At 63.6% G+C, this 114,513-nt stretch carries 102 protein-coding genes, 1 tRNA gene and 1 riboswitch (1 of these 104 running past the window's edge); of the genes, 45 read left to right on the forward strand and 58 right to left on the reverse strand.

All coding sequences use genetic code 11. From position 1 onward, the window contains the following. Positions 1 to 184: 184 nt before the first annotated feature. The gene (locus LB547_RS06040) at positions 185 to 1,606 is read left to right on the forward strand and encodes an MFS transporter (RefSeq protein ID WP_140494120.1); all 1,422 of its coding nucleotides are present in this window, start codon (positions 185 to 187) and stop codon (positions 1,604 to 1,606) included. Positions 1,607 to 1,612: 6 nt separating this feature from the next. Here LB547_RS06040 and LB547_RS06045 read toward each other — a convergent pair whose 3' ends face one another. Then, positions 1,613 to 2,410: an RlmE family RNA methyltransferase gene (locus tag LB547_RS06045; RefSeq protein ID WP_140494122.1), complete on the reverse strand. Its 798-nt coding sequence runs from the start codon at positions 2,408 to 2,410 to the stop codon at positions 1,613 to 1,615. A gap of 343 nt (positions 2,411 to 2,753) precedes the next feature. Next, positions 2,754 to 4,103 carry a Ppx/GppA phosphatase family protein gene (locus tag LB547_RS06050; protein WP_140494124.1) on the reverse strand — a complete coding sequence of 450 codons (1,350 nt, stop codon included), beginning with the start codon at positions 4,101 to 4,103 and terminating at the stop codon, positions 2,754 to 2,756. A 426-nt stretch (positions 4,104 to 4,529) separates the two neighbouring features. Between LB547_RS06050 and LB547_RS06055 the strand changes: the two genes are divergently transcribed. The 4 genes from LB547_RS06055 to LB547_RS06070 all read left to right on the forward strand — a co-directional run bounded on the left by LB547_RS06055 (position 4,530) and on the right by LB547_RS06070 (position 7,660). Further along, positions 4,530 to 5,462 (forward strand): lysylphosphatidylglycerol synthase domain-containing protein, encoded by a 933-nt coding sequence (locus LB547_RS06055; RefSeq protein ID WP_140494126.1) that lies wholly within the window; start codon positions 4,530 to 4,532, stop codon positions 5,460 to 5,462. Between the two features lie 123 nt (positions 5,463 to 5,585). After that, positions 5,586 to 5,659, forward strand: a tRNA-Gln gene (locus LB547_RS06060). A 151-nt stretch (positions 5,660 to 5,810) separates the two neighbouring features. Further along, positions 5,811 to 6,305 carry a hypothetical protein gene (locus tag LB547_RS06065; protein WP_224519168.1) on the forward strand — a complete coding sequence of 165 codons (495 nt, stop codon included), beginning with the start codon at positions 5,811 to 5,813 and terminating at the stop codon, positions 6,303 to 6,305. Positions 6,306 to 6,655: 350 nt separating this feature from the next. After that, entirely contained in the window at positions 6,656 to 7,660 is a 1,005-nt protein-coding gene (locus tag LB547_RS06070) for a L,D-transpeptidase family protein (RefSeq protein WP_140673368.1), read from the forward strand. A 93-nt stretch (positions 7,661 to 7,753) separates the two neighbouring features. Here the strand turns inward: LB547_RS06070 and LB547_RS06075 are convergent, their stop codons facing one another. Continuing rightward, positions 7,754 to 8,440: a D-lyxose/D-mannose family sugar isomerase gene (locus LB547_RS06075; RefSeq protein ID WP_140761641.1), complete on the reverse strand. Its 687-nt coding sequence runs from the start codon at positions 8,438 to 8,440 to the stop codon at positions 7,754 to 7,756. A gap of 186 nt (positions 8,441 to 8,626) precedes the next feature. Between LB547_RS06075 and LB547_RS06080 the strand changes: the two genes are divergently transcribed. Next, on the forward strand, positions 8,627 to 9,685 hold the full coding sequence (locus LB547_RS06080; protein WP_181168345.1) for a D-TA family PLP-dependent enzyme: 1,059 nt from the start codon (positions 8,627 to 8,629) through the stop codon (positions 9,683 to 9,685). Positions 9,686 to 9,709: 24 nt separating this feature from the next. On the opposite strand, the gene LB547_RS06085 is transcribed toward LB547_RS06080, so the two are convergent. From LB547_RS06085 to hutI, 8 genes are all read right to left on the reverse strand, one after another. Further along, positions 9,710 to 10,474 carry a heme ABC transporter permease gene (locus LB547_RS06085; protein ID WP_140761647.1) on the reverse strand — a complete coding sequence of 255 codons (765 nt, stop codon included), beginning with the start codon at positions 10,472 to 10,474 and terminating at the stop codon, positions 9,710 to 9,712. Between the two features lie 163 nt (positions 10,475 to 10,637). Continuing rightward, positions 10,638 to 12,410, reverse strand: a complete 1,773-nt coding sequence (locus LB547_RS06090; protein WP_140494133.1) for a glucan ABC transporter ATP-binding protein/ permease — start codon at positions 12,408 to 12,410, stop codon at positions 10,638 to 10,640. A 354-nt stretch (positions 12,411 to 12,764) separates the two neighbouring features. Then, positions 12,765 to 21,341 carry a GH36-type glycosyl hydrolase domain-containing protein gene (locus LB547_RS06095; RefSeq protein ID WP_140761650.1) on the reverse strand — a complete coding sequence of 2,859 codons (8,577 nt, stop codon included), beginning with the start codon at positions 21,339 to 21,341 and terminating at the stop codon, positions 12,765 to 12,767. A gap of 266 nt (positions 21,342 to 21,607) precedes the next feature. Beyond that, on the reverse strand, positions 21,608 to 22,195 hold the full coding sequence (locus tag LB547_RS06100) for a HutD family protein (protein WP_140521727.1): 588 nt from the start codon (positions 22,193 to 22,195) through the stop codon (positions 21,608 to 21,610). Positions 22,196 to 22,206: 11 nt separating this feature from the next. After that, positions 22,207 to 23,877, reverse strand: a complete 1,671-nt coding sequence (gene hutU, locus LB547_RS06105; protein ID WP_140521725.1) for a urocanate hydratase — start codon at positions 23,875 to 23,877, stop codon at positions 22,207 to 22,209. 36 nt (positions 23,878 to 23,913) lie between these two features. Further along, positions 23,914 to 24,729 (reverse strand): N-formylglutamate deformylase, encoded by an 816-nt coding sequence (gene hutG / locus LB547_RS06110; protein ID WP_140761653.1) that lies wholly within the window; start codon positions 24,727 to 24,729, stop codon positions 23,914 to 23,916. Between the two features lie 70 nt (positions 24,730 to 24,799). After that, positions 24,800 to 26,335 carry a histidine ammonia-lyase gene (gene hutH, locus LB547_RS06115; RefSeq protein ID WP_140761656.1) on the reverse strand — a complete coding sequence of 512 codons (1,536 nt, stop codon included), beginning with the start codon at positions 26,333 to 26,335 and terminating at the stop codon, positions 24,800 to 24,802. Beyond that, the gene (hutI, locus tag LB547_RS06120; protein ID WP_140557050.1) at positions 26,332 to 27,567 is read right to left on the reverse strand and encodes an imidazolonepropionase; all 1,236 of its coding nucleotides are present in this window, start codon (positions 27,565 to 27,567) and stop codon (positions 26,332 to 26,334) included. The genes hutH and hutI overlap by 4 nt, the downstream gene beginning before the upstream one ends. Before the next feature lie 96 nt (positions 27,568 to 27,663). Between hutI and LB547_RS06125 the strand changes: the two genes are divergently transcribed. After that, a complete protein-coding gene (locus LB547_RS06125) occupies positions 27,664 to 29,019 on the forward strand; it encodes a formimidoylglutamate deiminase (RefSeq protein WP_140761659.1) in 1,356 nt (451 codons plus the stop codon). A 13-nt stretch (positions 29,020 to 29,032) separates the two neighbouring features. Beyond that, complete coding sequence (hutC, locus tag LB547_RS06130; protein WP_140761662.1) at positions 29,033 to 29,776, forward strand: histidine utilization repressor; 744 nt, start codon at positions 29,033 to 29,035, stop codon at positions 29,774 to 29,776. A gap of 128 nt (positions 29,777 to 29,904) precedes the next feature. Here hutC and LB547_RS06135 read toward each other — a convergent pair whose 3' ends face one another. After that, positions 29,905 to 30,249, reverse strand: coding sequence for a RidA family protein (locus LB547_RS06135; RefSeq protein ID WP_056562755.1), 345 nt, complete (start codon positions 30,247 to 30,249; stop codon positions 29,905 to 29,907). A 221-nt stretch (positions 30,250 to 30,470) separates the two neighbouring features. Here LB547_RS06135 and aztA point away from each other — a divergent pair, with 221 nt between their 5' ends. The 4 genes from aztA (at position 30,471) to LB547_RS06155 (ending at position 33,648) form a co-directional block, all read left to right on the forward strand. Continuing rightward, positions 30,471 to 31,319, forward strand: a complete 849-nt coding sequence (aztA, locus tag LB547_RS06140) for a zinc ABC transporter ATP-binding protein AztA (protein WP_140560547.1) — start codon at positions 30,471 to 30,473, stop codon at positions 31,317 to 31,319. Beyond that, complete coding sequence (gene aztB / locus LB547_RS06145) at positions 31,319 to 32,194, forward strand: zinc ABC transporter permease AztB (RefSeq protein ID WP_140557055.1); 876 nt, start codon at positions 31,319 to 31,321, stop codon at positions 32,192 to 32,194. Before aztA ends, aztB begins: the two co-directional genes overlap by 1 nt. A gap of 29 nt (positions 32,195 to 32,223) precedes the next feature. Then, entirely contained in the window at positions 32,224 to 33,165 is a 942-nt protein-coding gene (gene aztC / locus LB547_RS06150; protein ID WP_140761665.1) for a zinc ABC transporter substrate-binding protein AztC, read from the forward strand. 144 nt (positions 33,166 to 33,309) lie between these two features. Continuing rightward, the gene (locus tag LB547_RS06155) at positions 33,310 to 33,648 is read left to right on the forward strand and encodes a TIGR01244 family sulfur transferase (RefSeq protein WP_140494156.1); all 339 of its coding nucleotides are present in this window, start codon (positions 33,310 to 33,312) and stop codon (positions 33,646 to 33,648) included. On the opposite strand, the gene LB547_RS06160 is transcribed toward LB547_RS06155, so the two are convergent. Further along, the gene (locus LB547_RS06160; RefSeq protein ID WP_140515609.1) at positions 33,645 to 34,112 is read right to left on the reverse strand and encodes an Lrp/AsnC family transcriptional regulator; all 468 of its coding nucleotides are present in this window, start codon (positions 34,110 to 34,112) and stop codon (positions 33,645 to 33,647) included. The two genes, LB547_RS06155 and LB547_RS06160, sit on opposite strands and share 4 nt — an antisense overlap. Before the next feature lie 138 nt (positions 34,113 to 34,250). Here LB547_RS06160 and hppD point away from each other — a divergent pair, with 138 nt between their 5' ends. The 3 genes from hppD (at position 34,251) to LB547_RS06175 (ending at position 36,032) form a co-directional block, all read left to right on the forward strand. Next, positions 34,251 to 35,363, forward strand: a complete 1,113-nt coding sequence (hppD, locus tag LB547_RS06165; protein WP_140761668.1) for a 4-hydroxyphenylpyruvate dioxygenase — start codon at positions 34,251 to 34,253, stop codon at positions 35,361 to 35,363. Between the two features lie 70 nt (positions 35,364 to 35,433). Then, the gene (locus LB547_RS06170) at positions 35,434 to 35,658 is read left to right on the forward strand and encodes a type II toxin-antitoxin system Phd/YefM family antitoxin (protein WP_140761671.1); all 225 of its coding nucleotides are present in this window, start codon (positions 35,434 to 35,436) and stop codon (positions 35,656 to 35,658) included. After that, complete coding sequence (locus LB547_RS06175; protein WP_140494162.1) at positions 35,655 to 36,032, forward strand: type II toxin-antitoxin system VapC family toxin; 378 nt, start codon at positions 35,655 to 35,657, stop codon at positions 36,030 to 36,032. Before LB547_RS06170 ends, LB547_RS06175 begins: the two co-directional genes overlap by 4 nt. Before the next feature lie 9 nt (positions 36,033 to 36,041). Here the strand turns inward: LB547_RS06175 and LB547_RS06180 are convergent, their stop codons facing one another. The 3 genes from LB547_RS06180 to hmgA form a co-directional block, all read right to left on the reverse strand. Beyond that, positions 36,042 to 36,578: a DinB family protein gene (locus LB547_RS06180; protein ID WP_140494164.1), complete on the reverse strand. Its 537-nt coding sequence runs from the start codon at positions 36,576 to 36,578 to the stop codon at positions 36,042 to 36,044. Between the two features lie 19 nt (positions 36,579 to 36,597). Beyond that, positions 36,598 to 37,611, reverse strand: a complete 1,014-nt coding sequence (locus LB547_RS06185; RefSeq protein WP_140761674.1) for a fumarylacetoacetate hydrolase family protein — start codon at positions 37,609 to 37,611, stop codon at positions 36,598 to 36,600. 118 nt (positions 37,612 to 37,729) lie between these two features. After that, positions 37,730 to 39,043 carry a homogentisate 1,2-dioxygenase gene (gene hmgA, locus LB547_RS06190; RefSeq protein ID WP_140631486.1) on the reverse strand — a complete coding sequence of 438 codons (1,314 nt, stop codon included), beginning with the start codon at positions 39,041 to 39,043 and terminating at the stop codon, positions 37,730 to 37,732. Between the two features lie 99 nt (positions 39,044 to 39,142). Between hmgA and LB547_RS06195 the strand changes: the two genes are divergently transcribed. The 4 genes from LB547_RS06195 to LB547_RS06210 all read left to right on the forward strand — a co-directional run bounded on the left by LB547_RS06195 (position 39,143) and on the right by LB547_RS06210 (position 41,981). Then, positions 39,143 to 39,586 (forward strand): MarR family winged helix-turn-helix transcriptional regulator, encoded by a 444-nt coding sequence (locus LB547_RS06195; protein ID WP_140494170.1) that lies wholly within the window; start codon positions 39,143 to 39,145, stop codon positions 39,584 to 39,586. A gap of 157 nt (positions 39,587 to 39,743) precedes the next feature. Next, a complete protein-coding gene (locus LB547_RS06200) occupies positions 39,744 to 40,382 on the forward strand; it encodes a lysophospholipid acyltransferase family protein (RefSeq protein WP_140495013.1) in 639 nt (212 codons plus the stop codon). Beyond that, positions 40,379 to 41,329 carry a phosphatidate cytidylyltransferase gene (locus LB547_RS06205; protein ID WP_140494172.1) on the forward strand — a complete coding sequence of 317 codons (951 nt, stop codon included), beginning with the start codon at positions 40,379 to 40,381 and terminating at the stop codon, positions 41,327 to 41,329. Before LB547_RS06200 ends, LB547_RS06205 begins: the two co-directional genes overlap by 4 nt. A 4-nt stretch (positions 41,330 to 41,333) precedes the next feature. Continuing rightward, complete coding sequence (locus LB547_RS06210) at positions 41,334 to 41,981, forward strand: CDP-alcohol phosphatidyltransferase family protein (protein WP_181165122.1); 648 nt, start codon at positions 41,334 to 41,336, stop codon at positions 41,979 to 41,981. A gap of 39 nt (positions 41,982 to 42,020) precedes the next feature. Here the strand turns inward: LB547_RS06210 and tdh are convergent, their stop codons facing one another. Then, entirely contained in the window at positions 42,021 to 43,055 is a 1,035-nt protein-coding gene (gene tdh, locus LB547_RS06215) for an L-threonine 3-dehydrogenase (protein WP_140494176.1), read from the reverse strand. Positions 43,056 to 43,107: 52 nt separating this feature from the next. After that, the gene (locus tag LB547_RS06220; RefSeq protein WP_140565147.1) at positions 43,108 to 44,295 is read right to left on the reverse strand and encodes a glycine C-acetyltransferase; all 1,188 of its coding nucleotides are present in this window, start codon (positions 44,293 to 44,295) and stop codon (positions 43,108 to 43,110) included. Positions 44,296 to 44,601: 306 nt separating this feature from the next. Between LB547_RS06220 and LB547_RS06225 the strand changes: the two genes are divergently transcribed. Then, positions 44,602 to 46,674 carry a putative bifunctional diguanylate cyclase/phosphodiesterase gene (locus LB547_RS06225; RefSeq protein ID WP_140494180.1) on the forward strand — a complete coding sequence of 691 codons (2,073 nt, stop codon included), beginning with the start codon at positions 44,602 to 44,604 and terminating at the stop codon, positions 46,672 to 46,674. 65 nt (positions 46,675 to 46,739) lie between these two features. After that, entirely contained in the window at positions 46,740 to 47,474 is a 735-nt protein-coding gene (locus tag LB547_RS06230; RefSeq protein WP_140670064.1) for a polysaccharide deacetylase family protein, read from the forward strand. Positions 47,475 to 47,534: 60 nt separating this feature from the next. Here LB547_RS06230 and LB547_RS06235 read toward each other — a convergent pair whose 3' ends face one another. Next, the gene (locus tag LB547_RS06235) at positions 47,535 to 47,933 is read right to left on the reverse strand and encodes a MarR family winged helix-turn-helix transcriptional regulator (protein ID WP_224655784.1); all 399 of its coding nucleotides are present in this window, start codon (positions 47,931 to 47,933) and stop codon (positions 47,535 to 47,537) included. A 146-nt stretch (positions 47,934 to 48,079) separates the two neighbouring features. Between LB547_RS06235 and LB547_RS06240 the strand changes: the two genes are divergently transcribed. After that, complete coding sequence (locus LB547_RS06240) at positions 48,080 to 48,487, forward strand: hypothetical protein (RefSeq protein WP_140521694.1); 408 nt, start codon at positions 48,080 to 48,082, stop codon at positions 48,485 to 48,487. 126 nt (positions 48,488 to 48,613) lie between these two features. On the opposite strand, the gene LB547_RS06245 is transcribed toward LB547_RS06240, so the two are convergent. Continuing rightward, positions 48,614 to 50,659, reverse strand: coding sequence for an NADH:flavin oxidoreductase (locus LB547_RS06245; RefSeq protein WP_140624622.1), 2,046 nt, complete (start codon positions 50,657 to 50,659; stop codon positions 48,614 to 48,616). 141 nt (positions 50,660 to 50,800) lie between these two features. Here LB547_RS06245 and queF point away from each other — a divergent pair, with 141 nt between their 5' ends. Beyond that, positions 50,801 to 51,262 (forward strand): preQ(1) synthase, encoded by a 462-nt coding sequence (queF, locus tag LB547_RS06250; RefSeq protein ID WP_140515582.1) that lies wholly within the window; start codon positions 50,801 to 50,803, stop codon positions 51,260 to 51,262. A 9-nt stretch (positions 51,263 to 51,271) separates the two neighbouring features. Here the strand turns inward: queF and LB547_RS06255 are convergent, their stop codons facing one another. The 5 genes from LB547_RS06255 to LB547_RS06275 form a co-directional block, all read right to left on the reverse strand. Then, positions 51,272 to 51,877, reverse strand: a complete 606-nt coding sequence (locus LB547_RS06255) for a hypothetical protein (protein WP_140761677.1) — start codon at positions 51,875 to 51,877, stop codon at positions 51,272 to 51,274. A 4-nt stretch (positions 51,878 to 51,881) separates the two neighbouring features. Continuing rightward, the gene (locus LB547_RS06260) at positions 51,882 to 52,361 is read right to left on the reverse strand and encodes a DUF3828 domain-containing protein (protein WP_140761681.1); all 480 of its coding nucleotides are present in this window, start codon (positions 52,359 to 52,361) and stop codon (positions 51,882 to 51,884) included. A gap of 140 nt (positions 52,362 to 52,501) precedes the next feature. Further along, positions 52,502 to 54,484, reverse strand: coding sequence for an FAD-dependent oxidoreductase (locus LB547_RS06265; protein WP_140761684.1), 1,983 nt, complete (start codon positions 54,482 to 54,484; stop codon positions 52,502 to 52,504). A 115-nt stretch (positions 54,485 to 54,599) separates the two neighbouring features. Continuing rightward, on the reverse strand, positions 54,600 to 56,249 hold the full coding sequence (locus LB547_RS06270; RefSeq protein ID WP_140728241.1) for an ABC transporter substrate-binding protein: 1,650 nt from the start codon (positions 56,247 to 56,249) through the stop codon (positions 54,600 to 54,602). 40 nt (positions 56,250 to 56,289) lie between these two features. After that, positions 56,290 to 57,837: a trimethylamine methyltransferase family protein gene (locus LB547_RS06275; protein WP_140624617.1), complete on the reverse strand. Its 1,548-nt coding sequence runs from the start codon at positions 57,835 to 57,837 to the stop codon at positions 56,290 to 56,292. Positions 57,838 to 57,929: 92 nt separating this feature from the next. Between LB547_RS06275 and LB547_RS06280 the strand changes: the two genes are divergently transcribed. Next, a complete protein-coding gene (locus LB547_RS06280) occupies positions 57,930 to 58,832 on the forward strand; it encodes a LysR substrate-binding domain-containing protein (RefSeq protein ID WP_140515572.1) in 903 nt (300 codons plus the stop codon). Positions 58,833 to 58,899: 67 nt separating this feature from the next. Continuing rightward, positions 58,900 to 60,777, forward strand: coding sequence for a DNA mismatch repair endonuclease MutL (mutL, locus tag LB547_RS06285; RefSeq protein WP_140656306.1), 1,878 nt, complete (start codon positions 58,900 to 58,902; stop codon positions 60,775 to 60,777). 31 nt (positions 60,778 to 60,808) lie between these two features. Here the strand turns inward: mutL and LB547_RS06290 are convergent, their stop codons facing one another. Together LB547_RS06290 and LB547_RS06295 are read right to left on the reverse strand one after the other, a co-directional pair. Beyond that, positions 60,809 to 61,552, reverse strand: coding sequence for a hypothetical protein (locus tag LB547_RS06290; RefSeq protein WP_140761687.1), 744 nt, complete (start codon positions 61,550 to 61,552; stop codon positions 60,809 to 60,811). A gap of 135 nt (positions 61,553 to 61,687) precedes the next feature. Next, on the reverse strand, positions 61,688 to 62,581 hold the full coding sequence (locus tag LB547_RS06295) for a DMT family transporter (protein ID WP_140656188.1): 894 nt from the start codon (positions 62,579 to 62,581) through the stop codon (positions 61,688 to 61,690). 93 nt (positions 62,582 to 62,674) lie between these two features. Between LB547_RS06295 and LB547_RS06300 the strand changes: the two genes are divergently transcribed. After that, the gene (locus LB547_RS06300) at positions 62,675 to 63,601 is read left to right on the forward strand and encodes a LysR substrate-binding domain-containing protein (protein WP_140656191.1); all 927 of its coding nucleotides are present in this window, start codon (positions 62,675 to 62,677) and stop codon (positions 63,599 to 63,601) included. A gap of 116 nt (positions 63,602 to 63,717) precedes the next feature. Here the strand turns inward: LB547_RS06300 and LB547_RS06305 are convergent, their stop codons facing one another. Further along, a complete protein-coding gene (locus LB547_RS06305; RefSeq protein ID WP_224655788.1) occupies positions 63,718 to 64,308 on the reverse strand; it encodes a hypothetical protein in 591 nt (196 codons plus the stop codon). Between the two features lie 125 nt (positions 64,309 to 64,433). Between LB547_RS06305 and LB547_RS06310 the strand changes: the two genes are divergently transcribed. Beyond that, entirely contained in the window at positions 64,434 to 64,667 is a 234-nt protein-coding gene (locus LB547_RS06310; RefSeq protein WP_140761690.1) for a DUF2093 domain-containing protein, read from the forward strand. A 92-nt stretch (positions 64,668 to 64,759) separates the two neighbouring features. Here LB547_RS06310 and lpxK read toward each other — a convergent pair whose 3' ends face one another. The 6 genes from lpxK to LB547_RS06340 all read right to left on the reverse strand — a co-directional run bounded on the left by lpxK (position 64,760) and on the right by LB547_RS06340 (position 70,358). Further along, positions 64,760 to 65,791: a tetraacyldisaccharide 4'-kinase gene (gene lpxK / locus LB547_RS06315; RefSeq protein ID WP_140515566.1), complete on the reverse strand. Its 1,032-nt coding sequence runs from the start codon at positions 65,789 to 65,791 to the stop codon at positions 64,760 to 64,762. Between the two features lies 1 nt (position 65,792). Beyond that, positions 65,793 to 67,109 carry a lipid IV(A) 3-deoxy-D-manno-octulosonic acid transferase gene (waaA, locus tag LB547_RS06320; protein ID WP_140494199.1) on the reverse strand — a complete coding sequence of 439 codons (1,317 nt, stop codon included), beginning with the start codon at positions 67,107 to 67,109 and terminating at the stop codon, positions 65,793 to 65,795. Continuing rightward, positions 67,106 to 67,897, reverse strand: a complete 792-nt coding sequence (locus LB547_RS06325) for a lysophospholipid acyltransferase family protein (protein ID WP_140494201.1) — start codon at positions 67,895 to 67,897, stop codon at positions 67,106 to 67,108. The genes waaA and LB547_RS06325 overlap by 4 nt, the downstream gene beginning before the upstream one ends. 5 nt (positions 67,898 to 67,902) lie before the next feature. Next, positions 67,903 to 68,148 carry a DUF4170 domain-containing protein gene (locus tag LB547_RS06330; RefSeq protein ID WP_140494203.1) on the reverse strand — a complete coding sequence of 82 codons (246 nt, stop codon included), beginning with the start codon at positions 68,146 to 68,148 and terminating at the stop codon, positions 67,903 to 67,905. A 76-nt stretch (positions 68,149 to 68,224) separates the two neighbouring features. Then, positions 68,225 to 69,028 carry a 3'(2'),5'-bisphosphate nucleotidase CysQ gene (locus LB547_RS06335; protein WP_140515564.1) on the reverse strand — a complete coding sequence of 268 codons (804 nt, stop codon included), beginning with the start codon at positions 69,026 to 69,028 and terminating at the stop codon, positions 68,225 to 68,227. Continuing rightward, positions 69,015 to 70,358, reverse strand: coding sequence for a TldD/PmbA family protein (locus LB547_RS06340; protein ID WP_140515562.1), 1,344 nt, complete (start codon positions 70,356 to 70,358; stop codon positions 69,015 to 69,017). The genes LB547_RS06335 and LB547_RS06340 overlap by 14 nt, the downstream gene beginning before the upstream one ends. A 157-nt stretch (positions 70,359 to 70,515) precedes the next feature. On the opposite strand from LB547_RS06340, the gene LB547_RS06345 reads away from it, so the two are divergent. Continuing rightward, complete coding sequence (locus LB547_RS06345) at positions 70,516 to 70,932, forward strand: VOC family protein (protein ID WP_140494209.1); 417 nt, start codon at positions 70,516 to 70,518, stop codon at positions 70,930 to 70,932. Positions 70,933 to 70,958: 26 nt separating this feature from the next. Here the strand turns inward: LB547_RS06345 and epmA are convergent, their stop codons facing one another. Further along, a complete protein-coding gene (gene epmA / locus LB547_RS06350; RefSeq protein WP_140515560.1) occupies positions 70,959 to 72,005 on the reverse strand; it encodes an EF-P lysine aminoacylase EpmA in 1,047 nt (348 codons plus the stop codon). A gap of 123 nt (positions 72,006 to 72,128) precedes the next feature. Between epmA and efp the strand changes: the two genes are divergently transcribed. After that, positions 72,129 to 72,698 carry an elongation factor P gene (efp, locus tag LB547_RS06355; protein ID WP_140494213.1) on the forward strand — a complete coding sequence of 190 codons (570 nt, stop codon included), beginning with the start codon at positions 72,129 to 72,131 and terminating at the stop codon, positions 72,696 to 72,698. 37 nt (positions 72,699 to 72,735) lie between these two features. Here the strand turns inward: efp and LB547_RS06360 are convergent, their stop codons facing one another. Further along, positions 72,736 to 73,635, reverse strand: coding sequence for an HNH endonuclease (locus tag LB547_RS06360; RefSeq protein WP_140515558.1), 900 nt, complete (start codon positions 73,633 to 73,635; stop codon positions 72,736 to 72,738). A 171-nt stretch (positions 73,636 to 73,806) separates the two neighbouring features. Between LB547_RS06360 and LB547_RS06365 the strand changes: the two genes are divergently transcribed. Then, a complete protein-coding gene (locus tag LB547_RS06365; RefSeq protein WP_140515556.1) occupies positions 73,807 to 74,349 on the forward strand; it encodes a dihydrofolate reductase family protein in 543 nt (180 codons plus the stop codon). Positions 74,350 to 74,446: 97 nt separating this feature from the next. Here LB547_RS06365 and LB547_RS06370 read toward each other — a convergent pair whose 3' ends face one another. The 5 genes from LB547_RS06370 to LB547_RS06390 form a co-directional block, all read right to left on the reverse strand. Continuing rightward, on the reverse strand, positions 74,447 to 75,316 hold the full coding sequence (locus LB547_RS06370) for a patatin-like phospholipase family protein (RefSeq protein ID WP_140494217.1): 870 nt from the start codon (positions 75,314 to 75,316) through the stop codon (positions 74,447 to 74,449). Next, complete coding sequence (locus tag LB547_RS06375) at positions 75,313 to 76,689, reverse strand: M16 family metallopeptidase (protein ID WP_181177991.1); 1,377 nt, start codon at positions 76,687 to 76,689, stop codon at positions 75,313 to 75,315. Before LB547_RS06375 ends, LB547_RS06370 begins: the two co-directional genes overlap by 4 nt. Positions 76,690 to 76,691: 2 nt before the next feature. Beyond that, positions 76,692 to 78,074, reverse strand: a complete 1,383-nt coding sequence (locus tag LB547_RS06380; protein WP_140761696.1) for a M16 family metallopeptidase — start codon at positions 78,072 to 78,074, stop codon at positions 76,692 to 76,694. Between the two features lie 141 nt (positions 78,075 to 78,215). Continuing rightward, positions 78,216 to 78,770 (reverse strand): 16S rRNA (guanine(966)-N(2))-methyltransferase RsmD, encoded by a 555-nt coding sequence (rsmD, locus tag LB547_RS06385; RefSeq protein ID WP_140583794.1) that lies wholly within the window; start codon positions 78,768 to 78,770, stop codon positions 78,216 to 78,218. Next, the gene (locus LB547_RS06390) at positions 78,767 to 80,800 is read right to left on the reverse strand and encodes a pseudouridine synthase (RefSeq protein ID WP_140761699.1); all 2,034 of its coding nucleotides are present in this window, start codon (positions 80,798 to 80,800) and stop codon (positions 78,767 to 78,769) included. The genes rsmD and LB547_RS06390 overlap by 4 nt, the downstream gene beginning before the upstream one ends. Before the next feature lie 182 nt (positions 80,801 to 80,982). Here LB547_RS06390 and LB547_RS06395 point away from each other — a divergent pair, with 182 nt between their 5' ends. Continuing rightward, positions 80,983 to 81,432 carry a nucleoside deaminase gene (locus tag LB547_RS06395; protein WP_140761742.1) on the forward strand — a complete coding sequence of 150 codons (450 nt, stop codon included), beginning with the start codon at positions 80,983 to 80,985 and terminating at the stop codon, positions 81,430 to 81,432. Positions 81,433 to 81,475: 43 nt separating this feature from the next. On the opposite strand, the gene LB547_RS06400 is transcribed toward LB547_RS06395, so the two are convergent. Both LB547_RS06400 and ileS read right to left on the reverse strand, forming a co-directional pair. Next, entirely contained in the window at positions 81,476 to 82,153 is a 678-nt protein-coding gene (locus LB547_RS06400; protein WP_140494227.1) for a hypothetical protein, read from the reverse strand. Positions 82,154 to 82,356: 203 nt separating this feature from the next. Next, the gene (gene ileS, locus LB547_RS06405) at positions 82,357 to 85,320 is read right to left on the reverse strand and encodes an isoleucine--tRNA ligase (protein ID WP_140761702.1); all 2,964 of its coding nucleotides are present in this window, start codon (positions 85,318 to 85,320) and stop codon (positions 82,357 to 82,359) included. Positions 85,321 to 85,616: 296 nt separating this feature from the next. Between ileS and LB547_RS06410 the strand changes: the two genes are divergently transcribed. Then, on the forward strand, positions 85,617 to 86,060 hold the full coding sequence (locus LB547_RS06410; protein WP_140494231.1) for an antitoxin Xre/MbcA/ParS toxin-binding domain-containing protein: 444 nt from the start codon (positions 85,617 to 85,619) through the stop codon (positions 86,058 to 86,060). Between the two features lie 2 nt (positions 86,061 to 86,062). Continuing rightward, entirely contained in the window at positions 86,063 to 86,497 is a 435-nt protein-coding gene (locus LB547_RS06415; RefSeq protein WP_140761705.1) for an RES family NAD+ phosphorylase, read from the forward strand. A gap of 12 nt (positions 86,498 to 86,509) precedes the next feature. Here LB547_RS06415 and LB547_RS06420 read toward each other — a convergent pair whose 3' ends face one another. After that, positions 86,510 to 87,280, reverse strand: coding sequence for a MipA/OmpV family protein (locus tag LB547_RS06420; protein ID WP_224655790.1), 771 nt, complete (start codon positions 87,278 to 87,280; stop codon positions 86,510 to 86,512). A gap of 229 nt (positions 87,281 to 87,509) precedes the next feature. Here LB547_RS06420 and LB547_RS06425 point away from each other — a divergent pair, with 229 nt between their 5' ends. Beyond that, positions 87,510 to 88,064, forward strand: a complete 555-nt coding sequence (locus LB547_RS06425) for an HdeD family acid-resistance protein (RefSeq protein WP_140521651.1) — start codon at positions 87,510 to 87,512, stop codon at positions 88,062 to 88,064. A 116-nt stretch (positions 88,065 to 88,180) separates the two neighbouring features. Here the strand turns inward: LB547_RS06425 and LB547_RS06430 are convergent, their stop codons facing one another. Both LB547_RS06430 and LB547_RS06435 read right to left on the reverse strand, forming a co-directional pair. Next, positions 88,181 to 89,161, reverse strand: a complete 981-nt coding sequence (locus tag LB547_RS06430) for a bifunctional riboflavin kinase/FAD synthetase (protein ID WP_140761746.1) — start codon at positions 89,159 to 89,161, stop codon at positions 88,181 to 88,183. A gap of 6 nt (positions 89,162 to 89,167) precedes the next feature. After that, positions 89,168 to 90,028: a TIGR01459 family HAD-type hydrolase gene (locus LB547_RS06435; protein ID WP_140515804.1), complete on the reverse strand. Its 861-nt coding sequence runs from the start codon at positions 90,026 to 90,028 to the stop codon at positions 89,168 to 89,170. Positions 90,029 to 90,277: 249 nt separating this feature from the next. Here LB547_RS06435 and LB547_RS06440 point away from each other — a divergent pair, with 249 nt between their 5' ends. From LB547_RS06440 to LB547_RS06450, 3 genes are all read left to right on the forward strand, one after another. Then, complete coding sequence (locus LB547_RS06440) at positions 90,278 to 92,188, forward strand: pilus assembly protein (RefSeq protein WP_140761712.1); 1,911 nt, start codon at positions 90,278 to 90,280, stop codon at positions 92,186 to 92,188. Between the two features lie 195 nt (positions 92,189 to 92,383). Further along, complete coding sequence (locus LB547_RS06445) at positions 92,384 to 94,360, forward strand: TadE/TadG family type IV pilus assembly protein (RefSeq protein WP_181177992.1); 1,977 nt, start codon at positions 92,384 to 92,386, stop codon at positions 94,358 to 94,360. A 113-nt stretch (positions 94,361 to 94,473) separates the two neighbouring features. Then, the gene (locus tag LB547_RS06450; RefSeq protein WP_140761715.1) at positions 94,474 to 95,106 is read left to right on the forward strand and encodes a LysE family translocator; all 633 of its coding nucleotides are present in this window, start codon (positions 94,474 to 94,476) and stop codon (positions 95,104 to 95,106) included. A 22-nt stretch (positions 95,107 to 95,128) separates the two neighbouring features. On the opposite strand, the gene LB547_RS06455 is transcribed toward LB547_RS06450, so the two are convergent. Both LB547_RS06455 and LB547_RS06460 read right to left on the reverse strand, forming a co-directional pair. Then, positions 95,129 to 95,953 (reverse strand): DUF2189 domain-containing protein, encoded by an 825-nt coding sequence (locus LB547_RS06455; protein WP_140515546.1) that lies wholly within the window; start codon positions 95,951 to 95,953, stop codon positions 95,129 to 95,131. 135 nt (positions 95,954 to 96,088) lie between these two features. Beyond that, positions 96,089 to 96,295, reverse strand: a complete 207-nt coding sequence (locus tag LB547_RS06460) for a hypothetical protein (protein WP_140761718.1) — start codon at positions 96,293 to 96,295, stop codon at positions 96,089 to 96,091. On the opposite strand from LB547_RS06460, the gene LB547_RS06465 reads away from it, so the two are divergent. Then, the gene (locus LB547_RS06465) at positions 96,282 to 96,788 is read left to right on the forward strand and encodes a CAP domain-containing protein (protein WP_140515544.1); all 507 of its coding nucleotides are present in this window, start codon (positions 96,282 to 96,284) and stop codon (positions 96,786 to 96,788) included. The two genes, LB547_RS06460 and LB547_RS06465, sit on opposite strands and share 14 nt — an antisense overlap. Before the next feature lie 38 nt (positions 96,789 to 96,826). Here the strand turns inward: LB547_RS06465 and LB547_RS06470 are convergent, their stop codons facing one another. The 7 genes from LB547_RS06470 to LB547_RS06500 all read right to left on the reverse strand — a co-directional run bounded on the left by LB547_RS06470 (position 96,827) and on the right by LB547_RS06500 (position 104,810). Next, a complete protein-coding gene (locus LB547_RS06470; RefSeq protein WP_140494247.1) occupies positions 96,827 to 98,359 on the reverse strand; it encodes a DHA2 family efflux MFS transporter permease subunit in 1,533 nt (510 codons plus the stop codon). Between the two features lie 310 nt (positions 98,360 to 98,669). Further along, a complete protein-coding gene (locus LB547_RS06475; RefSeq protein ID WP_140494249.1) occupies positions 98,670 to 99,848 on the reverse strand; it encodes an HlyD family secretion protein in 1,179 nt (392 codons plus the stop codon). Continuing rightward, entirely contained in the window at positions 99,845 to 100,324 is a 480-nt protein-coding gene (locus tag LB547_RS06480; RefSeq protein ID WP_140495025.1) for a MarR family winged helix-turn-helix transcriptional regulator, read from the reverse strand. The genes LB547_RS06475 and LB547_RS06480 overlap by 4 nt, the downstream gene beginning before the upstream one ends. A gap of 128 nt (positions 100,325 to 100,452) precedes the next feature. Next, a complete protein-coding gene (locus LB547_RS06485) occupies positions 100,453 to 101,472 on the reverse strand; it encodes a FecCD family ABC transporter permease (protein WP_181177993.1) in 1,020 nt (339 codons plus the stop codon). An 8-nt stretch (positions 101,473 to 101,480) separates the two neighbouring features. Continuing rightward, positions 101,481 to 102,428: an ABC transporter substrate-binding protein gene (locus LB547_RS06490; protein ID WP_140521643.1), complete on the reverse strand. Its 948-nt coding sequence runs from the start codon at positions 102,426 to 102,428 to the stop codon at positions 101,481 to 101,483. 39 nt (positions 102,429 to 102,467) lie between these two features. Further along, on the reverse strand, positions 102,468 to 103,256 hold the full coding sequence (locus LB547_RS06495) for an ABC transporter ATP-binding protein (RefSeq protein ID WP_140557112.1): 789 nt from the start codon (positions 103,254 to 103,256) through the stop codon (positions 102,468 to 102,470). A gap of 256 nt (positions 103,257 to 103,512) precedes the next feature. Beyond that, positions 103,513 to 103,722, reverse strand: a riboswitch (cobalamin riboswitch). 62 nt (positions 103,723 to 103,784) lie between these two features. Beyond that, positions 103,785 to 104,810: a LacI family DNA-binding transcriptional regulator gene (locus LB547_RS06500; protein WP_140494255.1), complete on the reverse strand. Its 1,026-nt coding sequence runs from the start codon at positions 104,808 to 104,810 to the stop codon at positions 103,785 to 103,787. A 181-nt stretch (positions 104,811 to 104,991) separates the two neighbouring features. Between LB547_RS06500 and LB547_RS06505 the strand changes: the two genes are divergently transcribed. The 7 genes from LB547_RS06505 (at position 104,992) to LB547_RS06535 (ending at position 110,841) form a co-directional block, all read left to right on the forward strand. Next, entirely contained in the window at positions 104,992 to 106,023 is a 1,032-nt protein-coding gene (locus tag LB547_RS06505) for a Gfo/Idh/MocA family protein (protein ID WP_140583806.1), read from the forward strand. Between the two features lie 2 nt (positions 106,024 to 106,025). Further along, positions 106,026 to 106,931 (forward strand): sugar phosphate isomerase/epimerase family protein, encoded by a 906-nt coding sequence (locus LB547_RS06510; protein ID WP_181177994.1) that lies wholly within the window; start codon positions 106,026 to 106,028, stop codon positions 106,929 to 106,931. An 85-nt stretch (positions 106,932 to 107,016) separates the two neighbouring features. Continuing rightward, complete coding sequence (locus LB547_RS06515) at positions 107,017 to 108,024, forward strand: substrate-binding domain-containing protein (RefSeq protein WP_140761724.1); 1,008 nt, start codon at positions 107,017 to 107,019, stop codon at positions 108,022 to 108,024. A gap of 85 nt (positions 108,025 to 108,109) precedes the next feature. Next, positions 108,110 to 108,907, forward strand: a complete 798-nt coding sequence (locus LB547_RS06520) for an ATP-binding cassette domain-containing protein (RefSeq protein ID WP_140761755.1) — start codon at positions 108,110 to 108,112, stop codon at positions 108,905 to 108,907. After that, complete coding sequence (locus LB547_RS06525; protein ID WP_140494262.1) at positions 108,904 to 109,947, forward strand: ABC transporter permease; 1,044 nt, start codon at positions 108,904 to 108,906, stop codon at positions 109,945 to 109,947. Before LB547_RS06520 ends, LB547_RS06525 begins: the two co-directional genes overlap by 4 nt. 218 nt (positions 109,948 to 110,165) lie before the next feature. Next, positions 110,166 to 110,393: a DUF4160 domain-containing protein gene (locus LB547_RS06530; RefSeq protein WP_140728229.1), complete on the forward strand. Its 228-nt coding sequence runs from the start codon at positions 110,166 to 110,168 to the stop codon at positions 110,391 to 110,393. Next, complete coding sequence (locus LB547_RS06535; RefSeq protein WP_181165127.1) at positions 110,386 to 110,841, forward strand: DUF2442 domain-containing protein; 456 nt, start codon at positions 110,386 to 110,388, stop codon at positions 110,839 to 110,841. The genes LB547_RS06530 and LB547_RS06535 overlap by 8 nt, the downstream gene beginning before the upstream one ends. A gap of 139 nt (positions 110,842 to 110,980) precedes the next feature. Here the strand turns inward: LB547_RS06535 and LB547_RS06540 are convergent, their stop codons facing one another. The 3 genes in view from LB547_RS06540 to LB547_RS06550 are tightly spaced (at most 12 nt apart) and all read right to left on the reverse strand, a layout consistent with a single transcriptional unit that may run on beyond the window. Continuing rightward, positions 110,981 to 112,120 (reverse strand): alanine racemase, encoded by a 1,140-nt coding sequence (locus tag LB547_RS06540; protein ID WP_140761727.1) that lies wholly within the window; start codon positions 112,118 to 112,120, stop codon positions 110,981 to 110,983. Next, positions 112,117 to 113,409: a D-arabinono-1,4-lactone oxidase gene (locus LB547_RS06545; RefSeq protein ID WP_140557119.1), complete on the reverse strand. Its 1,293-nt coding sequence runs from the start codon at positions 113,407 to 113,409 to the stop codon at positions 112,117 to 112,119. Before LB547_RS06545 ends, LB547_RS06540 begins: the two co-directional genes overlap by 4 nt. 12 nt (positions 113,410 to 113,421) lie before the next feature. Further along, positions 113,422 to 114,513: the 3' portion of an MFS transporter gene (locus LB547_RS06550; protein ID WP_140515525.1), read on the reverse strand. It continues 90 nt past the right edge of the window; only the last 1,092 of its 1,182 coding nucleotides appear in the window; its start codon lies beyond the right edge, outside the window — the gene reads right to left on this strand; it ends in the stop codon at positions 113,422 to 113,424.

Consider the following 114,513-nt stretch of genomic DNA (forward strand, 5'->3'; position numbering starts at 1 on the left):
CACTACAATAGGGATAGTGTCCGCTTTTTGCAAGCAATCGTGTATCGCAGCCGCCACCGGAGGTTGCGGTCGCATAAAAGTGACAGCAATTTAACACGACATTGGTGTCCAGCCGTGATAACCGCCCTGCCTGCCGGCAAACTCCCGGTCGGCAACATCTGGAATCAAGCCCGGACGCGTTCCTTTGAACCGAACCATTCCGCTCATATTGGCGGTCGCTCTTTTCATGGAAAACATGGATTCGACCGTCATCGCCACATCGCTGCCGGCGATCGCCCTCGACATCCACACCAGCCCGATCGCGCTCAAGCTGGCGTTGACCTCCTATCTTGTGTCGCTGGCGATCTTCATTCCCATCAGCGGCTGGATGGCGGATCGCTTCGGCGCCAAGAACGTTTTCCGCGCCGCGATCGCGGTGTTCATCGTCGGTTCGGTCGCCTGCGCCGTTTCGGGCTCGCTGCCGGCCTTCGTGGTGTCGCGCTTCCTGCAAGGCATAGGCGGCGCCATGATGACGCCGGTCGGGCGCCTGGTGCTGGTGCGCGCCACGCCCAAGAGCGAACTTGTCGCGGCGATGTCCTGGCTGACCGTGCCGGCATTGGTGGGCCCGCTGGTCGGACCGCCGATCGGCGGCTTCATCACCACCTACTTCACCTGGCACTGGATCTTCCTGATCAATGTGCCGATCGGCCTGATCGGCATCTGGCTGGCCACCCGCTTCCTGCCGGAAACCGAATCGATGGAGACGCCGCCGCTCGATTTCGTCGGCTTCGTGCTGAGCGGGCTGGCGGCGTCCGGCGTCGTGTTCGGCCTGTCAGTGATCAGCTTGCCCTATCTGCCGCCGGCGACCGGCTTCATCACCGTGGGCGTCGGGCTGGTGTCGGGCGCTCTCTACCTCATGCATGCGCGCCGTGCCAGGAACCCCCTGCTGGCGCTCGACTTGTTCCGCAACCAGGTATTCCGCTCCTCCGTGCTTGGCGGCGGACTTTTCCGCATCGGCATCGGCGCCGTGCCGTTCCTGCTGCCGCTGATGTTCCAGATCGGTTTCGGGCTGACGCCGTTCCAGTCCGGCATGATTACCTTCGTCTCCGCGATCGGCGCCATCGGCATGAAATTCGTCACAGCGCTGATCTTCCGCGTCGTCGGCTTTCGTCGCGTGCTGATCGTCGGCTCGCTGGTGGCCGCCGCGTCGATCGCCGTCAACGGCCTGTTCACGCCCGATACGCCCTATCTCTTGATGCTGGCCATGCTGCTGGTGGGCGGCTTCATCCGCTCGATGTTCTTTACCGGCATCAACGCCCTCGCCTACGCCGAGGTTTCAGCCGAGGACACAAGCAAGGCAACACCGATCGCCGCCGTGTTCCAGCAACTGTCGATCGCGCTGGGCGTGGCGGTTGCCGGCGGCATCCTGGAAGTATCGACGGGTATCCACGGCGGCCCGTTGACATTGCCGGACTTCCATACCGCCTTCTTCATCGTCGCGGCAATTTCCGCCGCCGCATCGCTGTCGTTCATGCGGCTGGCGCCCGATGCCGGCAACGCCGTATCGGGCCACGGCCGCCTGACCATGCCCAAGCCGCTGGAACCGGTGAGGTCGCCGGGGGAGTGAGACGGTTCAGCCGTCGCCGTCCGCCGGCCCTTCGCCATGGCTCCGTGCGCTCAAGTTCTTCGAGACATCCACTGGACGTTCCGATCCGCCTGATGGCGGACCGGATTCTCGCCCTTTGAAATCCTTCGCCAGTAGATACAGCTCCACCGACTCATCGCGCGACGCAGGCGGCTTGACGTGGTGGACGGACCGGAAATTCTTCTTCAGCATCGAGAGCAGCTCGTTTTCGGCGCCGCCCTGGAACGTCTTGGCCAGGAAGTGGCCGCCCGGCTTCAGCACCGACAGCGCGAAATCGGCGGCCACCTCGCACAGATGCATGGTGCGGATGTGGTCGGTCCGCTTGTGGCCGGTGGTGGGCGCCGCCATGTCGGACAGCACGACATCGGGATCGCCGCCAAGCGCCTCGGCCAGCTTCCGCGGCGCCTCGGGATCGAGGAAATCCATCAACAGCACCGGCGCGCCGGGCACCGCGTCCATCTCCAGATAGTCGATGCCTACGACATGCGGATTTTCCGCGGTCGATTTGGTCCGCGCGGCCGCGACCTGGCACCAGCCGCCGGGGGCCGCACCAAGGTCGATCACCTTCATGCCGGGTTTCAGCAGATGGTGCTTGTCGTCGATCTCGATCAGCTTGTAGGCCGCGCGCGAGCGGTAGCCGTCAGCCTTGGAGCGCTGGACGTAGGGATCGTTGATGTGGCGCTGCAGCCAGCGGCGCGACGATTCCTTCAGCCCGCTTTTCTTCTTGATCCGCGTCTTCAGCACGCGAATGCCGGCTGAGCCCGGCTTTTCCGGTTTCTTGGTCATTGGTTGACTTCTTGTCCAAGTTTTCTCGCTTGCCGGGTTGTGGCCGCTTTTCGGCGGCAGCGCGTTTGGCAAACGGCTTCCCCCACTCCGTCGCTGCTTCGCAGCGCCACCTCTCCCCCCTCCGGAGGGAGAGGAAGGGCGCCAAGATTGGCTAGCTCGCGCCATTCCTCTCCCCCGTCGATCGGGGGAGAGGTGTCGAGCGAAGCTCGACGGAGTGGGGGTCGACTGCTCACCGGAGCAACGCTTGCGCCAGCTTGCCCGAGCGTGACTTCTGGACAAACGGAGCCGTTTGTCCGCGAAAACCGGTCGCCACTTTTCGCTGACGCGGTTCTGCGGTTCGGGATCATGTTCTGCCGCGCCCATCGTTGCGCCAGACGCCGTCATCGGCCATCAGCTCGCTCAATATGCCCTCGCGCAAGCCACGGTCGGCAACGCGCAGCCGCTCCGACGGCCACACGGCGCGGATCGCTTCCAGGATGGCGCAGCCGGCCAGCACCAGGTCGGCGCGGTCCGCGCCGATGCAGGGATTGGCGACACGCTGCTGGAAATCCCAGCCGACAAGTTTTTCCACCATGCGGTCGACGCTGTCCCTGTCCATCCACAGGCCGTCGACGCGGCGGCGGTCGTAGCGCTCGAGATCGAGATGGACGCCGGCAAGCGTCGTCACCGTTCCGGAAGTGCCCAGCAGATGAAATTTCGGGCTGGCCTTGAGGTGGCTAAGCCGATCGCGGCCATCGAAGGCGGCGAGCCGGGCGGCAACGTCGTCGACCATGGCGCCAAAAATCTCGCGCGTCACCGTGCGGCCGCCGAAACGCTCGGCCAGCGAGACGACGCCGACCGGCAGCGACGTCCACGACACGATATGGTTGGCGAGTCGCGGTGAGCGGCGGCCGGTGAGATCGATCAGCGCGATTTCGGAGGAGCCGCCGCCGATGTCGAACAGCACGACGCCCTGCGTGTCGCGCTCGACCAGCGAACCGCAGCCGGACACCGCTAGCCGCGCTTCGGTCTGTCGGTCGATGATTTCGAGCTTGAGGCCAGCCTCGCGCTCGACGCGCTCCAGGAATTCGACCCCGTTCGCCGCCGAGCGGCAGGCCTCGGTGGCGATCAGCCGCGCCTTTCTGATCTTGCGGTTGCGCAGTTTCTCGCCGCAGACCTTCAGGGCCTCGACCGCGCGGTCCATCGCCGGTTGGCCGAGGCGGCCGCTGGCCGTGAGCCCCTCGCCCAGTCGCACGATGCGCGAAAAGGCGTCGATGACGCGAAACTGGCCATGACGCGCCGGCACGGCGACCAGCAGCCGGCAATTGTTGGTGCCGAGATCGAGCGCGGCGAAGACCGGCAATTCTGGCATCGGCGGCCGATGAGCCCCCGATTCGGGCCGAGCCACCGCGATGGGCGGTGTGGCTATGCCTGCAAGCGCCGCGCCAGCCGCGGCGGCGCGTGCCGTCGGCGCCCCGTTCGCCGCGGGACGGATATCGTCGCGCGCAAAAACCTTGCGCCCGCGCCGGCGTTTGCGCCTTTTCTTGGCCTTGCCCTTTTGATGGTGGTTCGCGTCGCTCGCCTGCCCGTCGGCGGAGCGTGGCTCCGTCGGGCGGCGTTGCTGCCATTTGGCGGTCCCCGGGCCTGCCGGCCCCGGGGAAGCGCTGGACGCGCCCACCTCCGGCGCGCCGGCGCCGGTGTCGCGGTCTTCCACTGTCGTTCCTTCCGGCGCCGCGCGAACCGGCGAACGGACGCAGCAGGCGCTTCTTTGTTTCAAGTTGCCGCCAGACTAGCAGCGCCGGCCCGGATCACCAAGTGCCGCATGGCACGAATTTTGCCGGCTGTCCGCAAACCGCCTGCTGCCGCGTCTTACGCAAAGTGGGGGTAAACAGCGACTTTCAGCACAAATGCATGCGGAGACGGTCGCATGGCCGGGCCGATATTCCCGCTCGGCTGTCGATTTTCCGCCTCTCGACGACGATAACGATTGCGGCTTGCCATGGCGGCAAGGGCCGGCGGTTGAATAGCCGGCTTCGATGAGGCATCTCTGAAATAGAGGGGGCAAAGCGATCGGAATCGCCGACCGCTTTCCCGCAATGACAGCGAAGGCAACGGGCCCGCAACGCATGGCAGTCAGGCAATGAACTGGAGACGCTATTTCTGGCCGGTCGTCGGCGTCGGGGCGGTGATTTTCTCGCTCCTGCTGCTCTGGCACGAATTGCGCGGCATTTCGCTGGATGATGTCTGGGACGGTATTGCGGCGATCCCGGCCCGCGGCTGGATCCTCGCGGGGCTGAGCTCGGTTGTCGCCTACGCCTCGCTCGCCGGCTACGACCACATCGCGCTCCTGCATATCGGCAAACGCGTGTCGTGGCTGTTCGTCACGCTGTGCTCCTTCACCACCTACGCGCTGTCGCACAATATCGGCGGCTCGGTGTTTTCGGGCGCCGTCATCCGTTATCGCGCCTATGGCACGAGGGGATTGAGCGGACAGGACGTCGGCGTGCTGGTGGCGATCTGCTGGATTACCTTCGTGCTGTCGACGGTACTTGCCTCCGGCCTCGTTCTGGTGCTCGAACCGCAGATCATCGACCGCTTCTCCGGCATAGCCCATCACGGCCTGTCGCGGGCTGCGGGCATCGTCATGCTTGCCGTCGTCGCCGCCTATATCTTCGGCAGCTGGCTGCATCTGCGGCCGCTGAAGATCGGCAGCTTTCAGATTCACTATCCGGCCCTGCCGATCGTGGCGCGACAATTACTGATCGGCCCGATCGAACTCCTGGCGGCAGCCGCGATCATCTTCTTTGCCCTCCCCGGGACCCATAACCCCGGCTATTTCGTGGTGCTCGGCGTGTTCCTCGTCTCCTTCTCGATCGCGCAGATCTCGCACGCGCCGGGTGGGCTGGGCGTGTTCGAGGTGGTGTTCCTGGCCGGGCTCTCCGACATGGACCCCGTGGGCGTGCTGGCGGCCCTGCTGGTATTCCGGCTGTTTTATCTCATCGTCCCGCTGTTTCTGGGCCTGGGCATCGTGCTCTATTTCGAGCGCTCGCAGTTCGGGCGGACAGGCAATTGAAAAGCCGCGCCGAAACATCACAATTGAAACACCGGCAGGCTTGACTATTTTCTGCTGGCGGCTACAAGGCAGCGCTCACAGCGGTTCGCCCGCTCGGCCCGCGCGGTTTATGACCTCGCCTGCTGGGGAATAGGTTAACGGTAGACCCACGGACTCTGACTCCGTTAGTCCTGGTTCGAATCCAGGTTCCCCAGCCAGCTTCACTCCCACCGTCCGCACCAGACCAACCAGCCTGATCCGCCGTCTCGCGATCGAACAGGCAGCCCGATCATCACGGGTTGAAATATCGGGGCGGCCTCTTACCTCGGTGAAGGGCGGGCGAACAATCCAGCAGATCGGAGAGCGGTTTTGGCGTCTCGCGGGATTCGACTACCGGCTATCCTGTTTCTTCTCACCGGCACGGGCGCGCTCTGGTCCTGCGTCGTTCCCGACGATACGTCCAAGCTTGCGAAAGAGGATCCCACAACGGCTGCCGCCCAAAAGGAAATGGTCGGCCTCAGCGAAGCGGACCTGCGAATGTGCGCGGGGTTCCCCACCGCCACCGCCGACGAAGGAGCATCGGGGCAAATCTGGAGCTATGAGCGCGCGGTGCAGCGGGGCAATGTCAATGTCGTGCTTCCTACCTTCGCGGTGGGCCCCATCCCTTCCGTCGGCGGGTCGTTGAATGTCGCTCCGGGAGGTTATTGCAACACACAGGTTCGCATCGTCGATGGCCGTGTGGCTGAGGTCGCCTATGCGGGCGACAACAACCTTCCAAACCGCCGCGATGGGCTGTGTGTCAGCGCCGTCGACGCATGCGTCGTCTATGCCCGCAAACAAAACAAGGGCAGGCCTGGCAGTTAAAGACGTTCGGCACCGATGCGGGTGAGCCCGGCTTTGTCATAGGCGCTGCACGGGCTGGTGGAATGCCTGACACGGCGCGGCGAAGCGAGGCGTTGCCGGCGCTGCAAGCAAGGTTGGCCAAGACGGATGTACCAATCAGCTCGTCATGCCTGTGCAGGACGAGCGTGCAGCCGGCGCCGAGTTCTTGCCGTTAAGTCTATCATCACATGCATCCGCGCGACCGCCGGACGTCCCGATCCGTATTCCTCATACTGGCGGTCGGTGATCGCGGCTCAAATGCAGGGGGGAATGGAACCAGATCGGCCCTGCAACGTCATAGAAGCAGGTGCTCATGCAGGAGTGTGACGTCGATGACCAGGCTCCTTCTCGTCGCGGCTGTCGTGCTCGCCATGGCATGTGACGTATCGGCGGCGGCAAAGCTGGACGTCGCAGCCGTCAACAACGCGCAATTCGACGACAGCGAAGCAAAAGGCGTCAGTGCGACCGTGCTGAAGGCACAGATCCTTCTGGATCGCGCGCGCTTCTCGCCGGGCCTGATCGACGGCCGCGCAGCAGAGAACTTCGCCAAGGCGGTCCGGGCGTTTCAGGCCGCCAACGGGCTGCCCGCCGATGGTAAGCTCACCCGCCAGACCTGGGACAAGCTGGTCGCGACCTCCCCGAGCCCGGCGCTCGAGACGTACGAGCTGACGCGCAAGGATGTGCGCGGACCGTTTACCAGGCGAATTCCGGCGCGCATGGAGAAAATGGCCCGCCTGCGCAGGCTCGGCTACCACAACGCGGCGGAAAAAATAGCGGAGCGCTTCCACGTCAGCCAACAGTTGCTTCAACGGCTCAACCCTGGCGTCGGCTTCAGGAAGGCCGGGCAAAAGGTGCTGGTGCCTGCCGTCACCCGAGGCGATCCGCCCGCGGGTGTTGCTGAGGTCGAGGTCGACAAGGGCGCGCGCCAGCTTCGCGTGCTCGACCCGTCCGGCAAAGTGCTTGCGGTGTACCCCGCCTCGATCGGCAGCCAGGAGAAGCCGGCGCCGAGCGGCCAGGCAGAGGTCAAACGCGTGGTGCACAACCCGACCTATCACTACGATCCCGACTTCGCCTTCAAGGGGGTCAGGACCAAGCGCCCCTTCACGATCGCCGCCGGGCCAAACAATCCGGTGGGATCGGTGTGGATTGATTTGTCCATCGAAAGTTACGGCATTCACGGGACTCCGGACCCGAGCAAGATCGGGAAAACCTTCTCGCATGGCTGCATCAGGCTGACCAATTGGGACGCCGAAGATCTCGCCTCCGAAGTGCACGAGGGCACGAAGGTCATCTTCACCGGCGAAGCGGTGGGATCGATCGACCAGGGATCGCCGTAGAGGCAACCGGGGGACTCACTTTCACTTGGCTGCTGCCATTGAGGCGCTGCCGGCCTTGCCGTCAGCCGGCCGGCGCCTCGATTCACGGCGAAATCACCCCAGCCACTTCTCATAATCGGACACCAGCAGGTGCAGCGGGGCGACGTCCTCGTCGATGTTGGAGAAGCGACCGATCGGCTCGCGAAATACATTGTCGGTGAGATCGTCATTGACGGTCGACACCTCGCCGATCAGTACGTCCTTGCCTTCGGCCCAGAAGGCATGCCAGACGCCGGGCAGCAGCGTGACGCTCTGGCCCGGATCGAGCTTCAGCAGCCCGCCCGCCGGCAACCGGTGGATGGTGCCGTCGACAGGCACCGACACCTCGGCCCTGGGATCGATGCCGCCGTCGCGATCGTGCATGAACAGTTCCAGCACCAGCTTGCCGCCGCCACGGTTGATGATGTCCTCGGCCTTGATGTTGTGGCGGTGCATCGGCGACAACTGGTCCTTGCGCGAGATCATGATCTTCTCGGCATAGAGCATGCCCATGCCCTTCTTCATGTCCTCGTAGCGGCCGTTGCGCACGGTGAACAGGAACAGGCCGAGCTCCTTGAACTTTTCCTGGCCGTAGTCGGTGATGTCCCAGCCGAGCCGCGAGGTGAAAATGGCCGAGGAATCGATCTGGCGCGCCTTCATCTCTTCCGGCGACCAGTAGGCGAAGGGCGGCATGATGTAACCGAACGAGCGGATGAAAGCGTCGGCTTCGCGGATGATGTCGTTGATGGCGGAGCGTTTCATGATCGTGGTCCTCGTGTCGACTTTTCCGACAAATCGCATAGCCGAACGACGATGCGGTGTCGATCCGTATTGCCTCGCCCCGGCTTGCAGCGCGGACGCATGGAACCACGGATCCGCTCGGCTGGCCGCGTGACATAAGGCGCTTTCAGGGCCATAACCCCTGCGGATTCCACAGGGTGACAGATGATGCCGACCATTCACGACCTCGATACGCCATCGATCCTGATCGACGCCGCGCGCGCCGAAGCCAATATTGCCCGCGCGCAGGCGCATGCCGACCGCCACGGGTTGAAGCTCAGGCCGCACATCAAGACGCATAAGCTGCCCTATTGGGCGAAGAAGCAGGTGGCGGCGGGCGCGGTCGGCATCACCTGCCAGAAGATCGGCGAGGCCGAGGTGATGGCCGATGCCGGGCTGACCGACATTTTTCTCCCCTACAACATCCTTGGCCGCGCCAAGCTGGAGCGGCTGAAGGCGCTGCATGGGCGCGTCACCCTGTCGGTGACGGCGGACAGCATGGAGACGATCGACGGACTGGCCGCCACCTTCACCGATGCCGGCCATCCCCTGCCGGTGCTGGTCGAATGCGACACTGGCATGGGGCGCTGCGGCGTGCAGACGGCCGGTGAAGCGGTTGGCCTGGCAAGACAGATCGAGACGGCAAAGGGCCTCGCCTTCGGCGGGCTGATGACCTATCCGGCCGCGGGCCGTGCGGGGGAGGCCGAGGCCTGGCTCGCCGGCGCCAGGCAGGCGCTGGCCGCCTGCGGTCTCGCCTGCGCGCGCATCTCCAGCGGCGGCACGCCCGACATGTGGCGCTCCGGCGAAGACAGCGTCGTCACGGAATACCGCCCCGGCACCTACATCTATCTCGACCGCTACCAGGTCGCCAAGGGCGTCGGCAGCCTCGACGATTGCGCGCTGAGCGTGCTGTCGACCGTGGTCAGCCATCCGACGCGGACGCGTGCCATCCTCGACGCCGGCAGCAAGGCGCTGTCGAGCGATACGCTGGGGCTCGCCGATTTCGGCGAGCTGCTCGGCGTTGCGGGAGCGCGGGTGACGGGCCTGAGCGAGGAACACGGCACGGTCACGCTCTCAGGCGATGGCAAGCTTCGCATCGGCGAGCGCGTGCGCGTGGTGCCCGACCATTGCTGCGTCGTCACCAACCTGTTCAATGAGGTCAATTTGATCGACGGCGAGACGGTGCTGGAAACCCTGCCGGTGGCCGCACGTGGGCGGATGGGATGACTTCTTTGGCCAGGCGCGGGTGATTCAAGCCGGCTGACGCTCAGCCTGCCGGGCCGCGACCCTGCGCATCGCAATCACCCGCCGCCGGTGGATTTCGGTACGCATCGCCATCAGGTGCAGCGCGAAGAACAGCACCGTGAAGCCGATGGCCATCACCAGCAGCGGCCACAGCATCGAGGGGTCGATGGTCGAGCCGCCCATGCGGAATACCGAGGCCGGCTGGTGCAGCGTGTTCCACCAATCGACCGAGAACTTTATGATCGGGATGTTGATGAAGCCGACCAGCGTGATGATGGCGGCGGCCCAGGCGGCGCGGCCGGCGTCATCGAGCGCGCGGGTCAGCGCGATAATGCCGAGATACATCAGGAAGAGCACGAAAACCGAAGTCAGCCGCGCGTCCCATACCCACCAGGTGCCCCACATCGGCTTGCCCCAGATCGAACCGGTGATCAGCGCCAGCGCGGTGAAGACGGCACCTATGGGGGCCGCCGATTTCAGCGCGACATCGGCCAGCGGATGGCGCCAGACCAATGTGCCGAGCGCCGAGAGCGCCATCAGCGTGTAGCACATCATGGCCAACCAGGCGAAAGGCACATGGATGTACATGATGCGGACGGTGATGCCTTGCTGGAAGTCCTCGGGCGCGGTGAAGCTCATATAGAGCCCGGCGGCAAGGGTCAGCGCCGCAATCGTCGCCAGCCACGGCACCACCCGGTCGGCAAGCACCACGAACCGTGTCGGGTTGGCAAGATCGGTCCAGCCGCTCAGGCGTGAAGTGCTGTCGCTCATGCCGCTTTAAATAGCCCGGCTATGCGTCTGGGGCAATCGAGGGAGTGTCGCAGGCCTTGTCACCTCCCCTTGGGGGGTGCTGCGAAGCAGCGGGGTGAGGACGGCGGCGCTCCCCGACCGGACCTTCGGTCCGACCTCCCACGGGGGAGGTAAAAGAACCCGCTCAGGCGGCCTCGCCCTGTATCGAGCGGCTGAGGCGGCGGACCTCTTCGTCGTTGAGCAGGCCGCCGGCGCGCAGCAGGCTGGCGAAACGGCCGTTGCGCAGCGACAGCTCGGCGAAGCCACCCATTTCGACCACCCTGCCCTTGTCCATGAACACGACCAGATCGGCGTCGCGGACGGTAGTCAGGCGGTGGGCGATGATGAAGGTGGTGCGGTCGCGGCGCAATTCGTCGATCGCTTCCTTGACGCGGTCTTCTGTCTCGACGTCGAGGGCGCTGGTCGCCTCATCCAGCACCAGGATCGGAGCATCCTTCAACACGGCGCGGGCAATGGCGATGCGCTGGCGCTCGCCGCCAGACAACTGGCCGCCACGTTCGCCGACTACCGTGTCGTAGCCATTGCTCTTGGCCAGGATGAAGTCCTGTGCGGCAGCCGCGTTGGCGGCGGCATGGATCTCGTCGTTGGTCGCATCGGAGCGGCCGACGCGGATGTTGTCCTCGATCGAGCGGTTGAGCAGGCCTGCATCCTGGAACACGGTGGCGATCGAATGGCGCAGCGACTTGCGGGTCACGGTGCGGGTGTCGATGCCGTCGATCAGGATACGGCCGGTGGACGGCGAGAAGACGCGCTGCAACAGATTGATGAGCGTGGTCTTGCCGGCGCCGGTCGGCCCAACGATGGCTACGGTCTGGCCCGCCTGGACCTCGAAGGAGACGTCGTGGATGCCCTGCCCCGAATTGGCGAATTCGAAGCCGACATTCTCGAAGCGGACATGGCCGGTGACGTTAGTGAGATCGCGCAGCCCGTCCGGTTCGGCGGCGTCGGCCGCCGAGTCCTCGAGATGGTAGAAATCCTCGAGCTTGGCGCGGGCCTCCGAAATCTGGTTGGCGAATGCCGACATCTGGTCGAGACGTGCGATCAGCAGCGTTGCAAAACCGGTGAAGGCGATGACGTCGCCGATGCGCAGCTGGCCGTGGGTGACCAGATAGGCGCCGATCAAAAGCACCACCATCATCGAAATCGTCGACGACAGGCGATGCAGCGCATTGGCCATGGCCCACCAGTCGAGCACAGGGTTCTGCGCATCGAGCAGGTTCTTGACGTAGCGGCGCAGCGTATCGGCCTCATGGCCGAGGCGGTTGTAGCTCTGCAAAACGGCGACGTTGCTGACCGAGTCCGTCACATGGGCGAATACGGTGTGATAGTGGCGCTCCACGGCGGCCTGGCCTGCCTTGGTCCGCTTCATCACCAGCCGGCCGATGCCGACATAGAGCACGCCGAGAGCCAGCAGCACCATCGACATGCGCACGTCCATGCTGAGCGCGGTCGGGATCAGCAGGAACAACGCGACGGCCGTGGACAGATGCTGGCGCATGAATTCGAGCCAGAGACTAAACAAGGTCTCCACGGCACGCAGCAGCGTGTGCAGGGAATTGGACGTGCCGCGCTGATGATGCCAGGCGAGCGGCATGGTGATGACGCGCTCGAAGGAGTCGCAGAGCACTTCGCTGCGCCGGGCGTGGGCGAAGCGGTCGGCGCCGCGCGCCACAAGAACGAACGCGATGATGTTGAAGGCGCCGAGGCCGGCCCAGAGGGCGAGCGTCGAAAAGACGGAGCCGTGTGCGGAAATCGCGTCGATCACGCGACCGAACATGATCGGCTCCAGGATGGCGATGATGGCCAGCGCGACATTGGCTGAGCAGATCAGCGCCACGCGTTTCCTGTCAGCTGCCAAATAACCGAGCGCTCGCCAGTAGATTTGCAGAAGGGACACTTCAGCTACTCCGCCAAAACATTTATTGTGCACCGCACCATTTCTTGACACGTATCGGTTAACGCGTCGCAAAACAATGCCCGTCTATCCCTTCCGTTCCCGTTTAGCGAACAAAAGATGACGACGATGCGAAATCTCACGTGATCACCTAACGGGTTGAGATAAAAGGTGAAATGTCAGCCTTGCGGCAAAATCATGGCAGCCGCTGAGCGCTGCCACATTTTTAATCACGGGGAACTTGCCCGGCATGGCCCGACCGGATCCGCCGGCTGCCCAAGCGGATATCTGCAAATAGACAAAAGACTATCCCGCGCATTCCGGAGGATGCGCGGGACAGGGTTGAAGCTGTTGATTTTACGAAGGTATCTTCACGACAACTTCGACCTTGCTACCAGCCTTCGGTTGGAAAGACGCGGATTTCGTCTTCGAACCATCAACTTCAAGCGAGATCGACTTGGTCTTTTTGTCGCGGACGACACGCACCGTGACTTCGGCCCCCAGCATTTTGAGCGTGGCGGCGTAGCCATCCCAATGGCTGGGCAGTTTCGGCCTAAACGTGATCTGCTTTCCACGCCGCTCGATGCCGAGAATGCCTTCGACCGCCGCCCGGTACAGCCAGCCCGCCGAGCCCGTGTACCACGTCCAGCCACCGCGGCCGCCCTTGTTGTCGCTGGCATTGCCGTCGCCGGCGTAGATATCGGCCGCAACCACGTAGGGCTCGACGCGGTAGCGCTCTGCCGAGGCCTCGTCCAATGCGTGGTTGACCGGGTTCAGCATCGAGAAGCAGCGATAGGCTTCGTCGTTCAGCCCCATTTCGGCCAGCGCGATGACGAACCAGGTGGCGGCATGAGTATACTGGCCGCCATTCTCGCGAACGCCCGGCGGGTAGCTCTTGATGTAGCCCGGGTCCTTCTTCGTCTTCGAAAAGGGCGGCGTGAACAGCTTGAGGATCTTGAGTTCGTCGTCGACGAGCAGCTTGGTCGCCTGCTGCATCGCCGTCGTCGAACGCGCCGGATCGCCCTCGCCCGAGAGCACGCTCCAGGACTGGGCGATGGAGTCGATCCTGCACTCCTGGGATGAGCGCGAACCGAGCGGCGTGCCATCGTCAAAACTGCCGCGCCGATACCATTCGCCGTCCCATGCCGTGCTCTCCAGCGCGCGTTTCAGCGCGTCGGCATGCTTTGCCCAGGCCTGCGCGTGCTTGGCATCACCCTCCGTCTTGGCCACGGCGGCGAAGTCGCCCAGCGTCCGCAGCAGGAACCATCCGAGCCAGACGCTCTCGCCCTTGCCTTGCTCGCCGACGCGGTTCATGCCGTCATTCCAGTCGCCGCCGAGGATCAGCGGCAGCCCGGCGGGACTGCTGCGCGTAATGGCAAGATCGAGCGCACGCGCGCAATGCTCGTAGAGGGACGCTGTCTTTTTCGAAATTTCGGGCGTGAAGAAGGCATCGTGCTCGCCCTCGCTGAGCGGCTGTCCATCGATGAAGGGCAGCTGCTCCTTCAGGATGGTGGCGTCACCCGTCACCAGCAGGTAGCGCGCGGTGGCATGGGCCAGCCAGACCACGTCGTCGGAGATCAGCGTACGCACACCCGCCCCGGTGCGCGGCAGCCACCAATGCTGCACGTCGCCTTCAGGGAACTGCCGACGCGCCGCGTTGAGGATCTGGTCTCGCGCCAGTTTGGGATCGTGCGCCAGCAGAGCCAGCGTGTCCTGCAACTGGTCGCGGAAGCCGAAGGCGCCGCTGGCCTGATAGAAGGCAGAGCGGGCGCGGATGCGGCAGGCGAGGCTCTGGTAGGGCAGCCAGTGGTTGACCATGGCGTCGAGCGCCTTGTCCGGCGTTTCGACCTGAATGGTGTCGAGGAAGCCGCGCCACTCGCGCTCGTTGTCGGCCAGACGCTGGTCGAAATCCCTGCCCCGATGCTTGCGCACCAGGGCGCTCGCTTCCGCGGCCGAGCCAGCGTCCCCGAGCAGCCAGAACAGCGTGACGTCGCCGCCGGCCGGAACATCGATGTCGCGGGCGATTGCAGCGCAGGGATCGTCGCCGGCCTCCACGCGGCCTGACAGTCCCGCACCGCTCAGCACCGCCTGCGGAAACTCGCTGGTGCCGTGCCGGCCCAGGAATTCGGTCCGGTCTGCTGTCACCGAATGCACGCCGTCATCGGCGGCGAGGAAGGCGACGCGCTCGCCGAAATCGAGCCCGTAGGGGTTCTGTGCCAGCAAGGCGCCGGTGGCGGCATCGCGCGACGGAACGATGGTCGCCGCCGTGCGCGAGCGATGTCCGCCCAGCACCCATTCGGCATAGGCATAGACGCGCAGCCTGGCCGGCGCCGGGCCGGTATTCTGGATGCGCAGGCGGGAAATCTTCACCGGGTCGACAGGGTCGACGACATGGGTAAGGTCCATCGACAATGAGCCGCGCTTCGACCGGAAGGTGGAGAACCCTTGGCCGTGCCACGTCTCGTAAGTCATCGACGGATCGCGCACCACGGCGGCGAGCGGCGAGAATGCCCGGCCACTGGCGTGATCATAGATATAGATGCCCTCACCGGGCCGGTTCGAAACCGGATCGTTCGACCACGGCGTCAGTTGGTAATCGCGGCTGTTGCGGCTCCAGGTGAAGGCAGCGCCTTCGGCGGAGACGTGGAAGCCGAACGAGGCATTGGAAATAACATTGATCCAGGGTTGGGGCGTGGTGCTGCGGCCGGCCAGGCGCACGACATAATGCCGCCCGTCGCCCTCGAAACCACCGAACCCGTTCCATTGGCTGAGCCCGTGCCCGTCCGCCGCCAGGGCCTGCGAGCCAAAGGAATGCGTCATAGGCCCCAATTCGGGCAATGCCGCCGGCTGCTGGGCATCGCGCGCCTGCAAGGCGGCCACTTCGGCCCGCTCGATCTGATCGAAGATGGTGCCGTTGCGCGTGTGCAGAACCACGCGGGCAACCGCAAGCAGCGTCTTGTAGGTGGTCTCGTCCATCAGGTCGCGGCGCACGGCGAATATGTGCTGGCGCGGTCCGAGCTCCTTGCCGCGCAAGCGGCTGTTCTCGCACAGGGATTCGACTGCTCGCTGCAGGTCCTGCACATAGGAGGACGCCTGTTCGTTGACGACGACGAAATCGATCATCATGCCACGGGTGCGCATGTACTCCTGGAAACGGAGCGCCTGGGCGACGATTTCGAGATCGGCGACGTCGCCGATCCTGACCAGGAAGATCGGGAAATCGCCGGAGATGCTGGTCGGCCACAGGCTCGACTGCTTGCCCAGTCCCGAAGCGATGGATTCGGCCGGCAGGCGCAGGAATGGATCGGGATAGATCAGATAGCGCGCCAGCTTCTGTACGTTGGCGGCGTCGGCCAGGCTGAGGCCGAGATGCCGGGTCTGCACCTGGCTGCGCGTCCAGGCAAGCATTGCCTGTCGGGCAAAGCTCTCCGGGTGGTCGAGCCGGGCAATGGCCTCCTCCAGCTCCGCGCGGTTGGAACCGACGACGGTCCAGAAGGTCAGCGATATCTTCTTGTTGGCGGGCACGCGCACCTGGCGGCGCAGCGAGGCGACGGGATCGAGGGTGAAGCCGGAATGGCCGCCAAGCCGAGCGCCTGGATCGAACGCCGCAGCGTCGACGATGGTGCGGCCGCGGCCGATGAAGGCGCGCCTGTCGGTCTCGGCTTCGGCGTCGCGCGCCGGACCGGACGGGTCGGTGACGAAATGCACCATCGTCACGTCTGGCTCGCTGGTCTCGCGCTTGCGCCGCGTGGCGAAGATCGCCCCATTGTTGGGGGCAATTTCGGTCTCCACGAACATTTTCGAGAAGGCGGGATGGGCATTGTCGGATACCTCCAGGCCCAGCACCAGCTCGGCGAAGGAGGTCACTTCGATGTGACGGTCGGTCGGTCCCTCGTTGAACAGCGTCACGCGGCGGCCTTCGCCATTGCCTTCCGAGATGACGATGCATTCGACCTCGGAGCGCAGCGTGCCGACCAGTTTGACGAAGCTCGCCTTGTCGTCGGAGAACAGCGTCTGGGTGCGCTCCTCGGCCGCGCGCTTCGGCTCCGCCGTCGCCGACCACCAGTCGCCACTGCCTGCGTCGCGCAAGAAGATGTAGGAGCCGAGCCGGTCCTCGGTCGGATCCGGCTGCCAGCGCGTGACGGACAGATCGCCCCACCGGCTGTAGCCGGAGCCTGTCGCGGTGACCATCACCGAATAGCGGCCGTTCGACATCACGTTGGTCGAACGCAGTGCCCGCACAGGATCGAGCACGATGCGGGTGTCGGGACTCTCGGTTTCGGTCTCGTCCTTCGCCCGTTCGTCCGCCTCGGTTCTGACGGTCGCAGTCGGGATGTCGCGCGGCGCCCTCTCCTGGAGCAGAAGTTCGGCCGACTCGATGACCGGATCGCTGTGAAAACGGTCGCGCAGGCGACCCTCGAAAATGGCATCGGCGACCGCCGCGATCGACATACCGGAATGGTGGGCCATGTAGTTCTGCACGACGACGTGATCGGTGCCTTCCGGCACGCGCTGCGGCGTGAAATCGACCGCGTCGTAGTAACCATGGCGGCCAAGCGCGCCGAGCTCCCGCAGTCGCGCTAGGTTCTGCACCGCTTCGCGCGGGTTGAACTGCGCGGCCAGCACGGTGGCGTAAGGCGCGATCACCGTGTTCTGGCCAAGGCCGCGCTTCAACCCGAGACCAGGCACGCCGAAATTGGTGTACTGGTAGGTCAGCTCGCGGTCGCGGGCGTTGTAGGCCGCTTCCGAGATGCCCCAGGGCACGTTCTTCTGGCGGCCATACTGGATCTGACGTTTGATGATCAGCTTGCTGGTCTGGTTGAGAATCGAACCTTGCGGTTCCTTCATCACCAGCGGCGGCATCAGATACTCGAACATCGAGCCGGACCAGGACATCAGCGCGCCCTGGAAGCCTATCTCGACGATCGGCCGGCCAAGCCGGAACCAGTGCTCAGTCGGCAGGTCGCCCTTTGCGATGGCGAACAGGCTGGTCAGCCGCGCCTCGGAGGCCAGAAGATCGTAGCAGCTCTCGTCGAGCTGGTGCTCCTCGACCCGGTAGCCGATCGACAGCAGCTTGCGCTCCGGCCGCATCAGGAACGAGAACTCCATCTCGAAGGCGAAGCGGCGCGTGCGCTCGCGCAGGGTGAGCAGCTTGGCACGCAGCGCCTCTACGGCGTTGTCGTCGCTGTGGGCGTCGTGGACATGCGCCTCGCAGGTGGCTTCGAGCCTGGCCGCCCAGTCGACGATGACATCGCTCTGTGGCGATGCCGCCTCGGTGTGGATGGCGGTGGCGAGCTTGCGGATCTCGCCGGCCAGCACAGCCAAATTGATGGTGCGGATCGAGGCCATTTCCGGCTGCGCCTTGATGGTGTCGACGGCGCGCCGCATGCCGTCGAGGCGGTCGGCAAGGCGCTGGCGCAGCGGCCGCAGCTGACGGCGGTCGTCGGGCAGCTCATCCAGGCTCTCGCCGAGGATGGTCACTGTGTCGAGGATGCCCTCGAAATCGCCCTGGAGATGAACGGACGGCGCCTCGGCCCATTCGGCGCAGGCCGCCGCCACCGCCACCAAATGGCCGGCGAGATTGCCGCTGTCGACAGCCGAGATGTAGAGCGGATAGAGCGGCTTCAGTGTGGTGGTGTCGTACCAGTTGAAGAGATGGCCGCGGTTGCGCGGCATGCTCTCGATGGTCGTCATGGTGGCATCGATGCGGGTGATGGCGTCGGACAGGCTGATCCAGCCGAAATCGCGAGCCGAGACGACCGACAGGAGATAGACGCCGATATTGGTCGGGGAGGTGCGCGGCGCGACCACCGGCGCCGGGCTCTCCTGGAAATTGTCCGGCGGCAGGTGATGATGCTCCGCCGTGACGAAGGTTTCGAAATAGTGCCAGGTGCGGCGCGCCACGGTGCGCAGCGCATGGATGTCGGCCTGCGAGATGCGCAGCCGGTCCTCGGTCTCGGCCGAGCGGCTGATCCAGCTTGCGATCGCCGGGGAGCCGATCCAGAACAGAGCGAAGAAAAAGGCGACGAAGGCGCCGGTGGAATCGGCCAGCACCGGAATGGCGAGGCCGACGAAGCCGACGATCACGGCGCCGTACATCATGCCGTAGTAGGAGCCGACATCGTTGTCGCCGGCCTTGTGCGCCTGCGAGGCGGTGCGCCATTCCAGCAGGTTCTGCCGGGAGACGAACAGCCGGTAGAGCGTGCGCACGATGGCGTCGCCCATCATCCAGGCGTTATGCGCCATCAGCACGATCTTCAATGCCACCATGGCGGTGCCGAAGGCCACGTCGCGCGCCAGCGCGGAGAAATGGCCGCGCGGCGTCTGGTCACCGCTCTTGGGCAGTATGGCGTTGACGACGTCGAAAGTGGGCGCCATGAACAGGCTGAGGATCAGCAATGCCTGCCATTGTGCTGCCTGCGTGAAGGGCAGCAGCGTCCAGCCGGCGATCGCCGCCATCACCCAGAAGATCGGCGTCAGCGAGCGGCGCAGATTGTCGACCATCTTCCAACGCGACAGCGCCGGCACGCCGGAGCGCGGATCGAGGATGAAGCCCAGGAGCTGCCAGTCGCCGCGTGCCCAGCGGTGGTGGCGCGAGGCATCGACCGAGTAGCGGGTCGGGTAATCCTCGACCAGTTCGACGTCGGTGACGAGCGCCGAACGCGCCAGCGCGCCTTCGAGCAGATCGTGGCTGAGGATGGTGTTTTCCTCGATGCGGCCCTGTAACGCGGCCTCGAAGGCATCGACGTGGTAGAGGCCCTTGCCGGTGAAGGAGCCGTCGCCGAAGACGTCCTGGTACAGGTCGGACACCGCAAAGACATAAGGATCGAGGCCGCGATTGGCCGAGAAGACCCGTTGGAAGAACGACGCCTCGTCGCCGCTGGTCAGCGAAGCGGTGATACGTGGCTGCAGGATCGTGTAGCCCGAGGTGACGACGCGCCTGGTGGCATCGAAATGCGGTCGGTTGAGCGGGTGGCAAAGCTTGCCGACAAGCGTAGCGACCGCATCGCGGGTGGTGCGCGTGTCGGCGTCGAGCGTCATTACGTGAACGACTTTTTCCGGCAGCGGCACATCGAGCGGCAGGAAGGTGGTGTCGCTGTCGCCGCGCAGCAGCAGGTCAAGCTCGTGCAGCTTGCCGCGCTTGCGCTCCCAGCCCATCCAGCATCCCTGCGCGGCATTATAGAGCCGGCGCCGGTGCAGGAGATAGAAGCGCGGCGCGCCTTCGGCGGGATAGCGGGCGTTGAGGCGGGCGATCTCGTCACGGGCGAATTCGAGAATCTCGGTGTCGGCCGCGTCGATCTCGGTCTTGCTGTCGGGCCAGTCCGACAGCAGGGCGAAGTGGATCTCGTCCGCCAGATTGGCGAGGTAATGCACCTCGATGTTGCGGATGTTTTCCTCGACATCGTCGCGCGAGCCGATCAGCGACGGCACCACCACCAGCGTGCGTGCCTCGGACGGCACGCCGTGCCTGTAGTCATAGCCGATAAGGCGCGTCGGCTTGAGGAACAGCGAGACAACGGTATTGAAGAAAGCGAGCGCGCCTTCGCTGGCCGGCACGGCAAACAGCGCCAGCATCAAGACGATCGAAGGCACAGACAGGCCGAGATTGGCAAGGGCATTGCCGGAAACCACCAGCAGCAGCACGGTCAGCGCAAAGACCGGCAGGACGATGCCCAGCCATCCGGTCTTGGCAAAGGTGCGCTTGACGGTCTGACTGACGGTCGGTCGGTAGCCGATCGCCTTTTCCAGCTCCAGCCGGCGTGGCCCGACAAGGAAAAAACCGACATCCGTGTGCGCTAAAGGAGCCGCAAGGCCATCTGCGCCGTCGGCGGCGGATGCAATTTCGTTGGTGATCTGGCCGGCCAGTTCGATCGCCTTTTCGGCGACGCGATATTCCGACAGATTCGAGCGGCGGGCCAGCTCTTCGATCGCGGTCCGGTACTGGTCACGCGAGAAGAAATCGAGCGCGGCGAAGTCGGTGCGCTCGCGCAGCACCGTGTCGATACGGCTGACGCCCTCGAACCACACCGTCCAGTCGATATCGTTGATGAGCCGCAGGCCGCGTATGATGTTGCCGGTCGTCACATTGCCGCTGGACAGCGTATGATGCTCGGAAATGATGATTTCCTCGGCGTCCGAGCCGGTCTTCTCGAGTTCGCCTTCCAGCCACTCCAGCGCCTTGCCTGCATTCTGCGAGCCGTCGCGCAAGCGGTAGAGCAGTTGCGTGGCAAAGGTGGTGTCCTGGGCGTGCGCGCTGAAATTGGCCAGGATCGCTTGCCGGTCCCGGGTATCGTCGGTCGCCAGCACCTTGTCGGCGACATCATTGGCGATCTGGCGCATCTGCCGGGTGCGGTTGACCCTGACCGCAAGGCGGCGAAGATTTTCGATCAGAACGAAGCGCAACAGCGACGGCAGCGCCCAGAGTTCGCCGATCTTCAGCGGCTCGACCGACTGGAAGCCCTGGACGATGGCCTTGAACATGGTCGCGGAGACGGAACTGTCGGAATGCGCCACATAAGTCCAGGCCAGCGCCAGCGCGCGCGGCACGCCGCCGCCGTCCGGCAGCTTCAGCGTCGGCAGTTGACGATAGAAGCGGCGCGGCAGGTCGCGCTTGACCTGGAAAATGGTTTCTTCGACCAGATAGTTGTTGTCGAGCAGCCATTGCGCCGCGGGCGTGATGGTCTCGCCCCTCGCCTGCGCGGCGTTGGTCGAACGGTAGACTTCGAGGATCTTCTTGGCGCTGTCGCGGATGCGGGCCTGGAAATCGAATGGCGTCAGGCCGAACAGATCCGCGAGATCGCCCTTGGCTAGGCTTTCACCGAGCAGCCGAAGGCGTTCCTCCGGCAGGAAAATGGATCTTATCGGTTCTTCCGTGATGGGCGGGAAGCTCGCGCTAGTCTTTTCGATTTGTGCTGGATTCGTCTGAATATTCATTGAAAATTCCGTAAGCGGGCACTCAGCGGCGTCACCGCCACGGCAATGGCCCTAAAACCGATTCAAATGCAATTGGTTGCATGCCCAGCTTTTGCCGAAAATTGTTTCCGCACCACGACAAGGCATCGTCTTTCGACAGTTTCAAAGACGAACGCCCCTCACTCCCGCCGAGACCGATCGACGGAAAGGATTCAGGCTTTTTCGTGATCCCGGCTGGAGCTTACCCTATATTTCGCCGGCATCACGATCATGTTTGGAAACAAGCGTTAATCGTTGGGTCGAATGCCATCGATCCGGACCACGAATACTGTCGGGTGGTCGATGGGCTTGATGCGCAGGCCAGCTGTGGCTGAGGCAGTCAGGAGTGCGTCGAGGTGGCTAAGGCGAATAGGCTCTGCGGCGGAAACCAAGACTTCCCCACCCAGGCACAGGACGAGGGTCGCTCTGCTTTCAATCCCGATTTCCAAAGGGTTCGACATTACGAGGCGTTCGACGGAATGCCTCATGCGGCCACGCCGGGTCATCACGTTGAGATCGGTGATCGGACCGGCGATCAGTTCGGCACTGGTCGGCCGGTCGGCTGGAAAGGAAAACGGCGCTGAAGCGGCGGTCAGGCACGCCGGCGGCTCGCCGGCGACATCAAGAATGATCCCCTCGCCTTCCAATACCGACAGGGTGCGGTCAATGCCGGCAAAGCTGGAGAACGGCCCGCTGCCTTCGACGCGGGCCATCGAGACACGCCAATCGAAGGTGTCGAGCCCGGCATCGGCCGGCGAGACGGCGATTTCCGTCGTCACGCCGCCGCCGTTCTTCCACGGCATCGATTTGTATTCGGCTGCCCGCAGGACGCGCATCGGTCGGCCTGTTATCCCAGAATGCCGGGCAAATTGAGCTGATGCTCCCTGGCGCAATCGATGGCGATGTCGTAGCCGGCGTCGGCGTGCCTCATGACGCCGGTCGCCGGATCGTTCCACAGCACCCGCTCCAGGCGCCTGGCTGCCTCAGGCGTGCCGTCCGCGACGATGACCATGCCTGCATGCTGGGAAAAGCCCATGCCGACACCGCCGCCATGGTGCAGCGACACCCAGGTGGCGCCCGATGCCGTGTTGAGCAAGGCGTTGAGCAGCGGCCAGTCGGAAACCGCATCCGAGCCGTCCTTCATCGCCTCGGTCTCGCGGTTCGGCGAGGCGACCGAGCCGGAATCGAGATGGTCCCGGCCGATGACGACAGGCGCCTTGAGTTCGCCTTTGGCTACCATCTCGTTGAAGGCCAAGCCCAGCCGGTGGCGGTCGCCGAGGCCGACCCAGCAAATGCGCGCCGGCAAGCCCTGGAAGGCGATGCGCTCGCGCGCCATGTCCAGCCAGTTGTGCAAATGGGTGTTGCCGGGCGTCAGTTCGCGCACCTTGGCATCGGTCTTATAGATGTCCTGCGGGTCGCCGGAAAGGGCCGCCCAGCGGAACGGGCCGATGCCGCGGCAGAACAGCGGGCGGATATAGGCCGGCACGAAACCGGGAAAGGCAAAGGCGTTCTCGAAGCCTTCTTCCTTGGCGACCTGGCGGATGTTGTTGCCGTAGTCGAGCGTCGGCACGCCGGCGTTCCAGAAGGCCACCATCGCCTCGACATGCTCGCGCATCGAGGCGCGGGCGGCTTTCTCGACTGCTTTCGGGTCGGACGTGCGCTTCTCGCGCCACTCGGCCAGCGTCCAGCCCTTGGGCAGATAGCCGTTCAACGGATCGTGCGCCGAAGTCTGGTCGGTGACCATATCGGGGCGCACGCCGCGCCGCACCAGCTCGGGCACGATATCGGCGGTGTTGCCGACCAGGCCGACCGACTTCGCCTCGCCTGCCCTGGTCCAGCGCGCGATCTTCTCCAGCGCCTCGTCAAGCGTATCGGCCCGCTCGTCGACATAGCGGGTGCGCAGCCGGAAATCGATGCGGTCGGGATCGCATTCGACGGCCAGGCAGCAGGCGCCGGCCATGACGGCGGCGAGAGGCTGCGCGCCGCCCATGCCGCCGAGGCCGCCAGTCAGGATCCATTTGCCCCTGAGATCGCCGCCATAGTGCTGGCGTCCGGCTTCGACGAAGGTCTCGTAGGTGCCCTGCACGATGCCTTGCGTGCCGATATAGATCCACGAGCCGGCCGTCATCTGGCCGTACATCATCAGGCCTTTCCTATCGAGCTCGTTGAATTTCTCCCAGGTCGCCCAATGCGGCACCAAATTGGAGTTGGCGATCAAAACGCGCGGCGCGTCCGGATGGGTGCGGAAGACGCCGACCGGCTTGCCGGACTGCACCAGCAGCGTCTCGTCCTCGCCAAGCGTCTTCAGCGAAGCGGCGATGCGGTCGAAATCGTTCCAGGTGCGCGCCGCCCGGCCGATGCCGCCATAGACGACCAGTTCGTTGGGATTTTCGGCGACATCGGGATCGAGATTGTTCATCAGCATGCGCAGCGGCGCTTCGGTCGTCCAATACCTGGCGTTGAGCTTGTCGCCGCGGGGGCTGCGCACTTCGCGGATGTTGTGGCGAGGATCGGTCATGTCGTCACTTCCCTTTCAGATGAGCGCGGCGAGGCGTCAGCTCTCGACCCACGAAATCGCGGTCTCGAGGATGGATGTCAGTGTGGCGCGAATCGGCGCGGCGAAGGCGGCGTCGTAAGGGACCGGCCAGTTGTCGGGCGCGCCCTTGCCTTCGGGCTCGCGCATATAGCCGCGGTTGGACAGTTCCATCTGCAGCGCATGGACGCCGTTTTGCGGCTGGCCGAAATGGCGGGTGATCCACCCGCCCTTGAAGCGGCCGTTGACCACGAACGTCTCGCCGGTCTCGGCCAGGATCCCGGCGACCTTTTCCTGCAACGCCGGATCCGTGCTCTTGCCGTCATTGGTGCCGAGGTTGAAGACCGGCAGCGTGCCATCGAACAGGCGCGGCAGCACAGAGCGGATCGAGTGGCAGTCATAGAGGACGATTTTGCCATGCAATCCGCGCAGCCGGTCGATCTCGGCCTGGAGCGCGGCATGATAGGGCATGAAGAATTTTCGGCGGCGCTCGTCGATTTCCGACGGCCCCGGTTCCTCGCCTGTACGGTAGAGCGGATCGCCGTCGAAGGTTTCGGTCGGGCACAGCCCGGTCGTCGCCTGACCAGGGTAGAGCGAGGTCCCGGACGGATCGCGATTGACGTCGATGACGGTGCGCGAGATGGCGGTGTGCACGACGGTGGCGCCAAGACCTGCGGCAAAATCATAGAGCTTGTCGATCCACCAGTCGCAGTCGCGCTGGCCAAGCCAGCTCGAGACCAGCCGGTTGTCGAGACCGGCGAGATCGATGCCGGTGTGCGGCATGGAAACCAGCAGCGGTGCGGTGCCTTGATTTACCGTCAGCCAAGGAGGTGTCATGCGAGATCTCCGCAAGTTGGAGCTCTACGGCTGGGATGCGAAGGAACGAGACCTATCATGCCAAGCACTCTCATGAGGCAATCCCCGGCAGCGCCACCGCGCTCGCCGCCTTCACCGCCGCACCGCTTCGCACCATGGCGATGGCTTTCTCCATGTCGGGATGGAAATGCCGGTCGTTGTCGAGATGCGGCACCTCGGCCCTGACCAATTTGCGCACCGCTTCGAGTGCGGCGCTGGAAGCAAGCGGCGCGTGGAAATCGCAGCCCTGGGTCGCGGCCAGCAACTCGATGCCGATGACGGCCGTGGCGTTCTCGACCATGCCGATCAGCCGGCGCGCACCATGTGCGGCCATCGAGACGTGATCCTCCTGGTTGGCCGAGGTCGGGATCGAATCGACGCTTGCTGGATAGGCCTTCTGCTTGTTTTCGGAAACCAGTGCCGCCGCCGTCACCTGCGGGATCATGAAACCGGAGTTCAGGCCGGGCTTCGGCGTCAAAAAGGCGGGCATGCCCGACAGCGCAGGGTCGACCAGCATGGCGATGCGGCGCTCCGACAGCGAGCCGATCTCGCAGACGGCGAGTGCAATCATGTCGGCGGCGAAAGCCACCGGCTCGGCATGGAAATTGCCGCCCGACAAGGCCGTGTCGTCCTCGGCGAAGATCAAGGGATTGTCGGTGACGCCATTGGCTTCCGTGCCGAGCGTGTCGGCCGCCTTGCGCAACACGTCGAGGGCCGCCCCCATCACCTGCGGCTGGCAGCGCAGGCAATAGGGATCCTGTACGCGTTCGTCGCCGACGCGGTGCGATTCGCGGATGGCGCTGCCGGCTATCAGATTGCGCAGCGCATCCGCCGTCTCGATCTGGCCGCGATGCCTTCTCAAGAGATGGATGCGCGGATCGAAGGGGGCGTCCGAGCCCCTCGCGGCGTCGGTGGACAATGCACCCGCGACCAGTGCCGACTGGTAGAGAACCTCGGCCTCGAACAGGGCCGCCAGCGCGTAGGCGGTCGAGAATTGCGTGCCGTTAAGCAGCGCCAGCCCTTCCTTGGCGCCAAGGATGACAGGCTCCAGCCCATGCGACACGAAGGCGACCTTGGCCGGGAAGCGGCCATGCGGGGTGAAGCATTCGCCGACGCCGATCATCACGGCCGTCATGTGTGACAGCGGCGCGAGGTCGCCGGAGGCGCCGACCGAACCTTGCGCCGGCACCACCGGGATGACATCGTTGGCCAGCATCGCTTCCAGCAGCTCGATGGTGCGCGACCGCACGCCGGAGGCGCCCTGCGCCAGGCTGGCAAGCTTCAAGGCCATCATAAGCCTGCAAACAGCGACCGGCATCGGCTCGCCGACGCCGGCGGCGTGCGAGAGCACGATGTTACGCTGAAGCGTTTCGAGATCCTGGGCAGGAATGCGGACGCTGGCCAGTTTGCCGAAACCGGTGTTGATGCCATAGACCGGCTCGCCCTTGGCGACGATGCGTGCGACAGCCTCCGCACTCGCCTTGATCTTTGGCCGGCAGGCATCGTCGAGCCTGGGCACGGCGCCGCGATAGATGGCGCGCCAGTCGGCCAGGGTCACGTTGCCGGGTTTCAGTACGAGTTCGGTCATTGTCCTCTCCAGATGCGCGCGTGCAAGGGGTTGAAGCCCATGCGGTAGACGAGTTCGGCAGGGCGCTCGATGCTCCAGATCGCTAGATCGGCGGATTTGCCCGCCTCCAGCGTGCCGGTCTGTCCGAGCAGACCCAGTGCGCGGGCGGCTTCGCGGGTCACGCCCGCGAGGCATTCATCGACCGTCATGCCGAACAAGGTCGCCGCCATGTTCATGGTCAGCAGCAACGACGTCAGCGGCGAGGTGCCGGGATTGTTGTCGGTGGCGACGGCCATCCTGACGTCATGCCTGCGGAATAATTCGATCGGAGGTTTCTTCGTCTCGCGAATAAAATAGTAAGCGCCGGGCAGGATCGTCGCCACGCTGCCCGATGCAGCCATTGCCGCCGCGCCTGCCTCATCGGTATATTCGAGATGGTCGGCCGACAGCGCGCCATAGCGCGCGGCGAGTTCGGCGCCGTGCAGGTTCGACAATTGGTCGGCATGGAGCTTTACCGGCAGGCCAAGCGCCTTTGCGGCTTCGAAGACCCGTGCCATCTGCTCGACCGAAAACGCGATGCCTTCGCAGAAACCATCGACGGCGTCGGCAAGCCCGTCGGCAGCGATGGCCGGCAGGATCGTGGCGGTGATGAGATCGATGAAGGCGTCCTTGTCGCCCTTGGCTTCCGGCGGCAAGGCATGGGCGCCGAGAAAGGTCGTGCGGATCGTCACCGGGCGCTCGGCGCCCAGGCGGCGCGCCGCGCGCAGCGACTTTTTCTCGTTTTCCAGGTCAAGGCCATAGCCGGACTTGACCTCGACGGTCGTAGCACCCTCGGCGATCAGCGCATCCAGACGCGGCAGTGTCTGAGCGACCAGTTCGTCCTCACCCGCGGCACGCAAGGCCCTGACCGACGAGACGATGCCGCCGCCGGCCCTGGCGACCTCCTCATAGGTGGCGCCGGCCAGCCGCATCTCGAACTCGTTGGCGCGGTCGCCGGCATGGACGAGATGGGTGTGGCAGTCGATCAGGCCGGGCGTGATCCAGCGGCCCTCGCAATCGACGATCTCGGCACGCTGCTCGAACGCCGCCGGAATATCGGCTTCGGCGCCGGCATAGACGATGGTGCCGTCACGCGCGGCGACGGCGCCCTTTTCGACGACGCCCTGCCCTGCTGCCCCTTCGGCAAAAGTCGCCAGGCGCGCATTGCGCCATATGCGAACCGCCGCCGCCCGGCCCCTGCTTTCTCCAGCCATCATATTTTCCCTTTGAAAGGATGGCGGTTATGTATATACATATTAAAAAGCACCGCAAGTGCTATTGTCATCATAAGCCAGGATTCGGAGAACAACGTGACGGCGATCTTTGCGGAACAGGCGCTTCTGCCGGAAGGCTGGCGAAGCAATGTGCGCATCGCCCTGGGCGGAGGCCGCGTTGCGGCAATCGACGCCGGGGTTGCGCCGAACACCGGCGACGAACGCCACGCCATCGTCCTGCCGGGCATGCCCAACCTGCATAGCCACGCGTTCCAGCGCGGCATGGCCGGACTTGCCGAGTTGCGCGGCCCGTCGGCCGACAGTTTCTGGAGTTGGCGCGAGGTGATGTACCGTTTCGCGCTGTCGATGACGCCCGACCAGGTCGAGGCGGTCGCCTCCCAGCTCTATGTCGAGATGCTGGAGGCCGGCTTTTCGCGTGTGGGCGAATTTCATTATCTGCATCACGACCGCGACGGAAAGCCCTACGCCAACATTGCCGAAATGGCCGAGCGCATCGCGGCCGCCGCCGCAGAAACCGGCATAGGCTTGACGCTGCTGCCGGTCTTCTATGCACACTCTTCTTTCGGCGGCGCGGCTCCCAACGAAGGTCAGCGCAGATTTCTCAATGATGTTAACCGGTTCTCACGCCTGGTTGAGAAAAGTCGCGAATGCGTTCGCACCTTGAATCAAGCGGTCATCGGCGTCGCCCCCCATAGTTTGCGTGCGGCGACGGTCGAGGAGTTGCGACAAGTCGCTGCGATGACGCCGGAGGGACCGATCCACATCCACGTCGCGGAACAAGTGAAGGAGGTCGAGGACTGCATTGCCTGGTCGGGCGCGCGTCCAGTCGAATTTCTGCTTGGCCATTCCAATGTCGACCGGCGCTGGTGCCTGATCCATGCCACCCATATGACCGATGCCGAGACCATGGCGATGGCAAAAAGCGGCGCGATCGCGGGGCTGTGCCCGATCACCGAAGCCAATCTCGGCGATGGCATTTTTGCGGCGCCGCTGTTCACGCAACATGGCGGCCGCTTCGGCGTGGGCTCCGATTCCAACGTGCTGATCGGCCTGCCGGACGAGCTTCGGCAACTCGAATATTCGCAGCGTCTTGCCCACCGCGCCCGCAACGTGCTGGCGGTCGCCGGCGGCTCGACCGGCCGCGCGCTGTTCGACGCAGCGCTTGACGGCGGCAGCGCCGCCCTTGGCGCCGGCGCCTCGCGGATCGCCATTGGCGCATCCGCCGACCTCGTATCGCTCGACCACAGCCAGGCTTCGCTTGCCGGCAAGGCCGGAGACACGATCCTCGACGCCTGGATCTTCGCCAACGGCACCAAGGTCGATTGCGTCTGGGTGCACGGCCAAAAGCAAGTCAGCGGCGGCACGCACGCCAGGCGCGACGCCATCGCGGCGCGTTTCCGCAATGTCATGACCGCGCTTTCGGCAGGCTGATCAGGGACAGCCCATGAGCATGGTCGCGACAGCGGAGACGGAGGGCGGCGAGACGGTGTCGCTGCATCAGCGCATCCTGTCGGACATAAGCGAGAAAATCCTGTCCGGCGCCTGGGCGCCGGGGCATCGCATCCCGTTCGAGCACGAGCTGACGGCCGAATATGATTGCTCGCGCATGACGGTGAACAAGGCGCTGTCGCAGCTTGCCAAGTCAGGACTGATCGAACGCCGCCGGCGCTCAGGCAGCTTCGTGCGTCAGCCGCAATCGCAAGCGGCGGTGCTGGAAATCCACGACATCAGGATCGAGGTCGAAGCGCTCGGCCTGCCCTATCGCTATGAGCGGCTGGCGCGCCTGAAGCGGCGCAGCAGCGCGCAAGGCCGGTCGCTGCTCGGGCTTTCCGCCTCGGGTTCGGTGCTATCGCTGGAATGCCTGCATTTCGCCGGAGAACGGCCGTTCGCGCTCGAAGAGCGGCTGATCAATCTCTCCGCCGTCAAGGAAGCCGGCGAGGAAGAGTTCCTGGATATTGCGCCGGGCCCGTGGCTGATCGGCCGTGTGCCGTGGAGCGAGGCCGAGCATCGCATTCGTGCTGTTGCCGCCGACGAGCGTGTTGCCGGTGCCCTCGACATCGGCCTTGGTGCGGCCTGTCTTGTGGTCGAGCGCCGGACATGGAGTGCCGAGCACCCGGTCACCCATGTGCGCTTCACCTATGCAGCCGAGAGCCACACGTTGGTGGCAAGATTCACGCCGCAGGCCTGACCCTCCCCCTCTCCGGGAGGGTCGCGGAGCCGACGTTGCGAAGCAAGGTTGGCGAGACGGGTGGGGTGAGCGCCGCTCCCACCCCGCTGCTGCGCAGCGACCCTCCCACAAGGGAGAGGGTAAAAAGCTCAGATCGCCGCGGTGATAATGATCTCGACCAGATATTCCGGACCGGCGAGCTTGGCTTCGCCGGTGGCGCGTGCGGGTGTGTGGCCCTGCGGCACCCACTTGTCCCATTCCGAGTTCATCTCGGCGAAGGTGCCCATGTCGGCCAGCCAGATGATCGCCTGGACGATCTTGGTCTTGTCGGTGCCGGCCTTGGCCAACAATTCGTCGATCGTCGCCAGAATATCGCGGGTCTGCGAGGCGACGTTGCCGCCCGGCTCTCCGACCTGGCCGGCCAGATAGACGGTATTGCCGTGAATGACGATCTGGCTCATGCGCGGGCCAACATCGATGCGACGAATGCTCATGGGAGGTTTCCTTCCTTTGTGGTCGCGCCTCTTTAGAGTTGGCATCGGCTTCGGGCAAGGCCGAGCGTTCCAAATCCCCTTGGACCAGCAGCGCCGGAGGGTCACGGCAAGTTGAGCCGGCAGCCACAATTCCGCTCGATTGGCTTGTTGACTAATGTAATAACATCACATATCCAATCGGCGCTGCCCGGCAGCTGCACTACCGCCCCACGGACCGTCAAATGACCGAAACCTGCCTGACATTCCGTGACCTGACGCTTGGCTATAACAGCCATCCGGCGATCCATCATCTGGACGGCATCATACGCAAAGGCTCGCTGACCGCCGTCGTTGGCGCCAATGGCTCGGGCAAGTCGACGTTGATGAAGGGTATCGTCGGCGTGCTGAAGCCGATGGCCGGCGCGGTGACGCGGGCGCCAGGCGTGCGCGCCGCCTATCTGCCGCAGCAGTCGGAACTCGACCGCAGCTTTCCGGCCCGGGTCGTCGATCTGGTCTCGCTCGGCCTGTGGCCGAAACGCGGGCTGCTCGGCCGCCATACCAAGGAGGATCGCCAATCCGTCAGCGAGGCGTTGATGGCGGTCGGCCTTGGCGGCTTCGAGACCCGCCCGATCGACACGCTGTCGGGCGGCCAGTTGCAGCGCACCTTGTTTGCCCGCGTGCTGTTGCAGGATGCGGATCTCATCCTGCTCGACGAGCCGTTCAACGCCGTCGATGCAAAGACGATGGGCGATCTTATTGCGCTGATCAAGCGCTGGCATGGCGAGGAACGCACAATCATGGTCGTCGTCCACGACCTCGACCTTGTCCGGCAGAATTTTCCCGAAACGCTGCTGCTGGCCCGCCAGCCTGTCGCCTGGGGCGAGACGAAGGAGACGCTGCGGCCTGAGAATCTCCTGCGGGCCAGGCGCTTCCATGAAGCGTGGGAAGAGAACGCGCCATGGTGCGAGCCGGGCGGACCCGATCATGACCATGACGGACATGACCATGAGGGACATGGTCACGATCATGATGAGCCTGCCCATGCACAGGATCGTCACCACCATCATGGCGCCGGACCAAGGGCTGCATGATGAACGTCTTCTACGAACTCTTCATCGCGCCTTTCGCCGATTTCGCCTTCATGCAGCGGGCGCTGTTCGGCTCGCTGATGCTGTCGCTCGGCGCCTGTCCGGTCGGCGTGTTCCTGATGTTGCGGCGCATGAGCCTCTCGGGCGACGCCATGGCGCACGCGATCCTGCCGGGCGCCGCCGCCGGCTTCCTGCTTTACGGGCTGGAAATCCTGCCGATGACGATTGGCGGCCTGATCGCCGGCATCGTCGTTGCACTCGGCGCGGGCGCCGTCTCGCGATTCACCATCCAGCGCGAAGACGCCTCGATGGCCGCCTTCTACCTAATTTCGCTCGCCGTCGGCGTGCTGATGGTTTCGGTCCGTGGCTCCAGCGTCGACCTCATGCATGTGCTGTTCGGTACGGTGCTGGCGCTCAACGATGAAGCGCTGACGCTGATCGGCGGCATCGTGCTGGTGACGCTTGCCAGCCTTGCCGTCTTCTGGCGGGCCTTGGTCGCCGAATGCCTCGACCCGCTGTTCCTGCGCTCGGTCAGCCGGTGGGGCAGTCCGGTGCATTTCATTTTCCTCGGCCTCGTCGTGCTCAACCTCGTTGGCGGCTTCCAGGCGCTGGGCACGCTTCTGTCGGTCGGGCTGATGATGCTGCCGGCCGCCGCGGCCCGTTTCTGGACCGTGCGCGTCGAACCGATGTGCGTGCTGGCCGTGCTGATCGGCTTTGCCTCCTGCATCGCCGGACTGCTTCTGTCCTACCACGCCTCGCTGCCCTCAGGCCCGGCGATCATCCTGTCGGCAGGCGTCGTCTATTTCGCCTCGATCCTGTTCGGCACGCGCGGCGCGCTGCGCGCCCGCATCGTCCATCACCGTCATCGGACGGCCTGATCTATCCCTAGCCTCCAAGGAGACCGCCCATGTTGAAATCGATCCGCGCCGCCCTCACGATGAGCGTTATAACATTAACTGCTCTCGGCGCGTCGTCGGCCTTTGCGGCGCCCTTGAAAGTGGTCGCGAGTTTCACCGTCATTGCCGATTTCGCCAGGAATGTCGGCGGCGACCGCGTCAACATCACCACCATCGTGGGACCCGACGGCGATGCGCATGTCTACGAGCCGAGCCCGGCTGATGCGGTCGCCATGGCGGGCGCCGATCTGGTGCTGGTCAACGGCCTGCATTTCGAGGGCTTTCTACAGCGGCTGGTCGATGCCAGCGCCACCAAGGCCTCGATCGTCACCCTGACCAAGGGCGTGGCGGCGATCGACTTCAAACCGGAATTCGCCGATGCGGACGCGGCGGAGGGCGCGGGTACCGGCGGCGGCAAGACGGTCACCGACCCACATGCCTTCCAGTCGATCGCCAACGCCAAGATCTATGTGAAGAACATTGCCGAAGCGTTCTGCGCGGCCGACAATGATGGCTGCGTCAGCTACCAGACCAACGCCGCGGCTTACACAAAGAAGCTCGACGCGCTCGAAAGCGAGGTGAAGGCGGCGATCCAGTCCATCCCCGAGGCAAAACGCGTTGTCATCACCTCGCATGACGCGTTCGGCTATTTCGAGCACGAATACGGCCTGACCTTCCTAGCGCCGGAGGGCGTCTCGACGGATTCCGAACCGTCGGCCGCCGACGTCGCCAAGCTGGTCGAGCAGGTCAAGCAGGACAAAGCGGCGGCGATCTTCGTCGAGAACATCACCAATCCGCGCCTGATCGAGCAGATCGCCAGCGAGACCGGCATCAAGGTCGGCGGCACGCTCTATTCCGACGCGCTGTCGCAGCCCGAAGGCCCGGCCTCGACCTATGTCGACATGATGCACAACAACATCACGCAGATCAAAGGCGCGATCCTCGGCAGTTGAGCCGCTCCGACCCAACCGGGCCCTCGCGGCCCGGTTGGATTTTCCGGTCAGCACTCGCTATTTGGCAGAGAAATCCCTCGGCGTGGATTGCCGGCCGTGCCGGGGAGTGGCAAGACTGCCCAACCAGATTGCGAGGACACCACAATGGAATACCGCGAGATCAGCGAGGACTATTCGGTCTCGGGCCAGATCCAGCCCGAGGACGTCGCCGCCATCAAGGCAGCAGGCTTCAAGAGCGTGATCTGCAACCGGCCGGACGACGAGCAGCCCGGCCAGCCTTCGGCCGACACGCTCAAGGCCGCAGTCGAGGCTGCCGGGCTTGCCTTCCGCTACATCCCCGTCATCAGCGGCCAGATCACGGCGGAGAATGTCGAGGACCAGGGACAAGCGCTCGACGAGTTGGAAGGCCCGGTGTTCGCCTACTGCCGTTCCGGCGCCCGCTGCACCAATCTCTATGGGCTGATTCAGCAGTCGAAGGGTTAGATTGGCAGCGCGCCCGTCTCCTTGAGCGTCTCGAGCACAATCGCCGTCTTGACGTGCTGCACAGATTCGTGGGGCAAGAGCACGCCATTGACGAACTCCGACAATGATTTCAGGTCGGGCGTAACCACCTTCAGGATATAATCCATTTCGCCGGTCAGCGCGTGCGCCTCCTGCACTTCGGGCAGCCGCGCCACCAGTTCGCCGAAGCGCCGCGCATTGTCGCGGTTGTGAGTGGCCAAGGTCACCGAGATGACGTTGACCAGCGAAAAGCCCAGCCGGTCGCGGTCAAGCACGGCGCGATAGCCCTTGATATAGCCGTCCTCCTCAAGCCGCTGGCGGCGGCGCGAGCATTGCGAGGCCGAGAGGTTCACCCGCTCCGAAAGGTCGTTGTTGGTGAGCCGTGCGTCACACTGCAACAGCGCCAATATCTTGCGATCAAACTGATCAAGACGCGCATCATTCATGATACTTCCAAAAACCATGCACATTTCATGCATCAGATAAACATTTCAAGCGTTTGAATGCAAGCACCGTGCGACCTGCCCGCGCTATGATGAGTTGAGATGGCCCATCCAGGCCAAGCCAGCTTCCGGAGGATTATCATGGGTCCCTTCCCGCACGACGCCCCGCCCGCCAAGATCAGCAAGACCAACCCTGCCGGCACCGACGGTTTCGAGTTCGTCGAATTCGCGCATCCGGAGCCGCGGAAGCTGGCCGAGTTGTTCACCCGCATGGGCTACGTAGCCGTGGCCAGGCATCGCACCAAGGACATCACCGTCTGGCGGCAAGGCGACATCAACTATGTCGTCAACGCCGAGCCCAGCTCGCATGCGATGAAGTTCGTCGACAAGCATGGCCCATGCGCCTCCTCGATGGCGTGGCGGGTCGTGGACGCCAAGCATGCCTTCGAACACGCGGTATCGAAAGGAGCCACGCCTTACGAAGGCGCCGACAAGACGCTTGACGTGCCGGCGATCGTTGGCATCGGCGGCTCGCTGCTCTACTTCATCGAAACCTATGGCGAGAGGGGTTCGGCCTATGATGCCGAATTCGAATGGCTGGGCAAACGCGACCCCAGGCCGGAAGGCGTCGGCTTCTATTTCCTCGACCACCTCACGCATAATGTCTACCGCGGCAACATGGACAAATGGTGGGGTTTCTACCGCGACCTGTTTGGCTTCAAGCAGATCCATTTCTTCGACATCGACGGCAAGATCACCGGGCTGGTCAGCCGGGCGATCACCTCGCCCTGCGGCAAGATCCGCATTCCGCTCAACGAGTCCAAGGACGACACCAGCCAGATCGCCGAATATCTGAAGAAGTACAATGGCGAGGGCATCCAGCACATAGCGGTGGGCACCGACGCGATCTACGAGGCCACCGACAAGCTTGCCGCCAATGGGCTGAAATTCATGCCCGGCCCGCCGGAGACCTATTACGAGATGTCGCATGCACGCGTGAACGGCCATGACGAGCCGATCGAGCGCATGAAGAAGCATGGCATTTTGATCGACGGTGAAGGCGTGGTCGACGGCGGCACGACGAAGATCCTCTTGCAGATCTTCTCCAAGACCGTGATCGGACCGATCTTCTTCGAATTCATCCAGCGCAAAGGCGACGAAGGCTTTGGCGAAGGCAATTTCCGCGCACTGTTCGAATCGATCGAGCAGGACCAGATCAAGCGCGGCGTGATCAAGGTGCAGGCCGCGGAGTAGATCGACCCCGACCAGGCGGCTTGCGGTTCGATAAATTATGACCTAAATTATGGTCACAAAGGATCGAGCCATGAATGTTTCCATCGCCGAGGCCAAGGCCAAATTGTCGGAACTCGTCAGCCGCGCGGAAGCCGGTGAAGAGATTGTACTCACGCGCCACGGCAAGATGGCTGCGCGTATCGTGCCTCCGGCAGCGGCGGAACCCTTGCCGCGTATCGGCGCGTTGAAAGGCAAGATCTGGATTGCGGACGATTTTGACGAACTCGGCCCCGAATGGGACGAGTACGTCAAATGATGATCGGCCCGTTTCTCGCCGATACACATATCATCCTTTGGTCGATTTCGGACGATCGACGTCTCAGCAAGCACTACCGCGCCATCCTGGCTTCGGAAGCGGTGGTGTTCGCCAGCGCGGCAAGCGTCTGGGAAATTGCCATCAAGCGCTCAATCAGAAAACTCGATGCGCCGGATGATCTGCCAACACTGCTTCCAAGGATGCAATTTCAGCCGCTCGCCGTCACCTTCCAGCATGCGAACGCTGTCGCTGGCCTACCCCACCACCATGGCGATCCATTCGACAGACTACTGATTGCGCAGGCGCAAATGGACAAACTAACCATCATGACATCCGACCCGCATTTCGCCCGCTACGACGTCGCCCTGACATAAGCAGTGGTCTCACAAACCCAGCCGTCCAACCTCCTCCTGCCTCAGCTTCAAATCATAATCGAGCAGGAACTCGTCGAGTTGCGGCGGCGCGACCGACGTGCCGGACAGCATCGCGTGCACCTGGCCGCGATGGTGGATGTCATGCAGGAAAACATGGGCGAGGATATCGCCGATCTTTTCCGGGATCATGCCGTCTCCACGCCGGTCAGTGATGACATGGCGGTCGAGGTCGGCTTCCAACAAGGCATCGCAGAAGGTGATCAGCCTGCGGTCGAACTTGATCTGGGCCACTGACAAATCGGCTGCGTTATCGAACGGCACGAAATCATCGTACACCGCGGCGCCGATACCGCCCTGCTCCAGAAAATCGAGATAGAGAAGATCGACCGCAAGGATGTGGTTGAGCGTCGCCCTTATCGACGGGAAGAAGCTGATGCGATTGGCTTCGAATTCACCAGGCCCCAGCATAAGCACGGCGCGGTAGAGCCGGTCGTTCGACCAGCGGTTGTTGCGGGCCATTCGGCGCAGATGATCAAGCAGGTTCATCCTTCAACTTCTTGCGCTCTCACCCTTCATATTTCTCGACCGTCTGCTCGATGGCGCCGAAGATCGAATGCCCGGCCTTGTCCTTCATCTCTATGCGCACCGTGTCGCCGAAACGCAGAAACGGCGTCTTCGGCTCGCCGCTCTCGATGGTCTCGATCATGCGCAGTTCAGCGATGCAGGAATAGCCAGCGCCGCCGGCCGAGACAGGTTTGCCAGGCTCACCGCCGAGCTTGTTGGAGACGGTGCCGGAGCCGATGATGGTGCCGGCCGCCAGCGGCCGTGTTTTCGCCGCGTGCACGATGAGCGCAGGGAAATCGAACGTCATGTCGACGCCGGCATTCGCCCGGCCGAAAGGTTTGCCGTTGAGGTCGGCAAGCAGCGGCAGGCTGACCTTGCCGCCGTCCCAGGCCTCGCCCAACTCGTCCGGCGTCACCGCGACCGGCGAGAAGGCCGAGGACGGCTTGGATTCAAAGAAGCCGAACCCCTTGGCGAGTTCCGGTCCGGTGATCGCACGCAGCGTCACGTCGTTGACCAGCATCACCAGGCGAATCGCCTCCCGCGCTTTTTCGAGGCTGGCGCCCATCGGCACATCATCGACAACGACCGCGACTTCCGCCTCCATGTCGATGCCAGAGGCCTCGTCGGCCATGCGGATCGGGTCTCGCGGCGGGATGAAGCTGTCGGAGCCGCCCTGATAGATCAGCGGGTCGGTCCAGAAGCTCGCCGGCATCTCGGCCCCGCGCGCCTTCCGCACCAGCTCGACATGGTTCACATAGGCCGAACCGTCAGCCCATTGATAGGCGCGCGGCAGCGGCGAATGGGCATTATGTTCGTGAAAGCGCGCCGACGGCACCGCATTGCTCTCGAGCGACTCCGCCATTGCGGCCAGATGCGGCGAAATCCGCCGCCAATCGTCGAGCGCCGCCTGCAGCGTCGGCACCAGGAAGGAGGCATCGGTGAAGCGTGTAAGATCGCGCGAGACGACGACGAGCTTTCCGTCGCGCGTCCCGTTCTTCAATGTGGCAAGCTTCATGCGGTTTCCTCTCCTGACGCGGCCTTGCGCCGCTTGGCCCACAACAAGGCTGTTATGGGCAATCGTCAAGCCGCCGGCTCAACTTTCCTGAAGGCAGTTTTCCGGCGGCAGCGATCCTTCAGGACCAATCGCCCTCGGGCGTGCCATTGAAGCGCTTCTTCAGATCGGCCCAGCAGTCGATGTAATTGTCCTGCCTGGTGTCGAGTTCGGCAGCGTAGCGGGTCAGCATCTGCGAGAACCGGGTCTCGAACATGAAGGCCATGGTGTTGTCGAGCTTGACCGGTTTCAGATCCGCGCGCGAGGCCTTTTCGAAGCCAGGTGCATCCGGGCCATGGGCCAGCATCAGATTGTGCAGACTGATGCCGCCGGGAACGAACCCTTCTTCCTTGGCGTCGTACTGGCCGTGAATCAGCCCCATGAACTCGCTCATGATGTTGCGGTGATACCAGGGCGGGCGGAACGTATCCTCCGCCACCAGCCAGCGCGGCGGAAAGATGACGAAATCGATGTTGGCGGTGCCCTCCTCGCCGCTCGGCGCCGTCAGCACCGTGAAAATCGACGGATCGGGGTGGTCAAAGAGGATCGCACCAACCGGCGAAAACGCCGCCAGATCATATTTATAGGGTGCATAGTTGCCGTGCCACGCCACCACATCGAGGGGCGAATGGCCGATTTCCGTGACATGAAAATGTCCGCACCATTTGACGATCAGCCGACAGGGCGTCTCCTTCTCCTCAAACCAGGCGCAGGGCGTCTTGAAATCGCGCGGATTGGCCAGGCAGTTGGCGCCGATCGGGCCGCGGTCGGGCATCGTCAGCTTGGCGCCGTAGTTCTCGCAGACATAGCCGCGCACTTCGGCATCGACCAGTTCGACCTTGAACACGAGGCCGCGCGGCAGGACCGCGATCTCGCCGGGCCTGAGCTCGATGACCCCCATCTCGGTGACGAAGCGCAAGGCGCCTACCTGCGGCACCACCAGCAACTCGCCGTCGGCGTTGAAGAAATGGTCGTCGACCATCGACCTGTTGGCGACATAGACATGCGCCGCCATGCCGGTCTGCCCAAGCACGTCGCCGGCGGTGGTGATCGAGCGCATGCCGGCGATGAAGTCGGTCGGCTCCTTCGGCATCGGCACCGGGCTCCAGCGATACTGGCCGAGCGCCAGCTCATGATCGCCGACATTGGGCGCACTTTTCCAGAAGGGATAGCTCACCGACTTGAAGCGCCCGGTATGTCTGACGCTCGGCCTGATGCGGTAAAGCCAGGAGCGCTCATTGGTGCCGCGCGGCGCGGTGAAGGGCGAACCGGAGAGCTGCTCGGCATAGAGGCCGTAGGCCGGCCGCTGCGGTGAATTACGCCCCTGCGGCAGCGAACCCGGCAGGCTTTCGGTTTCGAAATCGTTACCGAAACCCGGCATGTAGGAAAAGGCCATCGCTTCCTCCTCGCGAATGCTTGACCAAATTGGTTTCATTTGTAACCATCCAAAATGTAACTATCAATGCCGTGCGCGGGCATTTCTCGATGGCTGGTCATGGAATCCGAAATCCTGGAACTCGAAAGCTTTCTGCCCTACCGGCTGTATCGGCTGGCCGATGCGCTGAGCCGCGAATTCTCTCGGATCTACAAGGAGCGTCACGGCCTCACACGGCCGGAATGGCGTACGCTTTCGGGGCTTGGCCAGCGCGGCACAATGACCGCGACGGAACTCGGCGCGCAGTCGGCGATGCACAAGACAAAGGTTTCGCGTGCCGTGGCGGAGCTTGAGCGTCGCCGCTGGCTCATCCGAACCACTGACGAGAACGATCGCCGCGTCGAGCACCTGGCGCTGACCAGAGCCGGACTTGCGGCCTATAGCGAGATGGTGCCACTGGCGAAGGCTTTCGAACGGGAACTGCTGGCCCAGCTGAGCGCCGACCAGCAAGCCTCCATCGTCAAAGGCGTTGCGTCATTGGAAAGCGCGTTGGGTCTGAGATAGCGGCTATCGGCCGATAGAATATGAGACGGTGGCTCGACGCGACAGCGCCTTGAAGCAGAGACTGTCTGGCGGTCATTTTCGATCGCTGCTTGCTCGGTGGCGGATTTTCAGTGCTGTATGTCAGCCAGTGATCATCGACGGGCGAATTGGGGGAAGAATGAAGTCGCTGCTCGCGAGGCCGGTGGCCGTGGTCGTCTTGCTGTTTGCCAGAGCCATCACCGCTGTGCGGCCGTTTTGGCATGAAGGCAGATTGCCTCGGCGTCGCTCGATCTTCTTTGCCAATCATTCCAGCCATGGCGATTTCATCTTGATCTGGGCTGTTCTGCCGCCGCGCCTGCGGCGGCGGGTGCGTCCCGTAGCGGGTGCCGACTACTGGCTGAAATCAAAAGTCCGAGCCTTCATCGGCCGTGACGTTTTCAATGCCGTCCTGATCGAGCGCAATCGCGATGGACGCACGATGGATCCTGTCGAAAGCATGGGAGAGGCGATGAGGGAAGGCTCTTCGCTCATTCTCTTCCCGGAAGGCACGCGCAACCAATCCGACGCGTCCTTGCAGCCATTCAAGTCCGGCCTGTTCCATTTAGCGGCATCGCACCCGGATTTCGAGTTGGTGCCGGTATGGATCGCCAATCTCAACCGAGTGATGCCGAAAGGGGAATTCGTGCCTATCCCGCTGATCTGCACCGTGACGTTCGGCGAGCCAATGAACCTGGCTGATGGCGAGAGCAAGGATATATTCCTCGAGCGGGCACGTGGGGCGCTGCTGGCGCTGGCACCGAAAAAGGCAGCGGAATGAGCTCAACCCAATTCGATATGATGGTTCTCGTGCTCGGCGTCTGCGGGATCCTGCTCGTGGCCTCTTTCGTGGGGCATATCCTGGAGCGACGGCTGTCGCCAGAAGGCTCCAACCCAGCCATCGAGAACCTCAACGCCCGTATCAATGCCTGGTGGGTAATGGCGATCCTCATCGCCATAGCATTCATCGCCGGGCGGATCGGCGTCCTGCTTCTCTTCGGCTTCTGTTCCTTCGCCGCACTTCGCGAATTCGTGACGCTGACCAACACCCGGCGTGCCGACCACTGGGCGCTGGCCACGGCGTTTTTCGTCGTGCTGCCGGTACAGTATGTGCTGCTCTGGATCGAGGACTACGGGATCTTTTCTGTTTTCATCCCGGTCTACGCCTTCCTGTTGATGCCAATCATCTCAGCCACACGGGGCGACACCCAGCACTTCCTCGTTCGAATTGCCGAGGTGCAATGGGCGTTGATGATCTGCGTTTTCTGCGCCTCCCACGTCCCGGCTCTTCTGACGTTGCATATTCCCGGCTACGAGGGTCGCAATGTGCTTCTGATAGCCTTCCTTGTCATCGTCGTGCAATTGAGCGACGTACTGCAATATATCTGGGGAAAGGCGATCGGGCATACGAAGATCGCACCAAAGCTTTCGCCGTCCAAGACGCTTGAAGGTTTCCTCGGCGGCGTTGCAAGCGCCAGCCTCATCGGCGCTGGCCTGTGGTGGATCACGCCGTTCTCTCCGCTTCAGGCGGGCGCGATGGCCTTCCTGATCACGCTGATGGGTTTTTTCGGCGGCCTTGTGATGTCCGCCATCAAACGTGACCGCGGCGTGAAGGATTGGGGCCATCTGATCGACGGCCATGGCGGCCTGATAGATCGGCTGGATTCGGTGGTTTTCTCCGCTCCGATCTTCTTCCATCTCACTCGTTATTTCTGGTCACCGGGATGAGGCAGTGATGAACACGGGCGATCGCAGACCACTTGCAAGCCGCGACACGCGCTGGGCACAAGCGACGGCCAGACGTCTCGCCGCACTCTCCGTGACCCCCAACCAGATTTCGCAGGCCAGTATCCTCGCCGGCGCGCTGGCAGGCACGGCTTTCTGGCTTGGCGGGCAGAGCGGCGGCACTTCTCGTTCGCTGCTGTTGCTGGGCGCGGCGCTGTTTTGCCAACTGCGGCTGCTGTGCAATCTGTTCGATGGCATGGTCGCCGTCGAGGGCGGCAAGGCGTCGGCCGACGGGCCGTTCTGGAACGAGTTCCCGGACAGGCTCGCCGATATCGCCATCATGGCCGGCATAGGTTACGGCATCGGCATGCCTGGCCTTGGCTGGGCAGCGGCCTGTTTTTCGGTTCTCACCGCCTATGTGCGGGAATTGGGGCGGGCCAACGAGACGCCGAGCGATTTCACCGGACCGATGGCCAAGCCACATCGCATGGCAGTCGCAACCGTCGCGGCACTGCTATCTACCGGAGAATTCCTTTGGAATGGCCACAACGAAGTCTTGACGCTTGCGCTCGCCGCCATTGCCATCGGCGCCGCCGCAACTGCGTTGCGGCGCGCATGGCGACAGGTGCGATGGCTGAAAACCAGGCGACCCTAGCATCGCCAGCCTCGAAGCCTGAGACTCCCGGCGCATCGATCACCAGTCCATCACCACCTTGCCCGAACTGCCGCTGCGCATCGCGTCGAATCCAACCTGGAAATCATCGATGCCGATGCGGTGCGTGATCAGGCCTGAGACGTCGAGCGGGCCCTGGACCAGCGCGATCATCTTGTACCAGGTCTCGAACATCTCGCGGCCATAGATGCCCTTGAGATGCAGCATCTTGAAGATGACCTTGTTCCAGTCGATCTCGAACCCGGTCGGCGCAATGCCGAGGATGGCGATCTTGCCGCCATTGTTCATGGTGTCGATCATGTCGCGGAAGGCGGGGGCTGCCCCCGACATTTCCAGGCCGACATCAAAACCCTCCGTCATGCCGAGCGCCGGCATCACGTCGCTCAGTTTTTCCTTGGAGGCGTCGACGACGTGCTGGACGCCAAGCTTGCGCGCAAGATCCAGCCGAACCGGATTGATATCCGTGATAACGACCTTCCTGGCGCCGACGCATTGCGCCACCAGCGCGCCCATGATGCCGATCGGTCCGGCGCCGGTGACCAGCACGTCCTCGCCGACCAGATCAAATGACAATGCGGTGTGAACCGCATTGCCCAGGGGATCGAAGATCGCGGCGATCTCGTCCGGCACATCGTCCGGGATCGGCACGACATTGTGCTGTGGGATCGCCAGGTACTCGCCGAAGGCGCCCGGGCGATTGACGCCGACGCCGAGCGTGTTGCGGCACAGATGCCCCCTGCCCGCGCGGCAGTTGCGGCAATGTCCGCAGACGATGTGGCCTTCGCCCGACACGCGTTGGCCGACCTTGTATTCGGTGACCGCGGCGCCGAAATCCGCGACGGTGCCGACGAATTCATGGCCGGTCACCATCGGCACGGGCACCGTCTTCTGCGCCCACTGGTCCCAATTGTAGATGTGGACGTCGGTGCCGCAGATCGCAGTCTTCTTCACCTTGATCAGGACGTCGTTGGGGCCGATTTCCGGCACCGGCACCTCTTCCATCCAGATGCCCGGCTCGGCCTTGGCCTTCACCAGCGCCTTCATCATGTTCGACATTCTTTTGTCCCTTGAATCTCTTGATCCGGAAGCGGTTTGCGGCGCCGGTCGCTCAGGAAATCACACCTAGTTCCTTGCCAACCGCACCGAAAGCCTCGACCGCCCGATCAATGTCGGCGCTGGAATGCGCAGCCGACATCTGCGTGCGGATGCGCGCCTGGCCCTTGGGCACCACCGGGAAGGAGAAGCCGATGACATAGATGCCGCGTTGCAGCATGCGCGCCGCCATCTCCTGCGCCAAGCTCGCATCGCCCAGCATGACCGGGATGATCGGATGGCCGGCGCCTGCCAGCGTGAAGCCGAGCTTCCCCATCTGTGTCCGAAACCGTTCCGCATTGGCATATAGGCGCTCGCGCAGGGCATCGCCATTGCGGATCATGTCGAACACTCTGATCGAGGCGCCGGCGATCGCCGGCATCAGCGTGTTGGAAAACAGATAGGGCCGCGAGCGCTGGCGCAGCCAGTCGACCACCTGTTTCTTGCCGGACGTGTAGCCGCCGGAAGCGCCGCCCAGCGCCTTGCCGAGCGTACCGGTGATGATGTCGACCCTGCCCTCGACGCCGCAATGCTCAGCCGAGCCGCGGCCGTTCCTGCCGACGAAGCCGACCGCGTGACTGTCGTCGACCATGACCATGGCATCGTATTTTTCGGCCAGATCGCACACACCCGCGAGATTGGCGATGATGCCATCCATCGAGAACACGCCGTCGGTGGCGATCAGCCGGAACCGGCAATCCTTCGCCTCCTTCAGCCGCGCCTCGAGATCCGCCATATCGTTGTTGGCGTAGCGGAAGCGCTTGGTCTTGGACAGCCTGACCCCGTCGATGATGGAAGCGTGGTTCAGCGCATCGGAGATGATCGCGTCCTCCTCGCCCAGAAGCGTCTCGAACAGTCCACCATTGGCATCGAAGCAGGAGCCGTAGAGGACGGTGTCGTCCATCCCGAGGAAGGACGATATCGTCGCTTCCAACTGCTTGTGCTCCTCCTGCGTGCCGCAGATGAAACGCACCGAAGCCATGCCGTAGCCGTAGCGGTCGAGCGCGTGCTTTGCCGCCTCGCGCAGGTCGGGGCTGTCGGCGAGGCCGAGATAGTTGTTGGCGCAGAAATTCAGCACCTTCTCGCCGCCGACCTCGATCTCAGCCGACTGCGTGGAGGAAATTACCCGCTCGGACTTGTACAGTCCGGCCGATCTGAGCCCCTCAAGTTCGCCGTCGATATGGGAGAGAAATGCTGCGGTCATGATCGTGCCTCGTTTGACGTGGGCCGACTGTCGTCCCGCACGCACAAAAAATCCACCGCAAAAGCGACCGGATCAGGTGGCTGGGTAATGTCGAACGGATGCCGCAGGCATGGCTCGAGGGACGATCCGGATCACATGGGCCGGCGAATGTTCAAATGCGGACCGGCCGCGAAAGAGGCCGATAACCATTTCGCGACCTTTAAGCCTTTCCCCTTGTCGGCCAGCTGTCGATTTCCAGTCCTGTTAATGTTTGCAGTTCAATGATGCTCATACAGGAATCCGTTGGCGAGAGGGCCGCCCCCCAAGATGTCGCAGCAGCCGGTGCAAACCGTTTCAGGCAAGCTCATACTGCTGATCAAGGCTGGTTATTGGCTGGCGCTGCTGATCATCGCCGCCATGGTGGTGGCTTCCTTCATCCTGCTGCAGCAGGTGATGGCCACCCAACGGCACAACCATACGCTGCTCGATATCGTCAGCACGCAAAAGACGCTGTCGCAGCGCATCGTCTTCCTCGCCGGTGCGACCGGTGCTGCTTCGCGCGACAAGCAGCCGGCGCTCGTCAACGCGCTCAAGCAGGCGACGGCGGAGTTCGAAACCAACTATGACCTGCTGCTCAAGCAGACGGCCGCCGATCCAAAGTCGCCGGCCAGGCTCGATCCGAAGACGATCGAGAACGTCCTTTTCGGCAAGCCTTTCCATCTCGACTATTTTTCCGTCGGGCTGGTCGCCAATGGCGAACGCCTGGTATCGGCCTTCTCGTCCCAACTCGCACTCGGCGACAATGGCGGCTACAAGGGCGGTTACGAGCGCGTCACCCTCGACGCCTCGGTCGCCAACGCAACATTGTCGGGCTATTCGGCGCTGGGCCAGCGCATCAGCGCTTTCGCCGACGAACGATCCGAAAAGATGCTCGATCTGCACCGCACGCTGTTTTACGCCACGATCGGCGTCATCGTTCTGGTGGCGCTGTTCATCTTCCGGCCCATGTCAAACGCGATCCTGCGCAAGACGCGCGAACTCGTCGATGCGCGCAATTCGATGGCCTTCATCGCCGTTCATGACGGGCTGACAGGTCTGCACAACCGCACATTCCTGACCGACCATTTCGACACGCTGATCAAGAGCGCGCATCGTCGGCGCGAACGTCTTGCGGTGGTGCAGCTTGATCTCGACCGGTTCAAGCAGATCAACGACACGCTCGGCCACGCCGCCGGCGACTATGTGCTGGTCATCACGGCCCAGCGCATGCGCGATTCCTGTCGGGCGTCGGATCTGTGCGTGCGCCTCGGTGGCGACGAGTTCGTGATGATCCTCAACGGCGCCGGCGGCAGCGAAGACATCAACATGCTGGCACGGCGCATTCTTGCGCACATCAACGAGCCGATCGTCTTCCAGGGCACGACCATTCTACCGGGCGCCAGCGGCGGCATCGCCGTCTATCCGATCGACGCCGACAACGCCCAGGACCTGCTGGTTCACGCCGATCTGGCGCTTTACTCCGCCAAGAAGATGGGCGGCGGCAATTTCTCGTTCTTCTCCGAGGAATTGCGTCGCGAACTCGATTATCGCAAGCAACTCGAGCACGACATCAAGGTTGCCATTTCACAGCAGGCATTCCAGGTCTATTTCCAGCCGCAGGTTTCACTGAGCGACGGCACGATCAGTGGCATCGAGGCGCTGGTGCGCTGGAACCATGCCGAGCGCGGCATGATCTCGCCTGGCGAATTCATTCCCGTCGCCGAGAAATGCGGTTTCATGCCTGATATCGGCCGCATCGTCATCAGCAAGGCGATCAACGAAGCCGCCGAATGGAACCGCGACGGCATTGCTTTCGGACGACTTGCGGTCAACGTATCCGGAACCGAATTGCGCGAGCACGACTTCGATGCTTTCCTGTTCGAGACGCTTGAGAAGGCCGGCCTACCGCCGCAGAAACTGTCGCTGGAAATCGTCGAATCCGTCATTCTCGATGACGAGAAGACAGGCATCGCGGCAAAGCTACGCCATATCAGGGCCGCCGGCGTCCATCTTGAGCTCGACGATTTCGGCACTGGCTACGCGTCGCTCAGCCACGTCAATCCCAACGAGATCGACCGGCTGAAGATCGATCGCCGCTTCGTCCAGAACATCCATGAGAACGGTGACAACTCCAAGATCGTGCGCGCCATCACCGAGCTCGCGCGCGGCCTTGGTATCTCGATCGTCGCGGAGGGCGCCGAGACCGAAGCCGAACTCGATTCACTGATGGCCATCGGATGCGACCAGGTGCAGGGCTACTCCATCGCCTTCCCGATGCCGCAGGACAAAGCCCGTGACTGGCTGAGCGCCCGCATGCCGAAGAAGGCCAGGCTAACGGTGCTGCAGGGAAGCCTGGCGTAGGCAGCCCTCACCCGCGCTTGACAACTCATCACCGAGATGGCGCCCTGTGCAAACGGGTAGTTCCGATGCCGCTTCTGCTTGCTTTGCTGACCATGCTCGCCGCATTTCCCGCTTATGCAGTGGATCGCACCATCTATCTGACTTTCGATGACGGACCGCTGAACGGCACCAGCAACATCCTCGACGTGCTGGAAGCGCAGCAGGTGCCGGCGACGTTGTTCATGGTCGGCATGCATGCGCAGGCGAGCGCGGGCAACAAGGCATTAGTCAGACGCGCAAAAGCTCTGCCGCTGGTGACGGTCGGCAATCACAGCTACAGCCACGCCAACAACCGCTACCAGCATTTCTATGCCGATACGGAAGGCGTGGTGGCAGACATGCTGCGGGCCAACGCCGTGCTCGGGCTCGCTCCAGCGGTTCATGCGAGGCTGCCTGGGCGCGACGTGTTCAGACTGCCTTCAATGTCGAAGAACGACACCTCGCTCGGCCTTGCGCAGGAAGGCCGTGAGGAGCCGGACTATGAATTCGTCGCCGCTTCCCGCTTCTATCTCTATGGCTGGGACCATGAGTGGGTGCATGACGACACAGGCAAGCCGGTGCAGAGCGTCGACCACTTGGTCAGCGAGATCGATCACCTGTTCGGCTATGGCCGCTTCGTCAAGCGCGGAAAGATGATCCTGCTCATGCATGACGAGATGTTCCAGGACGGCTTCGACGGCAAGACGAAACTGACCAGGCTGATTACAGCGCTGAAGCAGCGCGGCTATGCTTTTGGGACAATCCAGAGCTATGACGACTGAGCGGGCGATCCCTAGAGCGCGTAGTGTCGAAAGAGATTACGCGGCGCGCCTTGGACATCGTCAGCTTTCCACGTTGGCCCGCAAGGTCGCCAGCACTTGCGCAAACTCCGCCAGCCTGTCGTCTGACAGGCCCACGCGCAGCCGCTTGTCGAAGGCAAGCGCCGCCTTGCGCAGTGTCTCGAACATCGCTTCTCCGGCCTCTGTCAATTCGACCAGATGGACCCGGCGGTTGACGGGATCGCGGCGGCGCGTCAGCAATCCTTGCGCCTCCATCGCGTTTAGATGATGGGTGAGCGTCGCTCCCTGTATGCCGATCATTCCGGCGAGCTCGCGCTGGTTGGCTAGCTCGCTCGATTTGACCGACAGCAGAGTAAGCCAGACGGGCAACGTGCCGCCCGCTTCAACCAACGCGGTGTCGAAGGCCTGTGCAACAAGCTTGGCGGTGCGGCCGAGATTCATGCCGACCGGCGGGCGTTCAAAGGGCGTCATGGCAAGACACTAGACGGTGTTTTCCACGGATGGAACTGGCACTCATTTATACATTGACATCTAACAGTTAGATATCTAACTATTTAGGCGACGGCGGGCAAGAGAGGAGAGCTGGTATGCAATATGTCTACATCATCACCATCGGTCTTCACGTCATGGCGGGGGTGTTCTGGGCCGGCACCACCATCACGCTGGCGCGCGACCCCGAGATCCGGGCTGAACGCTTCATTGGACCGCAAATGGGAGCGGCCGGCATGGTGTTTCTCACCGGTGCGCTGCTCTGGTATTTTTTCCATGGTGCCTATTTCGGCTCGATGGAAATGGTGCTGGCCCTCGGCATCGTTGCCGCTTTCGCCGCGGCTGGAGTGCTCAGCACCATGGTCCGCCGCACCAGCACGCAGCTTGCTGGCGCCGACGCGGCCACCGAACCTGCCCTGCGCGCGAAGATGGCCCAAGGCGAGCGAATCGCCGCCTGGCTGCTGGTTCTCACCGTGCTCTGCATGGCCACCGCCAGAATGTTCTGATCACGAATCGTACGGTGCCGGCGCAAGCAGGCGGCGTACGCGGCGCGCAACGAACCAAGGCAGCAGATGGCTCTCCTTGCGGAGGTTCCGTTGCGCCTCCTCGAAACTGTTAGCGACAGCAGCCTTTCAAATCCTTAGCCCGAACCGGATGCCGTCATAGATGGCGGCGTGGATGTTGCGCGAGGCGACGGCATCGCCGATGCGGAACAGCACGAAAGATCCTTGCGGATTGCGCTCGGGAAAAATGTCGCCGCCACTCACCAGCCGCTCATAGTCTATGGCGCCGCCGTTCGTCGCCAATGGCTTCAGCGAGAGATAAAGGTCGTCTAGCGGCGCCGTGCCATGCTCGACCACCACCTGGTCGACCCGCCGCTCGCCGCGCCAGCCGTCGGCGAAATCGGAGGCAAGCTCGGCAACCAGTTGATTGCCCTCGCGGCGCACCGAGCGCAGCCTTGTGTTGATAGTGATGGTGACCCCCTTCTCCTGGAAGGCGCGCATGTAGGGTACGTGGTTCATGCCGCCCATTTCCGGCGCGAAGAATCGCTCCGGCGAAACCAGTTCCAGCTTCGAACCGGCAGCCGCGACGAGTTCCGCAGCGCCCATTCCCTGATGGCCTCCATTGTCGTCATAGAGCAGCACGTTTTCAGCCGGCTTGACGCTGCCAGCCATGATGTCCCAGCTCGATGTGACAAGAGTGTCGCCCGCCGTCAGCGGCGGATTCTGCGGCAGTCCGCCGGTGGCGATCACCACGACATCGGGCGACAACGCCAGAACGTCGTCCTTCTCGGCCCAACTGTCGTAGCGGATCTCGACGCCGAGCCGGTCGAGTTCGGCCAACCGCCAGTCGACGATGCCGATCAATTCCTTGCGGCGCGGGTTCTGCGTCGCCAGCCTGACCTGTCCGCCGGCCTGGCCCGATGCCTCCAGCACCGTCACCTGATGGCCGCGCTCCGCGGCCACGCGCGCTATTTCCAGTCCGCCTGCACCAGCGCCGATGACGACGACTTTTCGCTTTGGTCCCTCGGCCTTGGTGATGATATGCGGAATGTCCGCCTCGCGGCCGGTCGCCGCATTGTGGACGCAGAGCGCCTCGCCGCCTTCGTAGATGCGGTCGAGGCAGTAGGTGGCTCCGACACACGGGCGGATTTCGTGCTCGCGCCCTTCCATCACTTTGCGGACGATGTGCGGATCGGCGATGTGGGCGCGGGTCATGCCGACCATGTCGAGCTTGCCGGCGGCGATGGCGTGGCGCGCAGTTGCGACGTCGGAAATTCGCGCCGCGTGGAAGGTCGGGAATTTCGTCGCCGCCCTCACCTCGCCGGCGAAGTCGAGATGCGGCGATGAGCGCATGCCGGTCACCGGAATGACCTTGGTCAGTGCCGCGTCGGTCTCGATCGAGCCCCGGATGATGTTGAGGAAATCGACCTTGCCTGATGAGGCAAGCCGCCTGGCGATCTCGACGCCCTCCTCTTTCGACAGGCCTTGCGAAAAATCCTCGTCGGCGACCATGCGTATGCCGACGACGAATTTTTCGCCGACGGCCGCCCGCACGGCGTCGAGCACCATGTCGGTGAACCGCAGCCGGTTGTCGAGCGAGCCGCCGAACTCGTCGTCGCGATGGTTGGTGGACGGAGACCAGAAGCCGTCCATCAGATGGCCGTAAGCCTCGAATTCGATGCCGTCGAGACCGGCGGCCTGGCAGCGCTGGGCGGCGGAAGCATAGTCGGAAACGATGCGTTCGATATCCCAATCCTCGATGGTCTTGGGAAAGGCGCGATGCGCCGGCTCCCGCACCGGCGAAGCCGACAGGACGGGCAGCCAGTCGGCCTTGTTCCAACCGGTTCGACGGCCGAGATGGGTGATCTGGATCATCACCTTGCATTCATGCTCGTGGCAGGCGTCGGTCAGTTCCGCGAGCCATGGCACGATCCCGTCATCATAGAGATGCAAATTGCCGAAGGCGGCCGGGCTGTCGCGTGAAACGATGGCCGAGCCGGCGGTCATTGTCAGCGCCATGCCGCCCTTGGCCTTCTCCGTGTGGTAGAGCCGGTACCGCGCCTTGGGCATGCCGTCTTCCGAATAGGCAGGCTCGTGGCTGGTCGACATCACCCGGTTCTTCAACGTCAGATGCTTGAGCTGATAGGGCTGGAGAAGCGGATCGTTGCTGGTCATCGTCTTCCTGCGGTTTCAAATTGTGTTATTGAGCGGCCAGATGCGCCGCCCCTGAGTGGATTGCGGCGTTTATTCCAATCTTCGTTCGCGCCGACCGCCATGGAAGCGTGCTTCCGGCGACAGGCAGGCAAGGAGCCGTCCATGATCGATACCAAAACCCTCACCCAGCTCGGCGCGCATGTCGAGACGCCACAGAGCCCGGAAGCGGCGGTCCTGGAAACCGTGCCGTTTTCGCGCGGCGACGGCCCGCCGGCCATCGTGCGCTTCACCTGCCCGGAATTCACCTCGCTGTGCCCGGTCACCGGCCAGCCTGATTTCGCCCATATCGTCATCGACTACGCACCCGACGCGGCTCTGGTGGAATCGAAGTCGCTCAAGCTGTTCATGACCTCGTTCCGTAATCATGGTGCTTTCCATGAGGATTGCACCGTCATGATCGGCCGCCGCATCGTGGCGGCAACGAGCCCGCTATGGTTGCGCATCGGCGGCTATTGGTATCCACGCGGCGGCATTCCGATCGATGTGTTCTGGCAGACGGGCGCGCCGCCGGAAGGCGCCTGGCTGCCCGAGACCGGAGTGGCGCCCTATCGCGGGCGAGGCTAGCTCGAACCATTATTCGCATTGGTACTGGCTGAGCGCCCATTCACCGGTCACCGATAGCAGGTCCGATATCTTCCATTCGCCGTCGACCCTTTTGAACTTCCACTCAAGGCGGTGCGGGTTGCCGGCGACGACGAAGGCGACGATGACCTTGGCCTGGTCGCCATTGATCGCCTCGAGCGTCTTCAGGCTCTTGTCGATCTCGGCCTTATCATAGTCGGCATTGTCGAGCGCCATGTTGGGGTCGAGGCACTCGCCCTGCCCGGATTTGCGCAGCGCATCGCTCTTGTCGAGCACCGTTTTCGCCGGATCGACGAAATGGCGGCGCTGCGACGGACCGACCTCCAAGCCGACCTGGTCGTAGAATGGCCGCACCACCGCTGTCGGCGAGCCCGGCTGAATTGGGGCGGCAGGTATGCTTGGCGAGGCAGCCGGTGGCGTTGCCGGCTCGGCGGCTCCGCGAGGTGCAGGCGCTGGCGGCGACCCGTGGTCATCGGGCGCGGGGGCAGCCGGAGCATTCGCCGGCGGCGTGCCGAGTAGCCCCTGCGCGGCGCCGCCACTCAAGTCCGCCGCCATAATGCACACGGCCGACAGTGCCAGGAACCGGCGGCGGGCCATCGGATCACTCCGGATCTTGGCCCGCCAGACATTCGAGCTGGCTCAGCGTCCAATCGCTGGTCTTCGATGCGATGTCCGATATCCTCCACTTGCCGTCGATCTTCTTCAGCGACCAATGCATTTCGCGTTGTGCATCGTGTCCTTCCGGAAAGAGGCTGAAGCTCGCCACCACCTGGGCAGTATCGCCATCCACCATCTCGGACACTTTCAGGGTCTTGGAGACGGTCTTCTGGTCGAAATCCTGCGCATCGAGGCCCGGATCGAAATCGATGCAGGCGACCTGGTCCGGATTCTTCCTCGTTGCCTGATCGTTGAGGTCGAACAGTCTTGTCACCGGCTCGGTGAAGCGATCCCGGTATTTTGCGTCGGCCTCGAACTTGACATCCGGAACATAGAAGAACTTCACGGCGTCCGACGCCGGACCGGCCAGGGCGACAGCGGGAAAGGCCGTCGCAAGGGCGGCAAGGAGCACTGTCAGTCTCATGCAGAATCTCCGGCTTTTGATGGCTTGGCGCAATCCAGTAGCACGCATCCTGCATATCGGCTTTTTTGCGGCTCATGAAGCCCGCGGCCGCGTCGCGGCCGATGCAGGTCATCCGACGGTCGTGCGTGCCAAGACTGCGATCAGAGACCAAGCGCCACCTTGCGGCCATCATGGATGGCAAAAGCCGCCTGCCTTGAGGCGGTGCAATCACCAATCGACGTGTGGGCAATTTTGCGCCTGTCGAGTTCGACGGAAAGCATGTCGGCTGCCATATTCGTCGTGGCGAAGACCAGCGCATCGGCTTCGACGTCCTGCTCGGTTCCGTCGAGCAGGGAAGCGACCCTGGCGGCCTTCCCGTCCCAATGAACGATGGCGCTCTCGGTCAAAAACCGCACCCGCAGCCTGGCGAGTGCGCGGCGCAGCGGCGCGTCGACTGCCATTCGCTGAAGCTCTTTGCCAACCAGGGCGTCAGGTGTCACAAGCGTCACATTGTGACCGTCCTCGGCGAGTTTCCAGGCGGTGCCGCACCCTTTCCAATTGCCGCCATCGTCGAGCAAGATAACATTTTTGCCTGGTCTCGCCTCACGGGCCATCACGGCTTCGGCCGAGAGAACCAGCCCGCCGCCCGGGATGCTTTCCCACTGCGGCAATGCCCGTTGGAAAGCGCCGTCTGACGGCATCGAGCCGGTTGCGATGATGACGTGGTCCGCGCCTTCGCGCTCGACATCCTCCACCTCGACATATTGTCCGTACCGGACGTCGACCTGAAGCTGGCTGAGCTGGCGCTGGTACCAGTCGATCAGATCCAGAATCTGGGCGCGGCGCGGTTGCAGCCCCGCAAGGCGGAACTGCCCCCCAAGACGGTCGGAAGCCTCGGCCAGCGTGACACGGTGACCGCGTTCGGCTGCTACACGCGCCGCTTCGAGGCCGGCGGGACCGCCGCCGACGACCAGTACGCGCTTGGGTTGGCTAGCCGGGGCGAAGCGATCTCCGCCCCATTCCCATTCCCGCCCCGCCGAGGGATTGATGACGCAGCTGATCCAGTAGTCGCGGCTGCGTCGGCCCCAACACATCTGGTTGCAGGACAGGCACCCGCGAATGTCTTCCGGCCGTCCGGCGGCGGCCTTTGCGGCCAGGTGCGGATCGGCGATCTGCCCCCGCACGATGGAAACCAGATCAGCGTGGCCTTCGCTCAGCACACTTTCGGCATTCTGCGGCGTACGGATGTGACTCTCGGCGGTGACCAACGCGTGGCGCACGGTGGATTTGAGCACGGACGCCAGGTCGGCGCCGAGCTTTTCCGGATAAACAAAGGTCGGGATGATCTTGTAGAAATCGAAGTAGGAGCCCGTTCCACAAGTCACATAATCCATCAAAGAATCGCGGTCATGGAGGTCGATTATCTCGGCCAATGCTTCGCGCGTCAGCGCCACTTCGACTTCCGGTTCGTCGTTGACCGCAAGGCCGATGATGAAATCATCGCCGCATTCCCGGCGAATTCTGCTCATCACCTCACGGCTCATCCGGGTGCGATTTTGAAGGCTGCCGCCCCACCGGTCGTCGCGGCGATTCGACCAGGGCGTCCAGAACTGGTCCAGCATCGAATGATACGCCGCCCAGACCTCGACGCCGTCGAAACCGGCCTCGCGGCAACGGCGCGCCGCCTGCACGAAACCGTCGATCGTTTCTTCGATCTCGGCTCCGGACATTCGATGCGAACCGTCAGAGTCGTGATAACTCGGCAGTCCGGAAGGAGACCAGCCCGCATGGAACGAGTTGTCCGCGTCCGCGTGCTGACCGACATGATAGAGCTGCTGGATGGCGACGGCGCCGTTGCCGCGGATCGCTTCCGTCACTTTGCGGAAATGGGGGATCACGCTGTCGTCGGAAGGACGGAAGTTGCCGCGGGTAAGAATCGCGGCCCGGTGCACCGGCATCGGCTCGACGACGATCATGCCCGCGCCGCCGATAGCGCGTTCGGCATAATAGCCGACATGCCGTTCTGTCGGCAGTCCCTCTACCGCCATGTTCGCGGTATGGGCTCCGAACACGATCCTGTTGCGTAAGGTCTTGCCGCGCAGAGCAATCGGCGTGAACAACCGGTTGAAGACCTGCCCAGACATGTACCGCTCCTCAAAAGCCCTAGCGGCAGCACCCGAGCGCCAGCGCCCGCAGCCATAATCGATTTGCCGGACAGCCGGCACCTGAAAGGGTGCCGGCATTCGCCAACCATTGCAGCTAGGCGTCCAGCCAGACGTTCTGGAGGTCCATTTCAAAAGTCTGGTGGACGCCGTAGTTCTTCACCTTCTTGCTCGTATGACTGTAGAGCTTCTGCCAGAACGGCTGGATGATGACGCCGGAATCCTGCAGGATCTGCTCGACATCCTTCATCACCTCCTTGCGCTTGGCGACGTCGATCAGCGATAGCGCCTGCTTGAGCTTGGCGTCGAAATCGGGATTCGAATACGCCGATTCATTCCAGGCCTCGCCGGTGCGATAGCCGAGCGCCAGCACCTGGACGCCGAGCGGGCGCATGTACCAGATCGTCATCGAATAGGGATATTTCGTCCAGTCGTTCCAGAACGTCGAGCCCGGCAGCACCGTCCGTTTCACCTTGATTCCGGCCTCGCGCAGCTGGCCCGCGATGGCATCGCCGGTGTTCTTCTGCCAATCGTCCTCGATGGTGATCAGCTCATGCTCGAAGTCGGCCTGACCCGCCTCCGCCATCAGCTTCTTGGCGCCGGCGGCATCACGCTCCTTCTTGGGCAGCGGATAATATTCCGGATGGATGGGGCTGACATGGTGGTTTTCGCCGACCGTGCCGCGACCGCTGTAGCCGAGCTGCAGCACCGCGTTGTTGTCGACCGCCATCTGGAGCGCGTTGCGAACACGCTTGTCATCGTAGGGTTTGTGCGTGACGTTGGTGCGCGCAACCAGGGTGGTCGCGGTCGCCACCTCCGATTTCTCCAGCCCCATCTTGTCGAGGATGTCGATAAAATCGGCAGGCGACTCGAAATTGAGGTCGATTTCGCCGGAATCGAAGGCATTCACCGTGGCGTTGAAATCGGTGCCGTAGTCGATGAATTCGACGCCGTCGAGCGGAGCTTCGCCGCCCCACCATTTGCCGTTCTCGCGGCGCTTGACGACGGCTTTCTGGCCGACATCGTAAGAGACCAGCTCGAAGGGTCCGGTGCCGATCGGCTTCTTGATCGGATCGGCGCCATCGGCATCGAAATTGCGGTGGACGACGAGCGCCGGATAGTCGGTGAAGTTCGGGATCAGCGAAATGTCGGGCTCGGAGAGCTTCAGCTTGACCGTGTTGTCGTCGACCTTGGTGATCGCGCCGTCCCTCGCCTTGCCGGTCTTGGCGTCGATCAGCGCGCCGACACGCGCGGCCATGGAGTTGCCGGCGACGCCCTTCTCGCACCAGCGCGTCACATTGTGCACCACATCATCGGCGTTGAAGGTATCGCCATTGTTCCAGGTGATGCCCTTGCGCACATGCAGCGTATATTCGGTGGCGTCGTCGTTGATGTCCCAGCTTTCGAGCAGCACCGGCTCGAAGGTGAACTGCCTGGTATAGCGCACAAGCGGCTCCAGCCAGGTGCGCGAGATGTTGGCAAGCTCAACCCAGTCATAGGTGCGCGGATCCTTCTGCGCCTTCACCGACATCGAGACATGCAGCGTTCCGCCCTTCTTCGGCTCCTCGGCCAAGGCGTTCGTCGGCGCGGCAAGACCGATCATGCCATAGGCCAGAGCCGTCGATGCCCCGAAGGCGCTTGCCAGCGCCAGGAATTCGCGTCGGTCGATCCGACCCGCACGCGCCTCCTTTGCCATCGCCTCTATGGCGCTTGGAACACGATCACCATTGCTTTTGAAAAGCGTCATTTTTTTCCTCCCTTGTGGTTCCCGTCAGATCTTCGTCCTGTCAGCTAACGCTGTCCGGCAGTTTCTCCTCGCGCAGCGCGATAAAATCCCTGAGACCGTCTGCGATGCCCTCATCGAGCTTCGGCTCCTCATAATCGGCCAGCATGTTGCGCGCTTTCTCGCGGCCGCGCGTGTCATGGTCCTTCGCCCCTTCGGCCTTCCACTGTTCGTAGGAGTTGAAATCCATGATGCTGGGCATGAAGAAGGCTCGCTCGAAATGCTCGAGCGTGTGCTGTGTGCCGAGGAAATGGCCCTGCGGCCCCACCTCGCGGATGGCGGCCATCGCTTCCTTGAAATCGTCGAACGGCAGCCCGCCGGCATATTTGTACCAGCCGACGAGCTGTTCGCAGTCGGTCGCGAATTTCGAATAGCCGCAGGTGAGACCCGCCTCGAGCCATCCGGCCGAGTGCCAGATGTAGTTGGCGCCGGCAAGGATGGCGGCATGCATAAGCATGTTCGCCTCGTAGCCGGCCTGGGCATCGTTCAGCTTCGAGCCGACATGGAAGCCGGACGTGCGCCACGGCAGGCCGTATTTCCGTGCCAGCGCGCCCATCAGGTACATCATCTGCGCGGCCTCCGGCGTGCCGCCCATCGGAGCGCCGGTCTTCATGTCGACCGTGACCATGAACTGGCCGTAGATTTGAGGCGAGCCCGGACGCAGGAGCTGGGTGAACGCTACACCGGCAAGCGCCTCGGCATTGACCTGCGCCACCGCGCCCACGGCCGAGGCCGAGGTCGAGGCGCCGCACAGCGCGAAGGGCGCCAGGATCAGCGGCTGATTGTGACGGGCATAGACCTTCATCGCATCCAGCATGGTGGCATCCCATACCAGCGGTGAATTGCAGTTGGTGATCGACACCAGCACAGGGTTGTCGCGCACGTAATCCTCACCGAACACGATGCCCGCCATCGCCATCGTGTCTTCCGCCCGATCCTTGGAAGTCACGATGCCCATGAACGGCTTGTCGGAATGCTTCAGCGCCGAATGGATGATGTGGAGGTGACGCTTGGGCACCGCTATTTCCATCGGCTCGCAGATGATCGAGCTCGAGGAATGCAGGGCCGGCGCCATGTAGGCGAGCTTGTGGAAATTGTTGAGGTCGGCGAGCGTGCCGTAGCGCCTGACATTGTCGAGGTCACGCACATAAGGCGCGCCATACATCGGCACGAAGATGGAATTCTTTCCGCCCACGCGCACCGTACGCTCAGGGTTGCGCGCGTTGAGCGTGAACTCCGACGGCACCTTCGAGACGAGCTCCATCAGCAAGGCGCGGTCGATCCGCACTCTTGTCTCGGAGACGTCCGCGCCGGCGGCCTTCCACATTTCGATGGCCTCATCGTCGCGGAACTCGCATCCGACGTCCTCCAGGATGGCGAGCGATTCCTGGTGTATGAGTTCCACTGCCTCGTCCGGCACCATCTGATAGACGGGGATTTGGCGGACCAGTGTCGGAAACGACGTTACCGGAGCTCCCCGCAGCGCCTTGCGCCCCAGGCGGCCGCCGGCTCGACGATTGGAGTGTTCGGTCACAGCGGCCGGTGCGTTCATGGCAACTCCATTCCTCTTATACCTCGCAGCCTAGACGCACAAAACAGGAATGTGACGCTGGAAAATCCTGATCTCTTGTATAAGCTCTGCTTATGCGAAACCTGCGCCACCTCCTGCCCTCGGCCGGCAGCCTGATCGTCTTCGAGGCGGCGGGCCGCCTGTCGAGCTTCACCGCCGCCGGGCGAGAGCTCGGCATGACCCAGGCCGCCGTTTCCTACGCGGTGCGCGGGCTGGAGGAACAGCTCGGCGCCAAGCTGTTCCAGCGCCGTCACCGGCAGGTCAGCCTGACGGAGGCCGGCGAGCGTTTCCACGCCGACGTCTCGCTGGGCCTGTCCCACATCCGCAAGTCGGCGGAGGATCTGCGCCTGCAGGCGACCGGCGGCCACGTGACGCTTGCCGCCTCAACTGCGTTCGGCTCCTTCTGGATGATGCCGCGGCTGCAGCAGTTTCGCGACGAACTGCCGGGCATTGATCTGCGCATCCAGACCGCCGACCGCGACCTTGACATCATCGCAGAGGGCATCCCGCTTGCCGTGCGCGGCGGCGAACCGAGGGACTGGCAGGACTATCATTCGCTGCCGCTTGCCGACGAAGAGATCTTTCCCGTCGCCGGCACCAGCTACGCGGCGAAGTTCGGCCTGCCCAAATCGGTCGCGGAACTGGCCACGCACCGTCTCATCCATCTCGAGGAGCCCTATCGCGAGGCGGCGAGCTGGAATGAGTGGTTCGAATCGGCCGGCGCCCGTCTCGGCGATACCGCACGCGGCCTGCGCATCAACGATTACGGGCTGGTAATCCAGGGCGTCATGGAAGGGCAAGGCATCGCGCTCGGCTGGCGCCACCTTGCCGAGCGGATGCTCGCGACGGGACTGCTGGTGCCGGTGACGGACCATGTGCTCAGGACCGGCAAGGCGTTCTATGTCATCTGGCCGAGGAACCGGGAGCTTAGCGAGAATGCCCGCAAGGTACGGGATTGGCTGGCAGCGCAAGCGTGAGGTCGTTCACTGTTTTCACCGTACTTCACCCTCGCCCGCTCGGCACGAATCCGCCTATACTGTCACCATGCCCATACGCCAGCTTTCCGAAACGATGATCAACCAGATCGCCGCCGGCGAAGTCATCGAGCGTCCGGCAAGCGTGGTGAAGGAACTGGTCGAGAACGCGCTTGATGCCGGTGCAGGAAAGGTCGAGGTCGTCACATTAGGCGGCGGATTGAACCTGATCCGTGTCACCGACGACGGCTTCGGCATCCCCGAACAGGAGCTATCGCTGGCGATCGCACGCCATTGCACCTCCAAGCTTGCCGAAGACATCCACGACATCCGCTCGCTCGGCTTTCGCGGCGAGGCGCTGCCGTCGATCGGCTCGGTGTCGCGGCTGTCGATCCGCTCGCGCACGGCGGCAAGCGACAGCGCCGCCGAGATCGGCATCGAGGGCGGCAGGATCTCGCCCGTCAGGCCGGCGGCGGCCAATCGCGGCACCACCGTGGAGGTGCGCGACCTTTTCTTCGCCACCCCGGCAAGGCTGAAATTCATGAAAGGCGAGCGCGCCGAAAGCTCGGCGACCAGCGACGTGGTCAAGCGCATCGCGATCGCCTTTCCGACCGTTCGCTTCACGCTCACCGGTTCCGACCGCGCGACGCTGGAATTGCCGGCGACCGATGACAGCGCGGAAGGCAGCCTGCGCCGCATCGCCCAGGTGATGGGGGTCGAGTTTCCCGACAATTCCATTGCCATCGATGCGATGCGCGAAGGCGTGCACCTGACCGGTCATGTGTCGATCCCGTCCTTCACCCGCGCCAACGCGCTGCAGCAATATGCCTATGTCAATGGCCGGCCGGTGCGCGACAAGCTGATCGCCGGCGCTATCAGAGGCGCCTTCGCCGACGTCCTGCCACGCGACCGCCATGCGGTCACGGTGCTTTTCCTGACACTCGACCCGGCGATCGTCGACGTCAATGTCCACCCAGCCAAGGCGGATGTCCGCTTCCGCGACCCCGGCCTGGTGCGCGGGCTGATCGTCGGCGCCATCCGTCAGGCGCTTGCCGAAGCCGGCATCCGCGCCGCCACTTCCGGTGCCGCCGGCATGATGGCGGCGTTCCGGCCGGGAGCGGCGTCATACGCCCATGGCGGCCCGGCCAATGGTCACCGCAGCTACGAAGCGGCCTACCGCGCCTCGGGCTCTGCCGGTTTCGACCGCGCACGCTCGCCGCAACGGCCACTCGACATGGAGTTCCAGGGTTCAGGATTCGAGCGAAACGGCGGGTTCGGCGAAAACGAGCAGGCGGCGTTCGATGCCGGCCCGATCGCCAGCGCCGACGCCCGGGCGGGACAGGGCGAAGCGGCGGAGACGCTGCTTGGCACGGTGCTCGGTGCGGCACGGGCGCAGGTGCATGAGAACTACATCGTCGCCCAGACCAGGGACTCACTTGTCATCGTCGACCAGCATGCCGCGCATGAGCGGCTGGTCTACGAGGCGTTGAAGAACGCGCTGCACGCGCGCGCCGTGCCGTCGCAGATGCTGCTTCTGCCGGAGATCGTCGACCTGCCTGAAGAGGATGCCGAACGGCTCGCCACGCATTCCGAAACGCTCGCCCGCTTCGGGCTCGGCATCGAGCGTTTCGGGCCGGGCGCCGTGGCCGTGCGCGAGACACCGTCGATGCTGGGCGAGACCAACGTCCAGCAATTGGTGCGCGACCTCGCCGACGAGATCGCCGACAACGACACCGTCGACACGCTGAAGGAAAGGCTGGACAAAATCGCGGCGACCATGGCCTGCCATGGTTCAGTGCGTTCCGGCCGCCTGCTCAAGGCCGAGGAGATGAACGCGCTGCTGCGCCAGATGGAGGCCACGCCCGGCTCCGGCACCTGCAACCACGGCCGCCCGACCTATATCGAACTCAAGCTGGCGGACATCGAGAGATTGTTCGGGCGGCGATAAAGTGTTGCCCTCCAAGGCCGGATGCCCTCGGTCAGTTCTTTTGCTGAAATTTTCTAGCGGCACGATTGAAGACGTAGTCCATCGTGTGTCCGTTGCCGCCGCCACGAAAATTCACGGAGATGATGTCCTTACGGTGCTCCACCCATTTTTGGACGTTCATGTAGATAGGCGTCATCAGCATGCCCGCATCGCAACCATCGTCATCGAAAGAGATTTGCTGGACGACCTTGCCGCTGGTCTTCTTGATGACCTGCATTTTCGTCATGCAAATCCCTGAACCGGTGTTTGTGTAAAGTCCGGCAAACCGGTCGGCAGCGGTTTCAGCCCAAAAGGGAATTTCGACAGTTCCGTCGAGTTTCGCCTCGCCCGTGTCGTCGAGGCTTGCAACCTTCTTCAGCGTGACCGGAAATTTGTCCGCGCCTTTGCGCCAGGTCCCTGTCGCACCGCTTTCGCCGATGTCGAGGGAAAGCGGGCAATTCGTGGTATCGACTGGTGTCTTCGATCCCATCACCATGATGCGTTCAAATTCCTGGTCGTCCGAAATCGCGCACAGCGAGAGCCTGGTGCCGCTGACCGTGCCGTAGAGCGCGATCGGACTCTGCCCGGCGTCGTAGAAGTAGCTCCCCTCGACCGTTATGCCGCTGCCGAAGCTGTCATATGTCTGAAGCGATAAATGAACGGGATCGGGCCCTATCGACCCTTCGTAGTTCTCCACGTGATACCAGCCGGCGACGGCCTTTTGGCTCAGCAGCAGCAAGCAGAAAAACGCGGCCACGAACGCTCTTCCCATCCCGATCCCCTCCATCAGCGCAAATCAGGATAGCGCGCCTTATGCCCGTATCACAGGGGTTGCCGGTTGAAGCAGCGCGACTTGTGGATTTGAGTCGGAAAACAGCCGCAACTCTCTGATTTATCGTTTCAAATTCACTACGATCACGCCCCCTAGCGCCAGCGCGCCGCCAAGCAGGCCGAGCAGCGTCGGGACTTCGCCCAGCCAGAAGAAGCCGATCAGGGCGGACATGGGAGAGACCAGATAAAGGAAGTTCGAGGCACGCGCCGCAGGCAAGCGCGAAAGCGCCGTCGCCCAGGCGGCATAGGCGATCAGGCTCGGCACGACGCCGAGATAGATGACCGCGCCCAGCCCCGCCATATCGGCGACCGCCGCCTGCGAGAAAGCTGCCGGCAGGAACGGAGCCAGGCAGAGCGCGCCGAGCACCATGTTCGAGGCCGCGATGGTCAGTGGATGGTGGCTGGCGAACAGCGGCTTCTGGACGATGGTGTTGACGGCCGAACAGAGCGCCGATCCCAGCACCAGAAGCGCACCCGTGTCGAAATGCAGGCCCTGTCCGTCGGCCATGGCGATAATGCCGATGCCGCTGAAGGAAATGGCGGTGCCGACCCAGGCCATGGTCGAAAATCGTTCACCGAGCAGCGCCATCGCCATGATGGCGGTGAAGATCGGGCTGACATTGATGATGAAGCCGGCGGCGCCGGCCGAAACCGTCAGTTCGCCAAAATTGAGCATGGCGGTGTAGAGCGCGACGAAAACGGCGCCGCCAAAGGCCAGGCGCCACAACTCGCCTATGCGCGGCAGCGTCGGCCGCCTGACGGCAAGGAAGATCGCCGCAGGTACCGCGGCGATGGCAAAGCGCAGGGCGCCGAGTTCGAGCGGCCCGAACGCGGCGAGACCAGCCCGGATCGCCGGAAAGGCCGAGGCCCAGCCAATCACCGTCAGCGCCACCGCTACGGCCGCGGTGGTGTCCATCCGCTGTGCTGGATTCAACGTGCTCGTCATCGCCCTCATCTCATCGTCCTCCCGTTCTTTCGCCTCTCGATGGGGAGAAAACGCTTTTTCGGACCAATTGACAAACGACCAAATCGAGGGTCAGCTGTGACTATGGATCACAGCTTAGACGACATCTTGCCGCTCGAGACACTGCGCGCCTTCGATGCAGCGGCACGCACGGGGAGTTTTTCGGCAGCCGCGCAGAGGCTCAATCTCACCCATGGCGCTATCAGCCGGCAGATCGCCAAGCTGGAGGGCTGGCTTGGCCTGAAGGTTTTCGAACGCGGGGCGCGCGGCGTGACGCTGACGAATGAAGGCAATCGCCTGCATCTCAGGACCACCGAAGCCTTCGCGTTGATCTCGGTCAATTCGGACCGCTGGGTTGAACCGCGCGGCACCGCAGTGGTGCGGCTGGCCTCGATCCCCTCGGTAAGCGGCCTATGGCTGATGCCACGCATGACGGCGCTTGAGAATGATCCCACCCGCCTGCGCATCGTGCTGGATGTCGATAACCGCCAGGCCGATCTCGCCGATGAAGGCATCGATCTGTCGGTGCGCTGCGGACGCGGCCGCATCCCGGGCCGCGTTTCGATGCAGTTGTTCGAGGAGTATCTGTTTCCGATCGCCTCGCCGAGCCTCGCGCCGGAGATCGGCTGCGGCGACCCGGCCCGGCTGCTCAAATTCCCGCTGATCAACGATTCCGACGCATCCGGCTGGCGCGCATGGTTCGCCGCGCAGGACACGGATTACCGGCCGCGCCCGCAGGACCGACGCTTCGAAGACTACAATCTGGTGCTCGATGCCGCCGCACACGGCCTGGGCATCGCCTTGGCGCGCCCGCCGCTCACCGAACACCAGATACGGTCGGGGCGCGTCGTGGCCGTCGACGATCGTGTTGTGCTCAATCCCGTTTCCTACTGGCTCGATCGTCCCGCCGGAAGGCCCCGCGCCGCTGCCGCCGACCTGTCGCGCCGCATCGCGGCCCAGGCCGGTGTGTCGGCGGAAAAGATCGAACACTTCATCGAAGCCGACACGTAGGTTTCAGAGCAGTTCACCGTTTCACGGAAACGGCGAACCGCTCTATGTCTTCGTTTTGCGCAATTCCATAGGGAAAGCGCTACGCGCTTTTCCCGGGAAAACCGTACACACTTGCTTTAGCGAATGGCCAACCAGACAAATGCAATGAGCGCGGCAACCAGCAGGCCCGTTGCGATGGGGCCGATGCCGACCGCGCCTTGTTCGCGATTCCCCGGTGCGGCTCCCTTTGGCTGGCCGGTCATGCCCCCCGGCACCACATTGTCGGCTGACGCCTTTTGCACGACGGATACCCGCGGCGAGACGAACGCCGGCCACGAGAGCGGCGCGGGCCGGGCAGCGCCGCCGTCTTCGGCTCTTGTGACGGCCACTGGCACGCCGCGCTGAGCCTCGTCGCCTGGCGACGTCTGCTTGCGCGCCGCAATCTCGGAAACGGCCTTTCCGGCGGTGTCCATATCCGGCTCCATCGCCGCCTGATAGGCCCGTACGATCTGCGGTGCGGCCAATTGCTGCGACGTCTCGGCCGACGCGGGCGGCAGGGCCGCCAGCGCTTCCAAGGGCGGTTGCGGGCGCAAGGCCGGCAGCGGCGGTTGCATGGCCATCTTGACCAGCGCTGCCTTGAGCGCATCGGGTTTCGCCGACGGCACCGCCTGCGGCGTCATCGCCTCCTTGAGCAAGGAAGCCAGCCGAGCGGAAGAAATGTCTATCATGTCCCCCACCAATGGTACCCTTCGGCTCATCAAATAGGATATCAGCATTGCCTCGAGCTTGTCCCATGCTTGACCTTGCCGGCAATTTGTGGCGATGAACTCGGCATGAAGCTCGGCACCAAAGCATGATGAACCGTTTCGAAGGCCCCGGCGGCAAGGAAGCCCGTATTCGCTATCTCGACGGCGACTTCCAGGTGACGAGCCCGGGCGCGTTCGTGCGCTGCGCGGTGACCGGCGAAAGCATTCCGCTCGACGAGCTGAAGTACTGGAGCGTTGAGAGGCAGGAGCCCTACATCAACGCCGCGGCCTCATTGCGCCGCGAGATCGAGGCGCATCCGAAATTGCGCAAGCGAAGCTGAGCAAATCCCGGAATGCGCAGCCGTTTCTGTCCGCCGTTGCGTAAAAACCAAGAAGCAGAGCGGGTCGGCGATTCCATCGAAGGCTGAACGCCTTAGCCCTTAAGCTTAAGCTTACGCTGGCGCCAGGCATCGAGCGTCTCCTCGATGATACGTTCGGGAACGTGGTCGAGTTCGAAGACCGCGTCGATTTCCAGCACGTCGAGACGATCGAGAAAGTCCTTCGAAGCGCCGTGGCGCAGCCGGGCGGCATCCTTGGCGGTGGTGATGAGGCCGAGCCCTTCGGCGCGCGCGGTGGCCGCCAGTTCAGCAAGCTCATCCTCGGCGTAGAAATGATGATCCGGAAACGGCCGCTTCAAAGCCACCTCGCCGCCGGCCTCCTCTACCGTGTCGAAGAATTTCTCGGGGTGGCCGATGCCGGCGAAGGCAAGATAACGTTTGCCGGCGAGGCGCTCCTTGCCGCTCGGCTCGGTGTGAGCCTCGAAGATCGGCCGGCCGGCGCGCGCCGCCTGGCGCACCACCGCGTCGGCGGCGGTGCCGTCACCCATCTTCAGCAACCCGCTGGTGAAGACCAGCTGATCGACGACCCTGGCCCTGAGCGGTCCGCCCGGGATGACACGGCCGTTGCCAATGCCGTAGCGCGCGTCGACGACGACCAGCGCATAGTCGATATGGATGCGCGCGCTCTGGAAACCGTCATCCATGATCAGGAAATCGCAGCCATGGTTTTCCATGAGCAGCCGTGCTCCGGCAGCGCGGTGCGGCGTCACTGCCACGGGCGCGTGTTCGGCCAGCAGCAGCGGCTCGTCACCGACATGCCTGGCGCTGTCGTGTTTGATGTCGACGACATGCGGCTCGGCGAAGGAGCCCCCATGGCCGCGCGAGAGGAAACCGGGTTTGAGCCGCATGCGCCTGGCGTGTTCGGCCATGGCGATCGCCACCGGCGTCTTGCCCGTTCCGCCGACGGTGAAATTGCCGATGCACAGAACCGGCGCTTCGATCTTCTCGCGCCTGGCCCGCCGCATGCCACGTCCGGCGACAAATGCATAGGCTGCCGACAGCGGCGACAGCGCGAAAACGCGCCAGTCCGGCTCCTCCCACCAGAATGGCGGTGCTTCGGAGGCCATTTTAGCGCCCGTTCGCGCCCTTCAGGCGCGCCTTGACGACCAGTGGCTGGATGTAGGGCTCAAGCGACTTCAGCGTGCGCGCCAGCGCGCCGCGCATCTCATCGACGGTCGCGGCGCCGGCCGCCATCATCTCATGGCGTGCGACTTCGTTGGTGAGCAGGAAGTTGACCGCACCGGCCAGCATGTCGCGGTCGCGCACCAGCTTGGCGCCGCCGCTGTCGAGCAGGCGCTGGTAGGCCTCGCGGAAATTCTGCACGTTGCGTCCGGCAAGGACCGCCGTCTCGAGCATCGCTGGCTCGAGCGGGTTCTGGCCGCCTTCGGAGGTGAGCGAACGGCCGACAAAGGCGATCTCGGTCATCCTGAGATAGAGCCCCATCTCGCCGATCGTATCGCCGAGCAAGATGTCAACGTCGGGCCCGATCCTGTCGGCCTTGCTGCGCCGCGCGACCTTGAGGCCCATGCCGGAAATCTGCTCGGCCAGGGCCCCGGCGCGGTCGGGATGGCGCGGGACGACGATCGTCAGCAGGCCGTGGTGACGCTTGTGCAGCATCGCATGAACCTCGGCGGCAACAACTTCCTCGCCGTCATGGGTCGAGATCGCCGCCCAGGTCGGACGGCCGCCAATCTGCCGCTGCAAGGTGGCCAGCGCCCGTTCGTCGACGGGCGGCGGGTTGGTGTCGACCTTGAGATTGCCGGAAACGGTTACCGGCCGGGCGCCGAGCGCGCGGAAACGCTCGCCGTCGACATCGGACTGGGCAACGACATGGGCAAGGTTCTCGAACAGCGCCTCGGCGATGTTGGGGCGCTTCTTCCAGGACGTGAAGGAGCGGTCGGACAGCCTGCCATTGACCAGAACCTGCGGCACGTGGCGGGCGCCAAGCTCGAGAATCGTCATCGGCCAGATCTCCGATTCGGCGATGATCGCCAGATCCGGCTTCCAGTGGTCGAGGAAACGGCTGACCGCCGGCTTGAGGTCGAGCGGCACATACTGGTGGATGATGCGGTCGCCCAATCTCTCGTCGGCGACCTTGGCCGACGTTACGGTGCCGGTCGTCAGCACGATATTGACGCCGTAGTCGAGTATGCTCTCGACCAGGGGAACGACAGCTATGGTTTCGCCGACGCTCGCGGCGTGGATCCAGATAACAGGCCCATCGGGGCGAGGCCGGCCGGCGACGCCGTAGCGTTCGCGGCGGCGGTTGCGGTCTTCCTTGCCGCGCGAGGTGCGCCAGGCAACATAGGGCCCGACCAGCGGATAGGCGACAGCGCCCGCCAAACGATATGCCGTCAGCATGGTACGCGCCCAGCGACCGCTCATCGCGGGGCATCCACGAGACGGTAGGCCTCGGCGGTCGCGGCATTGAGCGAGGCCGTCACTTCGAGGCGCTTGCGCTCCATCTCGGCGTCATCGGCATTGGCCGGCACGAAAACCGGTGTACCGATGATGATGGACGAGCGGCCGAACGGCAGGTTGATGGTCGTCTTGTCCCAGCTCTTCTCCAGCACCTTGCGGCGGCTGGTGGCTATGGCCGCCGGCAGGATCGGCCGGCCGGAGAGCCGCGCCAGGAGAACGATGCCAAGCCCCGCATCGCGCGGCGTGCCATGGGGGATGTCAGCGATCATGGCGACGTTCTTGCCGGCGACGAGCGACTTTTTCAGGGCGATCAGCGCCTTGGCGCCGCCCTTGTCGAGATGTTTGGCATTATCGCGCCCGCCGGAGCCGCGCACGGCCTCAATGCCGAATTTCTCGATCATCAGGGCGTTGAGTTCGGCATCCGCACTGCGCGACACCATGGCGACCAACGGCCTGCCCTTGGGGTAGTAGGCCGGCGTCAACAGATGCTGGCCGTGCCAGAGCGCAATGATGCCGGGCTCGAACTGGGCATAGGCACCGCCGGTCAACTTCGCCGAGCCGTCGACGATGCGGTTGGTCAGGCGCACAAGCCGGACGAACTGCGCCAGCAGGCTGACAATGATGTTCTTGACGAATCGCGACTGCGCCAGCGGCTTGCGGATCCTGCGCCAGAAGGCCTTGGTGGCGCGGCTGCGGCCCCTGCCCGTTGGCGTTGCCTGGCCGGGCGGCGCTTTCGCCAGATCATTGTCCATCGAAGTCAACCGACGGCCTTGTGGTCGGGGTCGAGGAGCCGATGCAGGTGCACGACGAAATAACGCATATGGGCATTGTCGACGCTGGCCTGTGCCTTGGCTTTCCATGCCGTATGGGCGGATTGATAGTCGGGATAGATGCCGACGATGTCGAGCGCGTCAAGATCGCGGAATTCGGTGCCGCCAAGCTTCTTCAGTTCGCCGCCGAACACCAGGTGCAAAAGCTGTTTCTTTCCGTCTTCCGCGGCCATTTCGGTCCTTCACATATTGTGAGTTTGTGACAGGTCTAGACCAAAGCCGCCGACTTTGGAACCTTCGATAATGCTTTCAATCATCCAGTCCGGCAATGACGCTCACGAGCACCGCCAGCAGTTCACCGCTGCCGGCGGCGAGCGCGCCGTGGCGGGTCACCTCGCCGGCATAGAGCGGCGCGCGGCCATGCGGGTCGAGCAACTGGCCGCCCGCCTCGCGCAGGATAAGGTCGGCGGCGGCGATATCCCAGTCGTGCGCGTTCGGCTTTACGAAAGTGGCATCGAGCGTGCCGTTGGCGATCATTGCCAGGCGATAGGCAAGCGAAGGGCTGTAGGGCGCCCGCTTCAGCCGTTCCTGCCAGCCGGCCGGTATCCTGTCGAGCAACTGCTTCAATCCGGAAATTTCGGCCTTGTCGCCGGGCTGGCGCACCGCGATGCGCCTGCCGTTACGGAAGGCGCCCTGACCAGGCAGCGCCCAGTAAGTCTCGTTAAGCGCCGGACACTCGAGCACGCCGGCAAGCGAACGGCCATGCTCCACGACGGCGACGCTGACGCACCAGGTGCGCTGGCCTTCCAGGAAGCCGCGGGTGCCGTCGATCGGATCGACGACAAAGGTTCGGCGCGCCGAAAGCCGCACTGGATCGTCGACCGTCTCCTCGGACAGCCAGCCATAATCCGGTCGCGCCGCAAGCAGGGTCTGGCGCAAATACGCATCGGCGGCGTGATCGGCCTCGCTGACCGGCGACGTGCCGCCTTTCATCCAGACCTGCGGGCTGTTCCCGAAGTAACGCATGGCGATGACGCCGGCCTTGCGGGCAGCGTCGCGCAGCAGCGGCAGATCCTCCGTGGCGCCAGTCGTGGTCAGATCATGCTCCGGCAAGGGTCATGCCTTCGATCAGCAACGTGGGGGCGGCGGTGCCGAAATTGCGATCGAGATCGCTTGCCGGCACCATGTTGAGGAACATCGTCTTCAGGTTGGAGGCGATCGTGACTTCGGCGACGGGGTAGGCAAGCTGGCCGTTGTCGATCCAGAACCCGGAAGCGCCGCGGCTGTATTCGCCGGTCACCATGTCGACACCTTGCCCGAACACCTCGGTGACGTAGAAGCCCGTCTTGAGCGAGGCGATCAGTTCTTCCGGCGAGCGCTCGCCCGGCTCGATGGCAAGATTGGTCGAAGACGGCGAGACGGAGGAGCCGCTGCGCGAACCGCGTCCATTGGTAACGAGACCCAGTTCCCGCGCCGCCGAGGTCGACAGGAACCAGTGGTTGAGCACACCGTTCTCGATCATCAAAAGCTTGTCGCCTTCGACGCCTTCGCCGTCGAACGGACGCGAGGCCTGGCCGCGCCGCCTCAGCGGCTCGTCGGTGACGGTAATGGCCGATGCAGCCACCTTTTTGCCCATCATGTCGCGCAGGAACGACGTCTTGCGCGCGACGGCAGCGCCGTTGATGGCGCCCGCGAGATGGCCGGCAATGCCGCGCGCCACGCGCGGATCGAACACCACGTCGACCGGTCCGGTCGCGGCCTTGCGCGCGCCGAGCCGGCGCACGGCGCGTTCCCCGGCCTTGCGGCCTATGTCTTCCGGCGCATCCAGGTCGGCAAAATGCTGGCGCGAGGAGAATTCATAATCGCGCTCCATGCCGGTACCCTCGCCGGCGATGACGCTCGTGGAGCGCGAGAAGCGCGAGGCGACATAATGGCCGAGGAAGCCGTGCGAGGTGGCCAATACCAGCCCTCCGAGCCCGGCGCTGGCATTGCTGCCCGCCGAATTGGTCACGCCTTTGACGGCCAGAGCCGCCGCTTCCGCGGCCAGTGCCGCTTCCTTCAACTGGTCGGCCGATACTTCTGTTGCATCGAACAGGTCGAGATCGCGCGTCTGCCTGGCCAGCAGCGCCGGATCCGCGAGGCCCTGGTTGGGATCTTCGGGAGAGACCCTGGCCATGGCGACGGCACGTTCGGCAAGCGCCTTCGGGTCGGACGCGGCAGTCGCGGAAACACTTGCCACCCGCTGGCCGACAAAGACACGCAGCGAAACGTCGTCGCCTTCCGAGGCCTCGGTGTTTTCGATCTTGCCCAGCCGCACCGACACACCGGTCGAGCGGCCACGCACCGCGACGGCATCCGCGGCATCGGCGCCAGCTTTTTTGGCAGCCTCGACCAGGGCCGCGACGCGGTCGGTCAATCTTGATGCGTCCGATATATCGCTCATGCGCGTGATCCTGCTGTTGCGGCTGGCCCGAGAGCCGCCGTCCCCCATCTATTGTTCCGGTCCGGCTTGTGCAATGGCACAAGCTTCAATCAAAATGCATCGGTTCAGCCGCCCATCGCGAAGCGCGGCACCGCATCGCCAGCACGGAGCATTTCCAATGACGCCTTTCCATCTTGCCTTCCCGGTCCGTGATCTCGATGAAACACGCGCTTTCTATGGCGAGGTGCTGGGTTGCGCCATCGGCCGCTCTTCGGAGACCTGGGTCGATTTCGACCTGTTCGGCCACCAGATGTCGGCGCATCTGCGGCCACCGGCCGCGCCGGCTGCCAGCGACGGCAAGGTCGACGGCATGGCGGTGCCGATCCCGCATTTCGGCGCCGTGCTTTTGATGGATGACTGGCAGCGGCTTGCCGCGCGGCTGGAAGCACGCGCCGACATAGACTGGCTGGAGCGGCCGATGATCCGCTTCAAGGGAGAGCCCGGCGAACAGGCGACGCTGTTCATCCGCGATCCCTCGGGCAACGCGCTGGAATTCAAGGGCTTTCGTTCGCTGGAGCAGATTTTCGCGCATTGACATGGTGCAAGCCGTGGCGCGCGGACTCAGGACCCGGCAACAGGCGTCCAGATCACATCCTCGATCTTTTGCGCGCCGGTGGCCAGCATCGCCAGCCTGTCGAAGCCGAGCGCGATGCCGCTGGCCTGTGGCATGACCGCGAGTGCCGCGAGAAAATCCTCGTCCAGCGGATAGCGCTCGCCATAGACGCGCTCTTTCTCGTCCATTTCCATGATGAAGCGCCGGCGCTGCTCCTCGGCGTCCGTCAACTCGCCGAAGCCGTTGGCAAGTTCGACGCCGCAGCAATAGAGCTCGAAGCGCTCGGCGACGCGGGGGTCGCGTGGGCTCGGTCGCGCCAGAGCCGCCTCGGCGACCGGGTACTCGCAAAGGATGGTCGCGCGGCCGATACCGAGATTGGGCTCGATCTTCTCCACCATCACCCGGCTGAACAGGTCGGCCCAGCCGTCGTCGGGCGCGGTACGCAGGCCGGCACCGGTCAGGGCCTGATGGAGCGAATCGCGGTCGGTGATGCCGTCGGCGCTGACCGTCGCAAGCAGATCGATCCCGGCATGGCGCGCGAAGGCGTCCGCCACCGTCAGCCGCTCCGGCTCCGCGAAAGGATCGCAGTCGCGGCCGCGAAAGCTGAAGCGCGTGGCCCCTGCCCTTGTCGCGGCCAGCGCCAGCAGATCCGCGCAATCCCGCATCAGGCTCTCATAGGTTTCGCCGACCCTGTACCATTCGAGCATGGTGAATTCGGGATGGTGCAAAGGGCCACGCTCGCGGTTGCGATAGACCGGGCCGAAGCTGAAGATCCTGGTCTCGCCGGCAGCGAGCAGCTTCTTGCAGGCGAATTCCGGCGACGTGTGCAGATAGAGCGGCTTGCGCTGCCCGTCCGGCGCGACCGCCTCGGTTGCGAAGGCCGCCAGATGCGCCTCGTTGCCGGGCGATATCTGCAGGGCCGATGCCTGCACCTCGATGAAATCGCGACGGGCGAACCAGTCGCGCAAGGCGGCGGCAAGGCCGTTGCGCAGCATCAGGCGCGAACGGCGATCGGCATGCACATGCGGCGTCCACCAGGGCGAAGCGGCGGTCATGGGCGGTTTGAAGGCGCGCTGGTTCGCGTTGGGGGCTGGCGGTTCGCGCCGAGATGCGCTAGGCCCCCATCCAAAGCCGCACAAGCCGGCAAAGACCCGTCAACTCTCGCAGGATAAAAAACCGTGGTGAAAGTCATCGCCAGTTCGCTCCGCAAAGGCAATGTCGTCGACAAGGACGGCAAGCTTTATGTGATCCTCTTTGCCGAAAACATCCACCCAGGCAAGGGCACGCCCGTGACGCAGCTCGACATGCGCCGCATCGGCGACGGGGTGAAGGTTTCGGAACGCTACCGCACCACCGAACAGGTGGAGCGCGCCTATGTCGAGGAGCGCGAGCACACCTTCCTCTACGCCGACGGCGAAGGCTATCACTTCATGAACCCCGAGACCTACGACCAGGTGGCGGTGTCGGAAGCCGTCGTCGGCGATGCCGCCCCCTATTTGCAGGAAGGCATGCCGGTTCAGGTCTCGCAGTTCAACGGCATCGCCATCTCCCTGGTGCTGCCGCAGCGGGCCACCTTCGAAGTGGTCGAGACCGAGCCCACGACCAAGGGCCAGACGGCGTCCTCTTCCTACAAGCCCGCCCTGCTCTCCAACGGCGTGCGCACCGCCGTGCCGCCGCATATCGCGCCGGGCACCCGCGTGGTGGTGATGACGGCCGATGGGTCCTATGTGGAGCGCGCGAAGGACTGAGGCGAACTCTTACGTCTACCCGGAAGCCAGCGCCGCCTCACTGTTTGAAACAGTGTTCGCGATGCCATTGCAGGAAGCGAGGATGTGGGCGCTCGACCTGCCGACGGGGTGGAAGCGCGCGGCGGCTCCTGTTTATGAATCCCTGCACACTCTCCAGGTCGTTAACCTGCCTTGATACCAGTATTTCCAGATCATCGGACAGGCTGATCAATCCGCGATCGAACATCCAATGCGCTGTGCCGGATAGCGCGATGCCATTGTTGACGATGTCGGGTCCGTTCTTTTCAACCGGTCGAATGTGGGCGGCAGAAACTTCCGCCCGGCCGCCGCCATTTATCAACTTGAGACCTGAGATCGCGCAACGCTCGTCATAGGCGCGCAAGACAACGCGACGAAAAATGCGATCCCGCACAATTCGCGATCCGATATAGCTTACACGACTACGGCCCTCCTCGAACTGGAATGGAGCCTTTTCGTCCTGAAACCCGGATGAAATGCCGATCTGATCCACACGTGGCAGCAACGGCTCATGGTCGTCAAAGCCCAGATCGATAATGCGATTGAAGTCGCTTGGACTGATTGGTCGGACGGCCGATTGGGCGCGACCAGAAATCCTTCCTTGGTCGTTAAGCAGGCCGCGTTCAACGAGACCATCCGTCCCATTGAAGGGAACAGGAGTGGCCAAATCGAGGTAGGTTCCCGGCTCAATCAGAGCCAGATACATACCAGGCGCTACTGGATCTGGGAGAACCTGCTGGACCTTGGCTACGGCGAAATAGCCACGGGTATCGTCTACTTTGCTAGGTTCGTAGTAGATGATCCAGTCACCGACGCATGCTTCCACACGACGCAGATACTGGCTAGGAAACTGATATCGCTCAGCGGGACTGTCATCGTAGATCGAATCTGACCGGTGAATGAAGACCCCGAATCCCATTATCTTCCTGCAGCTTGGGGGATATCCGTGGAGATGTAGCACCAAAACTCGATCTTGGGAGCTTACTCTACCTTGAGAAACTCCCCTCTCCGATAAACTTCCCCGGATTTTTACAGAGCTGTCGCAAATGGCTCGCGCAGTTCGTCCTTTGGGTGAAGAAGGAGAACGCCAATGAGAAAGCTTATCGTCACCGAATTCATCAGCGTCGATGGCATCGCCGAAGTCGAGAAACTGCCTGGCGTGACCTGGAACGACGAGATGAACAGGTTCAAGGAGGACGAGCTGGCTGACAGCGGCGCCATGCTTTTGGGACGCACAACCTACGAGATTTTCGCCGGCTCGTGGCCGAGCGAAACCGGAGACTTCGCCGACCGGTTCAACGCGCTGCCGAAATACGTCGCGTCCAGCAGTTTGAAGGTGCTCGACTGGAAACCGGCCGAGCTGCTCAGGGGGCCGCTGCCGGAGGCGGTCAGGACACTGAAGCTAGGTAGCGGCGGCAACATCTATGTGCATGGCAGCCTCAGCGTCGCGCAGGAACTGTTGCGCCATGGTCTGGTCGACCGCGTCAGGCTGCTGAGCTACCCCGGCACCGTTGGCCAAGGCAAAAAGCTCTTTCCGGCCGGCGATCCGGTGTCGTTTGAGTTGATTTCCGCCAAGCCATTCAGCAATGGGGTGGTGGCGCTGGAGTATGCGCCGGTGCTGGCGAAATCGTAATCGGTTAGAGTGCCCTTCTTCCAGAGAGGACTGGAGGGCGCCTGGCTTTCGGGATCAAAACTATAGCGGTGACGTGAGGCAACGTGTGGACCTCGCGTCACCCGGTCTGCTTTCCCCGTCTTTGCTCGACAGCAGCACTTTCCCTAGCCTCCACAACCCTCTCCACCTCGCGCTTCAGCTGGTCCTTGATATCCGCCGTCTCGGTCATCAGGACCTCGATCTTGAGGAAGTCGAGCACGCGGTATTTGGACACCGCCGGGCGGATCAGGATGTCGGGCTGGCACTGCTTCAGCTTGTTGGCGATGATCGACTGCATCATCAATTGAGTGGCGCCGAACATCAGGTCGACGGAGGTCGGCCGCCTGTGGTCGGCCTCTTCCGGCGCGCCGACCACGTCGACGCCGATGATGATGTCGGCATCATCCTCGATAAGGTCGAAGGGCACGGGGTTGTAGATGCCGCCATCGATCAGCAGCCGGCCGTCGCGCATCACCGGGCGGAACACGGCAGGAATGGCCGCTGACGCCGCGAGCGCCGAATGCAGGTCGCCTTCGGCGAACACGGCCAGCTTGTGGCCGAAATAGTCCGTCGCCGTCACCTTCAGCGGGATTTTCAGCTCGGCGAAGGTTTCGGGAATGGCTTCGGGCAGGAATGCCTTGAGGATGCGTTCGACATTGAACTGGCTGACGCGGATGCCGGCCTGCATGGCCTCGGCGATGGTGCCGGGCCGCGCCCGCCACATGCGGCTCGCCACCTCGGCGCGACGGCCGAGGATCGAGCGGGCATAATCGTGGATGTCCTTGCCGGTCATGCCGGAGGCCATGCCGGCGCCCATGATGGCGCCGATCGACGAGCCGGCGATTGCGACCGGCCTGATGCCCAGTTCGTCCAGCGCCTCGATGACATGGATGTGCGCCAGACCGCGCGCGCCGCCGCCGCCAAAGGCGATGCCGAAGGTGAGGCTCATCCCTTATTGGCTCCGGCCAAGGGCGGTCCGACGACCATGATGGTCGGCTCGGCCGACAAAAGCTTCTTCGCCGCGGCCTTGACCTGGTCGAGTGTCACCGCGTTGATGAGGCCGGTGCGGCGCTGAATGTAATCGACGCCGAGGTCGTCGAGCTGCAGCTCGACCAGGGTCGCGGCGATGGCGCTGGAGGAATCCAGGTTGTTGATGGCGTAGGCGCCGATCATGTATTTCTTGGTCGCCGCCAGTTCCGCGTCGGTCGGGCCGTCCTCGGCAAGCCGCTTGACCACGTCCCGCACGATGCCAAGGGTTTCGGCGGCCCGGTCCGATCGTGTGCCGGTGGTGACGATCAGCGCGTCGGCATGGTCCTGGTTGATCAGCGAGGAATTGACGCTGTAGGCCAGCCCGCGCTTCTCGCGCACCTCCTGGAACAGGCGCGAGGTGAAGGTGCCGCCGCCGAGAATCTCGTTCATCAGAACCGCAGGGAAGAAATCCGCCGCCTTGCGCTTCACGCCAGGCCAGGCAAGCTGAAGCGAGGTCTGCGGCAGGTCGTAGTCGACCTCGATATGCCGCGCCAGATTCGGCTCGACGTCGGCAACCGGCGCGAGCGCCTGGTTCTGCGGCAGCCCGCCGAACACCATGTCCAGTTTCTTCTTCAGCGTTTCCGGGTCGATGGCGCCGACCACCGCGACATGCAGCCCGGTCCGCGCGAAGACCGCCTTGTGCAGCGCCTTCAGATCGTCCCGCGTGATGGCGGCGATGCTCTGCCTGGTGCCCTGATCGGAGCGCGAATAAGGATGATCGCCATAGAGCGCGCGCGCCCATCTGTCCTGCGCGATCGTGTCGGGGTCGTTCTCTCCGGCGATGATGCCGGACAGGATCTGAGCGCCGATGCGATCGATCGGCGCCTGGTCGAAACGCGGCTCGTTGACCGCCAGCCGCAGCAGGTCGAACGCCTCGTCGCGCTGCTCGGCCAACATGCGCATGGAACCGTAGATGCCGTCGCGGGTCTCCTCGAAGCTCATCTCGGCGCCGGCGTCGTCGAGCTTCACCTGGAAGGCGTCGCTGTCCAGAGGGCCTGCGCCTTCGTCGAACAGACCGGTCATCAGATTGGCCAGCCCTTCCTTGCCCGGCGGATCCTGCGTCGAGCCGCCCCCAAAGACGAAACGGATGGCCACCATCGGCACCGAATAGTCTTCGACCAACCAGGCGGTGACGCCCTTGGGCGAGGTGACCTGCTGGATGTCCATGGCGCGGGCGGCAAGCGCCGGCAGGACCAGGAAGAAGATGGAAAGGAGCAAAGTGACAAGCGCTGCGCGTGCCCTCCCTTCTCCCCGTTTGGGAGACGGGAAAGAGCCGTGTTGCTCGCTCTTCATCATCAATTCCCCGCCTGTTGCTGCGGCAAGAGATAGCCGGTCGTCGACCGGGCCAGCACCAGATAGCGCGCGGCGACGGCCTTGATCTCGCCGGGAGTGATGTTGCGGATGCGCTCCGGCCATTGCTCGATGTCCTGCACATTGCCGCCGGTGGCAAGCTCGGCGCCATAGATATTGGCCATCGAATCCTGTTTGTCGCGGGCGAAAACCATCGAGCGGACATAGCGGTCCTTGGCCTTGTCCAGCTCCTTGACGGTGACGCCTTCCCTGGCGATGCGCACGACCTCCGCGTCGACGGCCGCCTCGACATCGACGAGCCTGGCGTCGCCGCGCGGCGTGCCATAGACGGTGAAGTTGGTGTCGTCCAGCATGGTGCCCTGGAAATAGGCCCCGGCGTTGGAAGCGATGCCTTGCCTGACCACCAGCGCCTGATAGAGCCGGCTGCGGTTGCCGCCGCCCAGTATTTCCGCCAGCAGGTCGAGCGCCTCGGCTTCGCCGGGCTCGGCCGTGTGGTAGGATGGCACCACCCATTGGGTGGAGAAATTCGGCACGCTGACGCGGGCGTCGGACAGCGTCACCGTGCGCCTGGTGTTCTGCTCCGGCTCGACCGGGCGGACGCGCGGCGGCAGGTCGGGCCCGCGCGCGATCTTGCCGTAGGTTTTCTCGGCCAGAGCCTTGACCGTGTCGGGCTCGACGTCACCGGCCACGATCAGCACCGCGTTGTTGGGCTGGTAGTATTTGTTGTAGAAGGCGATGGCGTCGGTGCGGTTCAACTGCTCCATCTCCTGCATCCAGCCAATGACCGGAATTCGGTAGGGCTGGTTCTGCCACAGCGTGGCGTCGAGTTCCTCTTCGAGCACCGCCTCGGGACTGTTGTCGATGCGCGAACGGCGCTCCTCCAGGATGACGTCGCGCTCGGTCTTGATGACATCGTCGGTGAGGATGAGGTTGCGCATGCGGTCGGCCTCGAAGCTCATCATCAGCTCGAGCGCCGACGGCGCCACCGTCTCGTGGAAGGCGGTGTAGTCGTAGGAGGTGAAGGCATTGTTGGAGCCGCCTATGTCGGAGACGGCGCGGTCGAACTCGCCGGCGGCGTGATTGGCCGTCGCCTTGAACATCAGATGCTCGAAGAAATGGGCGATGCCGGATTTGCCTGGCGGCTCGTCGGCGCTGCCCACCTTATACCACACCATATGGGTGACGATCGGTGAGCGATGGTCGGGAATGACGACCACTTCCATGCCATTGTCGAGCAGGAAATCCGTTACCTTGAACTCGGCCGGCCGCTTGTCGGCGGCGAAGGCCGCCGGGACCAGTCCGGCAATGACCAAAGCCAGCGATGTGGCCAAGAGCGTCTTGCGCAGCCATTCAGCCTGAAATGTCATCAATGGCTCCGGTTTCTCATGACGGACGATAGGCGGCGAGCCGATGTTGTGAAAGTGAATTGTTGATCACCGGCATGGCACGACCTGCTCCCCTGGGCAGAGAGGGTCGCATTCCATCTTCGCCTGCAAATGAAGCTTAACTCAGGCGGCCTCGACAAGCCGGATCAGCGTCTCGCCATAGTGGCGCTCGTCGACAACTGAAAATCCCGGTCCCGGCTCGAAAGGCGCCGCCGCTGCCTCCTCGACCACGCACAGCGCGCCGGGACGCAGCCAGCCGCCTTGCTTGGCCGACTTCAGCGCACGCTCGCCAAGACCCTTGCCGTAGGGTGGATCGGCGAAAACGAGGTCGAACGGCGCCAGCGTGCCGGCCTCGCCCAGAGCCGTTGCGTCGCGCCGAAATATCTTGGTGCGGCCGGTCAGGCCGAAGGCCTCGACATTGTCGCGGATCAGGCCGCGGCCTTCGGCCGACTCCTCGATGAAGACGCCATAGGACGCGCCGCGCGACAGCGCCTCGAGCCCGAGAGCGCCCGTGCCTGCGAACAGGTCGAGCACGCGCGCGCGCTGCAACCGATCGGCAAAGCGATGCGCCAGCACATTGAAAACAGCCTCGCGGGTGCGGTCTGTGGTGGGGCGGATGGCGCTGCCGCGGGGCGTCGCCAGCGGGCGCCCGCGAAACTCGCCGCCGACGATCCTCATTTCGCCCTTGGACCCTTGAAACCGCCGCGCGGCCGCTCGCCGCCGCCACCCGGACGTTCGCCACGCGGCTTGCCGAACGGCTTTGGGCCGCCCGGCTTGCCGCCGGGCTTGCTGTAGGCCGGCTTGAAAGACGCCTTGCGGGCCTTGGCCTCAGCGGCTTTGGCAGCGTCCGCTTCCGCCCTGCCCTTGCCGATCGGGCGCGCGCCCGGCGCCATCCAGACATTGGCCTTGCGCTGGCCGGGCGGCTCGATCGGCCGCTGCTCGCGCTCGGATTTCTTGCCGCCTGGCTTGCCGCCAAAACCACCGCGCGGCTTGTCGCCGAAGCCACCGCGTTCGGGTCTCGGGCCGCGGTCGCCAAAGCTTTTTTCCGGCCTCGCGCCTCTGTCGGGGCTGGTCGACAGTTTGCCCAGCGCCTCGTCACGGCTGCCTTCGCGGCGCTTGCGGTTCTTGATCAGGCCACCCTCGCCGATCGGCCGGTGGTCACCCTCGCGCGAAAATCTCGGCCGCTCGGCCTCCTCGCGGCGCGGCTCGACCCGCCGCACCGGCAAGTTGGAAAACGGTTTTGTTATCTCGGCATCGAAATTGGCACCGGATTCCTCTATCAGGCGTTCGCCGAGCTGATCGCGCAACACCTTGCCCTTGATCTCCAGCACATGGCCTTCGGGGAGCTCGTCGAGCTGGAACGGGCCGTAGGAGATGCGGATCAGCCGCGTCACGTCGAGGCCGAGCGCGCCGAGAATGTTCTTGACCTCGCGGTTTTTGCCCTCGCGCAAGCCGATCGTCAGCCAGGCGTTCGAGCCTTGCTCGCGATCGAGGCTCGCCTCGATGGCGCCATAGAAGACGCCGTCCACGGCAATGCCTTCGCGCAAACCCGCAAGCGCACTTTCCTCGACCTTGCCATGGACGCGCACCCGGTAACGGCGCAGCCAGCCGGTGGCCGGCAGTTCGAGCACGCGAGACAGGCCGCCATCATTGGTCAGCAACAGCAGGCCTTCGGTGTTGATGTCGAGCCGGCCGATGGTCATCAGCCGGGGCAATTCAGCCGGCAGCACGTCGAAGACGGTCTTGCGGCCCTCGGGGTCGCGGTTGGTGGTCACGACACCGGCAGGCTTGTGGAACAGGAACAGCCGAGTGCGCTCGATCGGCGGGATCTCCATGCCGTCGAGATGGATGATGTCGCCCGGCATCACATTGAAGGCCGGCGAAGACAAAACCCGGCCGTTGACCTTGACGCGGCCGGCCGCGATCAACTCCTCGGCGTCGCGGCGCGAGGCAAGCCCGGCGCGAGCCAGCCGCTTGGCGATCCGCTCGCCGGCTTCCTCGGGCGCCTCCGCAGGACGCGGACGGGACTTGAAACCGCCTTGCGGCCGGTCGGCAGCGAAATCGCGCTTCGGACGGTCAGAGAAGTCGGGCTTGGGCCGATCGGCAAAATCACGCTTAGGACGATCGAAGCGTCTTTCACCCGCCGCACCTTCAGCCGCCATTGGCCGCCCGCCGCGCGGTGTATAGGGCTTGCGCGGGCCTTCGTGGTTTTCATAAGACTTGCCTTGCGGACGCGGACCCTTGTTGAAGGGCCGCTCCGAGCGCCCGCCTTCGCCGCCTTCGCGCGGCTTGTACTCACGCTTCTGGGGCCGTTCGCCATCGGCGGCCATTGGACGGTCGCCACGCGGCGCGTAGGGCTTGCGCGGGCCTTCGCGGTTTTCATAAGGCTTGCCTTGCGGACGCGGACCCTTGTTGAAGGGCCGCTCCGGGCGCCCGCCTTCGCCGCCTTCGCGCGGCTTGTACTCACGCTTCTGGGGCCGTTCGCCATCGGTGGCCATCGGCCGCTCGCCGCGCGTCGCGTAGGGTTTGCGCGGCCCTTCGTGCTTTTCGAAGGGCTTGCCGCCGTCGCCACGCTTGGCAAACGGTTTCTTGGCGCCGAAGGCTGGCTTGCCGCCTTTGCCGGCATCGCGCCCACGCGCGCCCGCCGGTTTCGGACCGCTTTTGCCCGGACCCTTCTGGCGCGGAGATTTCTTGTCGTTGTCGTCCATGTGGCCTTTGTCCGTTTGCCCTGCTACAGCGTGGCGCATCCTTTTGGGCGCGCAACGAACGCTGTAGCATTTTTGATTTGGCGCATGATCATTTCCGAAAACCGTACCCGATTTTCGAGGTTATGCGCTCAATAACAGGATCACCGTCGAGTGGCGAGGAGATAATCGGAATGGAAACCCGCGTGAAGCGGCCCGATTTCATGGCGCTGGCGCTGGAGGAGGCGCAAGCGGCAGCCTCGCGCGGCGAAGTGCCGGTCGGCGCCGTCATCGCCAGCGCCGGCACGGTCGTGGCCAGTGCCGGCAACCGCACCCGGGAGCTTGCCGATCCGACGGCCCATGCCGAGATGCTGGCCATCCGCGAAGCCTGCCGAAGGCTGTCGAGCGAGCGGCTCACCGGACACGATCTCTATGTGACGCTGGAGCCTTGCGCCATGTGCGCCGGCGCCATCTCCTTCGCCAGGTTGCGCCGGCTCTACTTTGGCGCCGCGGACCAAAAGGGCGGCGCGGTGGTCAACGGCGTGCGCTTCTTCGCTTCGCCGACCTGCCATCACACGCCTGACATTTATGCGGGCATCGCGGAGGCCGAATCGGCCCTGCTGCTGAAGGATTTCTTTCGGGAACGCCGCGACTGAACGGGGTGCGATACCCGTCAGCAAAGCAAATGCGCCCCGCTTTTTACAGGGACGGCAGCCAGTCGAACCAGCCGCCCTTCTTGCCTTCCGCCTCTCTCTTCAGGCGGCGTTCCTTTTTGTACTCGTCTTCGCCGAGTTCGTTTTGCGGCGCCGTGCCGGATGCGACGCGATAGGCAAGGGGCGGCTCGCTCAGATATTTGCGGGTATTCGGATCGCCCTGCTTGCTTTCGGCAAGGCGGCGCTGGATATCGGCGGCGCGGCCCTTGTCGGAATCGGCAGGCGTCCAACGCGGCGGGTGACTCGATCCGGATTCCTCCATCGCCTTCTTCACCGAGGCGGGATCCGTCTGCACGTCGTCGACGATCTGCGACTGGTAGGACGGATCATCCTGGTGTGCGGTGGCGTCGGCGCGCAGGCGGGCACGGCGCTGCTCGGGCGATTCTGGCCATTCGGCGCTTGCGGTCTCGATGCTATCCTGTGGCGCCGGCAGCGCTTCCTTCTGACCAGGCGCCGGCTTCACCAGGGTCGGACGCGGCTTGTAATCGATGTGTTCCTTGCGCTTCGGCGCGAACGAAAAAGCGCCCGTGAGATCGCCGGCCAATTGTTCGCCGGCGGTCTTGTCGGTGCCGTAGGTCGGAGAACCGACACATCCGGACAGAGCGAGCCCCGATGCGACAAGCGGCGCCAACAGCGCGAGGCGCGCATTAAATCTCTCGGTCATGCCAAAAAGTCCCACTCTAGACAGCCTCTCGATCGCCGCCGGCCCCAAGGTCCGGTCCCCATCGTCCAAGCACTTGCGCCGAAAATCCGGCGACAATTTGTCTTCCGGAGTTTCGCGTGTTTACCTCAACCACTCGTTAAGGGCAACGCGCGGACGGATTTGCACCGACCGGCGTGGCATTTGTGCACCGATATGCCTGGCCTTCAAAGCCGGCCGAGCGCCCTAAGCTCATGCAGCACGGCGGCGTCGCGCGCCGAGACATCGGGAAAGGCAGGATCCTGCCCGACATCGGCGGTGTAACGCCACGACCGCGCGCATTTGACCAGGCCGCGGTCCTCGGCTTTTTCGATCACCACGGCGATGCCCTTCACGTCTTCGAGCGTGAAGGCGCCTTGTTGCGCCTCGCCATGGGCGATGACGAGATCGCTGGTGATCGCCATTTCGGCCATGTCGACATCCGATATCGCGGCTTCGAGCGCCGCATCGTCGATGGTAACGACGGGAACCGCTTCCAGCGACGAGCCGATCACCTTCTGGGCACGCGCGATTTCCAGCGCACCGGTGACGACGCGGCGCACCTGCCGCACCTTACGCCATTTCTCCGCCAGCGCCTCGTTCTTCCAGTTTTCCGGGATCGCCGGGAACTGATCGAGATGCACCGAGACGGCATCGGGATGGCGGTCGAGCCAGGCCTCTTCCATGGTGAAGGGCAGCATCGGCGCCAGCCATCTTACCAGGCAGTCGAAAAGGTGGCGCACCACCTGCACCGAGGCCTTGCGCTTCGCGCTCGACGGCGCATCGCAGTAGAGCGCGTCCTTGCGAATATCGAAATAGAAGGCCGACAACTCGACCACCATGAAATCGAGGAGCGCACGGGTGATGCGCTTGAACTCGAAGGCATCGTAGCCCTGGCGCACCACCTCATCGAGTTCGGCGAGGCGATGCAGCATCAGCCGTTCCAGCTGCGGCATCCCTTCCAGCGGCACCTCCTCGCCATCGTCGTGGGCGAGCGTGCCCAGCATCCAGCGGATGGTGTTGCGCAGCTTGCGGTAGGCGTCGATGTTGGTCTGCAGCACGTTCTTGCCGAGGCGCTGGTCTTCCCAATAGTCGGTCGTCACCACCCAGAGCCGCAGGATATCAGCGCCGGATTGATTGATCACGTCCTGCGGGACGACGGTGTTGCCGAGTGACTTCGACATCTTGCGGCCGTCCTCGTCCATGGTGAAGCCATGCGTGACGACGGTGTCGTAAGGCGCCCTGCCCCTGGTGCCGCAGCTTTCGAGCAACGAGGAGTGAAACCAGCCGCGATGCTGGTCGGAGCCTTCGAGATAGACATCGGCCGGCCATTTGAGGTCCGGACGATCCTCCAGCGTGAAAACGTGGGTCGAGCCTGAATCGAACCAGACGTCGAGGATGTCCGTCACCTGCTTCCATCTGGAGGCATCGTGATTGCCGAGGAAACGGTCCTTGGCACCGGCGGCGAACCAGGCATCGGCGCCTTCTTTCTCGAAAGCGTCCATGATGCGCTGGTTGACCGCCTCGTCCTGGAGCACATTGCCGTCGGCGTCGGCGAAGACCGCGATCGGCACGCCCCAGGCGCGCTGGCGCGACAGCACCCAGTCGGGCCGTTCCTCGATCATGGCGCGAATGCGGTTCTGCCCCGCCCCCGGCACGAAACGGGTGTCGTCGATCGCCTTCAGCGCACGGCTGCGCAGCGTCGTGCCGTCGCCGAGGTCCTTGTCCATGTAAACGAACCATTGCGGCGTGTTGCGGAAGATGACCGGTTTCTTCGACCGCCAGGAATGCGGATAGGAGTGTTTCAGCCGACCGCGCGCGAACAACGCGTTGCGCTTGATCAGCTCATCGATGACCGCTTGGTTGGCATTGCCCTTCTTGCCGTTGTCGTCAAGGACGCGCGCCGCGCCACCCTCACGATCCGGACCGAAGCCCGGCGCGTCCTTGGTGAAAAAGCCGGCATCGTCGACGGTGAACGGGATCGCGGTGTCGACGCCGCGCGCGCGCAGGTCCGGGGCCGCCTCCATCCAGGCGTCGAAATCCTCGCGACCATGGCCCGGCGCCGTGTGAACGAACCCGGTGCCCGCATCATCGGTGACATGGTCGCCGGCAAGCATGGGCACCGGAAACTCGTAACCGCCGCCAAGACCCTTGAAGGGATGCGAAAGCGTAAGACTTCCAAGCTCTTGCACCGACACGCTGCGAAGACGATTCAAGGTGACTTTGGCCTTGACCGAAGCCTCTTCGGCCAGCGTATCGGCAAAGATCAGCTTTTCGCCCGGCTGCGGGCCGAAGGCGTTCTCGGCTGCCGTGACCTCGTAGAGACCGTAGTCGATGCGCGGCGAATAGTTGACAGCACGGTTGCCGGGGATCGTCCAGGGCGTCGTCGTCCAGATGACGACATGGGCCTGCAGCAGATCGAGAGCGCCCTCGGTCAGTGCGGCCTCTCCGTCAGCCACGGGGCGCACCAGACTGGCGACCGGGAACTTCGCCCAGATCGTATCCGACTCGTAGTCCTGGTATTCGATCTCGGCCTCGGCGAGCGCGGTGCGCTCGACGACACTCCACATCACCGGCTTGGAGCCGCGATAGAGCTGGCCCGACATGGCGAATTTCAACAGTTCGCCGGCGATACGCGCCTCGGCGTGGAAGGCCATGGTCGTATACGGATTCTTGAAGTCGCCGATGACGCCAAGGCGCCGGAATTCCGCCCCTTGAACGCCGATCCAGTGAGCGGCGAAATCCCGGCATTCCTTGCGGAATTCGTTAACCGGCACCTCATCCTTGTTCTTGCCCTTGGCGCGGTACTGCTCCTCGATCTTCCATTCGATCGGCAGGCCGTGGCAGTCCCAGCCGGGCACGTAATTGGCGTCGCGGCCGCGCATCTGGAAGGAGCGGTTGATGACGTCCTTGAGGATCTTGTTCAGCGCATGGCCGATGTGGATGTTGCCGTTGGCATAAGGCGGACCGTCATGCAGCACGTATTTCGGGCGACCGGCGGAGGCCTCGCGCAGCTTGCGGTAGAGATCCATCTCCTGCCAGCGCTTGACCAGCACCGGCTCCTTCTCGGGCAAACCGGCACGCATCGGGAAATCCGTCTGCGGCAGGTAAAGCGTCTTGGAATAGTCGATCGTTTCAGCTGTATCGGTCATTGGTCTGCCATTGTGGATTGCCCGGCGGCAAGGGAGCTCGGGCCTGAACTATCATGATCTGGAAAAAGCGCGAGGGGTCGCGCGCAAGATTCCCGGCGGCTCCGACAGCTCTCAGGCCGTCCGGAACACCGGGCTGGTAATTCGTATCGTAATCGCGACGGAACGCGAGACCACTGTCATGGCCGCGCTTTTAAACGAGGTGGGCCAGCTTGGAAAGCCCGAACTCCAAGGCACTCGCCTTGCCGCTTGTGCCAATTGCGCATATACGTTGGGGCAAATGGCACCGGAGGCGCGTCATGTCCAATCCGCATCGCAAGGTTCACGTGCCGGCTGCCAGACGGGCCGCCCGTAAGGAGAAGGTCGAGCGTGCGCAGGATGGCTTGGTCCGGGATGCCGCAACGGGGCAATTCCTGGTCAGCTTCACCAAGGTGGAAGAACTCCGCCACCGTGGGTTCAGCAATGACGAAATCTACAAGATCGTAGGATCTCGGCGCACTTTGGCGCGCAGGAAAGAACGCAATGAGAAACTGAGTATTGCCGAGTCCGATCGCGTCATGCGCATCGAGCGCATTTCCACAATGGCGGATCGTGTTTTCGGAGACCACGAAAAAGCGCAACGTTGGTTGCGCAAACGCAGCCGGGTGCTCAACGAAGCGCCTATCACGCTCCTGCAGTCGGAAACCGGTGCTTCCCTGGTGGAAGAGGAACTGCATCGCATCGATTATGGCATTTTCGCCTGACGATGCGTCTATGGCGTATCTCCAACTTCGCCGACGTGTCCGGCCGGGGCGGCATGCTCAGCTCCGGCCGTTGGAGCATCAAGGGCACCGCCATTGTGTACTGCGCGGATCATCCCGCCACGGCGCTTCTTGAAATTCTCGTTCATGTCGACGTGGAAGATTTGCCGCCCACGTTCCAGCTCCTGGAAATCGAAGTGCCTGACGGCGTCTCCATTGCCGTCCCCGATTTGCCCGAGGGCTGGAAAGACAATCCGGCCAAGACACGCGAGATTGGCAGCGATTTTGTCAGTGCCGCCAGCCATCCAGTCATGGAAGTTCCTTGCGTGATCGTTCCCTTCGCCAGAAACTATATTCTCAATCCCGCCTTGCTGGAACGCGAAGGCATCGCCATCGTCGGCACCACAAGTCATCAGATCGATACGCGATTGCTGGAATAAGGCCGATACCGGCTACATCTTGAAATCGAAGCGATAGGTCGTCGATACGCCGATCATGAACTGGTTGCGGTCGCCGCGCTCCTTGACCAGGCTGGAATCGGCGGCCGGGCCTTCGAGGCGTGAATATTCCCCGAACAGGCTGGCGGTCATCGGGTCGGTCACCTTCCACGTCACCGCACCGCCAAGACCGACCGATTTCAGGCCGCCGCCGGGATTATACTGGTTCAACCCCGAGGCCACGGCTTCCTGCGCGTCGACGCCGTAATAGGCGTCGAAATATTTGGCGGAGGCGAACGAGACGCGCGGCCCGCCAGAGATCCTGACGGTTGGCGTCACATCGTAGAAGGCGTCGACGGCGATGTCGGCGACGAAGCCGTTATGGGCGCGGATGCCGTGCCGCAGCTCGGCACGCGCACGTATCCAGTCCGTCGGATAGAATTCGAAGAAGCCGCCCACCTCGCCGCCCCAGCGGACCGGATCGAGGCCCTTCAACTCGTCGGCATCGCCATCGTCGCGCGAGAACAGGAACTTGCCGGTCAGGCCGGCGCGAACGCCGCCGTCATCGACCAGCGCCAGCGAAATGTTGTCGTTGCGCGAGGTGAAGCGGGCCGCCGGGCCAGCCTTGCCCAAGGAGATGATCGGCGAGGCGCTGAGCAGGTACTTCTTGCCGCCCTCGAAATTGGGCGCCACCATGCCGGTGGCGCCGACCGTCAGATACCAATCGCCGGACAGCCAGCCGAAGGCGCCCTCGCCGGCATCGGCCGCACCCGAGGTAGCCAGCATGACGGTAGCCAAGGCTGCAGAAATTTTCCCGACCGGACTCATGGCTACCCCATTAACACGATACGATTGTCTTTCGGTCACAGCTTTGAAGAGGCTTTGGTAAAATTTGATTTAAGGTCGAGACGTCCGGCTCGCATTGCTTGCACCATCCGGCCGCCGTCGGCTGGACGCGGGTCGGCACCAAGGGTAACTTCATCCCCTGCTGGCGGTCCTCGATGGAGATGGCGACATGACCTTGCACGGCGATGCACTGAAGAACGCGATCGGACAGACGCGAGGAAAGTGGGGGTGGTTTGTTGGTCTGGGCGTGTTGCTGCTGATCCTCGGCGGCATTGCCTTCGGCAACCTCTTCATCGCCACGGTGGCTTCCGTCTATGTCGTGGGGTGGCTGATGCTGGTGGCCGGCATCATCGAGATCATGCATGCCTTCGGGGTCAAGACGTGGGGCCGCTTCTTCTACTGGCTGCTCAGCGGATTGCTCTACGCGGTCGCGGGCTTTTTCGCCTTCGACAACCCGCTGCTGGCCTCGGCGGTGCTGACCTTCTTGCTGGCCGTCGCGCTTGTCGCTTCCGGCGTGCTGCGCGCCTGGGTCGGCTACAGCCACCGGCCTGAGCGCGGCTGGGGCTGGATCGTCGCGGCCGGCGCCATCAGCGTGATCGCCGGGTTGATCATAGCCATGGGCTGGCCGGTCAACAGCGTATGGGTGCTCGGCCTGTTCCTGGCAATCGACCTGATCTTCCAGGGTTGGACCTTCATCGCCGTCGGTCTGGCGCTGAAAAAGTAACGTCTGATTCGAGCATGATCTAACCCGAAAACCGGGCGCCACTTTTCGGGACCATGCTCATTTTGTTAAAGCATGATCTTGCCCGAAAACCGGACTCCACTTTTCGGGATCATGCTTCAAAAAGCCATGGCCGCGTCGAGTTGCGAAAGCGGCTTGACGCCGGCCAGCAGTGCTCTCGCCTCGGCCTCGTCGCGCTTCATCTGCGCGACCAGCGCATCAAGCCCGTCGAACTTGACCTCGCTGCGCAGGTACCCGAAGAACGACACCTGGCAGATCTCGCTATAGAGGTCACCGGAAAAATCGAAGACGAAGGTTTCCAGAAGCGGCGCGCCATCATCGTCGACGGTCGGACGGCGGCCAAAGCTGGCAACGCCATCATGCAGCCTTCCGTCGGCGCGGCGAAAGCGAACGGCATAGATGCCTTCCCTGAGGGTGGCCTCGGCGGGAAGCCTCATGTTGGCGGTCGGAAAGCCGAGCGTTCGCCCCAGTTTCTGGCCGCCCACGACTTCGCTCTCCACCGTGAAGCGATAGCCGAGCAGGCCGGCGGCCTCGGCCACCGCGCCTTCGCAAAGCAAGGCGCGGATGCGGCTCGATGAAACCACCTCGGCGCTTTCGTCCCGAAATGCATCGACCAGCGTGACGCCGAAGCCATGGCGCTCGCCAGCCGCCATCAGATAGGCCGGCCCGCCCTGGCGGTCCTTGCCGAAATGGAAATCGAAGCCGGTCACGGCATGGGTGATGCCAAGCGTTCTCTCAAGCACGTCGGTCACGAAGGCTTCCGCCGATAGCGAGGCGAAGTCGCGCGTGAAAGGCTGTTCGACGAGCGCGGCAAAGCCCAGCAGCGACAGGAGCCGCGCCTTCATCGGCGGCGGCGTCAGCACGAACAGCGGTATCTCGGGCCTGAATATCTTTCGCGGGTGCGGTTCGAAAGTCATCACCAGCGCCGGCACGCCACGCCGCCGCGCCTCCGCCAATGCCCGTTCGAGCACCGCCTGATGACCGCGATGGACACCGTCGAAATTGCCGATCGCGACAACGCCGCCGCGCAAATCGGCGGGCAGCGGCGCGGTTGCCGAAAGGTGCTGGAAAGCGTCCATCGCCATCTACCGCAGCCTGGGAATGACGGCTACTGGATGATAGCCGTGCCTGTCAAGAAACGCGGCGAGCCTTGCCGGATCCGGCTGCGATGCATCGCCATAGTCGCGGGCATGAATGCCGCCCGAGACATAGAGAACGTCGAAACCGTTGTCGGCGGCGCCCTTGATATCGGTCAGCATGCCGTCGCCGATGGCCAGCACCTGGCGGCGCTCGACCGGCCGGCCAAGGATCTCCGCCACCTCCTTCATCGCCACATCATAGACGGGCGCATAAGGCTTTCCGGCTATCAGCGTGCGGCCGCCGAGCTGCGCGTAGTCGCGTGCCAGGGCGCCGGCGCACCAGATGATACGTTCGCCGCGCTCGACCATGATATCCGGATTGGCGCAGATGAAAGGCAGGTTCCTGGCGCGCAGCCGCCGCAGCAGCCCCGCATAATCTTCGGGCTTCTCCACTTCGTCATCGAACAGGCCGGTGCAGACGACGCCGGATGCCTCGAACTCCTCGACGAGATCGACGTCGAGCCCGTCATAGAGGGTCAAGTCTCGCTCGGCGCCGACATGGAAGATCTTTCGCGGGCCTTCCACGATCAGGTCGCGGGTCACGTCGCCCGAGGTGACCACGCGGTCGTAGGCCGATGGGGGAACGCCGATGACGTTCATCTGGGCCACGACGTCGGCGCTGCGGCGCGGCGAATTGGTGATCAGGACGACGGGAACGCCGGTCGTACGTGCTGCCGCCAGCGCCGACGCAGCCGCGGGAAAATGCCTTTCGCCATTGTGCACCACGCCCCAGACATCGCAGAGAATGGCCGAATAGTTCTTCGACACGTCTTCGAGCGAACCGATGATGTCAGGCGAGGCCGCCATGCCGTATCCTTCAGTCATGATCGTTGCGGTGCCGCAGCCGACGGTTCGCCGCAGCCGGTTGGAATTATCCGAACCGGCCCAGCCTGTCACCAGCTTTCGCCCGCCTGTACCGGCATCCACCACCGTTCACTGGTTGGTTAACGAGCTTTGAAAATGCAGCCTGACCTTGGATATATTCCAGAAACCTGAAATTTAACGATTTATGACACCGTCCCCACTGACTATCGATTTGGCGGGGCAGCTGTGACAATGATCCGAAGATTCGGACGCGACCGGCGTGGCAATTATGCGCTGATGACCGTGCTCGCCATGGTGCCGCTGATGGGCGCCGTGGCGATCGCCGTCGACTATACGGAAATGGTGGGCCAAAGGCAAAACGCCTTGAACGCCTTGGACGCGGCCGGCTTCGCCACGGCCCAGCAGATCGTTGCCGGCGCCAGCGACGCCGACGCGGTGGCCTATGCCAAGAATTTCTTCGAAGCCAATCTCGCGCATATCGATCCGGCCAACACCACGCTGGCCGTGACGCTGCCCAACAACAACACAGGCGGCGGGACGCTGAAGCTCTGCGCGACCTTGGTCTACAAGCCCTATTTCGAGCCGACGGCTAAACTACTGCTGGGCGGCAGCGCCGGCAGCACCGATATCGGCTTCAGCACCTGCTCCGAAGTGCGCCTGAAGAACACGTTGGAAGTGTCGCTGGTGCTTGATAATTCCGGTTCGATGAAGGAGCTCGGCAAAGGCTCGAACAAGGTGCGGTTCGACCTTCTCAAGAGCGCCGCCAAGCAGTTGGTCGACCAGTTGGCCGGCCAGGCCCAGCAGATGAGACAGGTCACCAAGCCGGTCCAGTTCAGCCTCGTTCCCTTTGCCGCCTCGGTGAATGTCGGTGCGGGCAACGCTTCGGCGGCGTGGATGGACACGACCGGCATATCGCCTATCCATCATGAGAATTTCGACTGGACGACCATGAGTTCGTCCACCAAATACGCGCAGAAGATTGCCGGCATCTGGTACGCGAAAGGCACCGGCTGGGACGCGAGCCAGAAAGACCAGCCGCTGACCCGGTTCTCGATCTACAAACAGATGAAACGCATTTCAGCGTGCAGTCTCAAGAATGGGGACGGTACTTGTGCATCGAACGCGACCTTCACCTATGCGCCGGTCGCGAGTTGGGGTGGCTGCGTCGAGTCGCGCCCATATCCATACAATATCCAGGACACAGCTGCATCGACAACACTGCCTGCAACGCTTTTCGTGCCGATGTTCGCGCCCGACGAAACCGACCGCGTCGATAGCTCTTCAAGGCCAGCCAATAACAATTGGGATGTCGACGCCCCAGTGAGTTCAGGCGCGTCCGACGCCGCACGCCAGCGCTACATGCCAAAATATTTCGACTGGGTGAACAAGGTCACGCCGGCCTACGGCATGGACGCCGGGCCGAATACAAGCTGCAGCACGACGGCAATCACGCCACTAACCGATGTTTCCACGACAGCCGGCGCAACTTTGATCAAAAACGCCATCGATGCCATGGCCGACGACGGCGCCACCAACGTGCCGGAAGGCATGGCCTGGGGCTGGCGGACCCTTTCCAGCACGGCACCCTTCACCGAGGGCCGGCCCGAAACGGAAAGAGGCAACGACAAGGTACTGATCGTGCTGACCGACGGCGCCAACACCTACTATACGCCGACCTCGGTGACGGCGCAGACCTACTCTGGAACCAATTGGAGTTCTGGCGGTAACGACCTGGCTGGCAGCAAGGCGATCTATTCGGCTCTCGGTTACGTCGTCCCCTACAGCAACGGCTACAGCTATGGCCGCATGTTCTTGGGGACCAGCGCCAATGTCGCGAAGGACGATTATTCCAACGCCAACTACACCAAAGCGATGAACGAGCATTTCACCGCCCTGTGTAACAACGCCAAGGCCGCCGGGGTCATGGTCATGACCATCGCGCTTGATCTGGACGCCACCAAGACAGCGGAGAAAACGCAGATGGATGCGCTGAAGGCCTGTTCTTCGGATTCCCGCTTCAGCAAGGACAAGACCGATCCGAGCAAGCCGATGAAGCTGTTCTGGAATTCGACGGGCGCAACGCTGTCCGACGATTTCAAGGCGATCGGCAACGAGCTGTCCAACCTGCGCATCGTCAGCTGATCCGACGAATTCCACGTCGACGCCCTGCATCCGGCGGGGTGTCGTTTTTTGGAGGCACCGGGGGGCCGCTCCAGATTGGTTAGTGCTTGGTGAAGCGCGAACCAAGCAATCGAGCGGTTTCCCAAACCCGTCCTTCAGCGTTTTGTGGAAAGCTGGCATCGAACGAGAATCCGCCGGCGGGGGCCGCTGCAAGACATGCGTGAAATCTGGCATCAATTCCGCCGCGACAGGCGCGGCAACTATGCTCTCATGACAGCCTTCGCGATGGTCCCGCTGATGGGCGGGCTGGCGCTCGCGGTCGACTTCACGGAAATGAACCGCGAAAAGCAGACGGTGTTGAACGCGCTCGACGCCGCCAACTTCGCCACGGCACGCCGCCTGACGGAAGGCGCCACCGACGACCAGCTGAGGGCCTATGCGCTCGACTTCTTCAACGCCAATCTGAACGATGTCGATGCCGCCAACACGACGCTCAACCTCACTTTGCCCAGCAACGCCGCTGGCGGCGGAACAATGAAGCTTTGCGGCACCTTGACCTATAATCCTTACTTCCTGCCGACGGCGAAGATACTGCTCGGCGGCACCGGCGCCACCAATATCGGCTTCACCGCGTGCTCGGAGGTGCGGCTGAAGAACACGCTCGAAGTGGCGCTGGTGCTCGACAATTCCGGATCGATGGTCACGCCCGGAACCGGCTCGGGGCAGAAGCGCATCGATCTCCTCAAGACCGCGGCGAAGCAGTTGGTCGACACGCTTGCCCAGCAGGCCGCGATGATCAAGCAGGTCGACAAGCCGGTGCAGTTCGGCCTCGTACCCTTTGCCGCCTCGGTCAATGTCGGTCCTGGCAACGGCAATGCATCCTGGATGGACACCGAGGGCCTGTCACCGGTGTCGAACGAGAATTTCGACTGGTCGACGCTGAACGCCGCCAACAAATACGCCCAGCAGACCAACGGCATCTGGTACAAACGCGGCACCGGCTGGGGCGACGAGGAAGGCCAGATGCTGACCCGGTTTTCGCTCTACCGCGACATGAAGGTCGTCACCAGCCATGAGCGTGTTAAAAACAGCAAGCACGTTGTTTGTGCTGAATACAACTGGAACAATACCTGCAAGCGCAGTTACGACGCATACGACTATGTCGATTCCTACGGCCCATTCGCCAGTTGGCAAGGCTGTGTCGAAGCCCGGCCCTACCCCTACAATGTCAACGACGCCCCGCCGTCCGGCGGCTCGGCCAACACCGGGATAGGCGTGGGCGATCCGGCGACGATGTTCGTGCCGATGTTCGCCCCGGATGAACCCGGCAATCACTGGAAGATCACCCAGGATCCCAACGAAGCCGCGCCAAAGACCTACGGCGCCATCAACAGCTGGTGGAACGACGATCCTTCGAGCAGCAGCGGCCAAGCCCGGCTGCGCAACATGACCAAATATTTCCAGCCGCGGCCGATCGATGCACCGGTATTGCCCGCAGGCAACGGCCCGAACTACAGTTGCACTACCAACCCGATCACGCCGCTGACCGACGTCAGCGTCGCCGATGGGCTCGCCACGATCAAAGCTGCGATCGACCTGATGCAGCCGGATGGCGGCACCAATGTTCCCGAGGGCATGGGCTGGGGCTGGCGGGTGGTCTCGAGCGGCGAGCCGTTCACGCAGGGGCGCCCGGAAACAGAAAAAGGCAACGACAAGGTGGTGATCGTGCTGACCGACGGCGCCAACACCTATTACACGCCTTCCTCGCTCAGCTATTCCGACCCCGCCGATTCGAAGTCGACCTACGCGTCCTACGGCTATCTCAAGCCCGGCTATGCCGGCACCTCGGTCGGGCGCCTGTTCATGGGTACATCCAGCGCCATCGGCCAGTTCGACTATTCTAACGGCAATTACACCAGCGCGCTCAACGAGCAGATGACGACGCTTTGCAACAACGCCAAGGCGGCCGACATCATGGTGATGACGGTGGCTCTCGACCTGTCCACGACCAAGACCACCGACAAGAACGCCATCGATGCGCTGAAATCATGCTCGTCGGACTCGCGCTTCCGCAAGGACCCGGCGGATCCGAGCAAACCCGCCAAGCTGTTCTGGAATGCGACGGGCGCCAGCCTGTCCAACGATTTCAAGGAAATCGGCAACGAATTGTCGAACCTGCGCGTGGTCGGTTAACCGGACTCTGGCGCAACGCCTGACGCCGCCAAGCCCTTGTGGGCGCCTGCCGCAACAGGCACATAATGCCGCACGCTGGATCGCATCCATCGCGGCACGCCTGGGGACGAACAATGCCCGATACCGCCAACCACCTCGCCTTCGCGCTGGTCTGCCTGGGCATGGTGCTGACGCCGGGTCCAAACATGATCTACCTGATCTCGCGCTCCCTGTCGCAAGGGCCGAAGGCCGGACTGATCTCGCTTGGCGGGGTCGCCGTCGGTTTTGTCTTCTATGTGCTGTCGGTGGCATTCGGCATCACGGCGCTGCTGCTGGCCGTGCCCTTCGCCTATGACGCGCTGCGCTTTGCCGGCGTGCTCTATCTCCTGTGGCTGGCCTGGCAGGCCGTGAAGCCGGGCGGACGCTCGCCATTCCAGGTGCGCGACCTGCCGAAAGACGGGCCGCGCAAGCTGTTCGCCATGGGCCTGATGACCAATCTGCTCAATCCGAAGGTGGCGGTGCTCTATTTGTCGCTGCTGCCGCAATTCATCAGCATTGGCAAAGGCCATGTCCTGTCTCAGCTTCTTGTGCTCGGCGCGACGCAGATTTCGATCAGCCTGACCGTGAATGCCATCATCGCGGTGACGGCCGGCTCGATCGCCGCGTTTCTCGCCGGGCGGCCTTTGTGGCTGGTCATCCAGCGCTGGATGATGGGAGGCGTGCTGACGGCGCTGGCGCTGAAGATGGCGACCGACGCACAGCGCTGAGGGCGGCGGTCCCGGCGTTGGTTTACATCGGCCGCCTTGTCTGCTGGGTCCGCTCCGGTTCCACCACCTTGCGGTAGAGGTGCCAGGTGGCATGGCCAAGGATAGGCATAACGACCGCGAGCCCGGCAAACAGCGGGATCGAACCGATCACCAGCAGCACCGCGACCGTCAGGCCCCAAAGAGCCATCTGCAGCGGATTTGCCATCACCGCCCGCGCCGAGGTTTCTATGGCCGAAACGGCGCCGACGTCACGGTCGAGCAGCAGCGGGAAGGCGACGACAGTGGTGGCCAACACGATCACGGCGAAAACGAAGCCGGCGGCGTTGCCGAGAAGGATCAACGTCCAGCCTTTGCTGGTCGTCAGCACGTCGCGGACAAAGGCGCCGATCGAAGCCGGCGGCTGGTCGCCGAACAGGCTGGTGTAGATCGACTGCGCGGTGAACAGCCACAACAGGAACAGCACGAAAAGCATGATGCCGATGACCGCGATCGAAGGCACCGCCGGCGAGTGGCGGACATCGAGGGCATGCCGCCAATTGGTGTTCATGCCGAGCTCGCGCCGGCGGCTGATCTCGTAGAGGCCGAGCGCGGCGAAAGGGCCGACAAGGGCGAAACCCGACATCAAGGGATAGACGAGCTGAATGGCGTTGGAGCCAGACGTCCACTGCGTCAGGATCAGGCCGACGATGGGATAGATCAGGCACAGGAAAACGTAGTGAGACGGTTTTGCCCAGAAATCCTCAGCGCCGAGCCGCAGCGCATCCCAGAGGTCCGATGTGGTGATGTGGCGCACCGTGGGCTGCACATGCATTCCGCGCGCGTCCGCCATGACATGAAAGCTGGCCATAAGCTTTCTCCCTTTGTCGGGGCGGTCACCACCGTGATGGCCGCCCGTAGCTGCCACTAGTAGATGTAACAGCATACCCGATTTGCCAGGGGCTGTCGCCAATTCGATGGTTCCGGACAGGCCATCACGGGATTGTCATCGCTGCCCGGCAGAAGCCAGGCGATCTTCGGCATCGGATTTCTCGGATGATGGGGCATTCGAAGCTGGATGGCCAAACGCAACGTTTGAAGACTGCGCGGTGCGATCAGCGAAGGCCAAGGCATCAATTTCCTCGACAGTTTTTTCGGCTTGCCCGTCAAAAGCCATGATCGCGACTATGCAGGCAGGAATGAACACTGTCATCGACCTCCCTCCAGAACCGCGCCGGACAAGGCGCTCCTTGCTGATCGGCCTTGCGGCCATTGCCGGGCTTGCCGCCTGCACCACCGTTTCCGTGCCCACCGGTGAGGGCGCAGGTGTCTCTTCCTCCGCCACGGCCACCCTGGCCAACTTGCGCGCTGCGGCCGGGCGGACTCCGCTGACCGCGGACACCCAGCTCGAACAGGCAGCGTTGCAGCAGGCCGGCTACATGGCGTCGCGGACGCGCATGAGTCACACCACCGGCTGGGGCAAGGATTTCGCCTCGCGCATGAAGGACAATGGCGTGCACGGCGCTGCGGCCGAGAACATCGCCGAAGGCCGCTTCGACCAGCAGAAACTGTTCGATATCTGGATGCATTCGACCGGCCACCGGCGCAACATACTCGACCCGGACTTCAGTCGTTTCGGGCTTGCCTATGTCCGCGACGGCCGCGACCCCGGCCTCCGCTACTGGGCCCTGGTGCTCGGAAGGTAGCAAAGCCATCGCCGGCAGCGGACAGCCGTCGGCGAATATCAATCCATATGTGCCGCCGGCGCGCCGCCAGCCGGCGCCGTCTTCGGCTTGCGCAGCAGGATCACGAACGGAATGGCGGCCAGCGTCATTATCATCAGGATTTTGAAGTCGTTGACGTAGGAGATCATCATCGCCTGGATGTTCACCATCCTGTCGACCTGGGACAATGCCATCTGGTCGCCGCCGGCCGCCGCCGGCGAAACCGCCCACAGATTGGGGTTGAACGGATTGATAAAGGTGGAAAGCTCGGCGTGATTTATCTGTGTATTGCGCACCATGAGCACCGTCACGACCGATACGCCGATGGACGAGCCGAGGTTGCGCACAAGGCTGAACAAAGCCGTGGCATCGGTGCGGAAGCGTACGTCAAGCGTGGCGAAGGCCACCGTCGACAGCGGCACGAATACCATTCCCATTCCCAGGCCCTGGATGATGCCGGAAGTGATGATCAGCCAGTTGTCCATCTGGGGCGAGAAGCCGGCCATCGTGTAGAGCGACTGCGCGGTCAGGAGGAAGCCGATGACGACGAGGATTCTGGCGTCGACCTTGCTCATGAGCCGGCCGACGACGAGCATCGAGATCATCGTCCCCACGCCGCGCGGCCCGATCACGATGCCGATGGTGATGGTCGGATAGCCGAAGATGGTCGACAGCATCGGCGGCAGCAGCGACATGCTCGCCAGGATGAGCACGCCCATGACGAAGATGAACGCCAGCCCGGTCACGAAATTGCGGTCGAGGAAGATCTTGGGGTCGATGAAGGGATGCTCCGCGGTCATCGTGTGGATGATGAACACCCAGAAGCCGGTTATCGAAAGGCCAAGCTCGATCCAGATCTCGACCGACGAGAACCAGTCGACCTCGCCACCACGATCGAGCAGCAGCTGCAGAGCGCCGACGCCGAGCGATATCATGGCGAAGCCGAAGAAATCGAAGCTTCGCACCCGCCGCGCAATGGCCGGCAGATAAGCGGCCATGCCGAGGAAGGCGACGATGCCGACCGGCAGGTTGATAAAGAACACCCAGCGCCAGCTGAAATTCTCGGTCAGCCAGCCACCAAGCGTGGGACCCAGAATCGGCCCCAGCATAATGCCGGCGCCCCAGATGGCCATTGCCTGGCCGTGGCGTTCCTTCGGGTTGATGTCGAGCAGGAAGGTCTGCGACAGGGGCACGATCGCGGCGCCGAACACGCCTTGCATGAGCCGGAACAACACAATGGTTTCAAGGCTCCAGGCCAGGCCGCACAGCATCGAGAAGATGGTGAAGCCGACCACCGCCGTCAGGAACAGTTCCTTGCGGCCGAAACGGTCCGCAAGCCAGCCGGTGACCGGCGTCATGATCGCCGCCGCCACGATGTAGGAGGTCAGCACCCAGTTGATGTTGTCGGGCGAGGCGCCGAGATCGCCGGTCATGGTCGGTAGCGCGACGTTGGCGATCGTGGTGTCGAGCGCCTGCATGATCGTCGCCAGCATGAGCGCAACCGTGATCAGGCCACGATGCGGCACTTCTTTGAAAGGTTCTGGCGTGCTCATGATGCGGAACTTCCAGCCGGTAACAAAAACGTGTACACAGGGTTTCCGGGCGGCAAAGCCTTCCGTTGAGAGACCCTCATCGCGGTGGGACGCGATTATCGATGTGGGGGTTACATCGACCGAAAGTCTCGATTGAGCGGATGCCTGCCGCCCGGAAACATGAGGACCGACGGGTCCGTGTCGAAGATTTCAGCTTTCGATCAAGCCGCGATGCGGTTTGCCCCGAAGGCTGACCCTTTAACTCCTCCCATCAGACCAATCCCCCTGCTCAGTGCGTCCACCCGCATGATCCCCGCGGGCTTCCGCTGATTTACTTCGCGACCTCGCCAGCCGTGGCGTGGCCGAAAATGCCAGGCAGGCCGCGCGCCACGCCCGTGTCGACGGTAACGGCCGCGCTCATGCCTGTGCGCAGCATCATCTTGGCGTCGGGATCGCTCAGCTCCAGACGGACCGGAATACGCTGGGTGACCTTGACCCAGTTGCCGGTAGCGTTCTGGGCGGGCAGCAGCGAGAAGTCCGCGCCGGTGCCGGCGCCGATGGCCTTGACGGTCGCTTCGAAGGTCCTGCCCGGATAGGTGTCGACCACGATTTCGGCCTTCTGGCCCGGCTTCATATTGGTCAGCTGCGTTTCCTTGAAATTGGCGTCGATCCAGGTATCCCCGGTCTCGACCAGCGAAAACAGCGGCGTGCCGGAGCCGACATACTGGCCGACCTTGAAGGACGCGGCCTGGTAGACGACGCCATCGGCAGGCGCCTTCACCGTGGTCTGCGCCAGGTCGTAGGCAGCCTTGTCGCGCGCTGCGAGCGCCGACATCACGGTCGGATGTTTGTCGGTCTCGATATCGGGATTGCCGCCCAGCGCCGCCTTGGCGCTGACGATGCCCTGTTGGGCGACGGCAAGCTGCTGCTTTGCCTTATCGAGATCGTTCCTGGCCTCATCGAGCGAAGACTTGGCGTTGATACCTTTCTGGGCGAGATCGGCGGCACGGTCGTATTGCGACTGGGCATAGGCAACTTCGCTGCTGGCGGATTTCTCCTGCGCCATGGCCTGGCTGTAGGCGGCGCGCAGCTGTTCGACGTTGAGCCGCGCGGCGGCCACCGCCGCGTCGGCCTGCGCAAGTGCGATCCGGTAAGGCTCGGGGTCAATGGCGAAGAGAAGATCGCCTTGCTTCACCCTCTGATTGTCCGAGATCGCAACCTGAACGATGCGGCCCGCCGTGTCCGAGGCGATCGATACCTTGGCCTGCTGCAGGTTGGCGTTCTCCGTCTCCTGGTAGCGCCCTCCAGTGACCCAGACATAGCCGCCACCAATGACCAACGCCGCCGGCAGTGCGAACATCAACAAGAAGCGGCCGAGACGGCGCTTCTTCTTTGGCACCGGCGCCGGCTCTGCCGGAGGTGTCATTGTAACAGGGGCCGCGGCCGGCTGCTGCGGCGCTTCCATTTCCACTTTGGCGGCGTTTTCGTCGACCTTGGCTACCGCGTTCATGCTGCTGCGCCTTCCGTATTCTTGACCTTGTCGCAGGACGGTGAATCGCCATCCGCGAGATTCTGTGCCATCGCATCCAATGCCCTGATCAGGACGCGGCGATCGTCCGGCGAAACGCCGGTCAGCGACTCCTCATAGACTTCGCCGGCGAGGCTCTTGACCTCCGCATACGCGGCACTTGCCTTGGGAGTTGGGAAGATCATGCGCACGCGGCGGTCGGCGGCGTCGGAGCGGCGCTCGATCCAGCCGCCCTCCTCCATCCGGTCAACCAGCCGCGAGACGCTGATCGGCTCGATTTCAAGCAGTTCGGCAAGCCGCGCCTGCGAAACGCCCGCTTCCTTGGCGACGCGAACCATCAGGCGCCATTGCGCCGAGGACAGGCCAAGGCCGCTGGCGCGCGCTTCGAAGCGCTTTCGCATCAGCCGCTGCACGTCGTGGATCAAAAATCCCAATCTGTCTACGCCTTCGGAAACCATGAGTGGCATATATAATAAGCGTGCTTATCATTCAAGTCCGGCATTGTTCCAGAAGCCGGCAAACGTGCATGGCAGCCGTGCAGCACAATCATGGCTGCGTCCGATGATTTCGGCCGCCGCGACACCCATTACAAGCGGTTGCGGATCAGCATGGTGACAACGAAGAAGGCGCCGAGCGAGCTGGTGATGATGCCGATCGGCAGTTCCTGCGGCGGCAGCAATGTGCGCGCCAGAAGGTCGCTTGCCAGCAACAGCACCGCCCCGAACAGCGCGCAACTTACGATCAGGCGCAGATGCAGCGTACCAGCCAGCGGCCGCGACAGATGCGGGATCATGAGGCCGACGAAGCCGATGACGCCGGCGACCGAAACCAGGATCGCGGTCGAAAACGCGGCGACCAGAAACGTCGTCCGTCGCATTCGCGCCACCGGCACGCCAAGACTTTCGGCGGCATTTTCGCCGGCCAGGAAAGCGTCCAGCCGGCGATGATTCCACAGCCCGTACGCCGCAATCGTGCCGGCCCCAAGCGCACCCAGCCAGATATTGTCCCACCGCGCCAGGCCGAGCCCGCCCATCGTCCAGAACAGCACCGAATGGGCGGCGCGCTGGTCACCGGCAAAGACCAGGTAATTGGTCAATGCGGTGAACATGAAGGAGACCGCAAGTCCGGCGAGGATCAGCCGTTCGGGGCCTTGTCCCCTCACCCGCGCAACCAGCAAAAGCACAACGCAAGCCGCCAGAATACCGTCGGTGAACGCGGCGATCGGTAGCGTCCAGATCCCGAAACTGTCGCCGAAGACGGTGATGACGGAGACAGCGCCGGCGGCGGCTCCCGACGAGAGGCCGAACAGGAACGGATCGGCAAGATCGTTGCGCGTCACCGTCTGCAACAGCGCGCCGACCACGCCCAGGCCGCCGCCGAGACAGATGGCCAGGATGGTGCGCGGCAATCTGAGGTCGACGACGATCCTGCCGACCGGGCCGGACACGTCATGCCCCTTCAATCCGATCGCATGGCCAAGTGCTGCAACGACGTCGCCCAGCGGGATCATCGTCGAACCATAGGCGATCGATAGCAGCGCGAGCGCGGCCATAGCCAACGCGGCCGCCGTCATGGCCAATACGAATGCCTTGTGCCGCAAAGTCATGTTCCCGGTTAAAACGCTTCCGGATGCATCGCCCTGGCAATCTTGCCGATCGCGTCGATATTGGCCGGCCCGGGTGTCAGTTCGGCATAGCGAAGCGCCACGAAGCGTTCGTTCCTGACCGCGTCCGTCTCCTTCATTGCCGGATGCGCTTTCAGGAAATCGAGCAGCTTCCGGTAGCCGCCGCCATCCTGATAGTCGAGCAGGATGAGGAATTGCGGATTGCGCGAGGCCACCGTCTCCCAATCCGTGTTGCCCCAGCTGGTGTCCATGTCGGCCATGATGTTGTCGCCGCCGGCCGCGGAAATCATGGCGTTGGGAATGGCGAACTTGCCTGATGTGAACGGCTTGTCCTCGCCGGAATCATAGAGGAACACGCGCGTTCCCCTGCGGGCGCCGACCTTGGCCGTGATTTCGGCGAGCTGCGCCTTCCAGCCGGAGACGAGCTTATCCGCTTCGGCCTCCTTGCCGAAGATCTTGCCCAGCTTCTCGACATCGCCATAGAGCAGGTCCATCGAAGCGGCGGGGCGGTTCTTGTCGAGATGGACGCAGCTTTCCGTCAGCACCAGGGTCTTGATGCCGTGTTGCGCCAGCGTATCGGGCGTCACCTCGCCGCCCGGCTTCATGCCGTAGTACCAACCGGCGAAGAAGAAGTCGGGCTCGACAGCGACCAGGTTTTCCAGCGTCGGATATTTGGGCGCCAGTTCCGGGATCGAGCCTTGCTCGGCCTTAAATTCGGGGCCGACCTTGTACCATCCGGTGATGCCGGTCAGGCCGACGATCGACGGCTGCAGCTTCAGGGCGAAGGCCATCTCGGCCATGTTGAGATCGTGAATGACAGCGCGCTTTGGAGGCGCGTCGAAGGTCAGCGACTTGCCGCAGCTGTCGACCGTCACCGGAAAGGCGAAGGCCGTAGAGGCCAGCAGGGAGAAGGCAAGAGATACGGCAAGGCGTTTCACGGATGTTGCTCCTTCGTTGCACGGGAATTGGATCTGCGCTCACGAAGATGGCGCGGCACGGTTCGGAACCTCGAACACCGTCAGCTCGCGGTCCTCCGTCGGGTGGCGCAACCTAAAGACGTCGACACCGAAGATCTCGCGGATCAGCTGCTGAGTGAGTGCTTCGCGTGGCGGCGCCAGCACATGCAACCGGCCATGGCTCATCACCGCGACCCTGGTGGCGAAAGGCGTCACCAGCGCCAGATCGTGCAGCACCGCGATCACGGTCATGCCGAGGCCTGCAACCAGTTCGAGCAACTCGCTGCGCGCCCGCGGGTCGAGATGGTTGGTCGGCTCGTCGAGGAACAGGATCTTCGGCTCCTGTGCGATGGCGCGGGCAAGCTGGGCGCGCTGGCGCTCGCCGCCCGACAGCGAGCCGATGGTGCGGCCAAGCAGCGGCAACAGCCCGGTCCGGCGCAGCGCCTCGACGACAATGTCGCGTTCCTCGCTCCTGTGCCTGCGGCCGGTATGCGGAACCCGGCCGAGCTCGACATAATCGATCACCGCCAGCCGTGGATCCGGTTGATCGGTCTGGCCGACGACGGCGATGTGCAGCGCCCGCTCGGCGGTCGAAATCCTGTCCAGCAGGCGCCCGGTGAGCTTCACTTCGCCCGAACTCGGCCGCAGCATGCCCGACAGCATGCGCAGCAATGTCGTCTTGCCGGCGCCGTTGGGACCGATGATGGCGAGACGGTCGCCCGCCGCCACCGAAAGGCTGACCGGATGCACCAGATGCAGGCCATCCGCCGCCGCGGCCAGGTCGCGGGCCTCGAGAAGCGGCGCGGTCATGGGCAATTCCTTGCAGGGCCCGCCGGAATACGGGCCAGCGTCTTGCTTGCCAATCCTGCCGGACGCTGGCCTGAATTCACCTCGGTGGCGATATCGCGGCAAAGCGTGCACACGATGATGCGATGCATGGGAATGCAGTGAATGCGATCGATGGAGCCGTCCAACTTCCGTCACTTTCAAAAATGGCGACGGAAGGAAGCTGGCTTGAACCGGTCGACAAGACCGAACCCCGCGTCTCCTCCCGGCACACCCCGTCCGGTCAACCCATGCAGATGGCAGGTCTCCTGGCTCGCGGGTCGTTGCGCCATCCTGCCTTCCCAGCCTTGCCGGCCAGTGGCTTCTCGGATTTTGCTCGCCGCTTACAGTTGCGGGGGCAGCCATGGCTTCGACCCGAAAAACGGGCCTCACCATGTTCCCTTTTCACCCCTCGCCTTGCGGCGCGGGGACCATCACGAGTCGCAGCCTAGGATGCAGGCAGCGTCGAGGCAAGGTCGATGCATGTTCTGTTATAACGATACAAACGTGTGGTCAATCACTATCGCGCGCCACCAGTTCCAGCGGCCAGACCTCGCGAATGATCTCTGGCCCTTTCGCGCCGGCGAAAGCCGGGAGCGAGGCGAGCAGGATTTCGCCGAGCCGCCGCCCCATCGGGTCAAGGCTCGGACGAAAGCCGGTCAGCGCCGGCGAGAAATAACGGCAGAGCGGCGTGTCGACGATGACGATCACCGCGACATCCTGCCCGGGCTTGATCCCCATTTCGGCGAGCGCTTTGCAGCCGCCGAGCGCCATCGAGTCGTTGTTGAAGATAATCGCGGTCGGCGGATCCTTCGACCGCATGACTTGCGGTGTCACCGCGTAGCCACCGGCTTCGTTGATAAAACCGTCCACAATCAGGCCGGGATCGACTTCGATGCCGTGCCGCCGCAGCGCCTTGCAATAACCCTCCAGAAACAGATAACCGAAATTCAGGTCAAGCGACGGCCGGATGGCGGCGATGCGGCGGTGGCCACGCGCAACCAGCCGGTCGACCGCATCGGCGCCCGCCTTCTCGAAATCCAGATCCAGAGAGGGATAGCTGTCGTCGCCGGACCGGCTTCGGCCGAGCGTCGCGAAGGGAAAGCCGGCCTTGCTCAGATAGTCGATGCGATCGTCCTCGCGCCGCGTCCAGGCCAGTACGACGGCATCGGCACGACGCGTCTCGACGACGCGGCGCAGCCGCTCCTGTTGATAATCCGCCGGCGCGCCCATGACGATGATCAGGTCCAGCCCGCACTCGGCCAATGTCGCTTGCAGTCCGGTGAGGAACGGAATGAAGAACGGCTCGCCATACTGCTGGTCGCCCGGATGCGGCTGCAGCATGAAAGCCACGGCATGGGTGGTGCCGCGGCGTAGGTTCCTGCCCGAGTGGTTCGGTGAATAATTGAGCTTCCGGGCCGCCTCGAGCACGCGCTGGCGTGTCTCGGCGTTCACGTCGGCGCGCCCGTTAAGCGCGCGCGAGACTGTACCGATCGAAATGTTTAGGTGCCGCGCAAGATCGTGAATGCTGGACGCCAAGACCTCCCCCTCCTGCTTCTGGCTAGCACCAGCCGGTCGTGCGGCCAAGGCGTTTCAGAGCCGACGGTACAAATCCGATTGACAATATATGCCATCGGGTGTGTCATCGTAAACGTTTACGGAAGTCATTTACGGACTGCCGTGGGTGCCAGCCAGGAGGGGTTGGCCGGAGGAGCGCTGGATGATGCACGTCGTCCTGGTCGGGTGCGGAGCCATGAGCAAAACCTGGCTCGAGGCCATCAGCCAATCCCCTGCCGTCAAGATCGTCGGTCTCGTCGACCTCGACGCCGACAGGGCGCGCCAGCGGGCACGCGAATACGACCTCGCCGGGGTCGCGATCGGGACCGATCTCGACGTCGTTCTCTCCCAGACCAGACCCGATGCGGTGTTCGACGTGGTCGTGCCTGCCGCCCGTCGCGCCGTGGCGAATTCGGCCTTTGCCCATGGCTGTCATCTGTTGACGGAAAAGCCGCTGGCCGACAGCCCGGACAATGCGCGCGCCATCATCGACGATGCGCGGCGCGCGCGACGCGTCCATGCCGTGGTGCAGAACCGCCGCTACGTCGCCAACGTCCGGCGCATCCGGCGCTTCCTCGGCTCCGGCGCCATCGGCGCTGCGACCAGCATCCATGCCGATTTTTTCATTGCGCCGCATTTCGGCGGTTTCCGCGAAGGCATGCGCCATGTGCTGCTGCTCGACATGGCGATCCATACATTCGACGCCGCCCGCTACATGGTCGATGGCGAGCCGACCGAAGTGTATTGCCGGGAATGGGAGCCGGCCAATTCCTGGTACCGGCAGGGATCGTCGGCAAGCGCCACCTTCGAGCTCGGCCAGGGCAAGATGTTCACCTATCGCGGCAGTTGGTGCGCCGACGGTTTCCGCACCAGTTGGGAAGGCAGTTGGCGCATCGTCGGCGAACGCGGCAGCCTGACCTGGGATGGTCATGACGAGTTGAAGGCCGAAGCCGTGCTGCCGGAACGCGAAGGCCTGCTCGACAAGGTCGTGCCGGTAGCGGTGCCGCCGCTCGACCCTGCCGACCGCATCGGCGGGCATCTCGGCGTCATGGAAGATTTCGTCCGCGCCGTGGAAACCGGCACCGAGCCGGAGACGCGCGGCGCCGACAACATCAAGAGCCTGGCCATGGTTTTCGCGGCGATCGAAAGCGCCGAGACCGGGCGCCGGGTCGAAATCCCCAGGCAGGAAGGATGACCATGGCGGACCCGCTTCTCGACATCAGGATCGGCACCATGGTGCGGGCCAATCTCGAAGACCCGGCCGCCTATGTCAGGCAGATCCTGCCGCTCGGTTTCGAGAGCGTCCAGCCCTTCTTCTGGCAGACGCTGGGCGGCAAGGACCTGGGGCGGCTCGCCGGCGAGATCCGCGACGCGATCGGCGATGCCGATGTCAGCGTCAGCTCGATCGGCGTGTTCGGCAATCCACTCGAGAGCGGCGACACCGACCGCGGCGTGCTCAAGGCCTGGGAAACGGTGATCGACAGCGCGCATCTGTTCGGCACCAATCTGGTCAGCGGTTTTACCGGCCGCATCCGCGGCAAGCCGCTGACCGACAGCCTGCCGCGCTACCGCGAAGTCTGGGGCGAATTGGCCAAACGCGCGGCCGACAAGGGCGTGCGCATCGCCTTCGAGAATTGCGCCATGGATGGCAACTGGGCCGCCGGCGACTGGAACATCGCCCATAATCCGGACGCCTGGGAACTGATGTTCAACGAATTGCCGGATGAGAATCTGGGTCTGGAATGGGAGCCCTGCCATCAGTTGGTCTATCTGATCGACCCGATCCCGCAGATCCGCAAATGGGCGCATCGCATCTTCCATGTCCACGGCAAGGACGCGACGGTGCGCTGGGATGTCATACGCGAGCACGGCGTCTTCGGCCGCCTGCCCTTCGTGCAGATGCGCACGCCCGGCTTCGGCGACAGCGACTGGACGCGGGTGATCAGCGAATTGCGGCTGGCCGGCTATCGCGGCGCCATCGACATCGAAGGCTGGCACGACCCGGTCTATCGCGACGACCTCGAGATGACAGGCCAGGTCCGCGCGCTGGAATACCTTCAGCAATGCAGGGGAGGCGTCAGCTACCTGCCGAACCCGACGTGAGGATTGGCCGGCGGGAGGAGCCGGCCGCGATTGCCGAAGCAGATGTCGAAACCCTCGCTCGCGAGGACAAAAGGGAGGAACGTGCATGAGCATCGCCAAGAGAACGACACTTCTGCGCACGACTGTCGTGGCGGCCGCCACGGCGCTCGCCGCCGCCATCTCCACCTTGCCGGCACAGGCGCTCGACGCGCAATGGTGCAAGGACGTCCACATCCGTTTCTTCGTCGGCGGCGCCGAGGGCGACGCCTTCGGCACCATTGTCTACAATGGCGCCAGGCAGGCGGCGGCCGACCTCGGACCGAAGGTCGACTACATCTTCTCAGGCTGGGACATCGAGAAGATGGTCCAGCAGCTGCGCGAGGCGGTCGCCGTCAAGCCCAACGGTATTGCCATGATGGGCCACCCCGGCGACGCCGCCATCATGCCGCTGGCCGAACAGGCGCATAAGGACGGCATCAAGATGATGTACCAGAACGTGCCGGTGCCGACGGTGGTGACGGCCTTCGGCGGCGGCTATGTCGGCGCGCAGCAGGAACAGCAGGGCCGCGCGCTCGGCGCGGAAGCCTTCAAGCTGGCCAAGCTCAAGGCCGGTGACAAGGCAATCATGATCGGCCCGTTCGAGAATGAGAGCCGCGGCGCCCGCGAGCGAGGAACCGTCTCCGCCTTGAAAGAGGCCGGCATCGATGTCGTTCAAATCAATTCCGCAACCGAATGGGCGGCCGATCCGAATCTGGCGATCCCGGTGATCACCGCCGCCTTGCTCAACAACCCCGGCGTAAAGGCCGTCGGCTACCCCGGCGGACAGATGCTCGGCAACGTCCAGACCTATATGACGGCGGCGGGCCGGAAGCCGGGCGACATCTTCAATTTCGGCTTCGACACCAGTCCGCAGATCGTCGAGGCCTTCAAGGGCGGCTGGGTGCAGCTGACCGCCGATCAGCAGCCGTTCATGCAGGGCTATCTGCCGATCCTCAGCCTCTGCCAGCAAGTGGTGCTGGGGCTGGCACCGATGAATGTCGATACCGGCGCCGGCTTCGTCACGCCTGAGAATTACAAGATCGTCGCCGAACTGGCCAAGCAGGCACTGCGCTGACCTCCCAAGCCGCCGGCCGGGGGCTCAGGCCCGGCCGGCGGGACCGCCGGCGAGGCCCGGCATGCGACAAGCAAGCGAGGACCCGATGGCCGAACGCATCATCGAACTGCGCGACATCACGAAATCCTACGGCCAGGTCTATGCGCTTGGCGGGGTCAATCTCAGCGTCGACCGCGGCGAGGTGGTCGGACTGATCGGCGACAATGGCGCCGGCAAGTCGACGCTGATCAAGATCCTCGCCGGCGCGGTCAAGCCCACCAGTGGCGAGATCCTCGTTCGCGGCAAGCCGGTCACCGGCTGGAACGCCGCGCGCTCGCGCGACGCCGGCATCGAGACCGTTTTCCAGGACCGTGCGCTGGCAGTGCAGCAGACCATCGTGCGCAATATCTTCATGGGGCGCGAACTCACCGGCTTCCTCGGCTGGCTGAAAGTCGGCACCGAAATCAGGGAGGCGAGCCGGCTTATGCGCGAGATCGGCTTCACTTCGAAAGTGTTCACGCCGCAGTCCGTCGTCGGCCAGCTTTCCGGCGGCGAGCGCCAGGGCGTGGCGATCGCGCGCGCCATCTACAAGCAGGCCGACCTGATCATCCTCGACGAGCCTACAACGGCTCTGTCGCTGACCGAAACCGCCAAGGTCTTCCACTTCGTGCGCCAGGTGCGGGCGAGCGGGCGCTCGATCCTGTTCATCGGCCACAACATCCACCATGTCTTCGACATCGCCGACCGTTTCGTCGTGCTCGATCGTGGCACTGTGGCGCTGCAGGCCGACAAGCGCGACATCAAGTCGGCCGACATGCTCGTCAATTTCATGGAAGACCTCGCGCATCCCGGCGGACTGCCCGGCTTGGGCGAAGCCCAGCGCGCGGAGGACACAAGGCCATGAGCAACATCGCGGAACCCAATCGCCAAGCCACCTCGCCCCATGCCGAAATGGGCGAAGCGGCATGGAAGCATCCGTCGGATCATTTGCTGCGCGGCTTCGTTCTCGACAATCGCGCGGCGCTGGGCACGCTCGGCGTGTTCGCGGTGATGATGGTCGCCTTCACCATCGCCAATCCGACCGTGTTCACCACCTGGTTTCTTTACAGCTCCGTGCTGACCACGCTGCCGGTGGCGCTGTTCGTGGTCGTGCCGCTGGTCTTTGTCGTTACCGCCGGCGAAATCGACCTGTCGTTTCCGGCGACGATGGGTTTTGCCTCCTGGGTTTTCGCGCTGGTCGTTCAGGCCGGCTACGATCCCTTCCTCGGCATCGTCGCAGCACTCGCCACCGGCATGCTGCTCGGCTTCCTGGTCGGCGTGCTGGTCGTCTATGGCAGCCTGTCGTCGCTGATCGCCACGCTCGGCATGAACTTCCTGCTGCGCGGGCTGATCCAGATCATCAACGAAGGCAAGTCGACCGCGCTGCCGACGCTCGGGCAAAGCTGGACCTATACGATCTTCTCCAGCCAGGTTTACGGGATTCCGGTACAGATCCTGTGGGCGCTCGCCTTCGTCGTGTTCGCCGCGCTGCTCTACAACCGCCACCGCTTCGGCGCGCAGGTGAAGGTGGTCGGCGACAATCCCGACAGCGCCCAGCAGATGGGCATCGACGTCAAGCGGGTGAAGGTCAAGGTGTTCGTCTTCGTCGGCATCGGGGCCGCGATCGGCGGCACCTTCTCGACGATGATCAACTTCACCTGGTGGCCAACCGCCGGCGACGGCTATCTGTTGCCGGTGCTGGCTTCGGTGTTCGTCGGCGGCACGCCGACCTGGGGCGGCATCGGTACCGTGCTTGGCGGCGCCATCGGCGCGCTGACGGTGGCGTTCATCCAGACCGGCGTCGTCGCCGCCGGCCTCAGCGGCTTCTATGTGCAGTTCTTCAACGGGCTGATCATCATCCTGTCGCTGCTCGGCCACCGCTGGAACCAGGCGCGCTACCGCTGAAACGCTACCCAAGGCCGGCCGTTCGGCGCGACCGTCCGAGCTCAATCCGGTAGCGACAACGGCGGCCGCGCGGACGAGAACGCAGGGCCGGGGTCGTCGATTTACGTCACGCGCAATATCGATCAAACTGATGAAATGCGACGCTTTGGTGCACCCAGTGCACTTTCGCTTGATTTAGTGCACCCTCTGCATTAAGTTTGGCGCGCTGGAACAGCCACATGCCCACTTTGAAGGTTCTCGACGGCATCAAGATTCAGGTCTTTGCGGATGACCATAACCCGCCTCACTTTCACGCGTTGAAGGGTAAGTATGAAGTCCTGATCAGGATTGGCTCATGGAACGTGTTGCGTGGCCAAATGCGTCGCAAAGACCTCGATGCCGTAATCGCTTGGGCTAACTCGCATGAAGAGGAGTTGCGCAATGAATGGACCCGCCTCAATGGTTGACGATATCGTAACAGTCGGCAATCCGCTCCCCAGGATCGCCTCGGTCACCATGATTGATGGCCGCCGCGTGCGCATCACCTGGCGAGACGGCCGCTCCAATACGGTTGACCTGAATCCAGTGTTGAATAGCCATCGACACTTCATTCCGCTTCGCGACGATGACGAGCTGTTTGGAACCATGCGGGTTAACGAAGACGGCAATGCAATCGAGTGGGACGGGGGAATCGAGTTGTCAGCCGAATGGATCGATACCCTGCCCTCAATTGGTATGGAGAACCGGGAATTCCGCCATATCATGGACGATCTGCTGAAATTCTCGCTTGAGGGGATGGCGCTCCAGTTGGAAATCTCCAGGCGCCAAATTGCCAACTATAGAGGATCGACACCGATCCCCAATTCAATCGCGTTGGCTACTCGATATCTCGCCGAGAAGGCCGGTCAACGATGACCCCGTCTGGAGGCGGATAGGCTCGCTGACTGTTCCAAGCATGCGGCTGCTGGCCGCCGGCGCATCGTGGCTTTGGGTTGACGGCCGGTCTGTTGCATCGAAGCGTCTGGTTTGACCTCATCGTAACGAGGCACCATGCCTACCCCATCGGCAGCGCGGGCCAGCGGTCCACGAGGCTGTCGCCCGAAAAGACCGCGATCGATCCGAACTGCTGCAGCACCGCCTCGCTTTGCGTCGGACGCAGGAAGGCGTAGTCGCCTGACCTGGTGGTGGCATCGCCGGGCAGGCCCATGAACTGCTGGTTCGAGGAAAGGCCAAGCAGGCCATTGGTCTCCATGCCTTCGGGAAACACCGGTTCGGCCATCCATTTGCCGCCATAGAGATAGCAACCCTTGCGCGGAAACCGGCCGACCGTCTGCAGCAGGCGGGTGACCGCCGGCGGGCCTGGCAGCATCGGCTCGACCACCTTGAGGATAGGCGTGGCGATGAAGGCCGCGGGCTGGAAGCCGTCGAGGCCGGGCGTGTCGAAATCCCCGGGCAGCACGAAGGCCGACCCGATCGACACTTCGTTGGCCATGCCGCCACGATGAAGCAACGCGGTCTTCGAGCCGCCGATGTTCAGTGTTCGGCGCTGGTCCTCGCCGAGAGCCGCGATGAACGCCGCGGCCCGCTGCGACGCCTCTGCCAGCGCCTTTTTGGGACCGCCGAACAGACCGGGAATGTGCGGCGCGTGCGCCTCGTAGGCCATGACGCCTTCGCAGCGCAACCGGGCGGGCAGCACGTTCAATGCCTTCGACAGCGCACGCGGTTCGGCGAACCCGCCCCGATGCAGCCCGACATCGATCTCGAAAGCGATGCGCAACCCGACGTCGAGTTCGGCGGCCAGAGCGCCGTATTCCGCCAGTCTCTCCTCGCTGTCGATCAGCCAGCAGGCGCGCGACCAGTCGGCGGTACCGCTTGAAATCGCTTGCCTTGCCGCGCCGACCGGCATCGGCTTGCCGTAAAGCATGTCGGCATCGGGAAGAGCGTCGAGCACGGCCCTTGTGATCGGCGGATGAAACGTCATGAAGCGATGGGTGCCGAGCGCCTCGGCGATATGCGAAAGCAGCGGCAGGCAAGCAAGCGACTTGTCGACCAGCCGCACGGCAAGGCCGGGCGCCAGTCTCTGCTTCACCAGGTCGATGTTGCGGTCCAGCCGGTCGCGGTCGAGCACGAGACAAGGCTGAAAGACGCCGGCCGCCCTCAACGCATCCGACAGCGTGGTGAAATAGCCGCTCATTGGCCGATGCCGAACAGGCCGGCCATGTAGGGCGAGACGAAACGGTTCTCGGGATCGATGTCTCGCCGAACAGCCATCGCATCATCCCAGCGCGGATAGAGCTTTTTGAAATCCGCCGCCTTCAGGCTGTGCATCTTGCCCCAATGCGGCCGGCCGCCATGCCTGCGAAAGATCGGCTCGGCCGCCCGCATGAAGGGCTCAGGGTCGTTGGCGGCATCGTGGTGAATGGCGATCGAGCAGGTCAGACGCTTGTAGAAGGGCGAAAGCCAGAACATGTCGGGTGCCACCGAGCGCACCTCCATCGGAAAATAAACTTCCGGAAAGTGCTTCTCGGTCAGCTCGATGATCTGCGTGATCACCTTCGGCCCCTCCTCGAAGGGCAGATGATACTCCATCTCGTTGAACTTGGTCTGCCGGTCGCTGGCATAGACGTTGAGCCAGTCCTGCACATAATCCTCGGCCGGCACTTTCTTCACGGCGCCGCGGATCAAGGAGCGGCGCAGCCATGGCAGCCGGCGCAGCGCCCTGCTCAGCTTGCGTAGCGTCGCCAGGCCGGCCTCGTCGTGCTCGGTAGGCCTGGTGGTCGGGTTCGCGTCGCTGAGGTCGCTGGCGATGAACTGCGCGTAGCCGGAAAACGGGATGTAGTAGAATTCGGCCGACCGGTGCGCGGCCATCATCGTCTCGAAATCGCGCAGCATGTCGGCGATCGGCAGCACCCACTTGCGGCGGCGCAGCCGGTAGGTCGCGATGTTGTTCAGCGTGACTTCGCTCAAGATGCCGAAGGCGCCGAGAGCGACCCCCATCGCATGGATCATATCCTGGTCGCGGGTCCGATCGAATTCGCGCAACTCGCCCCGCCCGTCCACGATCTGCACCGTCTCCAACTGGGTGTGATAAGCGCCCAGCGTCAGCCCGGAACCATGGGTGGCGGTGCCCAGCGCGCCGCCGATCGCCTGGCGGTCGATGTCGCCCATATTGGGCAGGCCCTGGCCGATGCCGTGCAGCATGTGCATTAGCGGGCCGAGCCGCGTCCCTGCCCGCACCCGCGCGCGATGGCTTTGTATGTCGTGCGAGACCAGCCCCTCGATCTTCTCCAGGGAAACGATCGAGCCTTGCGATGCCACCAGCGCCGTGAAGGAGTGGCCAGCACCCGCCACCCGCAGCGGCCCAGGTGCCGTGCGCACCAGATCGGCAAGCTCGCCGGCGTCGGTTGGAGTGGCGATCAGCTTCGGCTCGGCGCGCACGAAGCCCGACCAGTTGCTCCAGTTCCGCGCGGTGATCGTCGACATCCAGCCGTCCCGTCAGACGCGCCGACGGCGCATAGTGGCCACGAACAGGCCAAGCAGGGCCACGCTGGCAAACGCGCTTGCCGCGGCGAATTCCGGCACGGGCCGGAAATCCTTGCCATTGATGAGCAGCGACGCCGCGACCGGCCCGATCGCCAGGCCGAAGAGCTGTGCAGCCGGCACCAGCAGCACGGCGGTACGCGTCTCGTCCGCCGTGATCGCCAGCCGGATCTGATAGGGTACGATGAACAACAGGATGAAGCCCATGACCAAGGCGGCGATCCAGAATGTCGTCAGGCCAGGTGCGCTGGCAAGAACAAGGGAGGAGACCAGCGCGACGGCACCGATGGCCGTAATGGCAATGCGGTAATCGATGCGCGCCTCGAACACGGTCGCCGTCATCGCGCCCAGGACCTGCGTCGCCAGGCTGGCCGAGACGATCAGACCGACGGTCCAGCTATCAATCCCATACTGCGCACCGAGCGGTTCCAGGAAGGCCCAGATCGCGCCGAAGAACATGAAGTAGCAGAAGACCGACAATAGCGCGGTGATCGACGGAACCGTCAGCACATTGGCCAGGTTCTCCTCTTTCGGCAGGTCGGCGTAGTCACCGGGTACGGTGAAAGCGGCCGCCAGCGAAACGACGCAGACGACGGCAAGCACGATGAAGCCGCCGGACGACCCCGCCTTGGGAATGACATAGAGTGCCAAAAGCAGAGCGAGCGCACATTGCGCCAGGGTCTGCAGCGTCACGAAATAGCCGCCGATGCGCTCCGCCCGGCGCGAACGGGCGATCAGTTCGGTGGCGATCGCGACCAGACCACCTTCAGCCAGCCCGGCGATGGCGCGGGCGGCGATCAACGCATTGGCGCTTGCGGCATGGGCGGTCCATACATTCGCCAGGGCCAGCAGGATCAAAAGGACGGCGCTTTTCCAGCGCATGTTGCGCGCGGAAAGCAGCATCGCCACCACGGCTGAACCGATGGCGATCGCGATCATCTCCGCCGTGGCGACCAGCGCCAGTTCATCGCCGCTGACATGGCCCTCGGTGTAGAGCGCGCCAAGCAGCACGGGCTGAAGCCCGAGGATCAGCAGCCCGACCGAGCC

This window comes from Mesorhizobium sp. B264B1B (assembly GCF_020165765.1).
Classification (GTDB): Bacteria; Pseudomonadota; Alphaproteobacteria; order Rhizobiales; family Rhizobiaceae; genus Mesorhizobium.

Coding starts and splice junctions, on each gene's coding strand:
- LB547_RS06045 (WP_140494122.1), bottom strand. CDS start 2,410: ATGACCAAGAAACCGGAAAAGCCGGGCTCAGCCGGCATTCGCGTGCTG.
- LB547_RS06055 (WP_140494126.1), top strand. CDS start 4,530: ATGAACTGGAGACGCTATTTCTGGCCGGTCGTCGGCGTCGGGGCGGTG.
- LB547_RS06070 (WP_140673368.1), top strand. CDS start 6,656: ATGACCAGGCTCCTTCTCGTCGCGGCTGTCGTGCTCGCCATGGCATGT.
- LB547_RS06075 (WP_140761641.1), bottom strand. CDS start 8,440: ATGAAACGCTCCGCCATCAACGACATCATCCGCGAAGCCGACGCTTTC.
- LB547_RS06080 (WP_181168345.1), top strand. CDS start 8,627: ATGCCGACCATTCACGACCTCGATACGCCATCGATCCTGATCGACGCC.
- LB547_RS06085 (WP_140761647.1), bottom strand. CDS start 10,474: ATGAGCGACAGCACTTCACGCCTGAGCGGCTGGACCGATCTTGCCAAC.
- LB547_RS06095 (WP_140761650.1), bottom strand. CDS start 21,341: ATGAATATTCAGACGAATCCAGCACAAATCGAAAAGACTAGCGCGAGC.
- LB547_RS06100 (WP_140521727.1), bottom strand. CDS start 22,195: ATGCGCGTCCTGCGGGCAGCCGAATACAAATCGATGCCGTGGAAGAAC.
- hutU (WP_140521725.1), bottom strand. CDS start 23,877: ATGACCGATCCTCGCCACAACATCCGCGAAGTGCGCAGCCCCCGCGGC.
- hutG (WP_140761653.1), bottom strand. CDS start 24,729: ATGACACCTCCTTGGCTGACGGTAAATCAAGGCACCGCACCGCTGCTG.
- hutH (WP_140761656.1), bottom strand. CDS start 26,335: ATGACCGAACTCGTACTGAAACCCGGCAACGTGACCCTGGCCGACTGG.
- hutI (WP_140557050.1), bottom strand. CDS start 27,567: ATGGCTGGAGAAAGCAGGGGCCGGGCGGCGGCGGTTCGCATATGGCGC.
- hutC (WP_140761662.1), top strand. CDS start 29,033: ATGAGCATGGTCGCGACAGCGGAGACGGAGGGCGGCGAGACGGTGTCG.
- LB547_RS06135 (WP_056562755.1), bottom strand. CDS start 30,249: ATGAGCATTCGTCGCATCGATGTTGGCCCGCGCATGAGCCAGATCGTC.
- aztA (WP_140560547.1), top strand. CDS start 30,471: ATGACCGAAACCTGCCTGACATTCCGTGACCTGACGCTTGGCTATAAC.
- aztB (WP_140557055.1), top strand. CDS start 31,319: ATGAACGTCTTCTACGAACTCTTCATCGCGCCTTTCGCCGATTTCGCC.
- aztC (WP_140761665.1), top strand. CDS start 32,224: ATGTTGAAATCGATCCGCGCCGCCCTCACGATGAGCGTTATAACATTA.
- LB547_RS06155 (WP_140494156.1), top strand. CDS start 33,310: ATGGAATACCGCGAGATCAGCGAGGACTATTCGGTCTCGGGCCAGATC.
- LB547_RS06160 (WP_140515609.1), bottom strand. CDS start 34,112: ATGAATGATGCGCGTCTTGATCAGTTTGATCGCAAGATATTGGCGCTG.
- hppD (WP_140761668.1), top strand. CDS start 34,251: ATGGGTCCCTTCCCGCACGACGCCCCGCCCGCCAAGATCAGCAAGACC.
- LB547_RS06170 (WP_140761671.1), top strand. CDS start 35,434: ATGAATGTTTCCATCGCCGAGGCCAAGGCCAAATTGTCGGAACTCGTC.
- LB547_RS06175 (WP_140494162.1), top strand. CDS start 35,655: ATGATGATCGGCCCGTTTCTCGCCGATACACATATCATCCTTTGGTCG.
- LB547_RS06180 (WP_140494164.1), bottom strand. CDS start 36,578: ATGAACCTGCTTGATCATCTGCGCCGAATGGCCCGCAACAACCGCTGG.
- LB547_RS06185 (WP_140761674.1), bottom strand. CDS start 37,611: ATGAAGCTTGCCACATTGAAGAACGGGACGCGCGACGGAAAGCTCGTC.
- hmgA (WP_140631486.1), bottom strand. CDS start 39,043: ATGGCCTTTTCCTACATGCCGGGTTTCGGTAACGATTTCGAAACCGAA.
- LB547_RS06195 (WP_140494170.1), top strand. CDS start 39,143: ATGGAATCCGAAATCCTGGAACTCGAAAGCTTTCTGCCCTACCGGCTG.
- LB547_RS06200 (WP_140495013.1), top strand. CDS start 39,744: ATGAAGTCGCTGCTCGCGAGGCCGGTGGCCGTGGTCGTCTTGCTGTTT.
- LB547_RS06205 (WP_140494172.1), top strand. CDS start 40,379: ATGAGCTCAACCCAATTCGATATGATGGTTCTCGTGCTCGGCGTCTGC.
- tdh (WP_140494176.1), bottom strand. CDS start 43,055: ATGTCGAACATGATGAAGGCGCTGGTGAAGGCCAAGGCCGAGCCGGGC.
- LB547_RS06220 (WP_140565147.1), bottom strand. CDS start 44,295: ATGACCGCAGCATTTCTCTCCCATATCGACGGCGAACTTGAGGGGCTC.
- LB547_RS06225 (WP_140494180.1), top strand. CDS start 44,602: ATGTCGCAGCAGCCGGTGCAAACCGTTTCAGGCAAGCTCATACTGCTG.
- LB547_RS06230 (WP_140670064.1), top strand. CDS start 46,740: ATGCCGCTTCTGCTTGCTTTGCTGACCATGCTCGCCGCATTTCCCGCT.
- LB547_RS06235 (WP_224655784.1), bottom strand. CDS start 47,933: ATGAATCTCGGCCGCACCGCCAAGCTTGTTGCACAGGCCTTCGACACC.
- LB547_RS06240 (WP_140521694.1), top strand. CDS start 48,080: ATGCAATATGTCTACATCATCACCATCGGTCTTCACGTCATGGCGGGG.
- LB547_RS06245 (WP_140624622.1), bottom strand. CDS start 50,659: ATGACCAGCAACGATCCGCTTCTCCAGCCCTATCAGCTCAAGCATCTG.
- queF (WP_140515582.1), top strand. CDS start 50,801: ATGATCGATACCAAAACCCTCACCCAGCTCGGCGCGCATGTCGAGACG.
- LB547_RS06255 (WP_140761677.1), bottom strand. CDS start 51,877: ATGGCCCGCCGCCGGTTCCTGGCACTGTCGGCCGTGTGCATTATGGCG.
- LB547_RS06260 (WP_140761681.1), bottom strand. CDS start 52,361: ATGAGACTGACAGTGCTCCTTGCCGCCCTTGCGACGGCCTTTCCCGCT.
- LB547_RS06265 (WP_140761684.1), bottom strand. CDS start 54,484: ATGTCTGGGCAGGTCTTCAACCGGTTGTTCACGCCGATTGCTCTGCGC.
- LB547_RS06270 (WP_140728241.1), bottom strand. CDS start 56,249: ATGACGCTTTTCAAAAGCAATGGTGATCGTGTTCCAAGCGCCATAGAG.
- LB547_RS06275 (WP_140624617.1), bottom strand. CDS start 57,837: ATGAACGCACCGGCCGCTGTGACCGAACACTCCAATCGTCGAGCCGGC.
- LB547_RS06280 (WP_140515572.1), top strand. CDS start 57,930: ATGCGAAACCTGCGCCACCTCCTGCCCTCGGCCGGCAGCCTGATCGTC.
- mutL (WP_140656306.1), top strand. CDS start 58,900: ATGCCCATACGCCAGCTTTCCGAAACGATGATCAACCAGATCGCCGCC.
- LB547_RS06295 (WP_140656188.1), bottom strand. CDS start 62,581: ATGAGGGCGATGACGAGCACGTTGAATCCAGCACAGCGGATGGACACC.
- LB547_RS06300 (WP_140656191.1), top strand. CDS start 62,675: ATGGATCACAGCTTAGACGACATCTTGCCGCTCGAGACACTGCGCGCC.
- LB547_RS06305 (WP_224655788.1), bottom strand. CDS start 64,308: ATGATAGACATTTCTTCCGCTCGGCTGGCTTCCTTGCTCAAGGAGGCG.
- LB547_RS06310 (WP_140761690.1), top strand. CDS start 64,434: ATGATGAACCGTTTCGAAGGCCCCGGCGGCAAGGAAGCCCGTATTCGC.
- lpxK (WP_140515566.1), bottom strand. CDS start 65,791: ATGGCCTCCGAAGCACCGCCATTCTGGTGGGAGGAGCCGGACTGGCGC.
- waaA (WP_140494199.1), bottom strand. CDS start 67,109: ATGAGCGGTCGCTGGGCGCGTACCATGCTGACGGCATATCGTTTGGCG.
- LB547_RS06325 (WP_140494201.1), bottom strand. CDS start 67,897: ATGGACAATGATCTGGCGAAAGCGCCGCCCGGCCAGGCAACGCCAACG.
- LB547_RS06330 (WP_140494203.1), bottom strand. CDS start 68,148: ATGGCCGCGGAAGACGGAAAGAAACAGCTTTTGCACCTGGTGTTCGGC.
- LB547_RS06340 (WP_140515562.1), bottom strand. CDS start 70,358: ATGAGCGATATATCGGACGCATCAAGATTGACCGACCGCGTCGCGGCC.
- LB547_RS06345 (WP_140494209.1), top strand. CDS start 70,516: ATGACGCCTTTCCATCTTGCCTTCCCGGTCCGTGATCTCGATGAAACA.
- epmA (WP_140515560.1), bottom strand. CDS start 72,005: ATGACCGCCGCTTCGCCCTGGTGGACGCCGCATGTGCATGCCGATCGC.
- LB547_RS06360 (WP_140515558.1), bottom strand. CDS start 73,635: ATGGGATTCGGGGTCTTCATTCACCGGTCAGATTCGATCTACGATGAC.
- LB547_RS06365 (WP_140515556.1), top strand. CDS start 73,807: ATGAGAAAGCTTATCGTCACCGAATTCATCAGCGTCGATGGCATCGCC.
- LB547_RS06370 (WP_140494217.1), bottom strand. CDS start 75,316: ATGAGCCTCACCTTCGGCATCGCCTTTGGCGGCGGCGGCGCGCGCGGT.
- LB547_RS06375 (WP_181177991.1), bottom strand. CDS start 76,689: ATGAAGAGCGAGCAACACGGCTCTTTCCCGTCTCCCAAACGGGGAGAA.
- LB547_RS06380 (WP_140761696.1), bottom strand. CDS start 78,074: ATGACATTTCAGGCTGAATGGCTGCGCAAGACGCTCTTGGCCACATCG.
- rsmD (WP_140583794.1), bottom strand. CDS start 78,770: ATGAGGATCGTCGGCGGCGAGTTTCGCGGGCGCCCGCTGGCGACGCCC.
- LB547_RS06390 (WP_140761699.1), bottom strand. CDS start 80,800: ATGGACGACAACGACAAGAAATCTCCGCGCCAGAAGGGTCCGGGCAAA.
- LB547_RS06400 (WP_140494227.1), bottom strand. CDS start 82,153: ATGACCGAGAGATTTAATGCGCGCCTCGCGCTGTTGGCGCCGCTTGTC.
- ileS (WP_140761702.1), bottom strand. CDS start 85,320: ATGACCGATACAGCTGAAACGATCGACTATTCCAAGACGCTTTACCTG.
- LB547_RS06410 (WP_140494231.1), top strand. CDS start 85,617: ATGTCCAATCCGCATCGCAAGGTTCACGTGCCGGCTGCCAGACGGGCC.
- LB547_RS06415 (WP_140761705.1), top strand. CDS start 86,063: ATGCGTCTATGGCGTATCTCCAACTTCGCCGACGTGTCCGGCCGGGGC.
- LB547_RS06420 (WP_224655790.1), bottom strand. CDS start 87,280: ATGCTGGCTACCTCGGGTGCGGCCGATGCCGGCGAGGGCGCCTTCGGC.
- LB547_RS06425 (WP_140521651.1), top strand. CDS start 87,510: ATGACCTTGCACGGCGATGCACTGAAGAACGCGATCGGACAGACGCGA.
- LB547_RS06430 (WP_140761746.1), bottom strand. CDS start 89,161: ATGGACGCTTTCCAGCACCTTTCGGCAACCGCGCCGCTGCCCGCCGAT.
- LB547_RS06435 (WP_140515804.1), bottom strand. CDS start 90,028: ATGGCGGCCTCGCCTGACATCATCGGTTCGCTCGAAGACGTGTCGAAG.
- LB547_RS06440 (WP_140761712.1), top strand. CDS start 90,278: ATGATCCGAAGATTCGGACGCGACCGGCGTGGCAATTATGCGCTGATG.
- LB547_RS06445 (WP_181177992.1), top strand. CDS start 92,384: ATGCGTGAAATCTGGCATCAATTCCGCCGCGACAGGCGCGGCAACTAT.
- LB547_RS06450 (WP_140761715.1), top strand. CDS start 94,474: ATGCCCGATACCGCCAACCACCTCGCCTTCGCGCTGGTCTGCCTGGGC.
- LB547_RS06455 (WP_140515546.1), bottom strand. CDS start 95,953: ATGGCCAGCTTTCATGTCATGGCGGACGCGCGCGGAATGCATGTGCAG.
- LB547_RS06465 (WP_140515544.1), top strand. CDS start 96,282: ATGAACACTGTCATCGACCTCCCTCCAGAACCGCGCCGGACAAGGCGC.
- LB547_RS06460 (WP_140761718.1), bottom strand. CDS start 96,295: ATGACAGTGTTCATTCCTGCCTGCATAGTCGCGATCATGGCTTTTGAC.
- LB547_RS06470 (WP_140494247.1), bottom strand. CDS start 98,359: ATGAGCACGCCAGAACCTTTCAAAGAAGTGCCGCATCGTGGCCTGATC.
- LB547_RS06475 (WP_140494249.1), bottom strand. CDS start 99,848: ATGAACGCGGTAGCCAAGGTCGACGAAAACGCCGCCAAAGTGGAAATG.
- LB547_RS06480 (WP_140495025.1), bottom strand. CDS start 100,324: ATGGTTTCCGAAGGCGTAGACAGATTGGGATTTTTGATCCACGACGTG.
- LB547_RS06485 (WP_181177993.1), bottom strand. CDS start 101,472: ATGACTTTGCGGCACAAGGCATTCGTATTGGCCATGACGGCGGCCGCG.
- LB547_RS06495 (WP_140557112.1), bottom strand. CDS start 103,256: ATGACCGCGCCGCTTCTCGAGGCCCGCGACCTGGCCGCGGCGGCGGAT.
- LB547_RS06505 (WP_140583806.1), top strand. CDS start 104,992: ATGATGCACGTCGTCCTGGTCGGGTGCGGAGCCATGAGCAAAACCTGG.
- LB547_RS06510 (WP_181177994.1), top strand. CDS start 106,026: ATGGCGGACCCGCTTCTCGACATCAGGATCGGCACCATGGTGCGGGCC.
- LB547_RS06515 (WP_140761724.1), top strand. CDS start 107,017: ATGAGCATCGCCAAGAGAACGACACTTCTGCGCACGACTGTCGTGGCG.
- LB547_RS06520 (WP_140761755.1), top strand. CDS start 108,110: ATGGCCGAACGCATCATCGAACTGCGCGACATCACGAAATCCTACGGC.
- LB547_RS06525 (WP_140494262.1), top strand. CDS start 108,904: ATGAGCAACATCGCGGAACCCAATCGCCAAGCCACCTCGCCCCATGCC.
- LB547_RS06530 (WP_140728229.1), top strand. CDS start 110,166: ATGCCCACTTTGAAGGTTCTCGACGGCATCAAGATTCAGGTCTTTGCG.
- LB547_RS06535 (WP_181165127.1), top strand. CDS start 110,386: ATGGTTGACGATATCGTAACAGTCGGCAATCCGCTCCCCAGGATCGCC.
- LB547_RS06540 (WP_140761727.1), bottom strand. CDS start 112,120: ATGAGCGGCTATTTCACCACGCTGTCGGATGCGTTGAGGGCGGCCGGC.
- LB547_RS06545 (WP_140557119.1), bottom strand. CDS start 113,409: ATGTCGACGATCACCGCGCGGAACTGGAGCAACTGGTCGGGCTTCGTG.